Below are 109,919 nucleotides of genomic sequence, written 5' to 3' on the forward strand. Positions count from 1 at the left end.
GAACATGAAGATCCAGAAAATGGCCGTGGAAAAGACCGGTAAGGACACCCGCTATTCCACCACCGTGGACGGCCAGAAGTTTGTGGTGCTGGTGCTGCAACAGGGCTGGGGCGAGCTGTACTTGCCCGGCGAAGCTCAAGCGTTGAACGTCGGCTATGACGAATTCCTGTCCAGCCAAGGCAATGCGCAGGCGTTCCTGACTGACTACCTGCAGGCCAATTGAGCAATGAGCCGATTCGGACGGTGGTCATGGGCGCTGACGATGCTGCTGCTGCCGCTGGCCCTGATGGGGTGGGCCAGTGTGCAGAGCTGGCGCGCCGATGAAGTGCTGCGCGAGGCGCAGGGTATCGGCGGCGACTACGCCTGGCTCCGCGTGCGTCAGGCTCTGGCCGGGTTGGCGTATTGGCTGGCCCTCGCCGCGTTGGTGGCAGGGCCTGCGACGTGGGTGAAGCTGCGGCTGGACGCCTGGCGCGCGCGACAATCCAGGGACTTTCTCTACGACCGCCTGTTCCTCTGCTGGCGTGCTCTGGGGCAGTGGTTGGTGGCCTACACCGGGCTGTTGGTCGGCGCGCTGGCGGTAAGCCTGCTATATGAATTGAGCTGGGGCTGGAGCCACTTCAAGGCCGGCGGCTGGTTCATGCTGTTGGTGGCGGTGCCGGTGATTGCGGTGCTGTGGGTCGGGTGCCTGCTGATCGAGCGGTTGCGCCGGCAATGGCACGCCCTGGACCGGCCGTCCTCGGCGTTTCTGGGGCAAGCCATGGGGCGCGACAAGGCCCCGGCCTTGTGGGGCTGGATCGAACAACTGGCCCATACCGCCGGCGCGCCGGTGCCCGACCATATCGTGGTGGGCATCGACCAATCGTTTTTTGTCACCAGTGTCGATGTGGCGCTGCAACCGGCCGGTGATCTGCTCACCGGGCGTACTCTTTACCTGCCGCTGACCTACCTCTCAACCCTGAGCCAGGCCGAGACGGCGTCGATCATCGGCCATGAGCTGGGGCATTTCAGCAGTCGCGACACCGAGCGCGGCAGCGAAATCGGCGCGCATTTCAGCCTGATGTGCGTGCACTTTTCGTTTATCAGTGCGGGGGATGCCGACCCGGCGTGGATCGAGCGCCCGGCGATCTGGATGACGCAGCGTTTCCTGCACCACTTTCAACTGGCAGTGCACCACTGGGGCCGCGCCCAGGAACTGGTGGCGGATCGGGTGGGCGGCAACATCGGTGGCGAGCGGTTGTTCTGCCAGGCGCTGCTACGGGTTATCGCGCTGGACGCCGAAATCAACACGCTGCTCAGCGAGCGTCACCCCAACCTGATCCAGGCCCTGGCCGACCACCTGCGTCGCACACCGCTGCGCTTGAACGAAGCGGCGCTGGACCATGCCATTGCGCACCCTTTCGATACGCACCCGCCGACAGTGCTGCGCCTGCAGCAACTGGGCGTGGTGCTGGATGACGCCCTGCTGGCCGAGGCCACGCGCGTGCCCACCGAACACGACCGCCACTGGTTCAGCCAGCTCACCCAGGCGTCGTCCGCGCCTGCCGCGCAGCCCTTATCACCGCCACTATCCATCGCCCAAGGAGAATGACCCATGACCCAACCCTCCGATCCGCTGTCGGATCTGGCCAGCACACTCAGCCAGGAATACGCCGACTCCCGCGATGCTCAGCGCGAGCGTGCGGTCGCCGAACTCGAGCAGGTTATCCAGCGCGTGCCCGAGCAGACCGAATTCACCAACTCGCGCCGGTACAAGATACGCGGCCCGTTGTTTTTGCTGGTTTCCCTGAGCTTGCTGGGGTTCGCGCTCCACCGGGGTTCCACCGGCCTGGGCGTGTGTGCCGCAGTGATGGCGGTGTTGTTTGTGTTGTTGACGTGGCAGCACCGCAACGCCGGGCAACACGCCTTTATGCGCCTGACCCGCCGCCAGTTGTTTGTGGACACCCTGAGCGCGCCGGTGGACCTGGTGGACATTGTCGATGTTTCCATCAGTGAGGAGGGCTGGCTGACGGTACAGAAACTGATTTTGCGTGCGGATGCGCCCCTGCCTGTTCATCGCTCCGCGCGACAGCTGTTCGGCAACCAGGCCCTGGCCCTGAAAAAGCCCCAGCCGCAGATCCGCATCCAGTCCGCCGGCCTGATGCAGGGCGGCCGCACCCTGGATTGCGACCAAATCGCAGAGATCCTCAACGCCTATTGCCAGGCCGCCCATGCGCAACGTCACCTCGATGCGTTGCGCCAGGAGGCCCAGCGGGCTTGATCGGTCCGCTAGCGCAGCGGCACATACACATCGGTCTGCCATTGATCCTGCGGCGTCTCGGGGTAGACGCTCAGGTAATGGAAGAACAGCGGGTGGTCGCGAAGCTCCTCGCCGCTGGCAGGCAGCCAATCGCGGTAAATCGGATAGATGGTTTCGCCGATATGATCCGGCGAGCCCACATGCCGCACCACCACGCAGCGCCCGGCAGGAATGACGCGCGCATGCACGCCAAACTCGTTTGGTGCCACCGCTGCGTCAATCTCGCCACAAACGGCGAAGCGAAACGCCTCCGGCGCGGTGGTATCGGGGTTGTTATACGGAATGCCAAACGTGCGGCTCGACGCCACCGGCGACTGGCCGCTCTGCTTGCGCCATTCGATAAATCGGCTGGTCGTCTGATTGACCAGCCCGGCGGGCCCGCAATGCTCAAGCGCGGCCACCTGGGTTTCGGGGAATTCTACAATGCGTAATTGCATGATGATCGTCCTGGAAAAGTGAGGGATAGCGAACACCGCATTCCAGGTCTGCCAGTTCGGCGCTTTCCTGAACGCACTCGGCGCCATACCGAACGCCCGCCGGAACGCCCGGCTGAATGCCTCCGGGCTATCGAAACCGGCACTGAGCGCGGCCTCCAGCACCGAATAATCGGCAGCGGTCGCCAGGCTATGGGCCGCACGACGCAGGCGCATCAGTTGCACATAACGCGACACCGGCACGCCGACAAACGCGGTGAACTGTCGATGGAAGTGAAACGCCGAAAAATTCGCCACCCGGCTCAACGTATTCACCGACAGGTCCCCTTCGAGATTGGCCTGGATGTAGGCGAGGACGGCGTTGAAGCGCTTGGTGTAGGCGAGTTGGGTCGGCGTTTCGGACACTGGGAGAAACTCCTGGAAGGGCGGTCGGCGATAGAGTCGACTATAGCGGGGCGCGCGTGCCTAGCCGGGTTTGCTCAAGGTGTGATTGGGGTAAGAGGCTCTACACAACCCGTTCAGTGAAAACATAACCTGAGAACACCAGGTTTTGTGGTGAGCAGGCTTGCCCTGCGCTGGGCTATTAGTGGTCTGCCCCCATAGTCTTAAGCACGCTTGTTCGCTTCCTGAATAATGCCCGTGTATCTGGTAGCTGGCAGATATCGGCACATCACCGCCAAGCGGCCTCCTTTGCGGGATATTCGCAGTATCAGCGACTTCCCTGGCTACGCCACAGCACAGGCCAATAAGCCTGATCGAGCCCCATGCAAGGGATCATTTCAGCCGCATGCGTGAGCGTGAAACCGCTACCGTCGTAACGCCAGCGCAGCGTAGTACCACAACCGCCCATCCTCATCGCTCTTTCCTGACTGCTAAGTACACCCGTGGCCGGATCAAACTCTACGAAGCCCTGGGGCTCTCGTTCCGGCAGGTTTGGCACTTCGGCGATCAGCGCTGCGCGCGCCTGCTCTGGGTGGTCCAAGGGTGCTTGGTAAATACTGTAGAAGCAGTTGTAGCCCCCACAGCCGGTTTCGATGATCACTAGTGCTTGATCTGAACTCAAGGCGTAGGCGCTGGCTTTTGGCGTGATGTCTTCATTCAGATCTTCTTGCCAGTCCTTGCGGGTAGCAACGACCACGGCATCCGCGATCTGTTTTGCTTTGTCCGCAGTTAGCGCGGCAGGTGCCTGCCAAATTGGCGCTATCGGAGCGGCAGGGGCTGACGGCACGCTGCTAGCGGGCGCCGGGCCCTTGGAAATCAATGCGTCCTGCGTGCCGACCCGCCCCTGAACCGAGTCCATCAGCAACAGCGCCGCACTCATCCCGCTTAGCGATGCGTACGATTTGCCCTCCTTGACCGGCAGCACTAGGTAGTTCCCATTGCGCAACTCTGTGATCAGGGCTTGGGCTGACGAACCGTTGAGTGCATAAACCTCGGGGGTATCGCCTTCTTTCAGTACGCCACGTTCAAATTGAGACTTCAGCGGTTTGTCATCAAGTGTTGGCTGGCCACGGGTTTCTGTATAGCTGAACACCCCGACATGCAAGGCGCCTTGCGGGCCGGCTTCACGTGTGACTCGTATGCTGAACGTTGAAAAGCCCGTGTCATCGCGCTCCTGCACGGCACTGATCGCCGTGCATGTTCGTGTGTTATCGCAGCCGATAATCCAGTCCTTGATGTCACGCGCCAACGGGACTTTCTCGGCAGCATGAACGCAGCCAATGCCTGCCGCCAAAAGGAATGTGAAAATGCTACGTATCATCAGACAGACGCCTCTGTACAAGTAAGCGCCTATTAAGACAGAGTTTTTTGCTGATACCTATTGAATGGCCGTCAGTCACAACAGAATCGCCGCATTGAACAACCGGCGCTGCAAGTGGAAGCATGCAAACGGGGTGCGACCACATTTAAACAATGGGATCTGCCACCGACCTCTGCCTTCAACCCACTAACACGCTGGGCCGCTCACCGTAAGATTGTGGCGGACATAATAATTGTCGAACTCACTGCTTTGGACGAACTGGAAACCATATCGGGTATAAAAACGATTCGAGGCGCTTTCTTTGAGGGCACTTACTTTAATCGACCTTGTGCCGAGGAAGTAGGCTTGGCGATGATCGTGCGAGCCGAGTTTTTCGGTGCCGATGGCACTGGCTATCTGGGATACGTGCACTGGAGTCTGGTTGAACATATTAACCATCGACAACCCACGCTGTTCCTCAATGACGGCACAGTTGTTTCGTTCTGGGCAGGAATTGTTAAACCCATCCTGGGATGAAGCCTCAGATGAAGCGAAACGGATTTCTTTCCCTATCACATTTGAGTCTGAACCATTACTCGGGCTCACGCCGATGGTCGGCTTCTTGGAAGGGATGTATTACTTGGATAGCAATGACCAGATTTCTTGCGTTTCGATGGGTGAAAGGCGAGGGCGGTAACTACCCTCATCTGGTTTACAGCAGTGACTGATGCGGCAAAAAAGCCAGCGCGAGTCGCCTGGTTCTGACCGCTTTCTGACCGTGGTGACCGGCAAAAATCGACCCCATAGCTGCCCTTAGCGAAGAGCAGCTACCGCCATAAAGCTGCTGTTGGGGGCTGGGGTGCATTGTCGAGAAGCAAGCAAAGGGGACGCTCGATGCCTAGGGCCTATTCGCCCTTGGCCATTTCAACTCTCCCCATCTCCAACGCTCCGCTGAGCAGCACTGCATTTCGTACACGGGCGGGAAGGATAGTGACAAGGGCTGCCATTAGACCGTGTCGCCAATGGCCATGAGATGAGAGTGTGTGGCCTAAATGAGACAGCGCTGCGCTGGCAGCCAATTCTGCTGGAATGGTAATGGCAGCTGGTTCTGTGCCTGCTGCCATAGCTGTCGCCATGACGGTGGGCTGAAAGGACAAAACGTCGAGTTGATCTGAATACTCAAATGCCAGCGGAACAGTGAGATGATCAACGAAAGCCTTGCAGGCTCCATAGATCTGCGTACCCGGCCAATAAAAGCGTCCCACAATGGAGCCTACGTTCAGAAGCGCCGCACGTCTTCCTGTCGAGGAGCTGTGCCTGAGAAGTCCAGGCAGCAACGTATGGGTCACGATAGCGGTGGTACTGACATTCACAGCCAGCAAACGGCGTAGAGTTGCAGTCGGCACATCCGCATAACGCCGATGTACTGTGGTGCCTACACAGTTGATCAGCACCGAGAGATCAACATCCTCTGCGGCGGCGGCCAGGGCTTGATAGGTGTGTGGCGCCGAATCCGACAGGTCAAGCGCGATAGTTCTAACTTGAACCCCCAACTCCTGCAACTCGCTCTGGAGGCGATCAAGTTTGGACTGGGTACGTGCTGCCAAGATCAGGTTAAAGCCGCAGTGGGCTAATTCGCGGGCGAAAGCTTTACCCAAACCGTCGCTGGCACCAGTGATGAATGCCCAGCTTCCTTTACCGTAGCGTTTGGCTAAAGATTCGCCGTTGAATCGCGCTGGTAGCCAGAGGTAGATCCAAAGCCAGCGTGCTAACTTGACTAATGCCCAAGTCAGAAATGCTGCGCCGGAAATCTGCAGTACAGCCAGTAAATTCAATGCCATCGAGATACCTCCAGAAGTGGATGGATGCTTGAAAAGTCTCATCGCTACTGTGGTAACCAAGGGCAGCGGGCTATGTCGAAACATCAGCCCGTTAGCTGCCGCAGATTGGTCAGAGCAGTGGTGAAGGCCAATCGTGCTTCTCTGGCGTTATGTTGTCATTTACATATGTTCAGATGCCGGTTTTGTCTGCGCTCGCTTTCAGCTTTCGCCGAATTCGGCTCAAGTGAACTGGGGTCACCCCCAAATAACCTGCAAGCACGTGCATGGGAATTCTTGCCAATCGATCTGGCTGAGTGGAGAGCATGCCCAGATATCGTTCTGTAGGGGTTTGCGAGATGGCACTGGTGTAGAGCTTGATGTAGTCGACCAGTCGCAACTGCGTGAGTGCCAGCAACTGAGTCTGCAAGATTGGTTTCGAAAGGGTGTGCGCCAGAACGGTGTCCCGGTCTAGCACGCACAGGTGGCACGCTTCCATCGTGATAATTTCCAACTCGCTTGGACAGCCGCTAACCAGACTCTCCAGAGAGCTTACGACCTCGCCCTCAAAAAAGAATTGGACGCTGGTATCCGTTCCTTCTGCGTCGCGCACGCAGATCCGCACTGCACCAGCTTTGATGAGGTAGAGGTTTTTAGCGAAGTCTCCCGACCGTAATAGGGCATGGTTGGCCTCTATGTGGAGGTGTTTGCCGTACGTTAGGAAGAAGTCGCCTAGGACAGTGTCTAGTTGCATGAACGCAGTACCGCACAAGGAATGGGGGCGCCGGTGTCGACAGGCCGCTTCTGGCGATTTCTGCCTGTCACGACCGATAGCTGTAGGTCGACTGACGCCGGTCAGGCCAGCGTCGTTCGTCGCTATTTAGGAGCCATTTGGTGTGGAGTGTAAGAATTTACCGCCTTTAGCTTCCACTGCCGAGCGAACGGCCTCGGAGTCTGATTTAGAACCGATGAATGCAAGTTGTAATTTAGGAAGCATAGTTGTTGTATTATTTAAAGCCGAAATAGCTGAGTTAGCTGCAAAAGAACTATTAACTCCTGAGATGGCGACACGAACGTCAGCTTCGCTTGCAGGGGCAATTATTTGGTGGATGCTTGAAACAATCGGAGAGTCTAGACCTGCACTTCCGATAAGGGCGGATGCCATCGCTCCAGAGATAGCGTTATCAGCTGCGGGAATCCAGATTAAATTGAATTTTTGTTGCTCAAACAAAATTGCCGCAGATTGTGCAGCTTGCTGTGGCGATTGGCTCACAGCTGTAGCGCATCCTGCTAATGTAAATAATAAAAGTGTGAGTGCTATAACAATTTTCATGATTGCTCCTGATTATTTATTAGTCGACACTACTGCCGCGGTTTTGCTGAATGCATGTAGTGTAGCTTTCCATAGCAACACGTGACCTCTTGATTATCCTGAAAATTGATTTTCTAATCGCGAGATTAAACGTAAAGGCGCGGCAGTGATAGACGCATCATTACTGATGCAGTAATAGCCTCTCCACGGTCTGCATCTGGACGATTACTGCCCGTCACAATGAGCTATATCTGCATACGGCCCTTTGTGAGTCAACCTATCAAGTCAGTGTTGGTTCACCCTGGACTCTTCTTCCTTGCCCCTGCAATTGCTGCCCGTTCAACCCTGAACCAGACCGCAGTTCAACACCATAGGTCCGGTCGACCTGCCGATGCGTGGAACGACCCGCTGTGCCTTTCAGTCTACCTGTACCTATTCATCGGTAAGGTATGGCGCAATGGATAAGACAATCACCGTGGACCAACTGGCGACCACTGACCTCAGATCGGTCAACGAGATCTGGCTCGGCGACACGCATACGCAGCTGTGTCTATGGCGTGGTGAGCAAGTGTTCACCCACGAGATGCTCAGTGAGGGAACCCACGATCAGAATGTTCGGCGCCTGTGCTTGCAACTGGTCGATCCTGACGATCAGGCTGCGGTGGCCCGTGTTGAGGTGATCGTGCGCGAACGGCTGGTAAAAATGGGCAAGGAGGGCGAGTTTTATCCGGCGCAAGAGGCGGACACTTATCAGTAATCGCGCTGCCGCTGAGCAAGTGGGCGGGCCGGTCATGGCCGAAACCGGCCCATCACGCCTGCAATCGGTCTACCATGCACGCCCCGGCAGTGGTTCCACGCGCTACCGTTCTTTTCCTCAATAGGTACCGCAATGTCCATCGAGCACATTTCTCTCCCCAAAGGCGTCGGCCCGCAGGCCGTCAAGCTTCTTGACGCCATTACCGGCGCCGCTACCCATGAAGAACTCAACCGCGCCGGGGGTAAAGCCGAAGGGTTTGTGCTTGGGCTGGAAGCCAGCAAAGCGATCAAGAGCCAGGTCGCCGAGTCGTTGTATGTGGCTTACGACGACGCGGCGAGCCATCGGGCGGATGAGCTGAAAGGTTAAGCCGAGCAGGGCGCTTCGCGGTCGAGGAGGCGGGCGGTGAGCAGTACGCCGAGTTCGCTCAGTTGGTGGATGGCCAGGGCGATGTCGCGGTGTTTGCCGCTGAGGTCTTCGGACAGGTCGAGCAGCAGTGTGCTGACGCTGGTGAAGGTTTCGTAGCTGTTGGTGATGAGGCTTTCGGTGCTGGCGTCGGGGGTGACGCTGAAGAGAGTGGTTGAATCGATAACCATGGTTAAGTTCCTTGCTCGAGGCCGCTTCCCGTTCGCTACTAAACAAAAGGGAGGCAGCTGTACGCAGGTTAGTAGACCGGTGGAACCTAACAAAACCGGCGCACCCGGAGGTGCCCTGCGCACAGCCGCCATCAAGCACAGACACCGGAACGTCTGACAGATGATGCTTATGCAATCGTTAGGTTGAATCGTGGGCTACTAAACCCGATCCCTGAGAAATTCAGCGACCGGGCAACCTTAGAGACGGCCACCCCAGCGCACAAGCCGGCGGATTCTGACGCAGGCGTAGGCAAGGGAGCAAGGCGTCGCAGGGTATTCGGATTTTGCCTTCAGACGATTTTCGCCAACACCGTCCACATGCTCCGATCAGAACCCCTGGCTGACGCTGACACCGCGCATGATGGAAAACCTGGGGTCGATCAGCTTGAGGCCCTGTTCACCTTTCACGCGGCCGACCGTCACATGGTAGGTCTTGGGCGCTTCGGAAAGGTTTTCCGAGTGGCGCGTGAGTTTTGCCAGGGCCGGGGTTTTGGCCCAGGCGGCCATGGGCATCTGGCGGATATCTAGGGTGACCACCCAGGATTTGTCCACGGCGGCGCCCATTGGGTCGGGGTTGGGGCTGATGTCCTTGATCTTGGCGATTTCGTAGCCTTTGGAATAGCAGAAGCCCGGTGCTTGTTCGGTGTAGGCCGTGCGACCGGCTTCGGTGAGGCTGTAGGTTTTGTCGCTTTTGGCCAATAGGCCGGCGTCGACCAGGGCGTCGAACGCCGGTGCGTTGCCGCTGGAAACGGCGGCGCTGAAGCCTTCGCTCAAGGTGACCGGGAAGCTTTTGAACATTGGCGCGCTGACGCAGGCAGGGCCTTGCAGCTGGGGTTGGAGCGCCGTTTGAATGTCCGTGTCGGACGGGCTGTCGCTGCAGGCGGTGAGCAGCAGGGCGCTGGCGGCGAGGGCCATGGCGTTGAGTCGCATCGTTTTATCCTTGACGATTGAGGGCGGGTCGGCACTGAGACTGTCACGTTGAGTAAATGTTTCCGCCATTTACAGCGGTGCATTATTGTGGCCGCCTTCGCCTGAATAAGCACCGCCGTCCGCAGGAGCGCCCATGACATTGACTGTCGACACTTTCCTTTCCCCGGCCATGGCCAACCCGCTTAACGTAGAAATCACCGCGCGCCTGCCCGACCTGGGTGTGGCGCAGTGCATGCTCACGGCGGGCTGCCTGTTCCAGGCGGTGTGGAACCATCAGGCGAATCGACCGGCCGATCAGGGGGTGAAGGACTACGACGTTTTTTACTTCGACCCAGACCTGTCCTACGAAGCTGAGGACGCGGTGATTCGCGCGGCGCAGGCGTTGTTCAAGGACTTGGGGGTGAATGTCGAGGTCAGGAATCAGGCGCGGGTTCACCTGTGGTACGGCCAACGTTTTGGTCGACCTTACCCCCAGTTGCATTCGGCCCGCGACGGCGTGGATCGTTACCTGGTCGCCGGCACCTGCATCGCTTTGGAGGTGGCGACGGGTGAGTTGTATGCGCCTTACGGGTTGCAGGATGTGGCCGAGGGCGTGCTGCGCATCAACCCGCTGCACTCGGAACCCGCGTTGTTTGCGCAAAAGGCCCTCAGTTATCAGGCGCGCTGGCCCTGGCTCAGGATCGTCGCGCCCGGTTCAGCCGAGTAGGCCACCCAAGGCGGCGCAGCCAGCCACCACCAGCCACGGCGGCAGCTTCCAGGCCATCAGGGCGACGAGTGCGAGTAACGCCAGGGCAAGGTCGTACAGGTTGAAGATCGCGCTGGTCCACACCGGGTGGTACAGCGCCGCCAGCAACAGGCCGACCACCGCCGCGTTGACCCCCGCCAACGCGGCCTGGGTGCGTGGGCTGTGGCGCAGGCTTTGCCAGAAGGGCAGGGCGCCGAAGATCAGCAAGAAGGATGGCGCGAAGATCGCCAGCAGGCACACCACGCCGCCCAGCCAGCCGCTGGGGGCTTGGTTCATTGAGGCACCCAGGAAGGCCGCGAAGGTGAAGAGCGGCCCCGGCACGGCTTGTGCGGCACCGTAGCCGGCTAGGAAGACGTCATTGCTCAGCCACTGCGGCGCTACTACTTCGGCTTGCAGCACCGGCAGCACCACATGGCCGCCGCCGAATACCAGCGCGCCGCTGCGGTAGAAGGCGTCCACCAGCGCCAGGCTGTGATGGGGCAGCCCATGCGCCAGCGCCGGCAGGCCCACCAGCAGCACGGCAAACAGCAGTAACCACAAGGCCCCGGCGCGTCGGCTGAGGGGGACGGGCAGTGCGTCGGGTTCAGTGGCCAGTGCAGGTTTGAATAGCACCAGACCGGCCAATCCAGCGGCGGCAATCACCCCCACCTGCGCCCACGCCGAGGGTTGCCACAGTACTGCTGCGGCCGCGAGCAGCATCAGCAGCACCCGCGTTACGCCCCGGCACAGGTTGCGCGCCATGCCCCACACGGCTTGGGCGACCACCGCCACCGCGACCACCTTGAGGCCATGCAGCACACCGGCGGGCACGGCCGTACCGTAGTGGGCCAGGCCCAAGGCAAACAGGATCAGCAGCAACGCTGACGGTAATGTAAACCCGGCCCACGCCGCCGCCGCGCCGCCGTAACCGGCGCGGGTCAGGCCCAGGGCGATGCCGACCTGGCTGCTGGCCGGGCCGGGCAGGAACTGGCACAGGGCGACCAGTTCGGCATAGCTGCGCTCGCTCAGCCAGCGTCGCCGGGTCACGAACTCCTCGCGAAAATACCCCAGGTGCGCAATCGGGCCGCCGAACGAGGTGAGCCCCAGGCGCAGGAAAATCAGGAACACCGCCCAGGGGCTGCTGTGTCGATCGCTGATGGGAATGGTCAAGCGTGGGCTCTCGGGATGGCGGGTTGAAGGCACGGTACTCAATTTTAATGACGGCTGAAAGCGCGCGATCCGACGCGAATTTCCGACCCGCATTGAATTTATGCGCGCCTGCTTGAGTCATTTGAAGCATGCAGACCGCTTGGTTTTCTTTCCACTCGCCCCGCTGACCTCAGCCAAGGACCGACGATGACCTTCTTTATCTTCCTGCTCGCCTGCGCCGCCGCCGCCAGTACCGGCATTATTTTCAAGCCCGGCGCATGGTACGACTCTCTGGTTAAACCGAGCTTCACACCGCCCAATTGGTTGTTTCCGGTGGCGTGGACGATCATCTATCTGCTGCTGGCCTGGGCCGGTTATCGCTTGAGCCTGATCCCCGGCAGCCAGATGGTATTGGCGCTGTGGGCGGCGCAGATTGCCTTGAATACCTTGTGGACCCCGGTGTTTTTCGGCGCCCACCGGCTGTTGGCGGGCATGGTGATTATCGTGCTGCTCTGGCTTACTGTCGCCGCGATGGTGGTGCTGGCCGTGCGCCTGGACCTGCTCACCGGCTTGATGCTGTTCCCGTACCTGGCGTGGCTGTGTGTAGCGGCGGCGTTGAATTTTTCGATCCTGCGTAATAACCGCTGATGGCCCTGCAGCCATGGCCCGCCAGTGCGACCGAACTGGCCCAGATGCGCCGCTTCAATCAGAAACTGGGGTGGATGCCGCGCTTCAAGATCCGCAATCGCGTCACGCCGCGCGTGTTGCAGACGTTGTTGCGCATCAGCCAGAAAATCAAGAAAGGCCCAGCCGCTGAAACCCGCTTGATCCGCCAGGACGGCATGCAGGTGCCGGTGCGCATCCTGCGTCCCAGCGGCCCGCCCAAAGGCGTGGTACTGGATATTCACGGTGGCGGCTGGGTGATCGGCAATGCGCAAATGGACGACGACCTCAACCTGGGCATGGTGCGCGCCTGCGACGTGACCGTGGTGTCGGTGGACTATCGGTTGGCGGTCGACACACCGGTCCAGGGCTTGATGCAGGACTGCCTGGCCGCCGTGCGTTGGCTGCTCGGTGAGCCGGAGTTTGCCGGGTTGCCGGTGATTGTCGTCGGGGAATCGGCCGGCGGGCACCTGGCGGCCGCGACGCTTCTTGCATTGAAACAATGGCCGGCGCTGCTCGAACGGATCAGCGGCGCGGTGCTGTATTACGGCGTGTACGACCTCACCGGCAGCCCCAGCGTGCGGGCGGCAGGCCCCGATACGTTGCTGCTGGACGGGCCAGGGATGGTGGACGCCTTGCGCCTGCTGACGCCGGGGCTGAGCGATGACCAGCGTCGGCAGCCACCTTTATCGCCTTTGTACGGTGATGTGGAGGGAATGCCGCCGGCCTTGATGTTCGTCGGCGACCTGGACCCGCTGCTGGACGACACGCGGTTGCTCGCCGAACGCTGGCCGCAGGCGCAGGCGCACTTGCTGCCGGAATCGGCCCACGGGTTTATTCACTTTCCGGTGGGCATGGCGGATGCGGTATTGGCGTATAGCCGACAGTGGATCAGCGGTTGCCTCACTAGGGAACAGTCTTCGCTCTAACACCGCGCATCACATCGATAGTGGGCCTGACGACTCTTTTCGTGGTGAGTCGACGTGATGTGATGAGCGGTTTTTTGTGGTGAGCAGGCTTGCCCTGCGTTGGGCTGCGAAGCAGCCCCACTCCAGACAATGTGGTTTCATCTGACACTCCGAGGTGCCTGGGTTTGGGGCCGCTTCGCAGCCCAGCGCGGGCGGTGCGACGATTCGACAAGCCCGCTCACCACAACAAGCCTATCCACCAACCATATAGAGCAATCCCCAGAATCCGCCCCACGTCGACGTGATGTGATGAGCGGTTTTTTGTGGTGAGCAGGCTTGTCCTGCGCTGGGCTGCGAAGCGGCCCCACTCCAGACAATGTGGTTTCATCTGACACTCCGAGGTGCCTGGGTTTGGGGCCGCTTCGCAGCCCAGCGCGGGCGGTGCGACGATTCGACAAGCCCGCTCACCACAACAAGCCTATCCACCAACCATATAGAGCATCCCCAGAATCCGCCCCACGTCGACGTGATGTGATGAGCGGTTTTTTGTGGTGAGCAGGCTTGTCCTGCGCTGGGCTGCGAAGCGGCCCCACTCCAGACAATGTGGTTTCATCTGACACTCCGAGGTGCCTGGGTTTGGGGCCGCTTCGCAGCCCAGCGCGGGGCAAGCCCGCTCACCACAACAAGCCTATCTACCAACCATATAGAGCAATCCCCAGAATCCGCTCCACAGCCCTGGCTGTCTTATCAGTTGGACCGCAACCGCAGTATCTGTGCCCCATCGACCGGGTCGGTCAGGTAGTGCGCCTGCACGCCAAAGGTGTCTTGCAGGCGTTGCGGGGTGAGCACCTCCAGCGGTTTGCCCAGCGCCACCAGGCGCCCACGATCCAGCACGGCGAGGCGGTCGCAGGTCAAGGCCTGGTTGAGGTCATGCAGGGCGATCAGGGTGGTCACCGGCAGCGCTTGCACGCCTTTGAGGATCGCCAGTTGGTGCTGGATGTCCAGGTGATTGGTCGGTTCGTCCAGCAGCAGGATCCGGGGCCGTTGCGCCAGGGCGCGGGCGATGTGTACGCGTTGGCGTTCGCCGCCGGACAGGCTGCGCCAGGCGCGCTGGCTCAGGTGGGTGGCGTCCACGTCGACGAGGGCCTGGCGCACGATGGCGTCGTCCTCGGCGGCCCACGGGCTCAGCGCCGACAGCCAGGGCGTGCGGCCCAGGGCCACGGCGTCGAACACGCGAATGGCGTCGTCGGTGTCGGCCTGCTGTTCCACCACCGCCAGTTGCTGGGCGATGGCGCGGCGCGACAGGTCGCCCAGACGCTGTTCGCCCAAGCGTACTTCGCCGCTGGACGGCGTGCGCAGGCCGGCGAGCAATTTGAGCAGGGTGGACTTGCCGGAGCCGTTCGGGCCGACGATGCCCAGGGTTTCACCCAGGGCCACCTGCAGATCGATCCCGCGCAGCAGCTCGGCGTCACGCACCTTGAAGCCCAGCGCGGTGCAGCTCAACACCGTCATCGCGCGTTCCTCCGGCCGATCAGGATCAGCGCAAACACCGGCGCACCCACCAGCGCCGTGACCACGCCGACCGGAATCACCTGGCCCTTGATCAAGGTGCGCGACAGCACATCGGCGGCGATCAGGAACAGCGCGCCGCCCAACGCACTGGCCGGCAGCAGGCGCGAGTGTCCGGTGCCGAGCAGCAGGCGCACGGCGTGGGGGATCACCAGGCCGACAAAGCCGATGGAACCCACAATCGACACCATCACCGCCGTGACCAGCGCCGCGCAGCCCACCAGCACGATCTGCACGCGCCGCACCGGGATGCCCAGGGACGCCGCCGAGTCACTGCCGAAGGTGAACGCATCCAGCGCGCGACGATGCCACAGGCACACCGCCAACCCCAGCAGCGCCACCGGCACCGCCAGCCACACCGACGGCCAGCGCACGCCGCTGAGGTTGCCCAGCAGCCAGAACAGAATGCCGCGCGCCTGTTCGGAACTGGCCGATTTGGTGATCAGGTAAGCGGTAAGGGCATTGAACAGCTGCGAGCCGGCAATGCCCGCGAGGATGATCTGGCCGGTGCCGCTGGACGAACCGCTGGCGCGCGCAAGCAGAATCACCAGGGCAAATGCCGCCATCGCGCCGACGAATGCGCCGGCCGAGAGCGACACCAGTCCACCGCCCACGCCCATCAGCGCCACCAGCACCGCGCCGGTCGAGGCGCCGGCGCTGATGCCCAGCAAGTACGGGTCGGCCAACGGATTACGCAGCAGCGATTGCAGGATCCCCCCGCACGTGGCCAGCCCCGCACCACAGGCGGCGGCGACCAGGGCGCGGGTCAGGCGGTAGTTCCACACCACGCCTTCATCAATGGGGTCGAGCACATAACCTGCGTGCCACAGTTTGTTGGCGAGCACCTGCAACACCACCTGGGGTTCGATGGCGGTTTCGCCGATGGCTACCCCGGCGAGTACCGCAGCGAGCAGCAGCGCCAGGGCGAGGAGGGTGCGCAGCAGGCTGGCAGTCATTGCGGCAGGTCGTAGCCGTCGATGGCGCCGGCCAGCTGTTCCAGGCCATCGAAGGTGCGTACGCTGGCCTGCAAGGCCAGGGCGTCGAGGATGATGATGCGGTTGTGTTTCACCGCGTCCATGTTGCGCGTGACCGGGTCGCTGCGCAGGAAAGCGAGTTTCTTTTCATGGTCGTCGGCGGGGTAGCGACGGCGGTCCATGCGGGCGATCACCAGGAAGGTCGGGTTGGCCTTGGCGATGGTTTCCCAGCCGACGGCGGGCCACTCTTCGTCGGACTGCACCACGTTGCGCAGGCCCAGGGTTTGCAGCATGAACTCGGGCACGCCCTTGTGCCCGGCCACGTACGGGTCGCTGGCCATCTCGGAACTGGAGAACCACACCAGCGCGCTGGCCTGCTTGAGGCCCTTGCCCTGGGCCGTGGCGACGGCCTTGGCCAGGCGCGCCTTGAGGCTGTCGTTCAGTTGCTGGCCACGGTCCTGGACGTCGAAGATGGCCGCCAATTGGCTGATGCTTTTGTAAATGGTGTCGATGCGAAACGGCTCCAGCCGCGTGCCGTCGGCGCCCACCAGGTTGTCCTTGCCTTCGCAGTCGGAGGGCAGCAGGTAAGTCGGGATGTTCAGCTCATGAAACTGTTCGCGGGTGCCCACCACGCCCTGGGGGCCGACCACCCATTCCAGCTCGGCGGCCACCAGTTGCGGACGCTTGGCGATCACCGCCTCGAAGCTCGGTTCGTTATTGGCCAGGCGCTCGATGGTGTCGTTCTGCGCCTTGAACTGCGGCAGCACCGGGTTGAACCACAGCGACGTGCCGACCACCTTGTCGCCCACGCCGAGGGTGTAAAGCATCTCGGTGGCGGTCTGGCCGATGGTCACGCTGCGCGCGGGCGCCTGGGCAAAGGTCAGCGTGCTGCCGCAGTTCTGCACCGTCAGCGGGTAGTGAGTGGGCGCGGCGTGAGCCAGGGTGGCCAGGCCGAAGCCGGCGAGCAGGGCGGTAGCGCGTGGCAGCATGGGGCGTTCTCCGTGTGGACCGTACGTGCAACGGGGGAGGTACGCTCATGGAAACACGCCCTTGAGCACCGGCGCCAAGGGCCGGGCAAGGAGGTCCTTCCCGGACACCCCGCCGGTTAGTGATCTTGCTGGGCCGGCAGGTCTCCTGACTGATGCGTCATCGCCACGCTCCAGCCTTCCCGGACGCGTCCAGTGGCAGTGGGGAGCAGGCTCGGCACCTACAGTTGCGGGGGCAGTTCCGATTGGCGCGGGTGTACCGCGCTTCGGATTCCCTATTAGTCCCGTTCGGGAACCGGCGCGGTATGGTAGTCGATCAGGGCGAGGCGATATAGCCCGAAGAGCGCCCGGTCACAGACGAATGTCCTGCGGGCCGCGGATCAGCGTCTCGATTCGCGTGCCGGTGGCGCGCTCTTCGTTGCTGAAACCGTCATAGTCGGCCAGGTTGGCGAAGCGGATACCGGTCAGTTGTTCGATCTGGATCACACTGCGTCGGTAGGTGCGCAGTGGGCCGAACACCAGATCGAGCTGCCCCAGCTCACGGCTTTGGTCGATCATGTAGGCGCTGGCGGAAGGCTTGCCGTCGTCGCCCAGATAGGCCACCACTTTCCAGAAGGCCTTGGGGATTTTAACGCCACGGTAGACGCGGTCGTCGTCGGCGAACACCGGGCCGGTGAATACCGTCGCCCGGGTTTTCCAGCGCTGGGTGTTGTCCAGGATGTAGTCCTCCAGTTCCAGCCAGGTCTTCTGGTTAAAGCCGCTCATCTGCGGTGAGCAGTTGGTGAAATGGAAGGTGTCGAAATTGGCCGTGTTCGCCTCGTCGCCCCAATTGGGGTCCTGGCGCCGCACCAGGTGGCCACGGTCCAGGCCGTTGCCGGCATAAAGGTCTTCGCCGATCTGCGCGGCGATCGGCAGGCGGCCATCGTAGGCCCAGGTATCGTTGCTGCGCACGATATCCACATGGTGTTCGCCGTCGATATTGACGCCCACATAAAGTGCCAGTCGCCGCGAGCGCGACAGGGTGATCGAAAAATGCGTGTAGTCCAGGCGCCCGGGCTGCACGTCGTCGGCGATTGAATCGTCGACCGTGGGCCACGGCACCGCGAAGCTGCTGAGAAAGTCCTCGGCATAACCGCGACGGTCCTTGAAATCCTTGGCGGCGGTGACGCGCGCGGTCGCGGCCCTGGCCTCAAGGAGGCTCGGGCCGGGCGCGACCAGCGGGCGCAGGTCGGCGAGGCGTGGGCGGTGTGACAGGTCGATTGTGGCTTTACGTGCGGGCATAAGCGATTCCTTGCGGGCCTTGGGTAAATACTACTGCAACACAGATTCATGACAATTTGGGCCAGGCAGTGTCCGCAAGGCTATGCTGGAACGGTCAACCGGATATTCACCACACGCCTTATGGAGCAAGCCTATGTGTGTTCACCCTAGCCGCAATCCGATTTTCTGCCTGATCCCGCCGTACATGCTCGACCAGATCGCACGCCACGGCGATAAAGCGCAACGGGAAAACGCCCTGCGCACGCGTGCCAAGGACAGCACATTCCGTTCGCTGCGCATGCTTGCAGTGCCTGCCAAAGGCCCGGCGCACATGGCGCTGGCCATGGGCGCGGGTAAAAGGCGGTCGATCTACACCGCCGAAGGCTCCGATAGCCTGCCGGGCAAGCTGGTCCGAGGCGAAGGGCAGCCCGCCAGTGGCGATGCGGCCGTGGACGAAGCCTACGACGGCCTGGGCGCCACCTTCGATTTTTTCGATGAGGTATTCGACCGCAATTCCATCGATGACGCCGGCATGGCTCTGGACGCCACGGTTCACTTTGGCAAGGATTACAACAACGCATTCTGGAATTCGGCCCAGATGGTATTTGGCGATGGCGACCAGCAGTTGTTCAACCGCTTCACCGTGGCGCTCGATGTGATTGGTCATGAGCTGGCCCATGGTGTCACCGAAGATGAAGCCAAGTTGATGTACTTCAATCAATCCGGTGCGTTGAACGAGTCGCTGTCGGACGTGTTCGGTTCGTTGATCAAACAGTACGCGTTGAAGCAAAAGGCAGAAGACGCCGACTGGTTGATCGGCCAGGGGTTGTTTACCAGCAAAATCAAAGGCACGGCCCTGCGTTCGATGAAGGCCCCCGGCACTGCATTTGACGACAAACTGCTGGGCAAGGACCCGCAACCGGGGCATATGGACGACTTTGTGCAAACCTACGACGATAACGGGGGCGTGCATATCAACTCCGGTATCCCCAATCATGCGTTCTATCAAGTCGCCACCCGGATTGGCGGGTTTGCCTGGGAACGCGCGGGGCGCATCTGGTACGACGCGTTGCGCGATGCGCGACTGCGACCCAATTCCGGGTTCCTGCGCTTTGCGCGTATTACTTATGATGTTGCCGCCCGACTGTACGGCGAGAACAAGGAGGAGCACAAAGCAGTCAAGGAAGGCTGGAAAGCGGTCGGCATTAATGTCTGACAAACCGCCTGGGCGGTGAGGAACAGCGATGCACATTTCGATCAAGGAAAACGGTGGGCCGGCGTTTTTTCCCGGACTGGCCAAGCCCCGCACGGTGGAACTGGACTCACTGCCCGAGCCGGACCAGCAGGAGTTGCGCCAACTGGTGGAAGCATCGAAGTTTTTCCAGTTGCCGCAAAGCAGCACACCGCCTCCCGGCAACCCCGGGCAGGTGCACTACACCCTGACGGTGTCCGAAGGCGAGCGCGAGCACACGGTCTGCGTACTGGCGCCGGTGAAGTCGCGGGAGCTGGACGGGCTGGTGCAGTGCGTGCGTCGGCATACCCGTTGCTGACGCTCACGTTGGCCATGCGGGCGTTCGCGCACGCGCGGCCAGCGAGGCGCCGAAGAGGTATAGCGCACCGCCGGCGATCACGAACAGCGCCAGCATGTAGAACATAGAGTGGGCGGGCTGTGTGGCCAGCACGATCCCGCACAACACCGGCCCCAATGCCGCGCCGACATTGCTCAGGTTCTGCGCGCCGTAGTACATGCCGCGCAGCGGCTCGGGCGCGATGTTGTCGATGAACATGTATTCGACCGGAAACACGATGATTTCACCCAGGGTGAAAATTGCCATCGCGGCCACCCACCCCACCAGGCTGGTGGACAGGCCAAACCCCGCCAGCCCTGCCAGGAACAGGCCGAGCCCCGCCATGAGCCAGAGGTTCAGGTGCCGGTGGGAAATACGCTTGCCGATCACATACTGCAGGCTGATCACCATCAACGCATTGGTAGCCACCACGCTACTGATAATCCGGTACGTTGCTTCGGCGGTGGTGGTGACCACCAGGTATTGCGACAGATACGCGGTGAATTGCCCGAACACCACGGCGCTGAGCAGGCCGCCCAGGGTAAAGCACACCAGCCGGTAGTCACTCAACAGCAGCTTGCCCACTGCAAGGAACGGCGCGGTCGGCTGGCTGGCCGCAACCGGTGCCAGGGTTCGGTCGCCCGCTGCGTAGTACATCACCAGGAACCCCGCCCCCAGCCCGGCCGACGCAAGGAAGGGCAGGCTGATAGCCAGGGTTGCCAGGCCGGCACCCAGAAAAGGCCCGACGGCATAGCCGATATTGGTCAGGGTGTACTTGATCGAAAACGCTTCGCTGCGCTCGGCGACGGGCAGCAGCCTGCCGAATCCGGATTTCACCGCGATGTCGATGACGGCATACGCCAGGTTGATCGAGACCAGGCACAGGTAGAACACCCAAAGGTCGCGCGCCCCATATGCGCCTAGAAAACCTGCGGTAAACACTGCGCAACACCCCAGGATCAATCGGTAGCCGCGCGCTCTGTCCACCAGGAAACCGCCATAAAGGCTCAGCAGCGAGCCGACGATCAACGTACTGCCGATCACCAGGCCGATATGGGCGACGCTCAGCGCAAATTGGCGCGACAGATAGATAACCAGATAGGGCAGGGTAATCGCACGGGCCAATGTCAGCACCAGGGCGGCGCAGAGCAGCAGGTTAACGGTACGGGGGTAGTTTTTCAGTGTGGTCAGCATCCTGGCCTCAAGCGTTGGGTTAACCCACCAGAGATTACTGTGGAGCGTGGTTCTGATTTAGGATGGTTTCTATCAAGTGCTGTGAACTCAATTCATGAATACGGAACGTGCATGTTCTCCTCCGAACGTTTGAAAGGTATCGATGTGTTTGTGTGCGTGGCGGATTTCGGCAGCTTCACCGCCGCCGCCGAAAAGATGAACCTGACTGCGTCCGCCGTCAGTAAAAGCATCGCGCGCCTGGAAAAGCGCCTGGGCGCACGACTGTTCCAGCGCACCACGCGGCGCCTGTCGTTGACCGAGGCAGGGGGCGCGTTCTATCGCACGTGCACGGGCGTGCTCGCCGACCTCGAAGAGGCCGAGCGTTGCCTGCAGGCCGAGCATATCGAGCCACGTGGGCGGGTACGTATCGACCTGCCCGGCGCGTTCGGACGTTCACAGGTGCTGCCGGTCCTGCTGCCGGTCCTGCAGGCTCATCCCTTGTTGATCCCGCATATTTCGTTCAGCGAGGGGCTGGTGGACCCGATCAAGGAAGGTGCTGACATTGTTGTGCGTATCGGTGGCGCCGAGGCCTGGCCGCCGTCGATGGGGCACCGTGTGCTCGCCCGTGAATGGCACACCCTGTGTGCTTCACCGGCCTACCTGGCGAACCATGGCACCCCGTTGCTGGAAGCGGACCTCGACCAGCATCGCTGCATCGCCTATGGCTGGGTGGATGGGCGCATCAGCCCATGGAACGTGGCGGATGAGCGAGGGCCGGTCCGGCACAGGCAGGTTATGCCGCAGTTGGTGGTCGGTAATGGGGAGGGGCTGATGATGGCTGCGCTGGCAGGTTGCGGTATTGCGCAATTCCCATCGTGGTTGATTCAGCAACCGCTGCAGCAAGGGGCATTGGTCGAGGTGCTGCCGCAGTTGGCCACCGAAGGCGCAGCCATCAGCGTGGCCTGGGTCAAGCGCCGCGAGGCACTGCCCAAGGTGCGCGTGGTGTTGGACGCCTTGATGGCGGGGTTGAGTTAAAGCCCTCTGTATCCGGCTGCGGGAGGCATCAAGTCGAGGCCAGCAGCCTTTTCACTTCGGCGACAATCAGGTCGATATTGAAGGGCTTGGTCAGTACCGCGTCGAACAGGTCCGAGCGCTGCATGCCGATGTGCGCCTGCGCGCCGCTCATCAAAATGATCGGTAGATGATTGACGTTCGGCAGGGCGCGCACCGCTTCGGCGAGCTGTTGGCCGTCCATCACCGGCATCATGAAGTCGGTGATGATCAGCGACGGGCGTTCGCGCTCGAGCACGTCCAGTGCCTTGCGTCCGTTGCTCGCTGTAACGACCATGAACCCCTCATCCTCCAGCGCAAAGCCAAGGATGTCGGCGATCAGATATTCGTCATCGACGACCAGGATGGTGGTCATGTCAGTCCAACCCACACAAAGACTTAAAAAGCTGAACCAGGCAGCGCTGAATTGGACACCACTGAGGGGGCATTTCTTGAAACCTTTCTTAGATCAACGGCTTGGTCGCGGATGACCACCTCCAGCAGCGAGGGGTCATAGAAGCTGTCTCTGACCTTAAGAATGGAAAGCGTCCTTCTAAGTTCAGACTGAATCTCGAAGAAACGCATCAGCATCAGATTGTCGGCAATGCTCGACAGCTCGGATGCCGGTGAGCTGACCTCGGAACCGAACAGGTCATGCATTTCCCAGGTCGCGAATACCGTGACACCACGGGCGCGCAGTTCGTTCATCAATGCGCTGTAGAAATCGGTGATGCGCGCCGGGTTGGTGGACACCCGGGTCATGCCGCTGAGGCTGTCGATAAACAGCCGCTTGATGCCTTTTTCTTCCACCAGTCGCAGCAGGCGTGCGCCCAGGCCGTCGAGCAAGCCTTCGGTGGTGGGCTGCCAGGCCACGCTCAGGGCGCCGCTGTCCTGCATCTGCTGCAGGTCGATGCCCAGGGACAGGCCCTTGAGCTGCAGACGTTGCGGGCTTTCGTAAAAACCGAAGTGCAGGCCCGGCGCTTCGACCGTCGATTCGGACAGGAACTTGAGGCCCAGGGTGGTCTTGCCGATGCCCGACGGGCCCATTACCAGGGTCACGCTGGAGCTGTGCAGGCCGCCACCAAGGATCGCGTCCAGTGAAGTGATGCCGCTGGGGATGCGCGTCAGGTCGGCGCTGTCCGGTGCGGAAGGGCGGCCATAGAGGCTTTCCAGGCGCGGGTACACCACCAGGCCGTCGTTGGTGATTTCGCATTCGTGCAGGCCGGTGAGCGCGCCGCTGCCGCGGGTCTTGCGCAGCTGGATACGGCGCACCGAACGGGTACCGAACAGCTCCTCGCCCATTTCGATCACGCCGTCGACCATGGTGTGTTCGGGGCTGCCGTCGTCCAGGCGTGAGCTGGTCAGGAACAACACCGTGCAACCGGCGAAGGCGGCGTGCCCTTGCAGTTCGGATATGAATTTCTTCGTGTCGATCGGCGAGTCGGCCTTGGAGCGCGCATTCAACAAGCCGTCTACGACCATAACGGTAGCCTTCTGCCTGCTGATCTCACGCCGGAGCAACTTCACCACCTCGTCGAGGCCTTCATTTTCCAGGGTGTCGAAGGCGCTGACGAATTGGATTTCGGCGCCGACGCGGGCGGCGTCGAAAAAGCTCAGGGTGGAGAGGAACTGGAAAAGGCGGTCGTGGGATTCCGCCAACAGCGTGGCGACCAGGACTCGGCCGCCGTTGCGCGCATGATGAAACCCCAGCTGGTTGGCGAGGATGGTTTTACCGGAGCCGGGGCGCCCCTGAATGATATAGGACGCCCCAGACACCAGCCCTCCCTTGAGCAGAGCATCCAGCCCTTCGATTCCGCTTTGAAGGCGATTTAGCTTTTCCACAGTGCGATCCTGACCCTAAAAACATGCTGTTAAGCCGAGTGGACAGGATGCTAACGCCATTTGTTCAATGGGGCTACTTGCGATCCAGCCACACCGTCTGTGCATTGCAGAATTCCCGCACGCCAAAGTGCGACAACTCACGGCCGAACCCGCTCTTTTTCACACCGCCAAAAGCGACGCGCGGATCGGAAACGCTGAACGCATTGACGAAGATACCGCCAGTCTCCAGTTGGTCGGCGATCTGGCGTGCCTTGGCCGGATCCTCGGTGAAAATGCTGGCGGTGAGGCCGAACTCGCTGTCATTGGCCAGGGCCACGGCGTGGTTGGCATCGCGGGCAGTGATGATCGAGGCTACCGGGCCGAACAGTTCTTGTTTGAAAGAGGTCATCTGATCGGTCACGTCCGCCAGGACCGTCGGCTGATAATAGTTGCCGGTTCCCTCAACTTTGTCGCCGCCCAGCAGCAGGGTAGCGCCCTCGTTCAAGGTCGCCTGGACTTGCCCATGCAATTCGTCGCGCAGGTCGAAGCGCGCCATCGGGCCGATGTAAGTGCTGGTGGCGGTCGGGTCGCCCATGGCCAGGGCACGACTGGCTTCGACGAACTTGGCGGTAAATGCCTGCGCCACGCCTTCTTCTATGATCAGGCGCTTGGCGGCGGCGCAAACCTGGCCGCTGTTCTGGAAGCGGCCGATGACGGCGGCCTGCACGGCGGCGTCGAGGTCGGCGTCGTTGAGCACGATAAACGGGTCGGAGCCGCCCAGTTCCAGCACACATTTTTTCAGCGCGGCGCCGGCCTGCGAGCCAATGGCCATGCCGGCCCGCACGCTGCCGGTGAGGGTAACGGCGGCGACACGGGGATCGGCAATCGCGGTGGACACACCGTCCTGGGTCACGTTGATCACTTCGAACGCGCCATCAAGGAAACCAGCTTGTTGGAACGCGGCTTTGATCAGGTAGGCGCTGCCCATCACATTCGGTGCGTGCTTGAGCACGTAGGTGTTGCCGGCGAGCAGGGTCGGCACGGCGCCGCGCAGCACCTGCCAGACTGGGAAGTTCCAGGGCATCACGGCAAGGATCGGGCCCAGCGGGCGGTACTCGATGTGGGCCGTGCCGTTGTCCACCAGGGTCGGTTCCGGGGCGAGCATGGCCGGGCCATGGGCGGCGTACCACTCGCTGAGCTGGGCGCATTTTTCGATTTCGGCACGGGCCTGTGCAATGGGTTTGCCCATTTCGAGGGTGATCATCTGCGCCATGGCTTCGGCCTGATCGCGCAGAGCGGTGGCCAGGGCCAGCAGCAGCTCGGCACGCTGGCCGACCGGCTGGCGGCGCCAAGTGCGGAACGCGGCGGTGGCGCGGTCCAGAGCGGCGTCCAACTGCGCCGCCGTTTCATAGGGGTAGCTGCCGACGGTTTCGCCGGTGGCCGGGTTAATCGAGAGGGCGTGGGTCTGAGAGGTAACTGCGTGCATGGTGCCGTCCTGCTGAAGGGGGAATGGGTTCAGCGTACGGGCCTGGATCTTTTCTGAGAACTGAATAATAGTGAGCAATACGTTCACGATCGGAGAATGACTTGGATCTGGTGCAGTTGGAAATTTTCAAGGCCGTTGCCGAGCAGGGCAGTATCAGCGCTGCCGCGCAGTTGATCCATCGGGTGCCGTCGAACCTGACCACGCGCATCAAGCAGTTGGAGCAGGACCTGGGCGTCGAGTTGTTTATCCGCGAGAAGAGCCGTTTGCGCCTGTCGCCGGCCGGGTGGAATTTCCTCGGTTATGCGCGGCGCATCCTCGATCTGGTGCAGGAAGCCCGTGCCACGGTGGCGGGCGAGGAGCCCCAGGGCGCGTTTGCCCTGGGCGCGCTGGAAAGCACGGCGGCGGTGCGCATCCCGGCGTTGTTGGCGGCCTATAACCAGAAGCACACCAAGGTTGAGTTGGACTTGAGCACCGGGCCTTCGGGCACCATGATCGAAGGCGTGCTGTCGGGGCGCCTGACGGCCGCGTTTGTCGACGGGCCGGTGCTGCACTCGACCCTGGAAGGTGTGGCGGTGTTCGAGGAAGAGATGGTGGTGATCGCGCCGTTGCACCATGCGCCGATCAGGCGAGGGCAGGATGTGAATGGCGAGAACATTTACACGTTTCGCTCCAATTGCTCTTACCGGCATCACTTTGAGCGCTGGTTTTCCCAGGATGGCTCGGTGCCGGGCAAAATCTTCGAAATCGAGTCGTACCACGGCATGTTGGCGTGCGTCAGTGCGGGCGCCGGGCTGGCATTGATGCCGCGCAGCATGCTGGAAAGCATGCCGGGGTCGGCGGCGGTGAGTGTTTGGCCGCTGGCTGATACCTTTCGCGTATTGAATACCTGGTTGATCTGGCGGCGCGGCACGGTGTCGCAGACTTTGAACAGTTTTGTGAAGCTGCTGGAGGAGCGCAGCCTGGCTGTCGCCTGAGTGATCAAGATGGGAGTGGGTGTGTCCCCTCCCACCTGATGGTCATCAGCCGCCGAACTGGAAGGTGCCCATGGCCAGTTTCGCCATGATTGCCGTTGCACCCAGTTGCACCAGCCACAACGCCAGACCACCGAGGAAGACGCCGAGCGCCACCTGCAGCACCAGGCTTTTTTCACGCTTTGGGTGGTGGGTGGCGCGCGGGGGGAAGGGGTCCATATCGTCGGGGTCGGCGCGCAGATCCAGGTCATCGTTTCGCATAGGGCTCTCACAAAATGGGGCGGTCGGGTTCAGTCTAGGGGCTGGATACGAAAAAGGGGAAACCATCGGCTTCCCCTCCTTGTGCAACCAGCAGGTTTACAGGACCTGAACGATTGCCTTTGTGACCGCATCGATGTTGGCCTGGTTCAACGCTGCCACGCAGATGCGCCCGGTATCCAACGCGTAGATGCCGAACTCGGTGCGCAGGCGGGTGACTTGCTCCACGGTCAGGCCGGAGTAGGAGAACATCCCGCGCTGGCGGCCGACGAAGCTGAAGTCGTGGCCCGGGGCGGCTTTGGCCAGTTCGGCGACCATCTGCTCGCGCATGCCCCGGATGCGCAGGCGCATTTCAGCCAGTTCGGCTTCCCACTGAGCACGCAGCTCCGGGTTGTTGAGTACCGCCGCGACGATGGCCGCGCCGTGGGTCGGTGGGTTGGAATAGTTGGTGCGGATTACGCGCTTGACCTGGGACAGGATGCGCGCGCTTTCTTCCTTGGATTCGCTGACGATCGACAGCGCGCCCACGCGCTCGCCATACAGCGAGAACGACTTGGAGAACGAGCTGGACACAAAGAAGGTCAGGCCCGACTCGGCGAACAGGCGCACGGCGGCGGCGTCTTCGTCGATGCCATCGCCAAAGCCTTGATAGGCCATGTCGAGGAACGGCACCAGGTTTTTGGCCTTGACCACGTCCAGGACTTTTTGCCAGTCGGTCGGGCTCAGGTCGACGCCGGTCGGGTTGTGACAGCAGGCGTGCAGCACCACGATGGACTGCGGCGGCAGGGCGTTGAGGTCTTCGAACAGGCCGGCACGGTTTACGTCGTGGGTGGCGGCATCGTAGTAGCGATAGTTCTGCACCGGGAAACCGGCGGTTTCGAACAGCGCGCGGTGGTTTTCCCAGCTCGGGTCGCTGATGGCCACCACGGCGTCAGGCAGCAGCTGCTTGAGGAAGTCCGCGCCGATCTTCAGCGCGCCGGTGCCGCCAACGGCTTGCACGGTGACTACCCGCTCAGCGCTGAGCAGTGGCGACGCTTGACCGAACAGCAGGGTTTGCACGGCCTTGTCGTAGGCGGCGATGCCATCGATCGGCAGGTAACCACGAGCGGCATGCTGCGCCACACGACTGGCTTCCGCTTCGGCAACGGCACGCAAGAGTGGAATCTTCCCCTCCTCGTTGCAGTAAACGCCCACGCCAAGGTTGACCTTGGTGGTTCGGGTGTCGGCGTTGAATGCTTCGTTGAGGCCCAGGATAGGATCGCGTGGTGCCATTTCGACAGCGGAGAACAGGCTCATTTTTGCGGCAGCTCTATGGGGGGTAGGAGGGACGTGTCGCGCTCCAGCCGAATGCACTAGAGCGGTGCACAAACGGGGAGCTAGTATAGAGGCCATCAGTGCCGAGGGCGACCACCGAAACGGCTTTTCGGCCAAGTTTTTCGGTTTATTTGCCGACCGTTAGTCATATTGCAACCTTGATCGAAAACCCAGGGTCAGACGTTTGCCTTGAAAGCCGTCACATTCGCCTCCACTTGTATGGCTATCATGGTTATTTCCTACGGCCCGCTCTGAATCTTCGCGGGTGGTGGTCTATTTCGTCCCCGACCGCTTTACAGTCTGGGGTGACTTCAAGAGGTACGTTATGTCGGATTTCCAACTGGTCACCCGTTTCGAACCCGCCGGCGATCAACCCGAGGCCATTCGCCAGATGGTCGAAGGCATCGAGGCCGGCCTGTCCCACCAGACGCTGCTCGGGGTGACCGGTTCGGGCAAGACCTTCAGCATTGCCAATGTGATCGCCCAGGTTAACCGCCCGACCCTGGTGCTGGCGCCGAACAAGACCTTGGCCGCGCAGTTGTACGGCGAGTTCAAGGCGTTCTTTCCGAACAACGCGGTCGAGTACTTCGTTTCCTACTACGACTACTACCAGCCCGAAGCCTACGTGCCGTCCTCCGATACCTTTATCGAGAAGGACGCGTCGATCAACGACCATATCGAGCAGATGCGCCTGTCGGCGACCAAGGCGCTGCTGGAGCGCAAGGACGCGATCATCGTCACCACGGTGTCGTGCATCTACGGCCTGGGCAGCCCGGAAACCTATCTGAAGATGGTGCTGCATGTCGATCGCGGCGACAAACTCGACCAGCGCGAGCTGCTGCGTCGCCTGGCGAGCCTGCAGTACACCCGCAACGATATGGACTTCGCCCGCGCCACCTTCCGTGTGCGCGGCGATGTGATCGATATCTACCCGGCCGAATCGGACCTGGAGGCAATCCGCATTGAGCTGTTCGACGATGAGGTGGAGAGTCTCTCGGCGTTCGACCCATTGACCGGCGAAGTGATCCGCAAACTGCCGCGCTTCACCTTCTATCCGAAAAGCCACTACGTGACGCCGCGTGAAACCCTGATGGGCGCCATCGAAGGCATCAAGGTCGAGCTGGCCGAGCGTTTGGAATACCTGCGCGCCAACAATAAGCTGGTGGAAGCCCAGCGCCTGGAGCAGCGCACCCGCTTCGATCTGGAGATGATCCTGGAGCTGGGTTACTGCAACGGCATCGAAAACTACTCGCGCTACCTCTCGGGCCGCGAGTCCGGCGCGCCGCCGCCCACCCTCTACGATTACTTGCCGCCGGATGCGCTGCTGGTGATCGACGAATCCCACGTCAGCGTGCCGCAGGTGGGCGCGATGTATAAAGGCGACCGCTCGCGCAAGGAAACCTTGGTGGAGTACGGCTTCCGCCTGCCGTCGGCGCTGGATAACCGACCGATGCGTTTCGACGAATGGGAAGCCATCAGCCCGCAGACGATTTTTGTGTCGGCGACGCCGGGTAATTACGAAGCCGAACATGCCGGCCGAGTGATTGAGCAACTGGTACGGCCGACCGGCCTGGTCGACCCGGAAATTGAAATTCGCCCGGCGCTGACCCAGGTCGACGACCTGCTTTCGGAAATCAACAAGCGCGTGGCCCTGGAAGAGCGGGTGCTGGTCACTACGCTGACCAAACGCATGTCCGAAGACTTGACCGACTACCTGGCCGACCACGGCGTGCGTGTGCGCTACCTGCACTCGGATATCGATACCGTGGAACGCGTGGAGATCATCCGCGACCTGCGCCTGGGTACCTTCGATGTGCTGGTGGGCATCAACCTGCTGCGCGAAGGCCTGGACATGCCGGAAGTGTCGCTGGTGGCGATTCTCGATGCGGACAAGGAGGGCTTCCTGCGCTCCGAACGTTCGCTGATCCAGACCATCGGTCGCGCGGCGCGTAACCTCAATGGCCGCGCGATTCTGTACGCCGACCGCATCACCGGTTCCATGGAGCGGGCGATCGGCGAGACCCAGCGGCGTCGCGACAAGCAGATCGCGTTCAACCTGGAGAACGGCATCACGCCCAAAGGGGTGTTCAAGGACGTCGCCGACATCATGGAAGGCGCCACCGTGCCCGGCTCGCGCAGCAAGAAGCGCAAGGGCATGGCCAAGGCCGCCGAGGAGAGCGCCAAGTACGAAAACGAACTGCGTTCGCCGAGTGAGATCACCAAGCGGATTCGGCAGTTGGAAGAGAAAATGTACCAGTTGGCGCGCGACCTGGAGTTTGAAGCGGCGGCGCAGACGCGTGACGAGATTGGCAAGTTGCGTGAGCGCTTGTTGGCGGTTTGATCTGCGCTGAATTGACTGGCCTTATCTGGGGCAAGCTCCTTCACACTTTGATCTGTGAACACATTTCAACCGTGGGAGGGGGCTTGCCCCCGATAGCCACGCCGCGGTTTTCCAGAAATCCCCCAGGGCTGTTACCATTCGCCCCTTGTTTCAATTTTCAGTTATATCGCCCATTCGAGACCTGCCATGACCACCGTCCGCACGCGCATTGCGCCATCGCCTACTGGGGATCCCCACGTCGGTACTGCCTACATCGCCTTGTTCAACTACTGCTTCGCCAAGCAGCACGGCGGTGAATTCATCCTGCGGATCGAAGACACCGATCAACTGCGTTCCACCCGCGAGTCGGAACAACAGATTTTCGATGCGCTGCGCTGGTTGGGCATCACCTGGGCCGAAGGTCCGGACGTGGGCGGCCCGCACGGTCCGTATCGCCAGAGCGAGCGCAGCGAGATCTACAAGCAATACACCCAGCAACTGGTCGACATGGGCCACGCGTTCCCGTGCTTCTGCACGGCCGAGGAACTCGACCAGATGCGCGCCGAGCAACAGGCCCGTGGCGAAACCCCGCGCTACGACGGCCGCGCGCTGCTGTTGTCCAAGGAAGAAGTGGCACGCCGCCTGGCCGCCGGCGAACCCCATGTGATCCGCATGAAGGTGCCGAGCGAAGGCGTGTGCGTGGTGCCGGACATGCTGCGCGGTGATGTCGAGATCCCGTGGGACCGCATGGATATGCAGGTGCTGATGAAGACCGACGGCCTGCCAACGTACTTCCTGGCCAACGTGGTCGATGACCACCTGATGGGCATCACCCATGTGCTGCGTGGTGAAGAGTGGCTGCCGTCGGCGCCGAAGTTGATCCTGCTCTACGAGTATTTCGGTTGGGAACAGCCGCAACTGTGCTACATGCCGCTGCTGCGTAACCCGGACAAGAGCAAGCTGTCCAAGCGCAAGAACCCGACCTCGGTGACGTTCTACGAGCGCATGGGGTTTATGCCCGAAGCGATGCTCAACTACCTGGGCCGCATGGGTTGGTCGATGCCGGACGAGCGCGAGAAGTTCTCGCTGCAGGAAATGGTCGACAACTTCGACCTGTCCCGTGTGTCGCTGGGTGGGCCGATCTTCGATATCGAGAAACTCTCGTGGCTCAACGGCCAATGGCTGCGCGACTTGCCGGTGGAAGAGTTCGCCAGCCGTGTGCAGCAGTGGGCGTTGAATCCTCAATACATGATGAAGATCGCGCCGCTGGTGCAGGGCAGGGTGGAGACGTTCAGCCAGGTCGCGCCGTTGGCCAGTTTCTTCTTTGCCGGGGGTGTGAACCCGGATCCGAAGCTGTTCGAATCCAAGAAGCTGTCAGGTGACCAGGTTCGCCAGTTGATGCAGTTGATCCTGTGGAAGCTGGAGAGCCTGCGGCAGTGGGAGAAGGACGCGATCACCGCGACGATTCAGGCGGTGGTCGAGTCCCTGGAATTGAAATTGCGCGATGCCATGCCGCTGATGTTTGCGGCGATCACCGGGCAGGCCAGTTCGGTGTCCGTGCTCGATGCGATGGAAATTCTTGGCCCGGACCTGACGCGTTTCCGTCTGCGCCAAGCGCTTGATTTGCTGGGTGGTGTGTCGAAGAAAGAAAACAAAGAGTGGGAAAAGCTGCTGGGCGCTATCGCCTAAGCACGCGGCGGTAACGACGAAACCCCGGTTTTCCGGGGTTTCGTCGGTAAGTGATTGTTATCCCGGCAAAAAATTTTGGAAATTGTTGAAAATAAATTTGACACGTTTCCAAACCGCCATTAAGATTCGCCCCGTCCTCACCGATGAGGGGCTATAGCTCAGCTGGGAGAGCGCTTGCATGGCATGCAAGAGGTCAACGGTTCGATCCCGTTTAGCTCCACCAATTTACAGGTTCAAGGTCTGGCCACACCGTCCTTGAATCGATCAGAACTCAGCTCTGATCCGTTGTACAGAAGGTTTTGTCCCCTTCGTCTAGTGGCCTAGGACACCGCCCTTTCACGGCGGTAACAGGGGTTCGAGTCCCCTAGGGGACGCCAGTTTCAACAAGCAGCTCGAAAGGTCTGCTGCGCCGCCAGGCGAAAAATCGGGGCTATAGCTCAGCTGGGAGAGCGCTTGCATGGCATGCAAGAGGTCAACGGTTCGATCCCGTTTAGCTCCACCAATTTACAGGTTCAAGGTTCCGGCCACACCGTCCTTGAATCGATCAGAGTCGATCTGATCAATGTATAGAAGGTTTGTGTCCCCTTCGTCTAGTGGCCTAGGACACCGCCCTTTCACGGCGGTAACAGGGGTTCGAGTCCCCTAGGGGACGCCACGATTACCCGCTCTGCGGGATTTTTAAGGGTCATTCAATTATTGAATGGCCCTTTTGTTTGTCTGGCGTTTGTCAATTTTCTCTTCCCATACCTTCCTGTCGTTCTGACCAATGGTCATGCCGGTCGCTTGCGGAATATTATTATGGTAATAATATTCAACCCATGAAGACGGAGGCATACGATGAACGATAAAAAAGCGCAAACCCGCGAACGCATTCTGCAGGCCGCCAGCGCTGCGTTGATTCAACGTGGCCCGGCTGAACCCAGCGTGGGTGAGGTCATGGGGGCGGCGGGGCTGACCGTGGGTGGCTTCTACGCACACTTTGAAAGCAAGGACGCGATGATGCTGGAGGCCTTCAGTCAATTGCTGGCCCAGCGCCGCGCGTCCATCGACGACCTCGACGAGCAGATCACCGGCGAAGAGCGCCGCGCCTTGGTGGCGGCTTTTTATCTGTCGCGCAAACACCGTGATTCAACCTCTCAGGCCTGCCCGCTACCCGCCACGGTCGGAGAAATGGGCCGCTTGCCGGAGGCGTTTCGCCAAGTGTTGAACGAGCACGTTGAGTTGATGGCGGCCCAGTTGGCGGCCTGCCCGGAAGACATCGACAAAGCCCTGGCGGACATGGCGTTGATGGTGGGTGGCCTGACCCTGGCGCGTGCGCTCGGGCCGGGGGAATTGTCGGATCGGGTGATACGCGCGGCCAAGTCGGCGGTGCGCTGAAAAGGAGCTGGCGATGGGCGCGTTAACCTGGGTGCGAGGTGTCAACGGTACGTTGGGGCGCGTGGCGCCGCAAACGGTAGCCAATAGAATGCGCCGTGTGTTTATGACCCCGCGCGCGCTGCCGCCCCGTGAGTGGGAGTTGCCGATGCTGGCGCAGGCCCAGCGCATCACTTTGCGGTTCGGCTTGTCGGCCCTGCGTTGGGGCGAAGGGCCTGCGGTGCTGTTAATGCATGGCTGGGAAGGTCGCCCGACCCAATTTGCCAGCTTGATCGGTGCACTGATCGACAACGGCTACTCGGTGATTGCCCTGGACGGGCCGGCCCATGGGCATTCTCCAGGGCGCGAAGCCCACGTGGTGCTATTCGCCCGCGCCATGCTGGAGGCGGCTGCCGAGTTGCCGCCGCTGCATGCGGTTATCGGCCATTCCATGGGCGGCGCCAGCGCGATGCTCGCCGTGCAGCTGGGGTTGCGCACCCAGGCATTGGTCAGCATCGCCGCGCCGTCGCGGTTTCTGGATGCGCTGGGCGGCTTTTCCCGCATGATGGGCTTGCCGGCGCGAGCGCGTGCAGCATTTATCCAGGAGGTCGAGCTGACCTTTGGCATGCCGCTCAAGCATCTGGACGTGGCGCATTACCACATGAATATCCCAGGCCTGATTGTGCACGCTGAAGACGATACCTTTGTCCCGGTCAGAGCCGCCAAGGCCATCCATGATGCCTGGTTCGACAGCCGCCTGCTGCAACTGGAGCAGGGCGGCCATCAGAAGGTACTGGCCGATCCGCGGGTGATCGACGGTGTGCTGATGCTGCTGGGCGGCGCTCGTCTACAGGCACGGCAAAGTGCCTGATACACTGCTGCCCGCCGACATTAATCGACCGGGAGCAAGGCATGGGCTGGGATTTGGCAACGCCGTTTATCATCGATCTGCAGGTCGCCGCTGAAGACATCGACGGGCTGGGGCATGCCAACAACGCGGTGTATGTCGCTTGGCTCGAGCGCTGCGCGTGGCGCCATTCCCAGCGCCTGGGGCTGGACCTTGCCGAATACCGTCGCCTGGACCGTGCCATGGCGGTGGTGCGCCATGAGATCGATTACCTGGCCGCCGCTTATGAAGGCGATGAGCTGCAACTGGCCACCTGGATCGTCGATTGGGACCAGCGGCTGAAGATGACCCGCCGCTTCCAACTGGTCCGACCCCGAGATGGCGCTACCTTGCTACGGGCGCAGACCACCTTTGTATGCATCGAGCTGTCCAGCGGCAAGCCCAAGCGCATGCCGGTCGAGTTTCTCGACGGCTATGGGCCTGCCCTGACAGGGGGTTAACGGTTGCGGTGGGAAACCCAGTAAACTGCGCCACGATTTTTCTTGAGTGTTTTCCATGCAAATTGCCTTGGCGCCCATGGAGGGGTTGGTCGACAACATCCTGCGCGATGTACTGACGCGCGTGGGTGGGATTGACTGGTGCGTGACCGAATTCATCCGCGTCAATGACCGCCTGCTCACACCGGCCTATTTCCACAAGCTCGCGCCTGAACTGCTGCACGGTGCCCACACCGCCGCAGGTGTGCCCTTGCGTGTGCAGTTGCTCGGTTCCGATCCGGTATGCCTGGCGGAAAACGCCGCCCTGGCCTGCGAGTTGGGCTCCGAGGTGATCGATCTGAATTTCGGTTGCCCAGCCAAGACCGTCAACAAATCGCGCGGTGGGGCCGTGCTGCTCAAGGAGCCGGAGTTGCTTAACCGGATCGTTGAGCATGTGCGCCGCGCCGTACCGGTGCATATCCCGGTCACCGCCAAAATGCGTCTGGGCTTCGACAGCCCGGACGGTGCGCTGGTGTGCGCCACGGCGTTGGCCGAGGGCGGCGCTGCGCATATCGTGGTGCATGCGCGTACCAAGACTGATGGCTACAAGCCGCCTGCGCACTGGGAATGGATCCCCCGTGTGCAGGACGTGGTCAAGGTGCCGGTGTTCGCCAATGGCGATATCTGGAGCGTTGACGACTGGCGACGCTGCCGCGAAGTCAGTGGTGCCGAAGACATCATGCTCGGTCGTGGCCTGGTAGCGCGTCCGGACCTGGCGCGGCAAATCGCGGCGGCCCGCGCAGGTGCCCAGGTGGTGGAAATGACCTGGGCCGAGCTGCAGCCCATGCTGCAAGAATTCTGGCGGCAATCGGTGGCGCAACTGACAGAAAAGCAGGCACCCGGCCGCTTGAAGCAGTGGCTGGCGATGCTCACGCGCAACTACCCCGAAGCGGTAGAGCTGTTTACCGCCATGCGCCGCGAGACAGAACTGGAGCGCGTCAGCCGCTTGCTGGGCATGACGCACCCAATTGCGGATTGACGAGAATGGCTTGAAGTCCGAGGCGCCCCTGAGGCGCCTTTTTTGTGCCGCTTGATTGTGGCAAGAAGCTGCGAGCTCGACCTGCGTTCCGATGTTGTTGTCGCGATGTCGAGTTCACGCCTTCCGCGCGTAAACCGCTCAAGCACAGGGCGCTGGCCGATTCCATGCGTGAGCAATATTCAGAAAACTCCCAGCAAGCGTAAGCCGTAATTGCTGTTTTTTCAGCAATAGCAGCTTGTTGTTACCGGTAAGACTGGAACTTGCCAGTCCCTCGCGCCACTGATTGAGCGTATTAAGCGCGCTTTGATTTGTTCGGATGATCACTGAAAGCTTAATCCTCTAATGAAAATAATCGGTATGACGGTCGTTGAGTCTGGGAGGAGAGGATGCGTGTTTCTTTTTTTAAGCGTGAAATTTTTTATCCTCGTTTGAATAACGAACAGCGGAGTATAAAAACGTCTCGGTGCGAGGCTGGGTTTATACCGATGTCGAATAATGCTTCTATCCAGCCTTTTGGTGGGGCGGCGCGGTCCATTCAAACTATGAAGTCGCCGGGTACTTACAATACCGGCTTTATGTGGAGTCAAACATTGTTCAATGCGGTGCGCAGTGTAATGGCCGTATTGGGGCGATGGTGGCAGCCTGTGCCGCCACCGCCACCAACGATTCCGTTGCCGCCCTCGGTCGTCGTACCTGACTTGCCTTCGCCCGTCAGCCCTGATGTGACACCCGGTAAAAAGCCCAGGGATATATGGGGCGGATTCCGGCAGGGCCCGGACGGCAACTGTGTGACGGTGTCTGCGATCAAGGCTGCGATGATGCGGTTTGGCCAGAAACCGTCGGATATATTTGCCGAGGTCAGACGCGTCAGTGACGGTTATCACGTAAAGATGCGAGATGGTTTTAAACTGCAGCTCAGTGAGTCCGAGTTGCAGGCCGCGGCTCGGCGGGCGCAATTTATAGGCAATGATCAGGAGATGCTGCGCGACGCACAGTTCTTATTTGCCGTGAGTGCCAAGCGAGCCCAGATGGAAAATAATGACGGCACGGCGGCGCGCAGTTTTAATCACGCCATAAGAACTTTGAATGATGGCGAATACTCCAGGGAAGGTTTGCTGCGGTTAGGCTTGAAACATCATCTTAAGGCGGTGCCATTATCTGCATTGTTGAACGGCATGATCGGTACGATCGAAAGGCGCGGTCATTCAGTTGCGGTAATAGAGGGGGTCGAAGAGTTGTGGGGGCGGCGCGGTGGTAGACCTTATTGGCCGGAATCGATAACAGGCCTTATTTAATTGGTTGCTGTTGTTTAATGTTCGGCGGGCGTCTGCGTCATTATAAGAGTGCCGTAAACCCTTCGATCGGCAACGGTCGGCTGTGCAGGTACCCCTGGTATAAATGGCAGCCCAGTTTTTGCAGGAACGCCAGTTGCTCAGGGGTTTCCACGCCTTCGGCAATCACCTCCAGATTCAAGCTGCGGGCCATGGCCACAATGGCGCGGATGATTTCGGCATCGTTGGGGTCGTGGGTCGCGTCGCGCACGAACGATTGGTCGATTTTCAGCGCGTCCACCGGCAAGCGCTTGAGGTAGGTCAGCGACGAGTAGCCGGTGCCGAAGTCATCCATGGCAAAGCTCACGCCGAGTTTCTTCAGGCGGCGCATCTTGCTGATGGTGTCATCCAGGTTCTGAATCACGATGCCTTCGGTGATTTCCAGCTTCAGCAGGCTGCAGGGCAGGGCATGCTGCTGCAGGCTGCGCTCCACTCGCTCGACGAAGTCGTTCTGGCGGAACTGCCTGGGGCTTATGTTCACGCACAGGCTGAAATTCAACGGGTCGATCTTGCCTTCCTGAAGCAATTGCCCAAACGCCGCGCAGGCCTCATCGAGAATCCAGGTGCCGACTTCCAGGATCAGGCCGCTGTCTTCCAGCACTTTGATAAATTCCGCCGGCGACTGCGCGCCCAGTTGCGGGTGTTGCCAGCGCACCAGCGCTTCGGCGCCGACGATTGTGTTGCCGCGCGCGTCAACCTGGGGCTGGTAGTGCACGCTGAACTCGCCACGTGACAGGGCCAGGCGCAGGTCGGTTTCCATGCGCAGGCGTTCGCTGGCGGTCCTTTGCATGCTGTTGTGAAACATCTGAGTGGTGTTGCGGCCCGAGTCCTTGGCGCGGTACAGGGCGATGTCGGCACGCTTGAGTAAATCGGCCGGCGTGGAACCGTGATCGGGAATCAACGCCACGCCCATGCTTGGCGTGACCTGCAGGCGGTGACCATCCAGAAACATCGGCTCCGAGAGCAGCTCGCGCAGCGTGTTGGCCAGGCCCTGCACCTGGCGGCTGACCTCCAGGCGCGACCCCTCCAGGCCGCTGAGCAGCACCACGAACTCATCGCCGCCCAGGCGCGCCACCGTGTCTTCCATGCGCACGCTGGCCTCAAGGCGCGCCGTGACGATTTTCAGCACGGTGTCGCCCACCGGATGGCCGAGCGAGTCGTTGATGTGTTTGAAGTGATCCAGGTCCAGGAACAGCAGCGCGCCGCGCAGGTTGTGGCGCTTGAGCAAGGCAATCTGCTGGCTGAGACGGTCCATCAGCAGCGCGCGGTTGGGCAGGTTGGTCAGCGGGTCGTGATAAGCCAAGTGACGAATCTGCGCCTGGGCGTTTTTCAACAGGCTGACGTCCCGCGCCGTCAGCAGCAGGCACGGGATTTCATTCAAAGTGATGGGCTCCACCGAGACTTCCACGGCCAGCAACTCGCCGCGCTTGTTGCGCCAGAGCATCTCCAGGTGGTTGATGCGGCCCTTTATCTGCAGTTCGGCCAGCAGCGCCGAGCGCTGGTTGTCATCGGCCCAGATGCCGATCTGGTAGAGGGTCAGGCCGATGGCTTCTTCGGATCGGTAGCCGGTCAGGCGGCAGAAGCCATCGTTGACTTCCACGTAGCGGCCGGTGTCGCGCTCGGTGATCGAGATCGCGTCCGGGCTGGAATGAAATGCCTTGGCGAATTTCTCTTCGCTGGCTTTCAGGGCGGCCTCCGAACGTTGCTGCTGAGTGATGTCGCGCAAGGTCGTAACAATGCACGGTTGATCGCCCACTTTGATCAGGCGGCTGGAAATCACACAGGTCAGGTTGCGGCCGTCCTTATGCCGGGCCACTACGGCCACATTATTCAGGGCTTTCTCCCGAATCACCCGCTCGATTCTGCCGACGCGCTGGCTGGCGTCGTCCCACAGGCCGATCTGGTCGGCGTTCTTGTCGAGCACCTCGGCGGCGGTCCAGCCGAAGGTTTGGGTAAAGGCCGGGTTGATCTCGATAAACACGCCGCTGTCCTGGCTGGTTACGCAGATCGGGTCGGGGCTGGCCTGGAACAGGCTGGCGAATTTTTCTTCGGAGGCGCTCAGGCGTTGTTCGCGTTCGACCTGGTCGGTGATGTCCAGCAGGGTCCCGGCCATGCGCAGTGGCGCACCCTGATCGTCGCGGTACAGGCGGGCGCGGCTTTCCAAGTAACGCGAGCTGCCGTCCTCCATGGGCACGCGGTAGGTCAGTTGATAGCTGCCGGCCGGGCCTTCGCGCAGGGTACGGTAAGCGTGGCGCATGTTGTCGCGCTCTTCCTCGGGCATGCCCTCGAAGAACGCGTCGAAGGATTCATGGAAGGGCTCCGGCGGCAGGCCGTGCAGTTGGGCGGCGCGGGCCGAACCGTAGAGCATGCCGCTGGGGATGTGCCAGTCCCAGGTGCCCAGTTGCGCGGAGTCCAGGGCCAGGTCGAGGCGTTCCTGGCTGTCTTTGAGGGCTTGCTCGGCGTTCTTGCGTTCGGTGGTGTCGAGAAAGGTGCTGATCAGGTACGCCTCGCCTTCGAGCTCGACTTTTTGCGCGCTGAGCGTGCCGTCATGGACTTGGCCGTTGCTGGCGCAGAATTGCACCTCCATGGTGATGGGCTGGCCTTTGCGCTGGGTGGCTTTGACCAGTTGCGCGCGTTGTGCGGGATGGCGCCACAGGCCCAATTCCAGGGTGGTGCGGCCGAGCGCCTCGGCGAGAGGCCAGCCGAAGAGCATCTCGAAATATTGGTTGGCTTCGCTGATCAGGCCGTCGGCCTGGCGGGTCAGCAGCACCATATTCGGACACAGGTGGAACAGCGTGGCGAAGCGCTTTTCGGAGTGCCTGAGGGCACGTTCGCGCTCGCGCTGCTCAGTGATCTCGCGGATCACGCCGATCATGCGGCGACGTCCGGCTTTGTCCGGCAGCAGGCTACCGTTGACTTCCAGCCAATGGTACGTGCCATCGGGCCATTGGATGCGGTGGTGCATGGCCTGTTCGAACGGCTCGCCCGCCAGCACCGCATGAAAAGCGCGCACCACGCGGGCGCGGTCGGCCGGGTCCAGCAGTTCGAGGTAGTCCAGGTCCTTGGGCAAGGGCTGGCGTGGATCGAAACCGAACAGCGCCTGGGTGCCCCGTGACCAACTGATACGCCCGCTGTCGATGTCCCAGCACCAGGCGCCCAATCGCGCGGCGTTCAGCGCGGCCAGCAGTTGCGGGGCGCTGTCCCAGCTTTGTTCGGCCTCGCGAGGGTCGAGGGCGTAGATGCGAGGCAGCGGTGGCACGGAATCGACGGGGGTGCGCATTATCAAAGGGCCTTGGCTCACTCATGGGCAAACAGCGCGGCTTGACTTCAGGAAACCGGGACGCACAGGCTCATGCCGGTTGCCCCGGCAATTCGACCTGTGCATCCAACAGGCTCATAAAAGCCCGCGCAGCGTTCGACAGCGTCCTTTCGGTGTGCACGATATAGCCTAGCTGGCGACTGAGCTGTATGCCCGGCAAAGCGACACTGGCCACCTGGTCGTCGAGCATGGTGCGCGGCAGCACGCTCCAGGCCAGGCCGATGGACACCATCATCTTGATGGTTTCCAGGTAGTTGGTGCTCATCGCAATATTCGGGGTAAGCCCCTGGGCCTCGAACAGCCGGCTGACGATATGGTGGGTAAACGTGTTGCCGCCGGGGAACACCGCAGGGTGGCCGGCAATATCGGCCAGGCTCACACGGCCATGGCCGGCCAGGCTGTGTTCCGGCGCGACCACGAAATCCAGTGGGTCGTCCCACACCGGGGTGGCACTTACCAGGTGATGAGGATCGGGCGCCAGGGTGATCACCGCCACTTCAGCGCGGCCATGCAGGATTTCTTCGTAGGCCACTTCCGAATCCAGAAACTGAATATCCAGCGCCACATTAGGAAATTGCCGGGTAAACGTGCGCAGCACCGGGGGCAAGCGATGCAGTCCGATGTGGTGGCTGGTGGCGAGGGTGAGCCGTCCGCTGACTTCGCCGTTGAGGTTGGTGAGGGCGCGGCGGGTGTCGTCCAGCACATTGAGGATTTGATACGCGCGCGGCAGCAGGGCGCGCCCGGCTTCGGTCAGGCCGACCTCGCGCCCCAGGCGATCGAACAATCGTACGTTGAGCTGCTGCTCCAGGCCGGCAATGCGCTTGCTGATGGCCGGCTGCGTCAGGTGCAGGCGCTCACCGGCCCCGGAAAAGCTGCCGGTTTCAGCGATGGCAATGAAAGCGTTGAGGTTGGCCAGGTCCATTGTCGTATTCCAGTTGGTAATCCAAAGCATAAAAAATATGAATTTGAGTTATTTAATGTAGCGCCATACCATCAGCCTCACAAGCCAAAGGGTTATTGAAAAGCCCGGCGTATGAAATACAGCTGATGAGGACCGACTGATGGCCGGCAAAACGCTTTACGACAAGCTTTGGGATTCCCATGAAGTGAAACGGCGCGATGACGGGTCGTCGCTGATCTACATCGACCGTCACATCATCCATGAAGTGACCTCGCCCCAAGCGTTCGAAGGCCTGCGACTGGCCGGGCGCAAGCCTTGGCGCGTCGACTCCATCATTGCTACCCCGGACCACAACGTACCGACCACTCCAGAGCGCAAGGGCGGCATCGAAGCGATCGCCGACCAGGTGTCGCGCCTGCAGGTGCAGACGCTCGACGATTACTGCGATGAATATGGCATCACCGAATTCAAGATGAATGACGTGCGTCAAGGCATCGTGCACGTGATCGGCCCGGAGCAGGGCGCCACCTTGCCGGGCATGACCGTGGTCTGCGGCGACTCGCACACCTCCACCCACGGTGCATTCGGCGCCCTGGCCCATGGCATCGGCACCTCCGAGGTGGAACATGTGTTCGCGACCCAGTGCCTGGTCGCCAAAAAGATGAAGAACATGCTGGTACGCGTCGAAGGCACCTTGCCGTTCGGCGTGACCGCCAAGGACATCGTCCTCGCGGTGATCGGCAAGATCGGCACCGCCGGCGGTAACGGCCACGCCATCGAGTTCGCCGGCAGCGCGATCCGCGATTTGTCCATCGAAGGCCGCATGACCATCTGCAACATGTCCATCGAAGCCGGTGCGCGTGTGGGCATGGTGGCGGCGGATGAGAAGACCGTTGAATACGTCAAAGGTCGTCCATTCGCACCGCAGGGCGACGATTGGGACGCTGCGGTCGAAGCCTGGAAGGACCTGGTGTCCGATGCCGATGCGGTGTTCGACACCGTGGTTGAACTCGACGCTGCCCAGATCAAGCCGCAAGTCAGCTGGGGCACTTCGCCGGAAATGGTGCTGGCCGTCGACCAGAACGTGCCGGACCCGGCGCAGGAAGCCGATCTGGTCAAGCGTGGTTCCATCGAGCGCGCCTTGAAGTACATGGGTTTGAAGGCCAACCAGGCGATCACCGACATCCAGCTGGATCGCGTGTTTATCGGTTCCTGCACCAACTCGCGGATCGAAGACCTGCGCGCCGCGGCGGTGATCGCCAAAGGCCGCAAAGTGGCTTCGACCATCAAGCAAGCCATCGTGGTGCCGGGCTCGGGCCTGGTCAAAGCGCAAGCCGAGGCCGAGGGCCTGGACAAGATCTTCCTCGAAGCCGGTTTCGAGTGGCGTGAACCGGGCTGCTCGATGTGCCTGGCGATGAACCCGGACCGTTTGGAATCCGGCGAGCATTGCGCGTCCACCTCCAACCGTAACTTCGAAGGGCGCCAGGGCGCCGGTGGGCGAACCCACCTGGTCAGCCCGGCCATGGCCGCTGCGGCTGCCGTCAACGGTCGTTTCATCGACGTTCGCGAATTGATCTGAGGAATACCCGATGCGAGCTTTTACCCAACACACCGGTCTTGTCGCACCGTTGGACCGTGCCAACGTCGACACTGACCAGATCATCCCCAAGCAATTCCTGAAGTCGATCAAGCGCACCGGCTTCGGCCCTAACCTGTTTGACGAGTGGCGTTACCTGGACGTGGGCTACGCCTATCAGGACAACTCCAAGCGCCCGCTCAACAAGGATTTCGTGCTCAACGCCGAGCGTTACCAAGGCGCCAGTGTATTGCTGGCCCGGGAAAACTTCGGTTGCGGCTCCAGCCGTGAACACGCGCCGTGGGCGCTGGAAGAATACGGCTTTCGTAGCATCATCGCGCCTAGCTTTGCCGACATCTTCTTCAACAACAGCTTCAAGAACGGCCTGTTGCCGATCATCCTGAGCGACGCCGAGGTGGACGAGCTGTTCCAGCAAGTGGAAGCCACTGTGGGCTACCAGTTGACCGTAGACCTGGCCGCGCAGACCGTGACCCGTCCGGACGGCAAGGTGTACCACTTTGAAGTGGATGCCTTCCGCAAACACTGCCTGCTCAATGGCCTGGACGATATCGGCCTGACCTTGCAGGACGGCGATGCGATTGCGGCGTTCGAAGCCAAACACCGGGCCAGCCAGCCTTGGTTGTTTCGTGACGCGTAAATTGATGTAGGCAGGACCGCCGCCATCGGGGGCAAGCCCCTCCCACAGGGGCCCGCATTCCAAATGTGGGAGGGGGCTTGCCCCCGATGAGGCCAGTGTTAACAACACAAATCCAGGGGAAACACCATGAACGCCACCGCCCACACCCAAGTCGTGCAAAAACAATTCGGCGAACAGGCCTCGGCCTACCTGAGCAGTGCTGTGCACGCCCAGGGCACAGAATTCGCGCTGCTCCAGGCCGAGCTGGCGGGGCAGGGCAGTGCACGACTGCTGGACTTGGGCTGCGGTGCCGGTCATGTGAGTTTCCATGTAGCGCCATTGGTCAAGGAAGTCGTGGCCTACGACCTGTCCCAGCAGATGCTCGACGTAGTGGCTGGCGCCGCGCAGGATCGCGGTCTCACCAATATCAGCACGGTAAACGGCGCCGCCGAGCGCCTGCCGTTTGCCGACGGCGAGTTCGATTTTGTATTCAGCCGCTATTCGGCTCACCACTGGAGCGACCTGGGCCTGGCCCTGCGCGAAGTGCGCCGGGTGCTCAAGCCGGGCGGTGTGGCGGCCTTTATCGATGTGTTGTCACCCGGCAGCCCGTTGCTGGACACTTACCTGCAAACCGTCGAAGTGCTGCGCGACACCAGTCATGTGCGCGATTACTCTGGCGCTGAGTGGATGCGCCAGCTCAGCGAAGCCGGCTTGCACGTGCGCAACAGCAGCCGCCAGCGTCTGCGCCTGGAATACACCTCCTGGGTCGAGCGCATGCGTACACCGCAGGCCTTGCGCGCGGCGATCCTTGAGTTACAGCAGGCGATGGGCCAGGAAGTGCGCGATTACTACGAGATTCAGGCCGACGGCACTTTCAGCACCGACGTGCTGGTGGTCTGGGCCGAACGCTGATTAATTTTCCCGACCCGCCCGCGGGCAGGTCGCTCGATGAAATGAGGAACCCATGAGCAAGCAGATTCTGATTCTCCCTGGCGACGGTATTGGTCCGGAAATCATGGCCGAAGCGGTCAAGGTCCTGGAGCTTGCCAACAGCAAGTACAGCCTGGGCTTCGAATTGAGTCACGACGTGATCGGCGGCGCTGCCATCGACAAGCACGGCGTGCCCCTGGCCGACGAAACCCTGGACCGCGCCCGCGCCGCCGATGCCGTGCTGCTTGGCGCCGTGGGTGGCCCGAAGTGGGACAAGATCGAGCGTGATATCCGCCCTGAGCGCGGCCTGCTGAAAATCCGCGCGCAACTGGGCCTGTTCGGCAATCTGCGCCCGGCGATCCTCTACCCGCAGTTGGCCGATGCGTCGAGCCTCAAGCCGGAGGTGGTGTCGGGCCTGGACATCCTGATCGTGCGCGAGCTGACCGGTGGTATCTATTTCGGCGCGCCACGCGGTGTGCGCGAGCTGGAAAATGGCGAGCGCCAGGCCTATGACACCCTGCCGTACAGCGAGAGCGAAATCCGCCGTATCGCCCGTGTCGGTTTCGACATGGCCCGCGTACGCGGCAAGAAGGTCTGCTCGGTGGACAAGGCCAACGTCCTGGCTTCCAGCCAACTGTGGCGCGAGATCGTCGAGGAAGTGGCCAAGGACTACCCGGACGTCGAACTGAGCCATATGTACGTCGACAACGCGGCGATGCAGCTGGTACGCGCGCCCAAGCAGTTCGACGTCATCGTCACCGACAACCTGTTCGGCGACATCCTGTCCGACCAGGCCTCGATGCTCACCGGTTCCATCGGCATGCTGCCGTCGGCGTCCCTGGATACCCACAATAAGGGTATGTACGAGCCGTGCCACGGTTCGGCGCCGGACATCGCCGGGCAGGGCATTGCCAACCCGTTGGCGACTATTCTGTCGGTGTCGATGATGCTGCGTTACAGCTTCAACCTGAGCGACGCGGCGGATGCCATCGAGAAGGCCGTGAGCCTGGTGCTGGACCAGGGCCTGCGCACCGGCGACATCTGGTCGCAGGGTTGCACCCGGGTCGGTACGCAAGAAATGGGCGACGCAGTAGTCGCCGCGCTGCGGAATCTGTAATCTCTCGGGCCCGCTTGCAGTTGTTGCTGCAAGGCGGCCCACTTTTTAACAAGGTGTAGTTGCGATGAAACGTGTAGGTCTGATCGGTTGGCGCGGTATGGTCGGTTCCGTGCTCATGCAGCGGATGCTGGAAGAGCAGGATTTCGATCTTATTGAGCCGGTGTTTTTCACCACGTCGAACGTCGGTGGCCAAGGGCCGTCCGTGGGCAAGGACATTGCTCCGCTCAAGGATGCCTACAGCATTGACGAGCTCAAGACCCTCGACGTGATCCTGACCTGCCAGGGTGGCGACTACACCAGCGAAGTGTTCCCCAAGCTGCGCGAAGCCGGCTGGCAGGGTTACTGGATCGATGCCGCCTCGAGCCTGCGCATGCAGGATGACGCGGTGATTATCCTCGACCCGGTCAACCGCAAGGTCATCGACCAGCAACTGGACGCCGGCACCAAGAACTACGTCGGCGGCAACTGCACCGTCAGCCTGATGCTGATGGGCCTGGGCGGCCTGTTCGAAGCCGGGCTGGTCGAGTGGATGAGCGCCATGACCTATCAGGCCGCTTCCGGCGCCGGCGCGCAGAACATGCGCGAGCTGATCAAGCAGATGGGCGCGACCCACGCGGCTGTCGCCGATCAATTGGCCGACCCGGCCAGCGCGATCCTCGACATCGACCGCCGCGTGGCCGAAGCCATGCGCAGCGATGCTTACCCGACCGAGAACTTCGGTGTGCCTTTGGCCGGCAGCCTGATCCCGTGGATCGACAAGGAACTGCCGAACGGCCAGAGCCGTGAAGAATGGAAGGCCCAGGCCGAGACCAACAAGATCCTTGGCCGCTTCAAGAGCCCGATCCCGGTCGACGGTATCTGCGTGCGCATCGGCGCCATGCGTTGCCACAGCCAGGCGCTGACCATCAAACTGAACAAAGACGTGCCGATCGCCGATATCGAATCGTTGATCAGCCAGCACAACCCATGGGTCAAGCTGGTGCCGAACAACCGCGAGATCAGCATGCAGGAGCTGAGCCCGACCAAGGTCACCGGCACCCTGAACGTGCCGGTGGGCCGTCTGCGCAAGCTGAACATGGGCACCCAGTACCTGGGCGCGTTCACCGTCGGCGACCAGCTGCTGTGGGGCGCGGCCGAACCGCTGCGTCGCATGTTGCGGATTCTGCTGGAGCGTTGATCGCCTGAGGCGTTAAGAGAAACCCGCGTTCTGGTGACAGGCGCGGGTTTTTTGTTGTGCGTTCGGGCGCTATCGGGGCAAGCCCCCTCCCACAGTGGAATGTATTCACAATTCAAAGGTGGGAGGGGGCTGCCCCCCGATAGCGCCATCCGCCCCACCACACCCCCACACCAATTGCCTCACTCCCGGCCACCCGGTAAAGTGCCGCTCCCCCCGCACTGCCCGAGGCTACCGCCATGACCCAGACCTTTGAAATCGCCGTGATCGGCGCCACCGGCACCGTGGGTGAAACCCTGGTGCAGATTCTCGAAGAGTTGGATTTTCCGGTAGGCACCCTGTACCTGTTGGCGGGCAGTAACTCCGCCGGGGCCTCGGTGCCGTTTCGTGGCAAGAACGTGCGGGTCAGGGAGGTCGATGAGTTCGACTTCAGCAAAGCGCAGCTGGCGTTTTTCGCCGCCGGTCCGGCCGTGACCGTAAGCTTCGCCCCGCGCGCCACCGCGGCGGGTTGCTCGGTGATCGATCTGTCGGGCGCGCTGCCCGCCGAGCAGGCACCGCACGTGGTGCCGGAGGCCAATGCCCATGTACTGGACGGCATGCGCAAACCTTTCCAGCTTGGCAGCCCGAGCCCATCGGCGACCCACCTGGCGGTGGTGCTTGCCCCGCTGCGGGGTCTGCTGGATATCCAGCGCGTGAGCGTCACCGCCTGCCTGGCTGTGTCGGCCCAGGGGCGCGAAGCTGTCAGTGAGCTGGCGCGGCAGACGGCGGAGCTGCTTAATGTACGCCCGTTGGAACCGACGTTCTTTGATCGTCAGATGGCCTTTAACTTGCTGGCGCAGGTCGGAAAGCCCGATGCCCAGGGGCATACCGACCTGGAGAAAAGGCTGATACACGAATTGCGTGCCGTGCTGGACACTCCGTTGCTGAAAATTAGCGCAACGTGCGTTCAAGCCCCGGTGTTTTTTGGCGATAGCCTGACAGTGTCCCTGCAGCTGGCGGCGCCGGTCGACCTGGCCGCCGTGAATCGTGCACTGGATGCGGCGCCAGGCATTGAACGGGTCGAGGAGGGCGATTACCCGACTGCCGTAGGTGACGCAGTGGGCCAGGATGTGGTCTATGTTGGGCGTATACGTGCCGGCGTGGATGACCCGGCGGAACTAAATCTTTGGGTGACGTCAGATAACGTACGCAAAGGCGCCGCGCTGAACGCCGTGCAACTGGCGCAGTTGTTGATAAAAGGCCTTGCGTAAAAGATACTTGGCGGCAATTTATAGATTGATTCTAACCAGGCGCTATGCTTGGCCCCAAGCAGGAACAATTGCGCGTCGGTGACCTATCGGCTCGCCATGCCTTATATGGCAGCGGTTACCAACCTTCTCGCAAGCCGGGGAGTGTTCAAACAAAGGATGAGGCTATGGTTCAAGTTCGCAAACTGGTGTTAGCAATAGCGGCCGCCTCGGCGCTGTCCTCCGGTATGGCGCAGGCGCTCCAGTTGGGGGAGATGACCCTCAAGTCGAAGCTGAACCAGCCCTTGTCGGTGGAAATCGAATTGCTCGATGTCGGTGGCCTGACGGCTTCCGAGATCACGCCGAGCCTGGCGTCGTCCCAGGCGTTTGTGGATGCCGGGGTTGACCGTCAGGCGTTTCTCAACGACCTGACGTTCACCCCGGTGGTCAACCCCAACGGCCGCAGCGTGGTGCGCGTCACCTCCAGCAAGCCATTGCCCGATTCCTACATCCGGTTCCTGCTGCAGGTGCAGTGGCCCAACGGCCGTTTGATGCGTGACTACAGCGTGCTGCTTGATCCGGCCAAGTTCGATCAGCCGACGACCACCCCCGCAGCGGCACCACGTTTGAATGCGCCCGCCACTGTCGCACCGGCGGTGACCAAGCCCGCCCAGCACGTCACCACCTCCCGCGACACACTCTGGGAAATCGCCGAAAAAAACCGCAATGGCGGCTCGGTGCAGCAGACCATGCTGGCCATCCAGGCGCTTAACCCGAATGCGTTTGTCGACGGCAACATCAATCGTCTCAAAACCGGCCAGGTCCTGCGCCTGCCGGACACCGTGCAAAGCACGGCGCTGCCGCAACCCCAGGCGATTGCCGAGGTAAGGGCGCAGAACGATGCCTGGCGTCAGGGGCGGCGCAGTGCGGCCAACCAGCCGGCCGGCAAGCAGCAACTGGATGCTACCAGGCGCACCCAGGCAGGCAACGCGCCCGCAACCACTGGAACCCAGGACAACCTGAGCCTGGTTTCTGTAGAGGCGGCCAAGAAGGGCGCCAGGGGCAAGGCCGGCGACAGCCAGGTACTCAGCGACAAGCTGGCAATGACTCAGGAACAGCTGGACACCACGCGCCGCGACAACGAAGAGCTGAAAAGCCGTGCCGCCGACCTGCAGAGCCAGCTCGACAAGCTGCAAAAGCTGATTCAACTGAAAAACGATCAACTGGCGCGTCTGCAGGCTGAAAAAGTCGACCCCGCCGCCCCGGCGACAGCGGCCATCCCGGCACAGCTGGCCGCCGACCCCGCCGCAACCCCGGCCGTGCCTCCCGCCGCGGCTGAAACAACCCCGGCCACGCCCGCACCGGTAGCGCCTGCGCCTGAGCCGATCAAGGCGGACGCGGCGCCTGCTACGCCGACCGAGGGCAAGTTCAACGAGCTGCTGACCAACCCGATTGTGCTCGGTGTGGTCGGCGGTGCGGCAGCCTTGATTGCGTTGTTGCTCCTGTTGCTGTTCGTGCGCCATCGCAACGCTCGTCGCGAGGAAGAAAAGCACCTGCGTATGGCGCGTGCGCTGGCCGAAGAGCCGGAGTTCAGCTCCAATATCGACCAGGACCTGCCGCCGGACAGCTTCGAAGGCCTTGAAGTACCGCCGCCGAACGTCAAGCTGGCGGCTACGCCGTCACCTGCGCCGGTGATCGAGCCGGTGGTCGCCGCACCGACCGTTGCCTCCGTGCTGGCGCCGCTGGCCGCCGCCGTGGCGCCGCAGAACGCCAATGACGCCTTGGCGCTGGCTCAGTCACATATTGATCGTGGCCTGCTCAACCAGGCCGCCGATGTGCTGGAACAAGCGATCAAGCATGAGCCCAAGCGCAGCGATCTGCGCCTGAAGCTGATGGAAGTCTACGGCCTGCAAAACGACAAGGACGGCTTCGTGACCCAGGAGCGTCAACTGGTGGCCAACGGTGAAAACCACGCCCAGGTCGAGCAGCTCAAGGCACGGTTCCCGGCAATGGCGGTACTCGCCGCAGGTGTCAGCGCAGCGGTCGCCGCGGCGGCCCTCGACGCGCAGTACGTCAAGGAGTTGCTGGAAGACAAGCCGGCGGCGCCCGAGAACTTCGATACGGATTTCGACCTGAGCCTGGACGAGCTGGAATCGACGTCGCCGGCCGAGCTCAAGGGTGATCAGCAGACGTTCGAATCGCTGCTCAAGGAGCAGACCCAAGCCAATGCGGCCAAGGATGACCTCTCGGATTTCGACTTGCAGTTGGATGCACCGACGTCGACCCAATCGGATGAGGATTTCCTCTCGGGCCTGGAAGGCGAGATGAAAGACGTGCCGGCCGTCGAGCCGCCAACCCTGACGCCGGCCGCGCTGGAAGACTTCGACCTGCCGGAAGACTTTGACTTGTCCCTGGCGGACGAGCCCGAGTCAGAGGCCAAGCCGGACGCGTTCGCTTCGGAGCTGAATGACGTCAACGCGGAGTTGGACCGTTTGTCCCAGAGCCTTGAACATCCAACCTTCACGGCGCAGGACGCCGCGTTGGGCGACGATGAGCCTGAGTTCGACTTCCTCTCCGGTACGGATGAAGTGGCGACCAAGCTGGACCTGGCCCAGGCCTACATCGACATGGGCGACGCCGACGGCGCGCGGGATATCCTTTCCGAAGTGCTGACCGAGGGTGACGAAGGGCAGCGCGGCGAGGCCAAGGAGATGCTCGGCCGGCTGGCATGATCGTCGTTCAGTGATACTGCGGCGGCCTTCGGGCCGCCGTTTTGCTTTGCGGCTCTGCAAACACATGGCGTCCCAAGCATGTCGCCTTATAATGGCGGCTTTTGCGCAACTCATCAGGCTCTCAGTTCTTGGCAAATATAGATAACGCGGCCGCCGAAATGGCGGCCGCAGGCTTTTACCGCATCGCCCTGGGCGTGGAATACAAAGGCTCGCGCTATCGCGGCTGGCAGCGTCAAGCGTCAGGCGTGCCGACGGTGCAGGAAACCCTGGAGAGCGCGCTGTCCAAAGTCGCCGCCTCGCCGGTGTCGCTGATGTGCGCCGGGCGTACCGATGCCGGCGTGCATGCCTGCGGCCAAGTGGTGCATTTCGACACCCAGGCCGAGCGCACGATGAAGGCTTGGGTGATGGGGGCCAATATCAATTTGCCCCATGATGTCAGCGTCAGTTGGGCCAAGGTGATGCCTGCGCATTTTCATGCGCGCTTCAAGGCTATCGCGCGGCGCTACCGCTACGTGATCTACAACGACCAGATCCGTCCGGCGCACCTCAATCAAGAAATTACCTGGAACCACCGCCCGCTGGACGCCGAACGCATGGCCGAGGCGGCGCAGCATCTGGTCGGCGTGCATGATTTCAGCGCGTTCCGTGCCGGCCAGTGCCAGGCCAAGTCTCCGATCAAGGAAGTCCATCACCTGCGTGTGAGCCGACACGGCAAGATGATTGTGCTGGATATTCGCGCCGGGGCGTTCCTTCACCATATGGTGCGCAACATCGCCGGCGTGCTGATGACTATCGGCGCTGGCGAGCGTCCGGTGGAATGGGCCAGGGAAGTGCTGGAAAGCCGTATCCGCCGCACCGGTGGGGTGACCGCGCACCCGTTCGGCCTGTACCTGGTGCAGGTTGAATATCGGGATGAGTTCGAGTTGCCGGAGCGCTTCATCGGTCCACACTTCCTCACAGGTTTCAGTGAACTTGGCGGCTGACGCCCGGAATAGCTTTTGTTACCATCCGGGACTTTCTCGGCTCAACCCCTGAGGTTTCTACGATATGTCCGCCGTTCGCAGCAAGATTTGCGGGATTACCCGCATGGAAGACGCGTTGGCGGCCGTCGAGGCGGGGGCGGATGCCATCGGTCTGGTGTTTTACGCCAAGAGCCCGCGGTCGGTGAATGTATTGCAGGCGCGGGCGATCATTGCCGCATTGCCGCCGTTTGTGACCACCGTGGGGCTGTTCGTCAACGCCAGTCGCTGCGAACTCAACGAAACCCTGGATGCCGTGCCGCTGGACATGCTGCAGTTCCATGGTGATGAAACCCCCGACGAATGCGAAAGCTACCAGCGCCCCTATATCAAGGCGCTGAGGGTCAAGGCCGGTGATGATATCGCCAGTGCCTGCGCCGCCTATGCCGGTGCGCGCGGAATACTGCTGGATACTTATGTCGACGGAGTGCCGGGCGGCACCGGTGAAGCGTTTGATTGGACGCTGATCCCCGAAGGGCTGAGCAAGCCGATTATCCTGGCCGGCGGGCTCACCCCGGCGAATGTCGGCGACGCCATCCGGCAGGTGCGGCCCTACGCGGTGGACGTCAGCGGCGGGGTGGAGCAGGCCAAGGGCATCAAGGATCACAGCAGGATTCGCGCGTTCATGCAGGCCGTGCGCAACAGCAGTGGCGGGATGTGACGGCTGGCAGTCTGCCGCCGTCCATAACTACCACTGTGTAAAACAGCCCGACGCCGCCTGCGGGTGGCTCGGAAACGAAGTGGCAACCTTGCATCGGCAGGTTGTCTGGAAGGCTGAGGGCACAGGCTGGAAATGGCAGGTCGAACGTCTGACCCCGTCCAGTCTGTGTTATCGCCACATATGAATTTAGCTCAAGGGCATACGCGGGGCTGAGTTCAAGCCACCGGTACTGGAGAAAGAAAGCATGAGCAACTGGTTAGTAGACAAACTGATCCCTTCGATCATGCGTTCCGAGGTGAAGAAAAGCTCGGTTCCTGAAGGTCTGTGGCACAAGTGCCCATCCTGCGACGCGGTGCTTTACCGCCCTGAGCTGGAAAAGACCCTGGACGTTTGCCCCAAGTGCAACCACCACATGCGCATTGGCGCTCGCGCCCGTATTGACATCTTCCTGGACGCCGACGGCCGCAATGAACTGGGCGCCGACCTGGAGCCGGTTGATCGGCTCAAGTTCCGCGACGGCAAGAAATACAAGGATCGTTTGACCGCAGCGCAAAAACAGACCGGCGAGAAAGACGCGCTGATCTCCGTCAGCGGTAAGCTGCTGGGTATGCCTGTCGTGGTGTCGGCATTCGAATTCTCCTTCATGGGCGGCTCCATGGGCGCCATCGTCGGTGAGCGCTTCGTGCGCGCGGCCAACTATGCGCTGGAAAATCGCTGCCCGATGATCTGCTTCGCCGCCTCCGGTGGCGCGCGCATGCAGGAAGCCTTGATCTCCCTGATGCAAATGGCCAAGACCTCTGCGGTACTGGCGCGTCTGCGCGAAGAAGGCATTCCGTTTATCTCCGTGCTGACCGACCCGGTCTATGGTGGGGTTTCCGCCAGCCTGGCGATGCTCGGCGATGTGATCGTCGGCGAGCCGAAAGCCTTGATCGGTTTTGCCGGCCCGCGTGTGATCGAGCAGACGGTACGCGAAAAACTGCCGGAAGGTTTCCAGCGCAGCGAGTTCCTGCTGGAGCACGGCGCCATCGACATGATCATCCCGCGCGGCGAACTGCGTCCGCGCCTGGGCAACCTGCTGGCGCAAATGATGGGCTTGCCGACGCCTGTTTACGTCGCGCCTAAAGTCGAGCCCATCGTTGTGCCGCCGGTGCCTGCAAACCTATGACCCAGCGGACCCTGGGCGAGTGGCTCGCCTACCTTGAGCAGTTGCATCCTTCCGCCATCGATATGGGCCTGGAGCGCTCGCAACAGGTAGCGGCCCGCCTGGGGTTGGGCCGGCCGGCGCCGCGTGTGATCACGGTGACCGGCACCAACGGCAAAGGCTCGACCTGTGCCTTTGTCGCCGCGTTGTTGCAGGCCCAGGGCCTGAGCGTGGGCGTGTACAGCTCGCCGCACCTGCTGCGCTACAACGAACGGGTGCAGATCAACGGCGTCCAGGCCACTGATGCACAACTGTGCGAGGCCTTCGCCGCGCTCGATGCCGGGCGTGGCGATATTTCCCTGACTTACTTCGAAATGGGCACCCTGGCGGCGTTCTGGCTGTTCGAGCGCGCGCAGCTGGATGTGGTGGTGCTGGAAGTGGGCCTGGGCGGGCGCCTGGACACGGTCAACGTGGTGGATGCCGACCTGGCGCTGGTCACCAGCATTGGCGTGGATCACGCCGATTACCTTGGTAATACCCGCGAGTCCGTGGCGTTCGAGAAGGCCGGCATATTCCGTCAGGGCAAGCCTGCACTGTGCGGTGATCTTGACCCGCCGCAGCCGTTGCTGGACAAAGTACGCGCGCTGGATTGCCCGTTTTACCTGCGTGGGCGCGATTTCAATCTTGAGATAGGTGATCAGTACTGGCACTGGCAAGGGCATGATGCGCGCGGCCAGGTCGTGACATTACCGGAGCTGCCACTGTTGAACCTGCCGATGGAGAACGCCGCCCTGGCGCTGCAGGCCTATCTGCTGCTGGATCTGCCCTGGCACGCCGAACAGATCGCGGCGACGTTGCTGGCGACCCGCATCACCGGGCGACTGGATCGTCGGGTGGTAGAATGGCAGGGCAAACGCCTGAATGTGTTGCTGGATGTCGGTCATAACCCCCACGCCGCCGAATACCTGGCACGGCGCCTGGCGCGCACGCCGCCGATCGGGCGTCGTCTGGCGGTCTTCGGCCTGCTGGCCGACAAAGACCTGGAAGGGGTGATTGCGCCTTTGCTGGGCAGCGTCCAGGCGTGGGCGGTAGCGCCGCTGGATACGCCGCGCAGTCGTCCCGCCTCGGAATTGGCGGCGGCGCTGCAGAACCTTGGTGCCCCGGTGACGTCGTATGCAAGCGTCATCGCTGCCCTTGAGGCGCAGTGTGCGGTGGCAACGGCCGAGGACGAGATTCTGTTGTTCGGATCATTTTATTGTGTTGCCGAGGCGCTCGAGTGGTTGGCCCGGCGCTCCACGGAGGAAGCTGCACATGGCATTACTGGATAGCGCTTATAAGCAGCGGATGGTCGGCGCGCTGGTGCTGGTGGCATTGGCGGTTATTTTCCTGCCGATGTTGTTTTCCCGTCAGGACGAACAACGCCAGGTCGTGGTCGAGGCGCCAGCTGCGCCGCAGGCACCGGTAATGCCGCAGGTACAGGTCGAGCCGGTAGTGGTGCCTGAGCCACAGGCCTTGCCGGAAGAAGAGCCCGTGCCGAGCGAGGCGGACGTGGCGGCGCAGCAGGCGCCGTCGATGCCGGTGCAGCCAAGCGTGCCGGTCGTCAAGCCAGCGCCCGCCGTGGCCGCCAAACCTGCCGCGCCGGCCCCCGCGCCCAAGCCGGTGGCGCCACAGCCTGCCGCGCCGGGCAAGCCGGAGGTAGGGCAGAGCCGTATCGACCCGAATGGCCTGTCGATCAGTTGGTCGATCCAGGTCGCCAGCCTGGGTAATCGCGAGGGCGCCGAGGCGTTGCAGAAGAAACTGCGCAGCCAGGGCTATAACTCCTATATCCGCAGCGCCGATGGCAAGAACCGCGTGTTTATCGGCCCGCTGATCGAGCGCGCCGAAGCGGACCGCTTGCGGGACTTGCTGGATCGGCAGCAGGGCCTGAAAGGGTTCGTAACTCGTTTCCAGCCTGAGCGTGGCTGAGTCAGCATCGTTTAAACCGGCAAGCCAATCACATGGGGCAGGGGGCTTGCCCATGGGTTTAGCGGTGAGGTTGAAATGTGATGGCTTCGCCACAAACTATTGATTTGCAAAGCAGCCGCAATCACCGCTTACCGATAGCCCGACGCTCTGCTAAAATGCGCCGCCTTATCTGTCCGTAGGCTCAAACGTGCCATTTACCTGGGTTGATTGGGCGATTGTCGCAATCGTCGCCATCTCCGCTTTGATCAGTCTAAGCCGCGGCTTCGTCAAAGAAGCACTGTCGTTGCTGACCTGGATCATCGCAGGAGTCGTAGCCTGGATGTTCGGTGGTTCACTGTCGGTTTACCTGGCCGGTTACATCGAGACACCTTCGGCTCGCGTCATCGCGGGCTGCGCCATCATGTTCATCGCCACGCTGCTGGTGGGGGCAATGGTCAATTATCTTATTGGCGAGTTGATACGTGTCACCGGTCTCTCCGGGACCGATCGATTTCTCGGCATGGCCTTCGGCGCCGCGCGTGGCGCGTTGCTGGTGGTCGTGGCGGTCGGGCTGTTGAGCCTGGGGCCGGTACAGCAGGATGCATGGTGGCAGGAGTCGGTACTCGTGCCAAAATTTCTATTGGTTGCAGATTGGTCCAAGAACCTCATATTGGGGTGGAGCAGTCAGTGGCTGGCCAGCGGCATCAGCGTACCCGCTGATATGCCGTTCAAGGAGCACCTCTTACCGGCCAAAACGCCTCAGTAAGCGGTACTCAGTCAAGATCCATTAAGTAGGGGTTGCGTCGCATGTGTGGCATCGTCGGTATCGTCGGTAAGTCGAACGTCAATCAGGCGCTGTATGACGCGCTAACCGTCCTCCAGCACCGCGGCCAGGACGCTGCCGGTATTGTGACCAGCCATGACGGCCGGTTGTTCCTGCGCAAGGATAATGGCCTGGTACGTGACGTGTTCCATCAGCGTCACATGCAGCGCCTGGTCGGACACATGGGCATCGGCCATGTGCGCTACCCGACTGCCGGCAGCTCGACGTCGGCCGAAGCTCAGCCGTTCTACGTCAACTCGCCTTACGGCATCACCCTGGCGCACAACGGTAACCTCACCAACGTTGAACAACTGGCCAAGGAGATTTACGAATCTGACCTGCGCCATGTCAACACCAGCTCCGACTCGGAAGTGTTGCTCAACGTGTTCGCCCATGAGCTGGCCCAGCGCGGCAAGCTGCAACCCACCGAAGAAGACGTATTCGCCGCCGTCACCGACGTGCACAACCGTTGCGTAGGTGGCTACGCGGTAGTGGCCATGGTGACCGGCTACGGCATCGTCGGTTTCCGCGACCCCCATGGCATCCGCCCGATCGTGTTCGGCCAGCGTCACACCGACGAAGGCGTCGAGTACATGATCGCTTCGGAAAGCGTGTCCCTGGACGTGCTGGGCTTCACTCTGATTCGCGACCTCGCGCCGGGCGAAGCGGTGTACATCACCGAAGACGGCAAGCTGCACACGCGTCAGTGCGCCGTGGCGCCGAAACTCACGCCGTGCATCTTCGAGCACGTCTACCTGGCGCGTCCGGATTCGATCATCGACGGCGTTTCGGTATACAAGGCGCGCCTGCGCATGGGCGAGAAGCTGGCCGACAAGATCCTGCGCGAGCGTCCCGAGCATGACATCGACGTGGTGATCCCGATCCCGGACACCAGCCGTACCGCTGCGCTGGAGCTGGCCAACCACCTGGGCGTCAAGTTCCGCGAAGGGTTCGTCAAGAACCGCTATATCGGCCGTACCTTCATCATGCCGGGCCAGGCCGCGCGCAAAAAATCGGTGCGCCAGAAGCTCAACGCCATCGAGCTGGAGTTCCGTGGCAAGAACGTGATGCTGGTGGACGACTCCATCGTGCGCGGCACCACTTGCAAGCAGATCATTCAGATGGCCCGTGAAGCCGGTGCGAAGAACGTGTATTTCTGTTCCGCCGCACCCGCCGTGCGCTACCCGAACGTGTACGGTATCGACATGCCGAGCGCCCATGAGCTGATCGCCCACAATCGCACGACCCAGGACGTGGCCGATCTGATCGGCGCCGACTGGCTGATCTATCAGGACCTGCCGGACCTGATCGAAGCGGTCGGTGGCGGCAAGATCAAGATCGATCAGTTCGACTGCGCCGTGTTCGACGGCAAGTACGTGACCGGGGATGTCGACGAGGCCTACCTGAACAAGATCGAGCAGGCGCGTAACGACTCGTCCAAGATCAAGACCCAGGCGGTCAGCGCGATCATCGATCTGTACAACAACTGAGTAGACACCGGCCCTGAGGGGCCGGTTTTGTATCTTAAATACCGTATTGAGTAAGGAGTGGCAGCATGAGTCAGGAATGGGATGCCGGTCGGTTGGACAGCGACCTCGATGGCGTAGCTTTCGATACCCTGGCTGTGCGTGCCGGCCAGCATCGCACGCCGGAAGGCGAGCATGGCGACCCGATGTTCTTCACCTCCAGCTACGTGTTCCGCACTGCCGCTGATGCCGCTGCGCGTTTTGCCGGTGAAGTGCCGGGCAACGTGTACTCGCGTTACACCAACCCGACCGTGCGCGCATTCGAAGAGCGCATCGCGGCCCTGGAAGGCGCCGAGCAAGCGGTGGCTACCGCGACCGGCATGGCAGCCATCATGGCGGTGGTGATGAGCCTGTGCAGTGCCGGCGATCATGTGCTGGTGTCGCGCAGTGTGTTCGGCTCGACAATCAGCCTGTTCGAAAAATATTTCAAGCGCTTCGGCGTCGAAGTGGACTACGTGCCCTTGGCGGACCTGTCCGGCTGGGACGCGGCGATCAAGGCCAACACCAAGCTGCTGTTTGTCGAGTCGCCGTCCAACCCATTGGCCGAGCTGGTGGACATCGCCGCCCTGGCCGAAGTGGCGCATGCCAAAGGTGCGATGCTGGTGGTCGATAACTGCTTCTGCACGCCCGCCTTGCAGCAGCCGCTGAAGCTGGGCGCGGACGTTGTGGTGCATTCGGCGACCAAGTTCATCGACGGCCAGGGTCGTTGCATGGGCGGTGTGGTGGCCGGTCGTGGCGAACAGATGAAGGAAGTGGTGGGCTTTCTGCGCACCGCCGGCCCGACCTTGAGCCCATTCAACGCCTGGATCTTCCTCAAGGGCCTGGAGACTCTCAACCTGCGCATGAAAGCCCATTGTGCCAATGCCCAGGCCCTGGCCGAGTGGCTGGAGCAGCAGGACGGCATCGAAAAGGTTCACTACGCAGGCCTCAAGAGCCACCCGCAGCACGAGTTGGCCCAGCGTCAGCAGCGGGGGTTTGGCGCTGTGGTGAGTTTTGAGGTCAAAGGCGGCAAGGACGGCGCCTGGCGATTTATCGACGCCACGCGTTTGATCTCCATTACCGCCAACCTGGGTGACAGCAAAACCACCATTACCCATCCGAGCACCACGTCCCACGGGCGCCTGGCACCGCAGGAGCGGGAAGCGGCCGGCATCCGTGACAGCCTGATCCGCGTCGCGGTGGGCCTGGAAGATGTGGCTGACCTGCAGGCCGACCTGGCTCGCGGGCTGGCGGCCTTGTGATCGAGTGGTCCATGGAAGCTGCGGTCGCCAGTAACGGTCGTGTTGCCCTGGTGACCGGCGCGGCGCGTGGCATTGGTTTGGGCATTGCGGCGTGGTTGATCAGCGAGGGTTGGCAGGTCGTATTGACCGACCTGGATCGCGAGCGTGGAGCCAAAGTGTCCACGGTGCTGGGCGACAATGCCTGGTTTATCAGCATGGACGTGGCGGACGAAAAACAGGTCGCCCAAGGGGTTGCCGAAGTGCTCGGACAATTCGGGCGCCTGGATGCGCTGGTGTGCAATGCGGCGGTTGCCGACCCGCATAACATCACGCTGGAAAGCCTGGATCTGGCGTACTGGAATCGTGTGCTGGCGGTTAACCTCAGCGGGCCGATGCTGCTGGCCAAGCACTGTGCGCCCTACCTGCGTGCCCACGGTGGTGCGATCGTCAACCTGGCATCGACCCGTGCGCGGCAGTCGGAACCGGACTGTGAAGCCTATGCGGCGAGCAAGGGCGGGCTGCTGGCGCTGACTCACGCGCTGGCCATCAGCCTGGGGCCGGAAGTGCGGGTCAATGCCGTCAGCCCGGGATGGATTGATGCGCGTGATCCCGCAGCGCGGCGCGCCGAACCGTTAAATGACGCCGATCATGCCCAGCATCCGGCCGGTCGAGTGGGTACGGTGGAGGATGTGGCGGCGATGGTGGCGTGGCTGCTGTCGCGCCAGGCCGGATTCGTGACGGGGCAAGAGTTCGTCGTGGACGGTGGCATGAGCAAGAAGATGATTTACAGCGAGTAGGGCGCATGCCTGTCTTGAAGCCATTTTGTCTTTTTCGGAAAAACTTCAAGCGGGCTATTGACTTAGGTTGGCTACCTGCGTAAATTTCGCGGCCTCAACGAAGCAAAGGGTGATTAGCTCAGCTGGGAGAGCATCTGCCTTACAAGCAGAGGGTCGGCGGTTCGATCCCGTCATCACCCACCACTTCTTGAGAGTTTTGTCTTCGGGCAGGACGCAACGTTAAAGGTTGCACCGACGCGCAGCGGTAGTTCAGTCGGTTAGAATACCGGCCTGTCACGCCGGGGGTCGCGGGTTCGAGTCCCGTCCGCTGCGCCATATTTTCCAGGTTCGATACGTCGGGCCTGAGATCGAACAGCCCAGGTTGATTGATCAGAAGTTAACGACGTGGTTGAGGTGTGTGTTCAACCGGTCAAGCGATACGCAGCGGTAGTTCAGTCGGTTAGAATACCGGCCTGTCACGCCGGGGGTCGCGGGTTCGAGTCCCGTCCGCTGCGCCATATCTGCCCCAAGGCCCACTGAACGCCTTGGAGCACGAAGCAAACTCAACGTTGCTTTGATTCGATAGCAAAGACCCTGGTCGAAAGACCGGGGTTTTTTGTTTGTGCGATTTGAAACGCGTACTGAAGCTGAAGCCGGCGAACCGGCTCCAGTGGTCTATCAGAAGCCCAGCTTGTCCCGCAGCCCGTAATACCACGCCCCCAGTGCGGCAAAAGGCGTGCGCAACAGCTGCCCGCCCGGAAACGGATAGTGCGGCAGGTCGGCAAACGCATCAAAACGCTCGGCCTGACCTCTCAATGCCTCCGCCAGTACCTTGCCTGCCAAGTGCGTGTACGTTACCCCGTGACCGCTGCAGCCCTGGGAATAGTAGATGTTGTCGCCCAGTCGCCCGACCTGAGGCAGGCGCGACAGCGTCAGCAGGAAGTTGCCGGTCCAGGCGTAATCGATCTTCACGTCTTTGAGTTGCGGGAAGGCTTTGAGCATCTTCGGTCGGATGATGGCCTCGATATTGGCCGGATCACGCGCGCCGTACACTACGCCACCGCCGAAGATCAGGCGCTTGTCGCTGGTCAGGCGATAGTAGTCGAGCAGGTAGTTGCAATCTTCGACGCAGTAATCCTGCGGCAGCAGCGACTTGGCCAGCTCATCGCCCAGCGGTGCAGTGGTGATGACCTGGGTGCCGCACGGCATCGACTTGGCCGCCAGCTCCGGCACCAGGTTACCCAGGTAGGCGTTCCCCGCGACGATGATGAACTTGGCCCTGACTCTGCCTTCGGCCGTGTGCACCACCGGGTTCGCGCCGCGCTCAATTCGTACGGCGGCTGATTGCTCGTAGATCGTACCGCCCAGGGATTCCACCGCAGCGGCTTCGCCGAGTGCCAGGTTCAGCGGATGGATGTGGCCGCCGCTCATGTCCAGCAAACCGCCCACATAGTTCTCGCAGGCCACCACGTCGCGGATACGACGCTGGTCGAGCAGCTCCAATTGCGTATGGCCGTAGCGCTCCCACAGGCGTTTTTGCGATTCCAGGTGAGCCATGTGCTTGCCGTTGAGTGCCGCGAAAACGCCACCGTCCTTTAAGTCGCACTGGATTTGATACTTGGCTACCCGCTCGCGAATGATCCGGCCTCCCTCAAACGCCATCTGCCCCAGCAACTGCGCCTGCTTGGGGCCGACGCTGCGCTCGATCACGTCGATATCGCGGCTGTAGCTGTTAACAATCTGCCCACCGTTGCGACCCGAGGCGCCGAACCCCACCTTGGCGGCCTCCAGCACCGTCACGCGAAAGCCGTTCTCGAGCAGGAACAATGCGCTGGAAAGGCCGGTATAGCCGGCGCCGATGACGCACACATCGGTTTCGATCTCGCCTTGCAGCACGGGGCGAGGTGGAACGGCGTTAGCGGAAGCGGCGTAATACGACTGGGGGTAGGGGGTGTTCGCCATCCTGGAACCTCTGTTTTATATTTTTTACGAGTGCGCCGATCCTACCCGAGTTGAAAATCGGCCGCCAGCCATGCAAAAAAAGCGGGCAGGGCACGCTTCAATAAAAAATTCGCATATTCATAGGGTTAGCTGCAAAAAAGATGTTGACACCCCTTTGGAATTCCGTAGAATGCCGCCTCACAGCAGGCACGTAGCTCAGTTGGTTAGAGCACCACCTTGACATGGTGGGGGTCGTTGGTTCGAGTCCAATCGCGCCTACCAAACAAAATCCGCTCTGCTGGGCGGTCTAGAAGGGCTCACCGAAAGGTGGGCCCTTTTTTGTTGGTGCGCCAGGCATGGCGCGTTGCGCGAAGCGCAACCAGCTTGGCTATGGTGGCCACGCTGGTGACTTGGAGGTGAAAGTCCTCTACACACCCGGCAAGGGGAAGTGTTAGCCAGAGGCAAGGGTGTCGCGGGTGACCGCGAATCTGAAGGAAGCCCGAGGCAAAATGCTGGCCTGACGAACAGGAAGCGGATAGAGGCGGCACAGCGGGGTAAGAAGGCCAATATCTTCAAAGCCCAATACTTGCACGGAGCGCTGTGACGTAGATCCGACAGGCATAAGCAGGAAGGTCGCGCGAATTACCCTGGGAGATCTGCACGTTTGCCATTGTGCTACCGAGCGTCGAGAGGCGACGGGATGAACCTGCAGAAGTCAGCCGAGGCTGTAGTAAGTGGCGAGTAACCGCGCCACCAAGGGCCGAACAGGTTATGCCGCCAGTAGGCGTCAGAGTCTCGTCGAATGTTGAAACGCAGAATATTCTTCAAGAGAAAACTGTTACTCCAAGTCCCGGACGGTATCCGAGGATGACGGCTGACAGGGCGCAAACATCGGCGGCGTCTGTGGCGTGGACGAACGCGGAGCCGGACACGCTGATGGCGCGGGTGCTTGCACCCGCTAACCTCAAGCGAGCGTATCAACGCGTAGTCAGCAACAAGGGCGCACCGGGTGCCGATGGCATGACGGTCGACCAGTTGGCGGGCTACGTGAAACAGTATTGGCCGATCCTCAAGGCTCGGTTGCTGGCTGGTGAGTATCACCCGCAAGGTGTACGCGCCGTCGAAATCCCCAAACCCAAAGGTGGAACACGGCAACTGGGTATTCCCAGCGTCGTGGATCGCCTGATCCAACAGGCTGTGCTGCAACAGCTCACGCCGATCTTCGACTCTCTGTTCTCGGATTACAGCTACGGCTTTCGTCCGGGCAGAAGCGTCCATCAAGCCATCAAAACAGCCCGCGCTCATGTGGCGGTGGGACACCGCTGGTGCGTGGAACTCGATCTTGAGAAGTTCTTTGATCGAGTGAATCACGACGTGTTGATGGCCAAAGTTGAGCGTCATGTCGAAGACAAACGCGTACTCAGACTGATCCGCCGTTACCTTGAAGCGGGAGTTATGTCAGGCGGGATCGCCAGCCGACGGCAAGAGGGGACGCCGCAAGGCGGCCCCCTCTCACCGTTGCTGTCGAATATCCTGCTCAACGAACTCGACAAAGAACTGGAACGGCGGGGTCATCGTTTTGTGCGCTATGCCGACGACGCAAACATCTATGTGCGTAGCCGTCGTGCTGGCGAACGAGTGCTGGCCAGGGTCGAGCGTTTCCTGAGTCAACGCTTGAAACTGACGTTGAACCAGGAAAAGAGCCGTGTAACACGGCCGTGGGCCTGCGATTACTTGGGTTACGGGATGAGCTTGCATAAACAGCCGAAGCTGAAAGTGGCCACGATGAGCCTGAATCGCTTGCGCGAGCGGCTCAGACAGCTGCTGCGCGGAGCGCGGGGCCACAAGATGGCGAATGTCATCGATCGGATCAACCCGGTGTTACGTGGTTGGGCGGGTTACTTCAAGTTAAGCCAGAGCAAACGGCCCCTTGAGGAGCTGGATGGCTGGATGCGCCGTAAACTTCGATGTGTCACATGGCGCCAATGGAAGCAGTCCTCAACGAGGGCGCGCAACCTAATGCGTCTGGGGCTCGACGAAGCACGTGCCTGCAAATCCGCGTTCAATGGACGAGGCCCATGGTGGAACTCAGGAGCGCCACATATGAATCAGGCGCTACCGAAGAAGCTGTGGGATCGACTCGGACTGGTCTCAATACTGGACACAATAAACCGGCTTAGCCGCATAGCTTGAACCGCCGTATACGGAACCGTACGTACGGTTGGTGTGAGAGGACGGCGGGAGTTAAATCCCGCCTCCTACTCGATCCCTGGATTTACTTCAACGCAAATCGACGCCCAGACTAAAGTGCTGGGTAGACCAGCCGATAACGTGAGCACTACCTCGTTATTGGATACTCGACATGCTTACCAACGTTGGTAATTCCACCTCCGTAGTCGTCCCGCAGACCACGTCCATCACCAGCGAGACGACCAAGAACGAAAGCACCGGCGCCTTGACTATCCGCATGGACCCCAGCGCCAAGGGCGCCGCTGCCGCAGGCGGCGCGGACCAGGCTTCATCCGGCCCGCAGGAGTCCGACCGGGTCAAGGAATTGAAGAAACAGATCGAGCAGTTGCAAGAGCAGCTTCTGGAGGCGCAGCAGGCGTTGCAGAGAGCTCAGGCCAGTAAACAGAGTGAAGAGGCCAAGGCCGTGGCTGTCGCAGCGGCTCAGTCGCAGATTACGACCATCAGCGCGGCGTTGCAGACGGTCACTGGGGCTCTATTGCAGGCGGTCATGGATGAAAGCGGCAGCGGGAAGGGCTCGATGGTCAGCACCACCGCTTGAGCCGAGCGCAAAGCAGTGAGGTAGCAACGGAGCCACGGGGGCGCCAAACTATTTTTTAATTCCGGTTGTCTATGAGGCAGGAAGTCCGTTTTCTCCTCTATCAAGCCGACAGGATCGACCCCCGTGACTCATCAACCCAAAGACCTCCACACCCGCGTGGATAACTCTGAAACCGGTGATATCACATCGGCGGGTAAGAACATTTTCTTCGCCGCCGTCGGCACCACCCGCATGCCTATGATCGTCACTGACCCCAATCGCGAAGATAACCCGATCATATTCGCCAACCAGGCGTTCCTGGACATGACGGGTTATAGCACCGACGAGATTTACGGGCGCAACTGCCGCTTTCTGCAAGGCCCGGACACCGATCGCGAGGTCGTCGCGCAGATCAAGCAATCCATCAACGAAGAAGAAGATATTTCGGTCGAGTTGCTCAACTATCGCAAAGACGGTTCGACGTTCTGGAATGCTTTGTTCGTTTCGCCGGTGTACAACGAATCCAATCAATTGATGTACTTCTTCGCTTCGCAGCTGGACGTCAGTCGTCGTCGCGACGCGGAAGATGCTTTGCGCCAGGCGCAGAAAATGGAGGCGCTGGGCCAGCTCACCGGCGGTATCGCCCACGACTTCAACAACCTGTTGCAGGTCATCGGCGGCTACGTGGAGATGGTTGACCGTGCCGTGCGCAAGCCGGTGCTGGACGAAGGCCGGGTGATTCGCAGCCTGAGCATGACCAAAGGCGCGGTGGAGAAAGCCTCCACGCTAACCCAGCAACTGCTGGCGTTTTCCCGCAAGCAAAAGCTGCAGGGACGAGTGATCAACCTTAATCATTTTGTCGATTTGGCCAGGCGCTCCGCGGAGCGGGTCATGGGCGACAACATTGATTTTCGTACCGACCTGCAAACCGACCTATGGAACTGCCGCATCGATCCGACCCAGGCCGAGCTGGCGATTCTCAACATTGTGATCAATGCGCGTGACGCGCTGGTGGACCGTGATCAGCCGGCACTGGCCATCGAAACGCGTAACATCCAAGTGCGTGAACTGAGCTCCATGTCCTACGACGGCTTGATGCCGGGCCGCTATGTCAGCATGGCCCTCACGGACAACGGCTGCGGCATGTCCGAGAGTATTCTTACGCGCGTCATGGACCCGTTTTTCACGACCAAGGATGAAGGCAAGGGCACCGGGCTGGGTTTGTCGATGGTGTACGGGTTTGCCAAGCAGTCCGGCGGCGCAGTGCGGATTTATTCCGAGGAGGGCCTGGGCACCACGGTGCGCCTGTATTTTCCGGCCGACGAAGCCGGCGTGTCGCCCCATGAAGAGCCCAAGGTGTCGGAAGCACGCAGCGGTTCGGAACGCATCCTGATCGTCGAGGACCGCCCGGATGTCGCTGAGCTGGCGCGCATGGTGCTGGAAGACTACGGCTACCACACCACCATCGCCTACGGCGCTGCGGAGGCGTTGGAGGTGCTGGCCAGGGAGGAGCGCTACGACTTGCTGTTCTCCGACGTGATCATGCCCGGCGGCATGAATGGCGTGATGCTGGCGCGGGAGGTCTGCCAGTTGTACCCCGATATGAAAATCCTGTTGACCACCGGCTATGCGGAAAACGCCATCGAACGTACCGACCTGGGCGGCGCGGAGTTCGAAGTGATCTCCAAGCCCTGCTTGCCCAACGTGCTGGCCAAGAAGGTCAGGTACGTGCTCGATGGCCCCAATGGCGTGAGCTGAGCCTGGTGTAGGGGGCGCTGCCGCCGGCGCGCCCCATCGCCTTCGATACCCACAAAATTTATTGGATCGCAGCAACAATTTTTCTTGTTGGACACCCCCCGCCCCCAGGCAGCAAAGTTGCCGCCACTGACGCTCGACCTTCCGGGTCAACAATAAAAAACCGAGCCGACTGCACGCCACCTCTTGCTGTGAACGCCTTGTTCATATCCTGCTGTAATGGCGCCGCAGCGCGCATTTAAAGGACCTCATCGTCATGCAGACTGTTGTGAACCTATGGCCGTTGATCGGCGTACTTGTCATCGTGGTTGGCTTTGTCTTGCGCTTCAATCCGCTGCTGGTAGTGACCGCCGCTGCCATCGCCACGGGGCTTGCGGCCCACTTTCCCCTGGAAAAAATCCTCGCCACCATGGGTGATGGTTTCCTTCAGACCCGTGCCCTGCAATTGATTCTATTGTTACCGCTGGCAGTTATCGGCCTGCTGGAGCGCCACGGGCTGCGTTTGCATGCGCAGAACTGGATAGCACGGTTCCAGCGCGCCACGGTCGGGCGCCTGTTGATCATCTATCTGTTCGTGCGCGAATCCACGGCGGCCATGGGCTTGACCAGCCTGGGCGGGCATCCGCAAATGGTGCGCCCGCTGCTGGCGCCGATGGCCGAAGGCGCGGCGGAAAAACGCTACGGCAAACTGCCGGACAAGGTGCGCCATAAAGTGCTCGCCATGTGTGCGGCGACGGACAATGTCGGGCTGTTTTTTGGTGAAGACATCTTCGTCGCCTTTGGCGCCATCGCGCTGATGCACACGTTCCTGCTGGGCTCGGGGATCGATGTGGAGCCGTTGCACATTGCGGTGTGGGGCATTCCTACGGCGATCTGTGCATTTATCGTGCATGCGATCCGGCTGCACCGCTTCGATCGACGGCTCACCCGTGAGCTGACGCCCACCGCGACGGCCGTGGAGGCGGTGCAATGATTATTTCGATTCAATACCTGTACTGGCTGGCCGGGGTCTTGCTGTTGATCACCGCAGGCATGATTGTGCTGGACCGCAGCCACCCCAAGCGCTGGTCCAGCGCGCTCTTCTGGCTGCTGTTCGCGATTCCGTTCCTGGTAGGCGAGCGGCTGCCATCGGTGGTGGTCGGTGCCGGCGTGGTGGTGATGGCGTTGATCGCCGGTTTCGGCGGCGTGGGGCGTGGCACGCATGCGCAGTTGCACGACAAGGCCAGCCGCGCGAGTGCCGGTCGCCTGGGGCACAAGTTGTTTATCCCCGCGTTGGCCATCCCCCTGACCACGGTGATCGGCTCGGTCCTGCTCAAGCACGCCGAGATCGGCGGCGTGCCGTTGCTGGACCCGAAGAACACGACCTTTGTTTCTCTCGGTATCGGCTGTTTGATCGCCCTCGGCCTGGCGTGCTGGCTGACACGCGATACGCCGGTGCAAGCCCTGCGCGAGTCGCGGCGCCTGACCGAAGCCCTGGGCTGGGCCATGGTGCTGCCGCAGATGCTGGCAATGCTCGGCCTGTTGTTCAACGAGGCCGGTGTGGGCACGGCGGTCGCCCATGTCACTACCACCTATATCAACCTGGATTTCAAGTTGGTGGCGGTGATGGTCTACGTGTTGGGCATGGCATTGTTCACGGTGATCATGGGTAACGGCTTCGCCGCGTTCCCGGTGATGACCGGCGGCGTCGGTGTGCCGGTGCTGGTGGGGGTGTACGGCGGCAATCCGGCGGTCATGGCGGCCATCGGCATGTTCTCCGGCTATTGCGGTACGCTGATGACCCCGATGGCCGCCAACTTCAATATCGTCCCTGCGGCCTTGCTGGAACTGCCGGACAAGAACGCGGTGATCAAAGCGCAACTGCCGACTGCCTTGATGATGCTGGTGGTCAATATCGTCCTGCTTTATCTGTTGATGTGAGGCCACTATGCACACTGTGCTGCTGACGGGGTTTGAACCCTTTGATCAAGACCCGGTGAACCCGTCCTGGGAAGCGGTGCGCCAGTTGGACGGTGTGTTGCTGAGCGACGATGTGCGCATTGTGGCGCGTCGGCTGCCTTGCGCATTTGCCACGGCGCCGGCGTGCCTCATGCAGATGCTCGACGAACTGCGTCCGGCAATGGTTATCGCCACGGGACTGGGGCCTGGGCGCAGCGATATCTCTATTGAGCGGGTGGCGATCAATCTCAACGATGCGCGTATCCCGGATAATCTCGGCGCCCAACCGATCGACACCGCCGTGGTAGTGGATGGCCCGGCGGCCTATTTCACCACGTTGCCGATCAAGGCGATGGTGCGGGCAGTGCGCGAGGCGGGCATGGCTGCTTCGGTGTCGCACACCGCGGGCACGTTCGTTTGCAATCAGGTGTTTTATCACTTGCAGCACAAGCTCGCCGGCTCGGCGGTGCGCAGTGGGTTTATTCATGTACCGCGCTTGCCAGGAGCAAGCGAGCCGTTCATGCCGCTGTCGAGCATGATTGAAGGGCTGCGTGTGGCAGTGACGGCGGCCTGGCAGACCTCGGTGGATGTGCTGGAGGCGGGCGGTCAGGTGAGCTGATCGCAGCGCGCCGGGTGCAGTGCGCCACGGGCTGATATCGACTACAGTTCAGGAACCTTCCTGTCTCGGAAAACCTGCCATGACCAACTCTTCTAAAGGCGTGTCCGTCGTGCTGGCGCTTGCTTTGTTTGCCGGCAGCGGCCTGGCGTTGGCCGATCCCGGCAATGGCCACGGAAACGGCAAGGGCGGCGGCAACGGAAAAGGCAACAATCCCGGTGGGCAGGGGTATGACCAGCCCAAGGGCAAAGGCGCGTCGGGCGCTCACGGCCCCAGCGTTGATCGCAGCGGGGTGTTGAACGTGCTGGGAGGCTATCGCGATTACTGGCGCCCAGGCCCTGCTTTGCCGCCGGGTATTCAGAAGAACCTGGCGCGCGGCAAACCGCTGCCGCCGGGTATCGCGAAAAAACTCGATGGCCGTTTACTCGGCCAATTGCCGCATTACGATGGCTACGAATGGCAGCAGGCGGGGACTGACTTGATCCTGGTGGCCATTGCCTCGGGCATCATCTACGAAGTCCTCAATGGCGCGTTCAACTGATCAGGCGTCTTCCCGTTTGGGGAAAAACAGCTCGAAACACGTCACGCCGTCCTGGCTGCTGACGCTGTAGCGACCATTGTGCAGTTGCATGATGGTCGCCACGATCGACAGACCCAACCCATTGGAATGAGCCGAACGTTCCCGCGACTCGTCCACGCGGTAAAACCGTTCGAACAGCCTCGGCAGGTGTTCGGCCGCAATCGTCTCGCCGTGATTGCTGACCCGCAGCTTGAGCCCTGCAGTCGTGGCAATTGCCTCGATACGCAAGTCTGAATGGGCCGCCCCATACTTGATTGCATTGGCACACAGGTTCGCCAGGGCGCGCCGCAGCAACATGGGTTCAGCCCATATCTCGCCTTCGCCTTCCACCAGAATGCGCATTCCTCGGTCGCTCGCCAGCCCCTCGAAATAGTCCGCGATGCGTTCTACTTCGTCCGCAGCGCTGAGTGCCTGGCGTTGGCGCAGGGCGCTGGCCGGGTCGGTACGGGCGAGGAACAGCATGTTGTCGAGCATCCGCGACAGGCGTTCAAGTTCTTCGACATTCGAGGCCAGCAGTTGCTGATAACTGTCCACGCTGCGTTGCTGGTGCAGGGCGACCTGGGTTTCCCCCAGCAAATTGTTAATCGGCGTACGCAGTTCGTGGGCCATGTCGGTTGACACCTGGCTCAATTGCGTAAAGCCCTTCGCCAGGCGTTCAAGCATGGTGTTGAAGGCGTCGATCATCGGCAGCAGTTCTTTGGGCGCGCCATGGCTGTCCAGGCGTTCGGCCAGGTTGCCGACACCGATGCCCTGGGCATGCCGTGCCAAGCGTCGCAACGGCAGCAGGCCGCGATGCACCAGCAGGTACCCGGCCAGCGCCAGGACCAGTGCGGCGATGCCCGCCAGGATATAAACACTCAGCCGATAGCTGGCGAGCACGGCGGTGCGCTCGGTCATCAGGCGCCCGCTGGTAACCTGCAGGCTGCCCAAGTCGCCGGAGTCGATAGAGGCGGCGAGGGTGGCGAACGGCACGCCGTTGACGCCGGGCAGATGGTGCACGTCGGCAAGGTCCAGGACGTGGCCTTTGGGGACGGGGCTGACCGTCGGTAAGTCGATATTGGCGGGGTTTACCAGCAGCAGCGGTTTCTGACCGGGCGCGGCGATGCTCAACACCGATTCGCGATTGCCCAGCATGTTCTGGAACAGTTCCGGTTTGGTCTTGATCAGTTCCAGGGTGTTGCTGTCGTTTAGCAGGTTGCGCAGTTGGTCTACCCGCGATATCAGCGCGGCGTCGTCGCGGCGGATCAACTCGCGCTCCAGTTCGCGGTACAGCGCCACGCCCAGCGTGGCCAGCAGGGCAAACGCGAGCAGGGCGAATACCAGGGCCAGGCGCAGCGTCAGCGAATAATGGCGGCGAGCAATCATGGCTGAGTATCGAAGCGGTAGCCGATGCCGCGCACGCTGTGGATCAGCTTGAGCGGGAACGGGTCATCGATTTTCAGGCGCAGGCGGCGCACCGCGACATCCACCACATTGGTGTCGCTGTCGAAGTTCATGTCCCATACCCGCGAGGCGATCAGCGAGCGCGAGAGCACCTGGCCCTGGTGCGTGGCAAACAGGTGCAACAGGGCGAACTCCTTGTTGGTCAGGGTGATGCGTGTGCCGTCGCGAGTGACACGGCGCTTGAGCACTTCGATGTGCAGGTCGGCGATCTGCAACTGATCTTCTTCTCGGATCGGGCCGCGCCGGGTCAGGGTACGCAGGCGGGCCACCAGCTCGGCAAAGGAAAACGGCTTGATCAGGTAATCGTCCGCACCCAGTTCCAGGCCCTTGATGCGGTCGGCAATATCGTCACGGGCCGTCAGGAAAAGTACCGGTGTATCGGTCTCCTTGCGCAGGCGGCGCAGCACTTCCCAGCCGTCCATTTTCGGCATCATCACATCCAGGACGATGACGTCGAACGGCGTTTCCAGCGCCTGATGCAAGCCGTCCACGCCATCACGCGCAAGGCTGACGCAATAGCCCAGTTCCTGGAGGCCATTGAGCAGGTAATTGCCGGCCTTGGGTTCGTCTTCTACAACAAGGATGTTCATGGGAAGGGCTCGGGTTCAATGCGTCGCGCCAGTGTAATCCGATCAATTGTCATTGGGGCAACCGATGGCCAGGACTCGATAGTCCAGCACATGTTCGCGACCCTGGTGATCCAGATAGCGCAGTTGCGCCGGGACCACCCCGCATTGCGCGTAGGTATCGGTGCTCGACAATACTTTGGCGACATCCAGGTTCACGTAGAAACCGGTCGTATCGTGAATCACGGAGGTGTTGTCGGCTGCGAAGACCGAGGTGGTTATAAACAGGGCGGCGGCGCCAAGCATAAACAGTTTCATAAAGACTCTCTCAGAAGGATGGGTGCCGGACCGTGGCAGTGCGCTCACGGTAACCAGGCGGCCCAAACAGCCGGCCAACAGGATGATGACAAGTTCGTCATAAAACCTCGCATCCCGCCGGCCTTGGTCCGGGCACCGATGACGTTTACAAGCCATCGGTTCATCCGTAGATTGCGACGCTCGATGATTGTTACAGCCCATGAGGAACTCACGCCGTGTCCACCCCAGGTTCAAGCGTATTTGCCCGTCCTTACCGTGCCTTTCTATTCGATATGGATGGCACGCTGCTCAACTCCATTGCCGCCGCCGAGCGTGTGTGGAGTTTGTGGGCCGAGCGCCACGGGTTGGACGTGGCGGCGTTTTTGACCACCATTCACGGCGCTCGCGCGATCGACACCATCACGCGCCAAGCCTTGCCCGGCGTCGATCCGGAGGCTGAAGCGCAATGGATTACCGACGCCGAGATCAATGATGTGCGCGGCGTGGTGCCGATTGCCGGTGCCGGGGCGTTTCTGGCCGGCGTGCCTGCCGATCAATGGGCGTTGGTGACGTCGGCACCCAGGGAGCTGGCGTTGCGCCGGCTGCAAGCGGCGGGCATTACACCGCCGACGGTGATGGTGACGGCAGAGGATGTTGCGCTGGGTAAGCCTGATCCAGCCTGTTATGTGCTGGGGGCGCAGCGTTTGGGCGTTCCGGTTCAAGATTGCTTGGTGTTCGAGGATGCGACAGTGGGTATTCGTGCCGGTGAGGCGGCGGGGGCGGATGTGATGGTGGTGACGTCGACGCACCTCCAACCGATGGAGACGTCGCATCCAACGATCGATGGGTATGGCAAGTTACAGGTCCGATGCAGCGCTGACGGGCTGCTGACATTGGTCCACAAGGCGGGTTGAAGCAAAAGGACCAACGGCCTAGCGGTCTTGGCCTTCCTGCCAGGCGGCCCGAGCAGCCGGTGCATGCCTGCGTTCGCTGCGCATGCCGCGTCGTGACAGCACCATCTCGCGCAGAATTTCGTTGGCAAGCCGGGCAATCGCTTCGGCGCCGCGATAGTGCGAGCGTACGATTCCGGTGATAGCGAAGTGGTCGGTCTCCGGGCCACTGAGTACCACGGATAATGTGCCGTCAGTATGCAGGGTGCAGGTGACCGAATAGCTGGGCAGGCGGGCTGCCAGGGCGGATTCGATTTCGGATTTACTGAGGCTATCCATCGGCTTCAAAGCCCTTACTGACGTATCAAACACACCAAGCATAAGGACTGCTGCGGCGCTGTAAATACCGGCAATCTGCTAGCCAGTTGGTGACCGTCAGCGCGCAGGTTTTCCAGCGCTTCGTCGACACAGTCGATGGTGCACGGTTTTCTGGATGGGCTTGAGGCAAAACATGAAAAGATAGCCGCACAGCAGCAGCGTCAGGTCCAGCGCCGGGTGTTGATCGGCGGGGTCGCTGCCGGCGATTTCAAACCGCAGCGCAAGTTCCAGGCCCACGAAGGCCAGACCGATCAGCAGAGCGATCAGCCAGGATCTGGAGAAAAATGGCGCCGCGGTGCGAGGCCTCATCAACGCGCTCCTGAGTGGACACGGATGGTGGATGTCAGTCAGCAGTTTCGGCTGTCAATAACGCAACAAGTTCCAGGCCGTGGGACAGTTTCATCTTGTTGTGCGATAGAAGGGGACGGCGATGTCGGCTACGCCCGAGCACGGGCCGTGCAGAGAGGTTTTCGCCAGCCTTCACCGTGAATGAATGGGCTGGCTACTGAGGGCGTTTCAAGGCGTCTGGTTTTTGTCCGGGGCAGTCAGGCCGGCCTGGATACGTTGGTAGATCTCCTCGCGATGCACGGCGACGTCTTTAGGTGCGTTGATGCCGATTCGTACTTGCTGGCCGCTCACGCCCAGAATGGTGATCGTGATGTCATCACCGATGTTTATGCTTTCACCGACTTTGCGGGTGAGTATAAGCATGGACTTCTCCTTGATTACTTTTAAGGACACATGTTTCAGACAGGGCAGGTGTCGGATGTTTGTAGCTTAATGCTAAGCGCTTCCCTGTGACTGCCTCTTTAGGACGCATAGAGGCACTATTAATTCCCATGACGGCATCATACAGGTCTGCGATACATCATTCGCATTGTTTAACCTGACGTTTATGACGGCCAGAATAGACAGTGAATGATAAAGTCGCCTCTTTAATCCTTAAAGGAGCAGGGCAGTGCGTAAAGTAGCGATGGCAATGGCGGTGTTGGCGCTGGCCGGTTGTGGCGAAGGCAAACCCGTCGATGCCCCCAAGGCCAAGCCCGCCGTGACCGAAAGCCAGCCACAGGCCGGTACGATTGCTGCTCAGGAGTGGGATGTGCGGGTAGGCCCGCCGGACCATAAGCTGCAGGCGATCACCGACCTTACCGCCTGGTTGCTGGAACATGGTTTCAATTTTTATATCGTGAAAGCGGACGGCAAGGACGAGGTATTCCTCGGGCCTTTCGCGACCAGGGCCGAGGCCGAAGCCAAGCAGGCGCTGCTCACCGAAAAGCTCGCACGGGCCAAGAAGAACGACACCGAGTCCCAAGTGGTGGAGCACAAGGCCGCCCAGTAACCGGTTGATCGGGCGGGATTCCCGCCCCTGTTCAGCCGCAGGCCTTGAGGTTCACCGGGCCGACAAATTCATTGCCGCGCCCCATCACGCACGCCACGGTCTGGTTCCGCTGGCGTTCCCAGGCTTGTACCGGGTAGGTTTTGTTCCAGGCTTCATAGAGCTGGCGATCCTGTTTTGACAGGCGCAAGCCATACTGTTTGCTCATGTAGAAATAGGTGCGTGCGATCATTCCGCGTATCGAAGGGCGCGGCATGACTTTCCTGGCCTTGAAGTCCACCTGGGTCAGGCATGAGCCGTACTGCCCGCGTTGCACCGGCAGCCAACCGAAACTGAAGTTGTTCCGGTCACCATTGACCTCGCCGATGCTGGGCACCAGATTGTGCAGATCCGCTTCGGCGCGCTTGAACACCTCGTCATGGCGCGTGCAGTTCTTGCGCCCGCCGTTCTGCCAACATTGGCGCTGATGCCCGATCTGCCAGGCCGGCACGATGTGTTCCCACTCAATACGCGCGGCCCGACCGGCATTCTTGCGCGGGGTGTAGCCGCAGGCTTTAAGGTCCACGCGGTTGCCGGTGTACTTGCAGCCGCAGTAAAACTCGGTGGATTGGGGGGCGTAGAGCTTCCAGGCGATCTTCTTGGCTTCGCTGAAGGTACGTGGCGCTTGAGCCTGGACAGTGGCGGTAAGCAACAGGCAGCACAGGGCAATGAAACGGACGCGCATTGAATCAATCTTCCTTCGGCACAACCCAGAAAATCTGCACGCCGCCGTCGTCGCGGTAGGCGAGGGTGACGTTATCGTTCTCCGCGATTTCTTCCAGCAAGCGCTGCCATTCGTCCTCGGGTTCGTCCGCCAGGCGGAAGATCAAGGCGGCTTTGGCTTTCTGGGCCTGGGTGGAGTTGATGATCTTTTGCACGCGAACGGCCAGGCGTTCGTAGGCGTCAGGTAGGGTTGGCACGGCGGATGATTTAGCCACGGAGTATTCCTTGATAAGCTGTACGTGCATACAGTATTTAACTGTAGGCAATTTCGCAACTGCTTAAACTTCAAGAAACTCGTCTGACGGCAATTCGGGATATTTAATAGGGAAGCGGAGAAGGCACTGTAGGAGCGAGTTCGCTCCTACAGCAGGTGGTCAGGAATCAATATTCCCAGAACATCCGTTGCAGCTCTTTGCTGTCCTGGGTCTTGGTCAGGGCGACCATCGCCAGAATCCGCGCTTTCTGCGGGTTCAGATCAAGCGCAGCCACCCAGTCGTATTTGTCATCAGGCTGTTCGGCATTACGCAGCACCATGCCGCCGGCGTTGACGTGGGATGAACGAATGATCTGCACGCCTTGCTTGCGCAGGTCCACCAGAGTCGGCACCACTTTGGAAGACACCGAGCCATTGCCGGTACCGGCATGGATGATGGCTTTGGCGCCCGCCTGGGCCAGGGCCTTGTAGGCGGTGTCGCTCACGTTGCCGTAGCCGTAGGCGATCTCGACGTCGGGCAGGCTCTTGATGGTTTTGATGTCGAACTCAGAGTCCATGGTGTGGCGCTTGGCCGGCAGGCGGAACCAGTAGGATTTACCTTCAACCACCATGCCCAATGGTCCCCATGGGCTTTTGAACGCTTCGGTCTTGATATTGATCATTTTGCTGACATCGCGACCCGATTGGATCTCGTCGTTCATGGTCACCAGTACGCCTTTGCCACGTGCCTCTTTGCTGCCGGCAACGGCCACGGCGTTGTACAGGTTGAGCATGCCGTCGGCCGACATGGCAGTGCCCGGGCGCATGGAGCCGACCACCACGATGGGCTTGTCGGTCTTTTCCACCAGGTTCAGGAAGTAGGCGGTTTCTTCCAGCGTGTCGGTGCCGTGGGTAATAACAATGCCATCCACGTCCTTACTGTCGGCCAGTTCGGCGACGCGGCGACCCAATTGCAGCAGGTTTTCGTTAGTGATGCTTTCGGACGCAATTTGCATCACTTGTTCGCCGCGCACATTGGCGATCTGGCTAAGCTCAGGAACACCGGCAATCAATTGCTCGATGCCGACCTTGGCCGCCTGGTACGTGGCGCTGTTGGCGGCGCTGGCGCCCGCGCCGGCGATGGTGCCGCCGGTGGCAAGGATCACTACGTTGGATAGCTTGGCCTTGGATTCAACATCCTTTGCCTGGGCGGCGATAGGGAACAGCAGCAGGAGGGCCAAAGCGCCCGGAACAAAGTTCTTCAGTGCAGATGTCATTATTTTTCTCTCTGATGTTGATGAGTGCTGTAGCAGGTTCATCCAGAACACTCGGGCGATGCTGAATGCCGCGAGGTACTGCGTAGGAGCAGGATCTGTACCAGGCCGGCTGCGTGCCTGGTTTTTAAAATAACTTCATGATTAATAAGGCGTTATTTCGTTCTGCAAATGAACCGGCTTCTTCAGCTGTCCGGCTTTCCGAACAACGTGCTGCCCAGGCGTTCGGTTGTCCGAAAATCATGACGGAAACCTCCTTGATCACCCGTACACACCTGTCGTTTCAGATAACGGAGAATCAAGAAGGTTATTTAATGCTGTTGGCGCGGCCTGCGCCGATCACGTCCAACAGGGGGGTATGAAAGACATCGTTCACCCGTTGACAAATTTCCACAAGGTTCTCATAGTTTGGATAACGCAAACGTTTGCGAGATGTTTCACGCTACCCAAGGTTCGCCGTGACAGCTCGTATCAGCCGCCCGGGTGGGTAGCTGCCGAAGTCCTCTTCGGAGCAAGCGTTGCTCACAATAATCATAAGATCGGAGTGACCCCATGAAGCTGCCATTTGCTGGACGTCTTCTTGCTATCGCTGTGCTTGCTGCCGCATCCGCTGCTTTACCTCTCTCCTCTGCATTTGCCGATGACGCCGCCGCCAAACCGAAGGTCGGCCTGGTGATGAAGTCACTGGCCAACGAATTCTTCGTGACCATGCAGGAAGGCGCCAAGGACTATCAGAAAACCCACGCCGCCGATTTCGACATGATCACCAACGGGATCAAGAACGAGACCGATACGTCGGCGCAGATCGACATCGTCAATCAGATGATTCTTTCCAAGGTCAACGCCATCGTCATTGCACCTGCTGACTCCAAGGCGCTGGTCACGGTCCTGAAGAAAGCCTCCGACGCCGGGATCAAGGTCGTCAACATCGACAACCGTCTTGATCCGGATGTGCTGAAAGGCAAAAATCTCGACATCCCGTTCGTAGGTCCGGACAACCGCAAGGGCGCCAAACTGGTGGGCGACTACCTGGCCAAGCAACTGGCCGCCGGGGATAAGGTCGGGATCATCGAAGGGGTCCCGACCACCACCAATGCGCAGCAGCGCACCGCCGGTTTCAAGGACGCGATGGATGCCGCGGGCATGAAGATCGTTTCCACCCAATCGGGTAACTGGGAGATCGACCAGGGCCAGAAAGTCGCATCTGCAATGCTGAGTGAATACCCTGACCTCAAGGCTCTGCTGGCCGGTAACGACAACATGGCCCTGGGCGCCGTTTCTGCCGTACGTGCGGCGGGCAAGGCGGGCAAGGTATTGGTAGTGGGTTACGACAATATCGAAGCCATCAAGCCGATGCTGCAGGACGGTCGCGTGCTGGCCACTGCCGACCAGGCGGCTGCCCAGCAAGCCGTGTTCGGTATCCAGAACGCCCTCAAGCTGGTCAAGGGTGAGAAAGTCGATGCCAAAGATGGCGTGATCGAAACCCCGGTCGAACTCGTCCTCAAGAAGTAATCCTGGCAGCACCCAAACAGCGTCCGCTCGCCCCGGGCGGACGCCTGGAGATTTTCCTATGTCATCTTCCGCCCCGAACGCTGTCCTCTCGGTCAGCGGTATCGGTAAGACCTATGCCCAGCCTGTGCTGGCCGACATCACCCTGACGCTCAATCGTGGCGAAGTGTTGGCACTGACCGGTGAAAACGGCGCAGGCAAAAGTACCTTGTCGAAGATTATCGGCGGGCTGGTCACACCGACCACCGGGCACATGCAGTTCAACGGCCAGGATTACAGCCCGGCCAGCCGCACCCAAGCCGAGGCGCTGGGTGTGCGCATGGTCATGCAGGAGCTCAACCTGCTGCCGACCCTGACCGTAGCCGAAAACCTGTTTTTGCATAAGCTGCCCAGCCGCGGTGGCTGGATCAGCCGCAAGCAATTGCGCAAGGCGGCGATCGAGGCCATGGCCCAGGTCGGCCTGGATGCCATTGATCCGGACACCCTGGTCGGCAGCCTCGGCATCGGCCACCAGCAAATGGTCGAGATCGCGCGCAACCTGATCGGTGACTGCCATGTGCTGATCCTCGATGAGCCCACGGCCATGCTCACCGCCCGCGAAGTCGAGATGCTGTTTGAACAGATCACGCGTCTGCAGGCCCGTGGCGTGGCGATCATCTACATTTCGCACCGGTTGGAAGAATTGGCCCGGGTCGCCCAGCGGATCGCGGTATTGCGTGACGGCAAACTGGTGTGCGTCGAGCCGATGGCCAACTACAACAGCGAGCAACTGGTCACGTTGATGGTCGGTCGCGAGTTGGGCGAGCACATCGACCTGGGGCCCCGTACCATCGGCGGTCCGGCGCTGACGGTCAAAGGTCTGACCCGCTCGGACAAAGTCCGCGATGTGTCTTTCGAGGTACGTGCCGGTGAGATCTATGGCATTTCCGGCCTGATCGGCGCCGGGCGTACTGAATTGCTGCGCTTGATCTTCGGCGCCGACCAGGCCGACAGCGGCACTGTAGCCCTGGGCACTTCGGCCCAGGTGGTGAGCATTCGTTCACCGGTTGATGCAGTAGGCCATGGCATTGCGTTGATCACCGAGGACCGCAAGGGCGAAGGTCTGCTGCTGACCCAGTCCATCAGCGCGAACATTGCCCTGGGCAATATGCCGGAGATTTCCAAAGGTGGCGTGGTCAATGGCCGCGATGAGACCGCCCTGGCCAAGCGTCAGATCGATGCCATGCGCATCCGCAGTTCCAGCCCGGCGCAACTGGTGTCGCAATTGTCCGGCGGCAACCAGCAGAAGGTGGTGATCGGCCGCTGGCTGGAGCGCGACTGCTCGGTGATGCTGTTCGACGAGCCCACGCGCGGTATAGACGTTGGCGCCAAGTTCGACATCTACGCTTTGCTCGGCGAGTTGACCCGCCAGGGTAAGGCGCTCGTGGTGGTGTCCAGCGACCTGCGTGAACTCATGCTGATCTGCGATCGCATCGGCGTGCTGTCCGCCGGGCGCCTGATCGACACGTTTGAGCGCGACAGTTGGACCCAGGACGAATTGCTCGCCGCCGCCTTTGCCGGCTATCAGAAACGTGATGCGCTGCTCAACGATGCAGTGCTTAGGGATACCCCATGAAAACAACTATTTCTCCCGGTAAAACCGGCGGCAACTTCTATGGCCTGGGGACTTACCTGGGCCTGGCAGGAGCCTTGCTCGCGATGATTGCGCTGTTCTCGGTGCTGAGCGATCACTTCCTGTCCTACGACACGTTCAGCACGTTAGCCAACCAGATTCCGGACCTGATGGTGCTGGCGGTGGGCATGACCTTTATCCTGATCATCGGCGGTATCGACCTGTCGGTTGGCTCGGTGCTCGCATTGGCGGCGTCGGCGGTCAGTGTGGCGATCCTCAGCTGGGGCTGGAGCGTTTTGCCGGCCGCCGTGCTGGGCATGGGTTGCGCCGCATTGGCCGGCACGCTCACCGGTTCGATCACCGTGGCCTGGCGCATTCCGTCGTTTATCGTGTCCCTCGGTGTGTTGGAAATGGCCCGCGGCGTCGCGTACCAGATGACCGGTTCACGCACCGCCTACATCGGTGACTCGTTCGCCTGGCTGTCCAACCCGATTGCCTTTGGTATTTCACCGTCGTTCATCATCGCCTTGCTGGTGATCATTGCGGCGCAACTGGTTTTAACGCGCACGGTATTCGGTCGCTACCTGATCGGTATCGGCACCAACGAAGAAGCGGTGCGTCTGGCGGGGATCAATCCCAAGCCCTACAAAATATTGGTATTCAGCCTTATGGGCCTGCTGGCTGGCGTGGCCGCGCTGTTCCAGATTTCGCGCCTGGAAGCGGCGGACCCGAACGCCGGTTCCGGCCTGGAGCTGCAAGTAATCGCGGCGGTGGTGATCGGTGGCACCAGCCTGATGGGCGGGCGCGGTTCGGTGATCAGCACGTTCTTTGGCGTCTTGATCATCTCGGTCCTGGCTGCCGGCCTGGCGCAGATCGGCGCCACCGAGCCGACTAAACGCATCATCACCGGTGCCGTGATCGTGATCGCCGTGATCCTCGATACCTACCGCAGCCAGCGCGCCAGTCGGCGAGGCTAAGCCATGGCAACGATCAAGGATGTGGCAGCACTTGCGGGTATTTCCTACACCACGGTGTCCCATGTGGTGAACAAGACGCGCCCGGTCAGCGAGCCGGTGCGTCTCAAGGTCGAAGCGGCGATCAAGCAGCTCGACTATGTGCCCAGTGCCGTCGCGCGTTCGCTCAAGGCCAAGACCACCGCTACCATCGGCCTGTTGGTGCCTAACAGCCTCAACCCGTACTTCGCGGAACTGGCCCGTGGCATCGAGGATTATTGCGAGCGTAACGGTTACTGCGTGATTCTCTGCAACTCCGACGACAACGCTGAAAAGCAACGCAACTATTTGCGGGTGTTGCTGGAAAAAAGAATCGACGGCTTGATCGTGACGTCCGTAGGCGGTGATGACAGTGGGCTTGCCGCAGGCTTGAGCGCGGTGCGCACGCCCATGGTGATTGTCGACAGGGCGTTGGATGGCATCGACGTCGATCTGGTGCGTATCGACCATGAGGAGGGCGCTTACCTGGCCACTCGCCATTTGCTTGAGCTGGGGCACCGCGACATTGCCTGTATCGGTGGCCCGGCGCATACCCGAGTGGCGCAGATGCGCCTGGCAGGGTATCAGCGGGCGCTGCACGAAGCGGGCGTGAAGGTGCCGGCCGCGCGCGTCCGCGACAGCGACTTCACCAGCACCGGCGGTTATGCTGCCGCGGTGCAACTGCTGGCGGATAAGCCGCCCAGCGCAATTTTCGCCAGCAATGACATGATCGGTTTCGGCGTGCTGCGCGCGGCGGCGGAACGCAATATCCGCGTGCCCGGCGAGCTGTCGGTGATCGGTTTCGATGACATTCAAATGGGCCGTTACGTTTACCCGGCGCTGACCACGGTGGGGCAGTCCATCGTGCAATTGGGCGAGACGGCCGCCGAGCTTTTACTGCGACGGATCGCAACCCCTCAACTGCCGATCGATCAACGTATCGTGACGCCGAGCATTGTGTTGCGCGAGTCGACGGCACCCGTCGCCGGTGTGTTTGCCCAATACCGCTGAACCGAATTGATGAGTATTGATGTATGCCCGCAAAAGTAGTGGTAATAGGCAGCTTGAACATGGACCTGGTCACCCGCGCCAGCCGTTTGCCGCGCGCCGGTGAAACGTTGATCGGCCAGACATTTTCCACCGTGCCCGGCGGTAAGGGCGCCAACCAGGCCGTGGCGGTGGCGCGCTTGGGAGGCGAGGTGGCGATGATCGGCTGCGTGGGCTCCGATGCCTACGGTAGCCAATTGCGCGATGCTTTGCTGGTCGAGGGTATCGATTGTCAGGCTGTGGCTGCCGTCACTGGCTCCAGCGGCGTGGCGTTGATCGTGGTGGATGACAGCAGCCAGAACGCGATCGTGATCGTGGCCGGCAGCAATGGCGCTCTGACGCCAGCCTCATTGCAAACGTTCGACGCGGTGCTGCAGGGGGCCGACGTGATCGTCTGCCAGCTTGAAGTGCCCATGGACACCGTAGGGTACGCCCTCAAGCGTGGCCGTGAACTGGGCAAGACCCTGATCCTCAATCCGGCCCCGGCCAGTGGCCCGTTGCCGGCCGAGTGGTACGCCTCGATCGACTATCTGATTCCCAACGAAAGCGAAGCCAGTGCGCTGAGTGGCGTGACGGTCGATTCCCTCGACAGCGCCAAAGAAGCCGCGACTCGCCTGATCGAAGCCGGTGCCGGCAAAGTCATCGTTACCCTGGGTGCGCAAGGTGCGTTGTTTGCCGATGGCCAAGGGTTTGAGCACTTGGTGGCGCCCAAGGTCAAGGCGGTTGATACCACCGCAGCCGGCGACACCTTCGTGGGCGGTTTTGCAGCCGCATTGTCCGCTGGCAAAAGCGAAGCCGAGGCCATCCGCTTTGGCCAGGTTGCAGCCGCGCTGTCGGTCACCCGCGCTGGCGCACAACCTTCCATTCCAACGCTGCACGACGTACAAGGTTTTGTGCCCTCATGAAAAAGACTCCGCTGCTCAATATCGCGCTGTCGCGTGTGATCGCCTCCCTGGGCCATGGCGACATCCTGGTCATCGGCGATGCCGGTCTGCCGGTGCCGCCGGGTGTCGAGCTGATCGACCTGGCGTTGACCCAGGGTATTCCTGACTTCATCAGCACTTTGCGCATTGTGCTCAGTGAAATGCAGGTGGAGAGTCATGTGCTGGCCAACGAGATTCTGCTCAAACAGCCAACGGCGCTGGCGCAGCTCAATACCCTGGCTGACCAGGCCGCGCTCGGCGAGCGTCACCTGCTCAGCCATGATGAGTTCAAACAGCTGAGTCGCAAGGCGCGCGCCGTGGTGCGCACTGGCGAGTGTCAGCCTTACTGCAATATTGCGCTGGTGTCCGGCGTGACGTTCTAGTCTTTTCCAACAAGGAGTGTTCTATGCAACGTGGTCTACCCATCCTGAGAAATCTGTTCCGGAGTGTTCTGCTTTTGTCCGCACTCACTGCAGCAAGCGCCCAGGCGGCGGAAAAAATCGACCTGATCATCGACACCGATCCTGGCGCCGATGATGTGGTGGCATTGTTGTTCGCCATGGCCTCTCCGGAAGAGCTGAGCATCCGCGCGCTCACCACCGTCGCCGGTAACGTGCGCCTGGACAAAACTTCCCGTAACGCAAGGCTGGCCCGCGAGTGGGCGGGGCGCGAGGATATCCCGGTATACGCCGGTGCGCCGGCGCCGCTGCTGCGCACGCCGATCTATGCCGAGAATATTCATGGCAAGGAAGGCATTTCCGGTGTGACCGTGCACGAGCCCAAGAAGGGGCTTGCTGAAGGTAATGCCGTCGATTACCTGATCAAGACTTTGCGTGCCGCCAAACCACACAGCATTACCATCGCCATGCTCGGCCCGCAGACCAACCTGGCGCTGGCCCTGACCCAGGATCCGGAAATCACCCAAGGTATCAAGGAAGTGGTGGTGATGGGCGGTGCGCACTTCAACGGTGGCAATATCACGCCGGTGGCTGAGTTCAACCTGTTCGCGGACCCCGTCGCAGCGGAAATCGTGCTCAAGAGCGGCGTCAAGCTGACCTACCTGCCGCTGGACGTGACCCACAAAGTGCTCACCAGTGAGGCGCGCTTGAAGAAAATCGCCGACCTCAAGAACAATGCGAGCAAGGTGGTCGGCGACATTCTCAATGAGTACGTCAAAGGCGACATGGAGCACTACGGCATTCCCGGTGGCCCTGTTCACGATGCCACCGTAGTTGCTTACCTGCTCAAGCCCTCGCTGTTCAGCGGTCGAGCGGTCAACGTGGTGGTAGACAGTCGTGAAGGCCCGACCTTCGGCCAGACTATCGTCGATTGGTACGACGGCCTGAAACAACCGAAAAACGCGTTCTGGGTTGAGAACGGCGATGCCCAGGGCTTTTTCGATCTGTTGACCGAACGTCTGGCGCGCCTTAAGTAAACCTGTGTCGGTCGGCGCTCGCCGGCCGGCTCTCAGTCTCGCTCGGGTTTTTCTGCGCCCCTGTGATCGGCCGGGTATTTTTCGAATACCTGGCCGATGAAAGCTTGTGCGGCCTCAGTGCCCATTTCCTTGACCAGCAGATCAATTCCGATAATCGCCAGCTCCTCAGGGCTGCCAGGGCTATAGGCGCTTTGGCCCTGAGGCCACTTGGCTTTGATGTCGGCTTGGAGCGTTACGGTGGTCATGAAAATCTCGCGAGGCTGAAAATACTGGGCAGGGCGCTGGAGCGCGGTTTCTGGCCACGCAGTTAATCATCTTGCAGGCTGTTTGGCACTGATACTTAGGCATGAGACGCTCAGGCGTTCGCTCGAACTGTGCGACACTCGCACCGTGTTTAACCATCGGGAACCACCGCGTGCAGATCGATTTGAATAACCCCGAGAGCCTCACACGGGATGCCGTGCGCCAATTGCTCGCCAGTGCCAGTGACGACGAACATGCCCAACTGCGGGTGACCAAGGCCGGCATAGCCTACATCTCATCCGGAAAGGCCGTGGGTGGGGTCGACATCGCAGGGTTGCTGTTTCGCTTGGAGACGTGGGCCAAAGGTTCCGGGTACGTCGGAAACGTGGCAGCCAGTGACGAAGTGTGGGTCACGCAGATTTTCAACGCGTTGAAGCAGAACTGGCCTACGCCGGCAGATGCCTACATCGATATCTACTGATTGCATTCATATCTGGTCACGATTGACCTGGCGAATGCCCCGCAAGAGTCAGGCAGACTTGCCCCTTGACGGTTTACGTCTTGAAACCAAATCGTAAGACCGCTGTCGCACGATCTCTGTCCATTTTTTATCATAGGAGGCTTCATGCCTTGGAAGCTCGCATCATTCGGTACTTTGTTGGCGGCACTCGCACTGGCGGGTTGCAGCACCTCGGGTACCTCTGAGCCGGCCAAAGATGCCGTGGCCGACGCCGGCCATAGCCGCTGTGAGGCGAAGGCCGCCGAATTTGCGATTGGCCAGAAAGCCTCTGCGCAACTGCTTGAGCAGGCACGCGCGCGATCCGGTGCGCAGAATGCGCGGATCCTCAAGCCCAACGATATGATCACCCTGGAATATCGCTCCGACCGCCTGAACCTGAATACCGATGACAACCTGGTGATCACTCGGGTTAATTGCGGCTGATCGATATCGACCTTCGCAGCGCCCATAAAAAACCCCGTCACATGGACGGGGTTTTTTTAGCTCAGCGGAGAATTACTCGCCGCGAACCTGTGCAGCTTGCATACCCTTTTGGCCTTTCTCAGCCACGAAGGAAACGGTTTGGCCTTCTTTCAGGCTTTTGAAACCGTCGCTTTCGATAGCTTTGAAGTGTACGAACAGGTCGTCACCGCCACCTTGAGGAGTGATGAAGCCGAAGCCTTTTTCATCGTTGAACCATTTAACGGTGCCGGTTTGGCGATTAGACATGGTGTATCTCCAAGAAACATATATTTTCAGTAGTGCTGTGCTGCTCAGGCCAACTGGGCACACCGGGCTATCATAGTCGAAATGTTCGGCTTGGGAGCCCCCCCAAGGCATTGTTTGCTAATCAATAGCGTTGCGTTTAGCCCTTTGACTGGCTGAAAGCCCCGGTCTACGGGGCTTTGATGCAAAACATAAGGGTGTAAAAAAAGCCGTAAAAGCTGCGTATTTTGTGAGAAACGAGGCATTTCAGGCCGTTTTTTCAGGCAAATAGCCGTCTGATCGGGCGGCGATATTACTTTTTCTTCACGACTTTGCAGGACGAAATAGCCGCCACCGCTTTGTTTTTAAGCTGCGGGCTGGCGTTCTGGTTAGTCATGAGTTCTTTGATTTCTGCAGTACTCAATTCCGCGTTGATTTTGTCCGCGCCACATTCGCAATGGGCCTTGGCGGTCTTGGCGTCCACGTTCTGGCTGGCTGCGGCGCTGCAGTCGCTGACAAAGCTTTCACGGGCACCGGCTGGCCAGTTAGACGGGGCTGCGGCCTGAGCGCCGAAGGAAAGAACAGTCAGGGAGGCGGCGAGAGCGAGGGTCGAGGTAAAACGCATCATGGGATGCTCCTATGGGTCGAGGACGAACGGCGATTCTCAGTGGCTTTGAGGCGCCGCGTACAGCTCAAGTTCACTTTTGCAGCTATAAAGCCTGGAAATCTGCATTACCGGCGGCGGCGGCTCTGCGATGACCGTTCATCTGTGCTAGCATCGACGCCCTGGCTATTTCCCGGTGTGCCAAAGGCCGCCTTGCCACGTTACTTTTGTTCACTCCAGTCACTCTGGTTCGATGATCGGTTGGCCGAGAGGCTCCTGCCGCTGTAAGGCAGGCGTTCAGAAATGAACGGCCTGATATTGGATCTTGTACTGGCTCATCCCAACCCACGTGACCTTTGGTAGGGGTCACCACTAGGAGAGGAGGCGCCATGCCAACTATTACTCTTCCCGACGGCAGTCAGCGTTCATTCGATCATCCGGTTTCGGTAGCCGAAGTCGCCGCGTCGATTGGCGCAGGCCTGGCCAAGGCCACCGTGGCCGGCAAGGTCGACGGCAAACTGGTCGATGCCAGCGACCTGATCACCAGCGATGCCAGCCTGCAAATCATCACGCCCAAGGACCAAGAGGGGCTGGAGATCATTCGCCACTCCTGTGCGCACTTGATTGGCCATGCGGTCAAACAACTGTACCCGACTGCAAAAATGGTGATCGGCCCGGTCATTGAAGAAGGCTTTTATTACGATATCGCCTACGAGCGTCCTTTTACTCCGGATGACCTCGCGGCCATCGAACAGCGCATGCACGCCCTGATCGAAAAAGATTACGACGTGATCAAGAAGGTCACGCCGCGCGCCGAAGTGATCGATGTGTTCACCGCCCGCGGCGAAGATTACAAGCTGCGTCTGGTCGAAGACATGCCGGACGAGCAGGCCATGGGCCTGTACTACCACGAAGAATACGTGGACATGTGCCGTGGTCCGCACGTGCCGAACACGCGCTTCCTCAAGTCGTTCAAATTGACCAAGTTGTCCGGCGCCTATTGGCGCGGCGACGCCAAGAATGAGCAGCTGCAGCGTATCTACGGTACTGCCTGGGCTGACAAGAAGCAGCTGGCCGCTTATATCCAGCGTATCGAAGAAGCCGAAAAACGCGATCACCGCAAGATCGGCAAGCGCCTGAACCTGTTTCACCTCCAGGAAGAAGCGCCGGGCATGGTGTTCTGGCACCCGAATGGCTGGACTCTGTACCAGGTGCTTGAGCAATACATGCGCAAGGTTCAGCGCGAAAACGGCTACCTGGAGATCAAGACTCCGCAGGTCGTTGATCGCAGCCTGTGGGAGAAATCCGGGCACTGGGCCAACTACGCCGACAACATGTTCACTACGCAATCGGAAAACCGCGACTACGCCATCAAGCCGATGAATTGCCCGTGCCACGTGCAGGTGTTCAACCAAGGCCTGAAGAGCTACCGCGAGTTGCCGATGCGCCTGGCCGAGTTCGGTGCCTGCCACCGCAACGAGCCCTCGGGTGCGCTGCACGGCATTATGCGCGTGCGTGGCTTCACACAGGACGACGCCCACATCTTCTGCACCGAAGAGCAGATGCAGGCTGAGTCGGCTGCGTTTATCAAGCTGACCATGGATGTCTATCGCGATTTCGGCTTTACCGAAGTCGAGATGAAGCTGTCCACTCGTCCGGAAAAGCGCGTCGGCTCCGACGAATTGTGGGATCGCGCCGAAGCTGCACTGGCCGCAGCGCTCGACAGCGCGGGTCTCGCGTACGATCTGCAGCCGGGCGAGGGCGCCTTCTACGGGCCCAAGATTGAATTTTCGCTGAAAGATTGCCTTGGCCGTGTCTGGCAATGTGGTACCTTGCAGCTCGATTTTAACCTGCCGATCCGTCTGGGAGCCGAATACGTCTCCGAAGACAACAGCCGTAAGCACCCGGTCATGCTGCACCGGGCGATCCTCGGTTCGTTCGAGCGGTTCGTCGGAATCCTGATCGAGCACTACGAGGGTGCATTCCCTGCGTGGCTGGCTCCAACCCAGGCAGTGATCATGAATATCACTGATAAACAGGCAGATTTTGCCGCTGAAGTTGAAAAAACTCTCAACGAAAGCGGATTTCGTGCCAAGTCCGACTTGAGAAATGAAAAGATCGGCTTTAAAATCCGCGAGCATACTTTGCTCAAGGTTCCCTATCTTTTGGTTATCGGAGATCGGGAAGTCGAGATGCAGACTGTCGCTGTGCGTACTCGTGAAGGTGCTGACCTGGGCTCGATGCCCGTCGCCCAGTTCGCTGAGTTCCTCGCGCAAGCGGTTTCCCGGCGTGGTCGCCCAGATTCGGAGTAATTATTATTAAGCGTGAAATGAGACAAGATAAACGAGCTGCACCGAAAGCCCCGATCAACGAGAATATCTCGGCACGCGAGGTTCGGTTAATTGGCGCTGACGGCGAGCAGATTGGCATCGTCTCGATTGATGAAGCGCTTCGTATCGCTGAAGAGTCCAAGTTGGACCTGGTGGAAATTTCCGCCGACGCAGTCCCGCCTGTTTGCCGGGTGATGGACTACGGCAAATCGATCTTCGAAAAGAAGAAGCAGATTGCTGCAGCGAAGAAGAACCAGAAGCAGATTCAAGTAAAAGAAATCAAGTTTCGTCCAGGGACGGAGGAAGGGGATTACCAGGTAAAACTGCGCAACCTGGTACGTTTCCTGAGTGATGGGGACAGGGCCAAGGTATCCTTGCGATTCCGCGGCCGTGAGATGGCCCACCAGGAGCTGGGGATGGAACTCCTCAAGCGGGTTGAAGCTGACCTGCTCGAGTACGGTTCGGTCGAACAGCATCCTAAGATGGAAGGACGCCAGCTGATCATGGTCATCGCCCCGAAAAAGAAGAAGTAATCAACAGGGCACGGCAGGCCTTCTGATTATGTTTATCAACTGAATGCGGAGTATCCGAACATGCCAAAGATGAAGACTAAAAGTGGTGCTGCTAAGCGGTTTCTGAAAACTGCTAACGGTATCAAGCACAAGCACGCTTTCAAGAGCCACATCCTGACCAAAATGTCGACCAAGCGTAAGCGTCAACTGCGCGGTAGCAGCTTGCTGCATCCGTCTGACGTGGCAAAAGTCGAGCGCATGCTGCGCCTTCGTTAATTTTTGGATCAAGAATAGAGGAAGTAACTCATGGCTCGTGTAAAGCGTGGCGTCATTGCCCGTAAACGTCACAAAAAAATTCTGAAACTTGCTAAAGGCTACTACGGCGCGCGTTCACGCGTATTCCGTGTTGCCAAGCAAGCGGTAATCAAGGCAGGCCAATACGCCTACCGTGACCGTCGTCAGAAAAAACGTCAGTTCCGCGCTCTGTGGATCGCTCGTATCAACGCTGGTGCTCGTGTTAACGGTCTGTCCTACAGCCGTTTCATCGCCGGTCTGAAAAAAGCGTCCATCGAGATCGACCGTAAGGTTCTGGCTGATCTGGCAGTGAACGAAAAAGCGGCGTTTGCTGCGATTGTCGAGAAAGCTAAAGCCACCTTGGCTTAAGTACCCCCGACAGTCACCTTGGGTTGCTCCTGCAGCCCAAGGTGTTAAACGTCATAAATAGGGGAAGAGCCTTCAAGCTCTTCCCCTATTTTGTATCTGGAGTCTGTACATGGAAAACCTGGACGCGCTCGTCGCTCAAGCTCTCGAGGCTGTGCAAAGCGCTGAAGATATCAATGCCCTGGAGCAAATCCGGGTTCACTACCTTGGCAAAAAGGGTGAATTGACTCAGGTGATGAAGACCCTGGGGAATTTGCCGGCGCAAGAACGTCCGCAAGTCGGTGCGCTGATTAACGTCGCCAAGGAGCGTGTCACAGAGGTTCTCAATGCGCGCAAGGCGTCGCTCGAGGAGGCCGATCTTGCGGCCAAGCTCGCCGCCGAGTCCATTGACGTTACCTTGCCTGGTCGTGGTCAGGCCTCGGGCGGTCTGCATCCGATTACCCGGACTCTGGAACGTATCGAACAGTTCTTCACCCATATCGGCTACGGCATTGCCGAAGGCCCCGAGGTCGAAGACGACTATCACAACTTCGAAGCGCTCAACATCCCAGGCCATCACCCGGCCCGGTCGATGCATGACACCTTCTATTTCAATGCCAACATGCTGCTGCGCACCCATACCTCCCCGGTTCAGGTCCGCACCATGGAAGCGAACAAGCCGCCGATCCGCATCGTCTGCCCAGGCCGTGTGTACCGCAGCGACTCCGATATCACCCACTCGCCGATGTTCCATCAGGTCGAAGGCCTGCTGGTAGATCGCGATATCAACTTCGCCGACCTTAAAGGCACCATCGAAGAATTCCTGCGGGTGTTCTTCGAGAAAGAACTGGCGGTGCGTTTCCGCCCATCGTTCTTCCCGTTCACCGAGCCTTCCGCTGAAGTCGACATGGAATGCGTGATGTGCAGCGGCAAAGGCTGTCGCGTATGCAAGCAGACCGGTTGGCTGGAAGTCATGGGCTGCGGCATGGTTCACCCGAATGTGTTGCGCATGTCCGGGATCGACCCGGAGGAGTTCTCGGGCTTTGCCTTCGGCATGGGCGTAGAGCGCCTGGCTATGCTGCGTTACGGCGTGAACGACTTGCGTCTGTTCTTCGACAACGACTTGCGGTTCCTCGCGCAATTTCGCTAGTCGTAACGAATCTTTAGGAGAGCAGGATGAAATTCAGTGAACAATGGCTGCGTGGCTGGGTAAGCCCGCAGGTAAGTCGCGACGAGCTGGTCGCTCGTCTGTCGATGGCCGGTCTTGAGGTCGATAGCGTTACGCCGGCCGCCGGTGTTTTCAGTGGCGTGGTAGTGGGTGAGGTGCTGAGCACCGAGCAACACCCCGATGCTGATAAGTTACGTGTATGCCAGGTCAGCAACGGCGCCGAAACGTTCCAGGTCGTGTGCGGAGCGCCCAACGTGCGCCCGGGCCTGAAGATTCCGTTTGCCATGATCGGCGCCCAGCTGCCGGGCGACTTCAAGATCAAGAAGGCCAAACTGCGTGGTGTTGAGTCCAACGGCATGCTGTGCTCCCAGGCTGAGCTGCAGGTAGGCGAGGGCAATGACGGCCTGATGGAGCTGCCGGCCGATGCGCCGGTGGGCCAGGACATCCGTGTCTATCTGGAGTTGGAAGACGCCAGCATCGAGGTCGACCTGACTCCCAACCGTGGTGACTGCCTGTCCCTGGCGGGGCTGGCGCGTGAAGTAGGCGCGTTGTACAACGCTCCAGTCACTCGCCCAGTGGTCGCCGCAGTGGCTGCGGTGCATGATGAAGTGCGGCCGATCGAAGTGCTGGCTCCAAACGCCTGCCCGCGTTACCTGGGCCGTGTGATCCGTAACGTCGACCTGTCCAGGCCTACCCCGCTGTGGATGGTTGAGCGCCTGCGTCGCGCGGACGTGCGCAGCATCGATGCTGCCGTCGACATCACCAACTATGTGATGTTGGAGCTGGGTCAACCGCTGCATGCGTTCGATCTCGCCGAAATCAACGGTGGCATTCGCGTACGCATGGCCGAAGAAGGCGAAAAGCTGGTGCTGCTCGACGGCCAGGAAGTGGCCTTGCGCGCCGATACCCTGGTGATCGCCGACCATTCCCGCGCCCTGGCGATTGCCGGCGTGATGGGTGGCGAGCACAGCGGTGTGTCCGCGACCACCCGTGACGTGTTCCTTGAAAGCGCATTCTTCGACCAGATTGCCATCGCCGGCAAGGCCCGTTCCTATGGCCTGCATACCGATGCATCACACCGCTACGAACGTGGCGTGGACTGGAAGCTGGCCCGCGAGGCCATGGAGCGCGCCACTGGCCTGTTGCTGGAAATCACCGGTGGCGAAGCTGGTCCGATCACCGAAACCGTCAACGAGCAGTACCTGCCGTCCGTTGCGCCGATCACCCTGCGCGCCAAAAGTGTCGAGCAGATGCTTGGCCTGGTGATCGCACCGGCTGAAATCGAACAGCTGTTGTCTGCTCTCGGCCTGGGTATTTCTTCGAGTGGGGAAGGACAGTGGCACGTTGAAGTGCCAAGCCATCGCTTCGATATCAGCCTGGAAGTCGACTTGATTGAAGAGCTGGCGCGCTTGTACGGCTACAACCGCCTGCCGGTTCGTTATCCGCAAGCGCGCCTGGCACCGCAACCCAAGGCCGAAGCGCGTGCGCATCTGCCTGAGCTGCGTCGCTTGTTGGTGGCTCGTGGTTATCAGGAGGCAGTGACCTACAGCTTCATCGATCCCAAGCAGTTCGAACTGTTCAACCCTGGCGTCGAGCCGCTGCTGCTGGCCAACCCTATTTCCAACGACATGGCGGCCATGCGCTCTTCGCTGTGGCCAGGCCTGGTGAAAGCGCTTTCCCATAACCTGAACCGTCAGCAAGACCGCGTGCGCATGTTCGAAAGCGGCCTGCGCTTCGTCGGCCAACTGGACGGCCTCAAGCAAGAGCCGATGTTGGCGGGTGTTGTATGCGGTAGTCGCTTGCCCGAAGGCTGGGCGCAAGGCCGCGACGCGGTAGATTTCTTCGACGTCAAGGCTGATGTGGAAGCGGTGTTGGGCTTCGCCGGTGCACTGGACGCTTTCACGTTTGTGCCGGGCAGTCATCCAGCGTTGCATCCTGGCCAGACCGCTCGCATCGAACGCGAAGGGCGCCTGGTGGGCTTCATTGGTGCTCTGCATCCTGAATTGTCGAAAACCCTCGGTCTCGACCGTCCGGTCTTTGTTTTCGAATTGGTATTGGCTGAAGTGGCTGCAGGCAAGATGCCCAAATTCAGCGAGTTGTCGCGCTTCCCTGAAGTGCGCCGTGACCTGGCGCTGATCGCCGATCGTGGAGTGCCCGCCACTGCCGTTATGGAGGTAATCCGTGAAAATGCAGGGGAATGGCTGACGGACCTCAGGCTATTTGACGTCTATCAGGGTAAAGGTATTGATCCGCATAGAAAAAGCCTTGCGGTCGGCTTGACCTGGCAGCATCCATCGCGCACTCTTAATGACGATGAGGTGAATGCCACGACACAAAATATCCTCACCTCGCTTGAACAAAGGTTAAACGCCACGTTAAGGAAGTGACGTATGGGGGCTTTGACGAAAGCTGAGATGGCGGAACGTCTGTACGAAGAGCTGGGTCTTAACAAGCGCGAGGCCAAGGAATTGGTCGAGCTGTTTTTTGAAGAGATCCGTCACGCTCTGGAAGACAACGAACAGGTCAAATTGTCCGGTTTCGGCAATTTTGACCTGCGGGACAAACGCCAGCGGCCTGGCCGCAATCCAAAAACGGGAGAAGAAATCCCGATCACGGCTCGCCGTGTGGTCACCTTTCGTCCAGGGCAGAAGTTGAAGGCCCGAGTTGAGGCTTATGCTGGAACCAAGTCATAACGACGAGCTACCCGTCATCCCAGGCAAGCGCTACTTCACCATCGGTGAAGTCAGCGAGTTATGTGCGGTTAAACCGCACGTGCTGCGCTATTGGGAGCAGGAGTTTCCTCAACTCAACCCCGTCAAACGCACCGGGAACCGTCGGTATTATCAGCGCCAGGATGTGCTGATGATCCGACAGATCCGCGCATTGCTGTACGACCAGGGATTCACCATCAGCGGTGCGCGCCAGCGCATGTCCGGTGATGAAGCCAAAGACGACACCACTCAGTACAAGCAATTGATCCGCCAGATGATCTCCGAGCTCGAAGATGTGCTGGTGGTTTTGAAGAAATAAATCCGGCTTTTAAAATACTTCCACATTTCAAAAGCTTGCGGTATATTCCTGATCGCTTCCTTGCGAAGCAAACCCAGTAACACGCCTAGTCGGGGCGTAGCGCAGTCCGGTAGCGCACTAGCATGGGGTGCTAGGGGTCGAGTGTTCGAATCACTCCGTCCCGACCATATTATTCAATGACTTAGCCGCTTTCGAGCGGTTTTGTTGTTTTTGCCATAGTGACTTTCCGAGTGACCTTGGCCTTTTTCTTCACGCTTCCCTCCTTTTCAGAATCGTCAGCGCTGGTGCGCGCGAGTCGGTTGCTGATACTTTGTTTGCTGCCGCAATTAGCTGATCCAGTTCCGCCGCTGAGTAGTGGCTCGTGATGCTTCCGTTCTTGTGGCCGAGCAGCGCTTTCCGATCCTCCTCTGTCACACCTGCAGCGCGCAGCCTTCTCCCAAAGGTGTGCTTCAAGTCGTGAATTCGGATTTTGGCAAAGCCATCATGTGCCGGCCGCAAGAATTTCTCCTGCCACTTCTTCGCCGCTCGAATCCGCGCCTTCTTCCATGCCGAGTCGTTCATGCGGTGAACCGTAGTTTCGTTCCCTTCACCATCTGGCTTGCCAAACGGGAAGACGTAGAGCGGATGCTTGCCGCGCTGCTTCTCGATAACTGATTTGGCGACGTCATTCATCACGACCAAGCGCTCGTCCCGGTTCTTGACTCCAGCCCTTGCGCTCCTTCCTCCAAAACCAGCCGGTATCAGGAACACACTCGTTCCCAGCTCAGGTACGGCAATCTCCCAATTCCACTGAAGTTTGCATACCTCCTGCTCCCGACACCCCGTATTGACCTTGAACATTGCCATGGTCTGAAGGTGCGCCGGAAGCTCGGCGAACAGGATCGACTGCTCTTCCCACGAAAGCGGGTAGGGCTTTCGGCTGTTCGTCTTCTCATCCAGCAGAGAAATCATCGGAACAACGTCCAGCAATGGCCGGCGCTCTTCATCACGCCACTTTCGCGCGCAGAGGTTCAAAACCCGAATAACCCGTTGAAGTGCGATGTTCACCGTCCTGTTCGTGACTGGCTTGCCCGTCGACGGGTTCAGCTTCGATTGCACATATGGTGCCAGCGCGTCGTCATCGATGTGAGTCAGTGGCATGTCGCCGATGAACGGGTCGAGCTGCTCCATATATGTCGCCGAGATGTGGATGGAAGCCTGATTCTTTACTTCAAGCAGGAAGCGAGTCGCCACCTCCCGCCAGGTCCTAACACGCCGAATGCCGTACACCTTCTGCTGGCGCAACTTCTCCAATTTATGGATCAGGTACTGCTCTGCTTCGGCGCGGTTACAAGTGCCAGTACTCTCTTGAATTCGCTCTCCTCTGTATTTTTTGTCGATCTTCCAGATGCCGTTCGGCATTTGCTGGAGGCCGGTGATTGCTTTTTGGGCCATGGCAATTCTCCTTTCTTCTTGCCCTGGCGCTCACTGCGGGGGCGATTGTTGTCCTGATCGGCCAGTTTTTTCAATTGCCATGGACTCAGCCCAAGAATCTGCCCATTCATCCAGTTCGATGCGGTCGAAGCCAACGCCCTGTTTCCCAATGGGGAATTCGCGAACGTTGGGCCGAACCGTTTTGTTAAATTCTTCTCTGCACATGCCCAGGTACGCAGGGGCAGTTGACGCTCTGAGGAAGCGAGGAGCGGTCTCTTTGGTTGGTAATGCAGTTGACTTGGCCATAGAGTCATCACTGTTCGATGGAAGACGTTGTTTGCACTGACTTCCTGACGGGAAAGGCCTCGCCCTCCCACTTGCCGGGCTTGCCGCGTATCGCGCCATGTAGGTCATAACGGTGGGGCTTCTTGCTGGCGAATAGCTTTTCACACGCCTTCAGCAAGACGCTTTCATCTTCTATTGCCAACAACTCCTGGCCAGCCATAGAACCCACCTGAATCCAGCCGGATTTATCGCGTCCGTAGTGTTCTGTCTTGAACAAGCGATACCTGTTCCGGTGTCCGGTACCGGGTGAAGATGTCTCGGTGTTCATGTAGAACGCGACGCCATCGAGGCGCACCCGCAGTACTGTCTTAGCCATGGAGCTCACCACCTTGAAAGTGGTCTGCCAGCACCCTGCGCGCGTCGATGCCGCACGATGCGGACATGGCGTAGATCTGGCCGAAGGTGGTTTCTCGACGCTGCAGGGCGTTGAACAGTTCGATCAGGCGCTTGCCCACGGGCCCGTTGCCGCGACTCATTGCTTCGAACTCCCCGCCAGATTGGTTGCACTTACTAGTGCATCCAGCAGTAGTCCTTGTCGCTTCTGTCCGTCCAGATACTGGCGCACGGCTTGGACGAATACGCTGTTCATGCTGCGGTCCGCGGCGTTCGCAGCCGCTTCAATGTCAGCGCGCAGGCCGTCAGGCAGGCGCACCACAAACTTGTCGGCGGTGCGGGAATCGTATTGGTTGGTGCTCATAATGATCTCCTGGCGAGCTCATGAAATATTGGGGAGCTGGCTGACTGGGTTAATCGCCTGATTTCGGCGTGGTGACGAGGAGGAATAAGCAGGCGCTCGCAATGAGCCAAACTGCGGTGCCGAAGAAAGCCGCCGCCACGTCGAGATCCGAGGAACTGCTGATCAGGTCGCGTGCTGAAAAAAGCAGCCAGGTGCCAGAGGCGGTGGCGTAGATCAGGATGGAGATCATCACCTTGAATAGCTGAAGCGGTGTGATGGGCTTACGTGACATTCACTTTCTCCAGGGCGAGCAGGGGCCCGCCGCGTTGTTGGCTTTCGCAAAAAAATGAGGTGCTCTTGTTTCGCCATGAGGTGGCGAAGGAGTGGCTATAAATTAGCAATAGCTAAATAAATTAGCAAATGGGTTTGTAGATTTTGGTTTGCTAATTTTTAGGAGGGGCTGACTCGTAGTGGCTAAGTAATGGTGTTAAATTCTGCAAACCAAGCGCCCGGCTACCTGGCGCTGCTGGAGTTTTAGGATGCAGCCATGGCCCTCACCAAACCCAACCAGCAACTGCGCCGTGACCTGAAAGAGGCTGCGACCCTGCTCAAGTGGTCGGGCGTGGACTTATTCGAGGTTGCCAAGCGGCTTCTCGCGGCCGGTGATGAAATCACCGCGGACGAGCTGATGATGATCGCGCTGAGCTACCAGGCAATGGAGGACAAGCTGGTGGGTTATGCGGATGATGTGAAGGAGGGAAGGATTGTGCGGGCGCGGGACTAGAAATGTGGCGCTGAAGTATTTCAACGAAAAACCACGGAGCACTGATGGGCGACATCATTCTTACGGACGAGCAGATAGAGCACCTACTCGAGGCGCCAAAAGCGGCGACTTCATCAAGTGCGCGCTGGAAGACGCAAAGAGGATCGAGGCAGCGCAACTACGATCTTCAGTCTCAAGATGGCAAGCTCCTTTTCTCCCTCTACCTTCGTCAAAACGAGCGGCTGAAGGAGTCCTTCTCCTGTGGGCTTCTTTATCTGCACGCTGGCGGTGAAAAAGTAACCCTGGCGCGCTACAACGGTAGCGACCATCCTCATTACAATCCGCTCGACGGCACTCGCTCCGACAATCATTGTCACATTCATCGAGCGACCGAACGTTATATGGCTGCGGGCCGGAAGTCAGAGCACTTTGCCGAGAGTACCGATCGCTATACAGATCTTCATGGCGCGCTCAGAGCGATAATCGACGACTGCAAGATTACCGGAATACGCCTCGCCAACCAGGTAGATGACGACGATAATGAAGAAGCAAATGACGATCAGTTGGACCTAGACCTGTGATGAACATCGACCAACAAGCACTCGAAAAGCAACTCTGCAACACGTTTTGCCAAGACGTGAGAGTAAGTGTGGGCGATAGTTTTGCTCGGGTAAATCTACCCATGACAGGCCGCGACGGAGACGGATTCACCGCATATTTGAAGCCCATCTCTGCCGGATGGAGAATATCCGACATGGGCACAACAATGATGCGCCTTAGCTACGAAAACGACCTATCTAAGCTGTTCACTGGAGCGCGCGGAAAGCTGTTTGAGACTATCCTCAAGGAAGGCGGTCTTGCGGAGGACGATGGCGAGTTATATCTGGAGGTTTCAAGCGACGCCATCCCTCGTGGGCTATTCACGCTCGGACAGGGTATCACCCGAGTAGAGGATATTGGCCTATGGACGCGTAGCCGAATAGAGTCGACCTTCTACGAGGACCTCGCCTCTGTTATCGAATCCATATTGCCGCCAGAGCAGATTGAGCGAGGCTATGTCGTTCCGGGCGTGCCTAATGGCGATTCATACCCTGTTGACTACCATATCCACGCGCCACGTCGGCCGCTTTATCTATTTGGGGTGAACACTAAAGAGAAGGCGATGCTCACCACCATCATTCTTCAGCACCTGCAGGCGGCTAGAAAAGACTTCGATTCGATGGTCATATGCTCGAACATTGACGACATTCCAAAATTGGATAGGCGTCGACTGATAAACGCAGCTAACGATGTGGTTGCCAACATCCAAGATACAGACGCTATCCGGACGAAGGTTGAACACCGCATAAGAGCTTGAGTGCAAGCCCGGCCCAGCGCCGGGCTTCTTGTATATGCCTACCGCTTCCCAGCCTGCTCGTAAACCGAACCTCGCTCGCGTTTACCGACGGCCAGCACCAGGATAACAATCCGCTCGTCCTCAACGCGGTACACAAGTCGGTAGCCGGCGCCGCGCAATTTGATCTTGTAGCAGTCCTTCATGCCATGAAGCGCATCGCCTGGAACTCGCGGGCCGGACTGCCGTTCCTGGAGCTTTTTCAGAAACTGGAGGCGTATTGTTCCGTCGAGTTTACGCAACTCCTTCAGTGCCTTCGGATCCCACTCAACCTCGTACTCAGCGGCCATTGGCGATATCTGCCTCTGCCTCGCCAATCAGATCGTCCAGAGATACCCGAACAGGTGTTTCTTTAGCATCGAGCCGAGCCTTGACCAGTTGGACCAGCTCCAGTTCGTCCAGGCGCTCAACCATCGCCTCGTAGACGTTTGCTGGAACCATGTAGCCCATAACGCGGTTGTGGTTCAGCACAGCCACAGGCATGCCGTTGGCGCCGCTCAAGACGGAGGAGGGGTTCTTCTTGAGTTCAGATACGCTGACGGCCACATCAGCCAGAATATTTTGCATAGATAAGACTCCTAGATAGGTCTTTATTCTGGTCTTTTTGTCATGGTGTGGCAAGCGCCTGCTATGTGCTCAGTACATGCTCGGGCACTTGTAGAGGCTAATCGCTGAGCTGTCTAAGCCGGTGCTACCGACTATATATAGCGTTTGAATGTTGGCCTTCTGTGCAATAAAGCCTTCACAGGAGTAGCTGCACATCATGATCCTGGCAGTGAAGCAAATGTTCTGCAGCCTCAGCTTGTACAGGTCTTGAGGCCAAGTCATGCAGTCGTAATCACCGCCAATGGGGCAGGTGACTCTCTCAAGTCCGCCAGAGGTCAAGACTGTTGACCCTGCCAGGTTATCAATATCTTCATATCCCCACGCCGCCTGGCTCAGCCCAGCAATGATCAGCGGCAAATGAAAAAGAAGCGCGATCTGTTTGCTGAGCTGATGCAAGGCGTAAACGAGATGGGCGAGCACCGGCAAGGGAAGATCACACTTCGACAGTACGAAGTTGAGGCTCTTGCGCCTCCAGAGGTGACGGCTGCTGAGATCGTTTCCATCCGTGAGAACCTTCACATGTCGCAGCCGGTTTTCGCCCGGCAAATCAGGACCAGTCCTGACACGCTGAAGAACTGGGAGCAATCGAAGTCAAAGCCAAATGCCCAGGCGGCGCTGCTGATTAAGTTGGTTCAGCGCTTCCCTGACATGGTTGAGCGACTCAACGCCGTTTGAAACGATGATTACCTTGAAGCCCGGCCAAGTGCCGGGCTTTCTGCATCCGGCTCAAGGCTTTTCAGCGTTGGCCTTCTCAAGCAGGGCGGCTATGCCCTCAAGCAGAACCAAGTCCGACTCCTTGAGTCTTCCCTTCGCCGCAGCCCTGGCGAGTTTCTCGATAACCGCAACTGCCCGCGGCGTGGCCTTGTCCTGAAGGGCCTGGTAAGCAGACGCCGCCTCTCGCACCACATCCTGACGGATGTACTCACCCTCGATCAATGCCGGCCCGTGCCCATTCGGGTTGACCAGCACACCAGGCGTGAGCCCGATTTTCTTCTCGAGGTTGAGCGCCGCTTTCTCACCCAATGAGCGGTGCCCATTGAGGATCTGTGACAAATACGAAGCGTCCAGATCGTGCTGGTCGGCGAAGTCTTTCTGACTGAGTGGGCCGATGACGCGCCGCAGCGCGTCGACCCGAAGAGTTTTGATATCCATAGGCGATAGTGTCCCTGCGTTAGCAAACAGTAAATTATAAAATGCTATTTCTATCTAAATTAGCAAAATGTAATCTTAGCTTCTTTCGGAGACTAACATGACGCTACTCGAACTCATCCGGTCCCTCGACACACCTTTCGGTGGAGTCGGTGGCCAAGCGCAGCGGCACCAGCGCCGGGAACTTTAAACAGATCGCCCATGGCTTTCGCCGGGCAGGCCCAGACCTCGCCATCAATCTTGAGCGGGAGTGGAGCAGGGCGGTTACCTGTGAAGAGTTCCTGTCCGAACGACGAATCGCACCGCCCAAACCTGGAGCAATTTCTCCACATTCTGGTGCACAGCAAGAACGTTGAACCGCTGGATCACCTGGTCAACACATTGGGCTACCCGGCACTTTCCTGCACACAGATGGCGCCTCTGCTGAGCCATTTGGTAGCACATTCGATCTTCAATCAATCCGGCCATGGCGATCGCATTTCCATGCTGCCTGCCAAATCAAACACTTAAGCAGTGCCCATCGCACCTGGCACACATTCTGCTCTGTTTGTATTCGTGGATAATTGGATACAAAAAGTCAAAAGGTGCTGCCAATGCAATTTGCTCCCGTTTACGGTGATCGTCAGCCGCTGACTGCCGAGGAGGAGGCCTATAACTTCCTGCTCGATGCGATCTGCGGCGGACGCTATCGCAAAGGTGATCGGTTGATTGCCGAAGACATTGCCAGCGAGATCGGCATGAGCCGCATGCCGGTGCGCGAGGCGTTTCGCCGTCTGGATGCTCAAGGCCTGGTGACCTTGCGTCCCAACCGCGGTGCGATCGTCAGTGGCCTGGACATTGACGAGTTGCACGAGGTTTTCGAAATGCGCAGTGCCCTCGAAGGCCTCGCGGTGCGTGTGGCGGTCGGGCGCATCGGCGAGCGTCAATTGGCGGCGCTGGAGCGTCTGCTGGATGAAATGGATGACTACCGCGATGAAAGCGCCGAGTGGGTCAGCCGACATCGCGCCTTCCACGAGTACTTGTGCAGCCTCAGCGGCCGGCCGCGGTTGATGAAGCAGATTTCGGCGTTGTATTCCCTGGTCGAAGCGCCAATGCGGTTGTGGCTGCAGCACGGTGAAAAGCCCCTCAGCGCGCGCCAGGAGCACTCAGTGATCCTGGAAGCGATCCGTGCCGGCGATGCGGCTCGCGCTGAGGCGGTGGTGCGTGAGCACATCGAAGGCACTGTGCCGGCGCTGATCCAATTCCTGCAAACAGAACAATAAGATCCATTGTGTTTTGACGTTGAGTCCTGCCCCGTTTTTCAACGAACTGGAGTGTCTGGTCATGCATAAACACCGCGCCTTGCTGGTGGCTGTCTCCCTCGGTCTGTGCACGCAATGGGCCGTCGCCGCGCCCCAAGTGCCGGAGCGCTTGCGCAACGTCGATAAACTCACTTATTGCTCGGGGATGGATTCCCCGCCGCTGGTGTCTTTCGATGAATCCCAGAAACCGCGTGGCCTCACCGTCGACCTGGGCCTGGAAATCGCCAAGCGCCTGGGCGACAAGCAGGTGCAATGGAAGGTGATTCCGTTCTCCGGCCTGGTGCCGGCGTTACTCGCCCAGCAATGCGACATGATTGTCGACCAGCTGTTCGACAAACCCGAGCGGCGGCAAGTGATCGACATCGTCAACTACATGTACTCCAGCCAGTCGGTGGTGGTGCCCAAGGGCAACCCCAAGGGCATCAAGACCCTGGATGAGCTGTCCGGCCACAAGGTCGCGGTGCTTAACGGCTCCACCATCAAGACCCTGCTGGACACGCATAACGACAGCCTGGCCAAGGCCGGCAAGCCGCCGATGAAACTGGTGGTCTACAACACCGACACCGATGCCTTCCAGGCCCTGCGCATCAGCCAGGTCGACGCTTACGGCACCACCGTGGAAACCGCCGGTTATTACGCAGCGATGGCGCCGGACCTGTTCCAGGAGGGCGTGCCCGCGTTCAGTCGCATCCTCACGGGCCTGGGCATGCGCAAGGATGACCCGCAACTGACGGCGGCCGTGCAGCAGGTGATCAGCGACATGCGCAGCGATGGCAGCTATGCGCAGTTGCTGAATAAATGGCATGTCAGCAGCGACACACTCGACTGAGGTCCGGCGCGATGAACTTCAATTGGGATGTGTTCTGGCAGTACCTGTTACAACCCAGCGGGGTGTACCTCACCGGGCTCTGGCTGACCTGCCTGATCAGTGTGCTGGCGATGCTGCTGGGCTGTGTGCTTGGCCTGGCGGCGGCGCTGCTGCGCCTGTCGAAAAACCCGCTGCTGCACCTGCCGGTGCGCTTTTACGTGTGGCTGATGCGCGGCACACCGTTGCTGGTGCAGATCGTGTTTCTCTACACCGCGCTGGCGGCCGGCGGGATTTTCCGTTTTGAGGACATCGAGCTGTTCGGCCTGGTAGTGCCCGGCAATATCCAGGCGGCGATCATTGCCCTGGGCCTGAACGAAGGCGCGTATATGGCCGAGATCATTCGCGCCGGCATCGGCGCGGTCGACAAAGGTCAGTACGAAGCCGGACGTTCCCTGGGCATGGGTTTCGCCAAGTTGATGCGGCGCATCGTGCTGCCCCAGGCGTTTCGCGTGATCGTGCCGCCGCTGGGCAACGAGTTCAACGTGATGCTCAAGAACACCACCCTGGTCAGCGTGATCGGTGTGCAGGAACTGCTGCTCAGCACCCAGATGATCACCTCGGCGACCTTTCGCGTATTTGAGCTGTACCTGGTGGTCGCGTTGTACTTCCTGACGCTGACCACGCTGTGGGGCTTTTTTCAGCGCTGGCTTGAAGTCCGCTTCAGCCAGTCCGACCGGCCATCGGCGCCCCCGCCGGCCGCCAGCCGCATGTTCGGTCGCGGCACCCTGAAACTGCTGAGGGGACGTTAACCATGGCGCATCAAAGTGAAGAGTTGATCATCGAAGCGCTGGACATCCACAAGTCGTTCGGCGCGTTGCAGATTCTCAAGGGCATCTCCCTGCAAGTGCGGCGTGGCGAAGTGGTGGTGCTGATCGGCGCCTCCGGCTCCGGCAAGACCACCTTTATCCGCTGCATTAACCTGCTGGAGGACATCCAGGGCGGGCGCATCCGCGTCAACGGCCGCGCCATGGGTTACCGCGAGCGCAGCGACGGCAGCCTGGTGCGCGATTCGGAGCGCAACATCGCCCGCCAGCGTCGTGACATCGGCATGGTATTCCAGCGCTTCAACCTGTTCCCCCATATGACCGCGCTGGAAAACATCATCGAGGCGCCGATCCAGGTGCTGGGTACCCCGCGTGCCGAGGCGTTGGAACAGGCGCGCGGTTTGCTCGCGCGCGTCGGCCTGGCGGACAAGGCCAACCATTACCCGTCGATGCTCTCCGGCGGCCAGCAGCAACGGGTGGCGATCGCCCGTGCGCTGGCGATGAAACCCCAGGCGATGCTGTTCGACGAACCCACCAGCGCCCTCGACCCGGAAACCGTCGGCGAAGTGCTGCAGGTGATGAAAGAACTGGCCGAGGAGGGCATGACCATGGTGGTGGTCACCCACGAAATGGGCTTTGCCCGTGAAGTGGCCGACCGCGTGGTGGTGCTCGACCAGGGCGAGCTCATCGAGCAAGGGCCGCCGGAACAGATCTTCAGTCATCCCAGCCACCCGCGTACCCGAGCCTTTCTCAGTCGCGTGCTCTGAGCGCACGCCAACCCCTCTTATTCAAGAGCTTTTGCCATGTTGAACTTCTCTGCCCATGAATATCCCTATGCGTCGCAACGCCAAAGCGTGTTCGCCCGGCGCGGCATGGTCGCCGCGTCCCAGCCCCTGGCCGCCCAGGCCGGTATCGAAGTCATGCAACAGGGCGGCAATGCCATTGATGCGGCCATCGCCACGGCGGCGGCGCTTACCGTGGTGGAACCCACCGGCTGCGGCCTGGGCGGCGATGCGTTTGCGCTGGTCTGGTGCAAGGGCCAGCTGCACGGCCTGAATGGCAACGGCCACGCGCCGGCCGCGTTGAGCATCGAGGCGGTCAAGGGCGCAGGCCACGAGCGTATGCCGCTGTACGGTTGGACGCCGGTAACAGTGCCCGGCTGCCCCTCGGCCTGGGCGCAGCTGTCGCAACGCTTCGGCAAGCTGCCCTTCGACGCGCTGCTGCAACCGGCCATCCGCCTGGCACGGGACGGTTTCCCGCTGTCACCGGTGGTCGCCCATCAATGGCAACTGGCTGTGAACGAATTCAGCCCCCATCGCGACCCGGTGCTCGATGCCTGGTTCGACACCTTCCTCATCGATGGGCGCGCGCCCAAGGCCGGGGAGATGTTCCGCAATCCGGCCCAGGCCCGCACGCTGGAGGAACTGGCCGCCACGCGCTGTGAAAGTCTGTATCGCGGCGCACTCGCCGAGCGCCTGGACGCGCATTCCCGTGCCACTGGCGGTTACCTGCGCGCCAGTGATCTGGAAGATTACCGTGCACAGTGGGTGGCCCCCATCCACATCAACTATCGCGGCGTCGACGTCTGGGAAATTCCACCCAGCGGCCAGGGCCTGGTCGCCCTGATGGCGCTGAAAATCCTTGAAGGCTTCCACTTCGATCACCGCGACAGCGCACAGACCTGGCATCGCCAGCTCGAAGCCATGAAGCTGGCCTACAGCGACGGCCTGCACTACATCACCGATCCACTGCACATGCGTATGGCGGTGGACGACCTGCTCAGCGACAGCTACAGCACCCGGCGTCGCGGCCAGATCGGCGAACAGGCGCAACCGCCCAAACCCGGCGACCCGCACGCCAGCGGCACCGTGTACCTGGCCACCGCCGACGCCGAAGGCAATATGGTCTCGTTTATCCAGAGCAACTACCACGGCTTCGGCTCGGGCGTTGTGCTGCCCGACAGCGGTATCGCCCTGCAGAACCGTGGCCAGGAATTCAGCCTCGACCCGGCCCACGCGAACTGCCTGGCCCCAGGCAAGAAAACCTTTCACACCATCATCCCTGGGTTTCTCACTCAAAACGGTCACGCCCTCGGGCCGTTCGGCGTGATGGGTGGCTACATGCAGCCCCAGGGCCACGTGCAAATGGTGATGAACCTGGTGGACTTCGGCCTCAATCCCCAGGCGGCCCTGGACGCGCCGCGCTGGCAATGGCTGGGCGACCTGAAGGTCGGCATCGAACACGGGGCCTCCCGCGAGTTGGCCAACGCCCTGTCGCGGCGCGGCCACCAGGTGCAGGTTGCCAGTGACCTCACTGACTATGGGCGCGGCCAGATCATCCTGCGCGACCCTGTCAGTGGCGTACTCTGCGGCGGTACCGAACCGAGGGCGGATGCGCATATCGCGGTGTGGTGAGCCGAGCAGGGGCGGGACTGTCGCTGCCCCTGTTGTTTTGGAAAAGGTTGGTCGAAGCTGTCCCTTTTTTTCACCTCGCCTGTCATTCCAGGCAAGTGAACAAAATCGAGAGCTTCTCCAATGCCCGTTTTCCGACCCCTGCGCTTGCGCCCTTTGCTGAAACTGAGCCTGCTGGTGAGCCTGAGTACCAGCCCGTTGTTCGTCCCCGTCAGCTATGCCGAAGACAGCGCCGCGCGCCGCAGCTATCAGGTGCCGGCCGGCAGCCTGAGCGCGGCATTGACCCGGTTTGCAGGGCTGGCGGGCGTTAACCTGTCGGTGGACCCGGCGCTCGTCAGCGGGCGCAGCAGCGCCGGCCTGTCCGGCGAGTATGGCGTGGAGGAGGGCTTCGCGCGCCTGCTGCAAGGCTCCGGCCTGCAACTGCAACCCATGGGCGAGCAGGCCTACATGCTGGTGCCCCAGCCGGACGGCAGCAGCCTGGAACTGGCGCCCACCTCGATTCTCGGCACCACCGGCCTGTACGACGGCGACAGCTATTCCGGCGGCCAGGTGGCGCGACGTGGCTCCCAGGGGCTGCTGGGCACGCGGGACTTCATGGAGACCCCGTTCAGCATCACCACCTACACCCAGGAAGCGGTGAAAAACCAGCAGGCGCGCACCCTCGGCGACCTGATCGCCAGCGACCCCTCGGTGCGCGCCACCAACCCGGCCGGTGGACGCTACGAGCAATTCACCATCCGGGGGTTCAGCCTGTTCAACAGCGATGTGGCCTACAACGGCCTGTACGGCGTGCTGCCTACCTATAGCATCGACATGGAAATGGCCGACCGCGTCGATATCCTCAAAGGCCCGAGCCAGTTGATCAACGGCATCTCGCCGCGAGGCAGCGTCGGCGGTGGCATCAACGTGGTGCCCAAGCGTGCCACCGACAAGGACATCACCTCGCTCACCGGCACCTGGGCTTCCGACAGCCAGGCCGGCGGCGCGGTGGATGTGGGCCGGCGCTTCGGCGAGGACAATCAGTTCGGCCTGCGTTTCAACGGCGTGAAACAGTCCGGCGATACCGAATGGGACCACCAGAGCGTCGACCGCGAGATGGCGGTACTGGGCCTGGATTTTCGCGGCGAGCGCCTGCGCCTTTCCACCGATATCGGCCACACCGAGCGCGGCACCGATGCGCCCCAGGAGCGCGTGCAAGTCGCCGCCGCCGCCCCGGTGCCCCGCGCCAGCGATGTACGCCGCAACTATGCGCAATCCTGGAGCAAGGCACGCACCAACGACACGTTCGGCACGGTCAACGGCGAGTTCGACCTCAGCGATAACGTGATGCTCTACGGGGGTGTCGGCGCGCGCAAAAGCAATCACGATTTCCTGCGCCATGCGGTATCCGTCAGCAATGCGGCCGGCGCGTTCAGTGTGCAGCCGCGCGACTTCACCCGCGATGAAAACGTACGCACCGCCACAGCGGGCGTGCGCAACTGGTTCCACACCGGGCCGGTGACCCATGAGGTCAACCTGGCGGCCAGCTATTTCTATATGGACTTCACCAACGGCGGCGCGCGCTATGCGGCCGCGCCGAGCAACCTGTACGACCCGGTGCAAACGCCGACGCCGTCAACGCCTACGCGCCAGGACGCCAAGGTCTACACCGAGAACACGTTCAGCGGCCTGGCGTTGTCCGACACCCTGGGCTTTTTCGACGATCGCCTGCTGCTCACCCTGGGTGCGCGCTGGCAGCGGGTGAAGGTCGACGACTGGAGCGACGGCGTCAAAGGCGACACCGCTTACGACGAAGAAAAAATCTCGCCTTCGGGCGGCCTGCTGTTCAAGGCCACCGACAAACTGTCGCTGTACGCCAACTACATGGAAGGCCTGAGCCAGGGCAAGATCGCGCCGTCCACCTCGGTCAACGAAGACCAGATCTTCGCGCCGTTCATCAGCCGCCAGGTGGAAGTGGGCGCCAAGTACGACGCCGGTGCCTTCGCGGTGACCGCCGCCGTATTTCGCATCAAGCAGCCGGCCTACGAGACCAACGCCACCACCCGCGTATTCGGCCCCAACGGCAAGCGCCAGAACGACGGTGTGGAGCTGAGTGTGTTCGGCGAACCGCTCAAGGGCGTGCGCCTGCTGGGCGGCGTGATGTACATCGACAGCGAACTGAAAAACACCACCAACGGCACTTTCGACGGCAACCGTGCGCCGGCCACGCCCAAGTACAACGTCAACCTCGGTGCCGAGTGGGATGTGCCAACCCTCGAAGGCCTGACCCTGACCAGCCGCGGCATCCATTCCAGCTCGCAATACCTGGACCAGTCCAACGTCAAGGAAATCGACGCCTGGAACCGCATCGATGTCGGCGCGCGCTACGCATTCAAGGTGGATGACAAACACATCACCCTGCGCGCCAACGTGGAGAACGTCGCCGACAAACGCTACTGGAGCTCGGCGGGCGCCTCGGACGACAGCGAACCGGGGCTGACCCTCTCGACGCCGCGCACCTACCTGCTCTCCGCCACCGTCGATTTCTAAAGGCAGATCGGCATGGAGAAGCGGGCTTGCTCACCACAGCAAGCCCGCTCACCACAGCGTTATGTGTCAGCCTTTAAGCTTGTACAGCTACCCATGGCTGTCGAAGGCAAGTCGAATCGTCGCACCGGCTTCGTGCGCAATGCGCCAGCGCCTTTTCGAATTGCGGCCCAGGGGCAATTTGGATAGGGTGCATGCCTGCCCCTCAGGATACCCCCATGACCGAGCCCGCCCCCAAGACCCGTCGCGCACCCAAAGGTGAAAAACGCCGCGAAGCGCTGCTGGATGCGGCCTTGCAGGTGTTTTCCCTGGAAGGCTACAGCGGTGCGTCCGTGGCTCGGGTGGCAGCGATTGCGGGGCTGTCCGTGGCGGGTCTGCTGCACCACTTTCCCAGCAAGATTTCGCTGCTGATGGGCGTGTTGCAACGCCGCGATGAGGTCAACCAGCGCATTGCCGATCAAGTGCGCGCGGAAAAATCCCTGAGCGGTCTGCTCGGCAGCCTGCGGGCGATCAATCGTTCGAATGCTACGGCGCCGGGCGTGGTGCGCGCCTTTACGATCTTGAATGCCGAAAGCCTGCTCGATACGCAGCCTGCCTGGTCGTGGTTCCAGGAACGGTATGCGGGGATTCACGCACGGTTGCAAAACCAGTTCGCCGAGCTGGTGGCAGCGGGGGAGGTGCGCAGCGATGTAGACATCCCTGGGCTGGTGGAAGAAATCCTGGCCATGATGGATGGCCTGCAAATCCAATGGCTGCGGTTTCCCGCGCGCGTGGACCTGGTGGCGCGCTTCGATACCTACCTGGCGCGGGTCGAAGCGGCCATCAGAACCTGAACCGAGCGCGGGTCAAATGTGGGAGGGCGCAGGCTCACCCACACCCGGCCGCACTGGATCAGTTGCCCGCAGCGCTGCCCTGGCTGCTGTCATCACTCATGTCGTAGCCATCACCGTCGCTGGTACCGCTGTCGCCCTGGTTTTGATGCAGCACGCCGCCGGTCTTGACCGTCGATTCACGCAACGTCGAGTTCAGCGCCGAACGCGGCAGCGGGTTGCTGGTGCCGGTCGACAGTTCCTGGCGGAACGGGTTGACCAGCTTGGCGTTCAGGCGAATGTCCTGGGACGATGCGCCCACCGACAGGGTGAAGCTGTCGGCATCCACCACCCAGTGCTTGCTCGCCACGTCGTAGTAGGCCAGCGAGCGGTCATTGAGCTCGATGGTGACGCGCTTGCTCTCGCCCGGCTTGAGGAACACTTTTTTGTAGCCTTTGAGTTCCTTCAGCGCGCGTTCGACTTTCGGGTTGTTCTGGCCTACATACAACTGCGCGACTTCGGCACCGCCGACCTTGCCGGTGTTGGCCAGGTCGAACGAGACTTTGATCGGCGCACCGGCCACCGCCACCCCAGGCGTGACGCTGATATTGCTGTAGCCGAAGGTGGTGTACGACAAGCCATAGCCGAACGGATAGAGCGGCTTGATGCCTTTTTTCTCATAGCCGCGATAGCCCAGGAACAGGTCGTCCTTGTAGCTCATCCGGTCCAGTTTCTCCTGGTTGTCGAATGTGGGGAAGGTCGCGTAGATCGGGTTGTCTTCGATGTTACGCTCAATGCTGATCGGCAACTTGGCCGACGGGTTGACCTTGCCCAGCAGGATCTCCGCCAGCGCCTGGCCGCCGTTCTGCCCAGGGTAGAACGCATGCAGCGCAGCCGGCACCTGGTCGACCCAGTCACTCATCTTCAAGCCGGTGCCGCCGTGCAGGGTGACGACAGTGTTCGGGTTGACCTTGGCGATGTTTTGAATCAGCAGGTTCTGGTATTCGGGCAGATCGAAACTATGGTCGAACCCTTCGCCTTCGTACTCGTTGCTGTTACCGGCGGCCACCAATACCGCGTCGTAGTTGGCCAGCTCCTGTGGCGCGACCAGCGAGGCCCAGCTCATCTGCACGCCGACCAGGCCGCCCATGGTCGAGAGGTAGCCGTTGCGGCGCGAATATTCCAGCTTGATATCGACCGGCTTGCCGGCTTCCAGCTTGAGTTTGGCAAACACCGGAATGGTCGGCGGAATGCTGTTGTTAGGCAGCGGTTTACCGTCGCCATTGTCGAGGATTTTCTGACCGTTGACGTACAGGCGCACCGCGCCGTCGGCGCGCACCT

General features: G+C 60.5%; 115 protein-coding genes, 9 tRNA genes, 1 pseudogene and 1 riboswitch (2 of these 126 cut by a window edge). Of the genes and pseudogenes, 82 read left to right on the plus strand and 43 right to left on the minus strand.

The genetic code is table 11. From position 1 onward, the window contains the following. The 3 genes in view from OSC50_RS07720 to OSC50_RS07730 are tightly spaced (at most 3 nt apart) and all read left to right on the plus strand, a layout consistent with a single transcriptional unit that may run on beyond the window. Positions 1-223: the 3' portion of a hypothetical protein gene (locus tag OSC50_RS07720; protein WP_181081486.1), read on the plus strand. Its footprint begins 206 nt before the window's first position; the window shows 223 of its 429 coding nt (coding positions 207-429); the start codon falls outside the window, past its left edge; its stop codon occupies positions 221-223. Positions 224-226: 3 nt separating this feature from the next. Continuing rightward, positions 227-1,588 (plus strand): M48 family metallopeptidase, encoded by a 1,362-nt coding sequence (locus tag OSC50_RS07725; RefSeq protein ID WP_266246190.1) that lies wholly within the window; start codon positions 227-229, stop codon positions 1,586-1,588. 3 nt (positions 1,589-1,591) lie between these two features. Then, positions 1,592-2,257 carry a hypothetical protein gene (locus tag OSC50_RS07730; RefSeq protein ID WP_253508592.1) on the plus strand — a complete coding sequence of 222 codons (666 nt, stop codon included), beginning with the start codon at positions 1,592-1,594 and terminating at the stop codon, positions 2,255-2,257. Between the two features lie 8 nt (positions 2,258-2,265). On the opposite strand, the gene OSC50_RS07735 is transcribed toward OSC50_RS07730, so the two are convergent. The 6 genes and pseudogenes from OSC50_RS07735 to OSC50_RS07760 form a co-directional block, all read right to left on the minus strand. Then, positions 2,266-3,135 carry an AraC family transcriptional regulator gene (locus tag OSC50_RS07735; RefSeq protein WP_181081487.1) on the minus strand — a complete coding sequence of 290 codons (870 nt, stop codon included), beginning with the start codon at positions 3,133-3,135 and terminating at the stop codon, positions 2,266-2,268. Positions 3,136-3,439: 304 nt separating this feature from the next. Continuing rightward, positions 3,440-4,492, minus strand: coding sequence for a DUF1176 domain-containing protein (locus tag OSC50_RS07740; RefSeq protein WP_266246187.1), 1,053 nt, complete (start codon positions 4,490-4,492; stop codon positions 3,440-3,442). Positions 4,493-4,678: 186 nt separating this feature from the next. Next, positions 4,679-4,813: pseudogene (locus OSC50_RS07745) on the minus strand (GNAT family N-acetyltransferase); the annotation flags it as partial. Between the two features lie 563 nt (positions 4,814-5,376). Then, a complete protein-coding gene (locus tag OSC50_RS07750) occupies positions 5,377-6,312 on the minus strand; it encodes an SDR family NAD(P)-dependent oxidoreductase (protein ID WP_266246186.1) in 936 nt (311 codons plus the stop codon). Between the two features lie 169 nt (positions 6,313-6,481). Beyond that, entirely contained in the window at positions 6,482-7,042 is a 561-nt protein-coding gene (locus OSC50_RS07755) for a Crp/Fnr family transcriptional regulator (protein WP_181081491.1), read from the minus strand. 126 nt (positions 7,043-7,168) lie between these two features. After that, positions 7,169-7,621 (minus strand): hypothetical protein, encoded by a 453-nt coding sequence (locus OSC50_RS07760; protein WP_266246184.1) that lies wholly within the window; start codon positions 7,619-7,621, stop codon positions 7,169-7,171. 436 nt (positions 7,622-8,057) lie between these two features. Between OSC50_RS07760 and OSC50_RS07765 the strand changes: the two genes are divergently transcribed. Together OSC50_RS07765 and OSC50_RS07770 are read left to right on the plus strand one after the other, a co-directional pair. Further along, positions 8,058-8,357, plus strand: a complete 300-nt coding sequence (locus tag OSC50_RS07765; protein WP_094066784.1) for a hypothetical protein — start codon at positions 8,058-8,060, stop codon at positions 8,355-8,357. Positions 8,358-8,489: 132 nt separating this feature from the next. After that, the gene (locus OSC50_RS07770) at positions 8,490-8,723 is read left to right on the plus strand and encodes a hypothetical protein (protein WP_253508584.1); all 234 of its coding nucleotides are present in this window, start codon (positions 8,490-8,492) and stop codon (positions 8,721-8,723) included. On the opposite strand, the gene OSC50_RS07775 is transcribed toward OSC50_RS07770, so the two are convergent. Then, positions 8,720-8,950, minus strand: a complete 231-nt coding sequence (locus OSC50_RS07775; RefSeq protein ID WP_034136847.1) for a DUF6124 family protein — start codon at positions 8,948-8,950, stop codon at positions 8,720-8,722. The two genes, OSC50_RS07770 and OSC50_RS07775, sit on opposite strands and share 4 nt — an antisense overlap. 366 nt (positions 8,951-9,316) lie before the next feature. Next, positions 9,317-9,919 carry a hypothetical protein gene (locus tag OSC50_RS07780; protein ID WP_266246178.1) on the minus strand — a complete coding sequence of 201 codons (603 nt, stop codon included), beginning with the start codon at positions 9,917-9,919 and terminating at the stop codon, positions 9,317-9,319. 133 nt (positions 9,920-10,052) lie between these two features. On the opposite strand from OSC50_RS07780, the gene OSC50_RS07785 reads away from it, so the two are divergent. Then, a complete protein-coding gene (locus OSC50_RS07785) occupies positions 10,053-10,625 on the plus strand; it encodes a nucleotidyltransferase family protein (RefSeq protein ID WP_266246176.1) in 573 nt (190 codons plus the stop codon). On the opposite strand, the gene chrA is transcribed toward OSC50_RS07785, so the two are convergent. After that, on the minus strand, positions 10,614-11,807 hold the full coding sequence (gene chrA, locus OSC50_RS07790) for a chromate efflux transporter (RefSeq protein ID WP_266247487.1): 1,194 nt from the start codon (positions 11,805-11,807) through the stop codon (positions 10,614-10,616). The genes OSC50_RS07785 and chrA overlap by 12 nt on opposite strands. Before the next feature lie 192 nt (positions 11,808-11,999). On the opposite strand from chrA, the gene tspO reads away from it, so the two are divergent. Beyond that, positions 12,000-12,440 carry a tryptophan-rich sensory protein TspO gene (gene tspO, locus OSC50_RS07795; RefSeq protein ID WP_034099216.1) on the plus strand — a complete coding sequence of 147 codons (441 nt, stop codon included), beginning with the start codon at positions 12,000-12,002 and terminating at the stop codon, positions 12,438-12,440. Next, a complete protein-coding gene (locus OSC50_RS07800) occupies positions 12,440-13,384 on the plus strand; it encodes an alpha/beta hydrolase (protein ID WP_266246174.1) in 945 nt (314 codons plus the stop codon). Before tspO ends, OSC50_RS07800 begins: the two co-directional genes overlap by 1 nt. A 726-nt stretch (positions 13,385-14,110) precedes the next feature. Here the strand turns inward: OSC50_RS07800 and OSC50_RS07805 are convergent. The 4 genes from OSC50_RS07805 to OSC50_RS07820 all read right to left on the minus strand — a co-directional run bounded on the left by OSC50_RS07805 (position 14,111) and on the right by OSC50_RS07820 (position 18,173). Next, complete coding sequence (locus OSC50_RS07805) at positions 14,111-14,875, minus strand: ABC transporter ATP-binding protein (protein WP_266246172.1); 765 nt, start codon at positions 14,873-14,875, stop codon at positions 14,111-14,113. Further along, a complete protein-coding gene (locus tag OSC50_RS07810; RefSeq protein ID WP_491568567.1) occupies positions 14,872-15,888 on the minus strand; it encodes a FecCD family ABC transporter permease in 1,017 nt (338 codons plus the stop codon). Before OSC50_RS07810 ends, OSC50_RS07805 begins: the two co-directional genes overlap by 4 nt. Then, positions 15,885-16,895: an ABC transporter substrate-binding protein gene (locus OSC50_RS07815; protein ID WP_253508568.1), complete on the minus strand. Its 1,011-nt coding sequence runs from the start codon at positions 16,893-16,895 to the stop codon at positions 15,885-15,887. Before OSC50_RS07815 ends, OSC50_RS07810 begins: the two co-directional genes overlap by 4 nt. A 118-nt stretch (positions 16,896-17,013) precedes the next feature. Continuing rightward, positions 17,014-17,207, minus strand: a riboswitch (cobalamin riboswitch). A 36-nt stretch (positions 17,208-17,243) separates the two neighbouring features. Continuing rightward, entirely contained in the window at positions 17,244-18,173 is a 930-nt protein-coding gene (locus tag OSC50_RS07820; protein ID WP_266246170.1) for a DNA/RNA non-specific endonuclease, read from the minus strand. A 133-nt stretch (positions 18,174-18,306) separates the two neighbouring features. Between OSC50_RS07820 and OSC50_RS07825 the strand changes: the two genes are divergently transcribed. Next, the gene (locus tag OSC50_RS07825) at positions 18,307-19,368 is read left to right on the plus strand and encodes a M4 family metallopeptidase (RefSeq protein ID WP_181081502.1); all 1,062 of its coding nucleotides are present in this window, start codon (positions 18,307-18,309) and stop codon (positions 19,366-19,368) included. A gap of 28 nt (positions 19,369-19,396) precedes the next feature. Beyond that, positions 19,397-19,702: a protealysin inhibitor emfourin gene (locus tag OSC50_RS07830; RefSeq protein WP_181081503.1), complete on the plus strand. Its 306-nt coding sequence runs from the start codon at positions 19,397-19,399 to the stop codon at positions 19,700-19,702. A gap of 3 nt (positions 19,703-19,705) precedes the next feature. Here the strand turns inward: OSC50_RS07830 and OSC50_RS07835 are convergent, their stop codons facing one another. Then, a complete protein-coding gene (locus tag OSC50_RS07835; RefSeq protein ID WP_266246168.1) occupies positions 19,706-20,914 on the minus strand; it encodes an MFS transporter in 1,209 nt (402 codons plus the stop codon). Between the two features lie 111 nt (positions 20,915-21,025). On the opposite strand from OSC50_RS07835, the gene OSC50_RS07840 reads away from it, so the two are divergent. Then, a complete protein-coding gene (locus OSC50_RS07840; protein ID WP_266246166.1) occupies positions 21,026-21,928 on the plus strand; it encodes a LysR family transcriptional regulator in 903 nt (300 codons plus the stop codon). Between the two features lie 28 nt (positions 21,929-21,956). On the opposite strand, the gene OSC50_RS07845 is transcribed toward OSC50_RS07840, so the two are convergent. The 3 genes from OSC50_RS07845 to OSC50_RS07855 all read right to left on the minus strand — a co-directional run bounded on the left by OSC50_RS07845 (position 21,957) and on the right by OSC50_RS07855 (position 25,250). Further along, entirely contained in the window at positions 21,957-22,319 is a 363-nt protein-coding gene (locus OSC50_RS07845; RefSeq protein WP_253508560.1) for a response regulator, read from the minus strand. A 23-nt stretch (positions 22,320-22,342) separates the two neighbouring features. Continuing rightward, positions 22,343-23,785, minus strand: coding sequence for an ATPase domain-containing protein (locus tag OSC50_RS07850; protein ID WP_181081507.1), 1,443 nt, complete (start codon positions 23,783-23,785; stop codon positions 22,343-22,345). Between the two features lie 73 nt (positions 23,786-23,858). After that, complete coding sequence (locus OSC50_RS07855; protein WP_181081508.1) at positions 23,859-25,250, minus strand: aldehyde dehydrogenase family protein; 1,392 nt, start codon at positions 25,248-25,250, stop codon at positions 23,859-23,861. Between the two features lie 101 nt (positions 25,251-25,351). On the opposite strand from OSC50_RS07855, the gene ptrR reads away from it, so the two are divergent. Further along, positions 25,352-26,224: a putrescine utilization regulator PtrR gene (gene ptrR / locus OSC50_RS07860; RefSeq protein WP_266246164.1), complete on the plus strand. Its 873-nt coding sequence runs from the start codon at positions 25,352-25,354 to the stop codon at positions 26,222-26,224. 45 nt (positions 26,225-26,269) lie between these two features. Here the strand turns inward: ptrR and OSC50_RS07865 are convergent, their stop codons facing one another. Together OSC50_RS07865 and OSC50_RS07870 are read right to left on the minus strand one after the other, a co-directional pair. Then, complete coding sequence (locus OSC50_RS07865) at positions 26,270-26,482, minus strand: hypothetical protein (RefSeq protein WP_034099195.1); 213 nt, start codon at positions 26,480-26,482, stop codon at positions 26,270-26,272. A 96-nt stretch (positions 26,483-26,578) separates the two neighbouring features. After that, on the minus strand, positions 26,579-27,775 hold the full coding sequence (locus OSC50_RS07870; RefSeq protein WP_253508556.1) for an amino acid aminotransferase: 1,197 nt from the start codon (positions 27,773-27,775) through the stop codon (positions 26,579-26,581). Between the two features lie 343 nt (positions 27,776-28,118). Between OSC50_RS07870 and uvrB the strand changes: the two genes are divergently transcribed. The 11 genes from uvrB (at position 28,119) to OSC50_RS07925 (ending at position 36,812) form a co-directional block, all read left to right on the plus strand. Further along, positions 28,119-30,134 carry an excinuclease ABC subunit UvrB gene (uvrB, locus tag OSC50_RS07875; RefSeq protein WP_181081512.1) on the plus strand — a complete coding sequence of 672 codons (2,016 nt, stop codon included), beginning with the start codon at positions 28,119-28,121 and terminating at the stop codon, positions 30,132-30,134. 186 nt (positions 30,135-30,320) lie between these two features. Further along, the gene (gene gltX / locus OSC50_RS07880) at positions 30,321-31,802 is read left to right on the plus strand and encodes a glutamate--tRNA ligase (RefSeq protein WP_181081513.1); all 1,482 of its coding nucleotides are present in this window, start codon (positions 30,321-30,323) and stop codon (positions 31,800-31,802) included. 147 nt (positions 31,803-31,949) lie between these two features. Beyond that, positions 31,950-32,025 (plus strand) — tRNA-Ala (locus OSC50_RS07885). 78 nt (positions 32,026-32,103) lie between these two features. Beyond that, positions 32,104-32,179 (plus strand) — tRNA-Glu (locus OSC50_RS07890). Positions 32,180-32,228: 49 nt separating this feature from the next. Then, a tRNA-Ala gene (locus tag OSC50_RS07895) sits at positions 32,229-32,304 on the plus strand. Between the two features lie 77 nt (positions 32,305-32,381). Further along, positions 32,382-32,457, plus strand: a tRNA-Glu gene (locus OSC50_RS07900). Positions 32,458-32,639: 182 nt separating this feature from the next. Then, positions 32,640-33,179, plus strand: coding sequence for a TetR/AcrR family transcriptional regulator (locus OSC50_RS07905; RefSeq protein WP_181081514.1), 540 nt, complete (start codon positions 32,640-32,642; stop codon positions 33,177-33,179). A gap of 13 nt (positions 33,180-33,192) precedes the next feature. Continuing rightward, positions 33,193-34,026 (plus strand): alpha/beta hydrolase, encoded by an 834-nt coding sequence (locus tag OSC50_RS07910; RefSeq protein WP_253508552.1) that lies wholly within the window; start codon positions 33,193-33,195, stop codon positions 34,024-34,026. 41 nt (positions 34,027-34,067) lie between these two features. Continuing rightward, positions 34,068-34,502 (plus strand): acyl-CoA thioesterase, encoded by a 435-nt coding sequence (locus tag OSC50_RS07915; protein ID WP_181081516.1) that lies wholly within the window; start codon positions 34,068-34,070, stop codon positions 34,500-34,502. A gap of 55 nt (positions 34,503-34,557) precedes the next feature. Further along, a complete protein-coding gene (locus tag OSC50_RS07920) occupies positions 34,558-35,517 on the plus strand; it encodes a tRNA dihydrouridine synthase (RefSeq protein WP_181081517.1) in 960 nt (319 codons plus the stop codon). A 386-nt stretch (positions 35,518-35,903) separates the two neighbouring features. Then, positions 35,904-36,812, plus strand: coding sequence for a hypothetical protein (locus tag OSC50_RS07925; RefSeq protein WP_181081518.1), 909 nt, complete (start codon positions 35,904-35,906; stop codon positions 36,810-36,812). A gap of 40 nt (positions 36,813-36,852) precedes the next feature. On the opposite strand, the gene OSC50_RS07930 is transcribed toward OSC50_RS07925, so the two are convergent. Next, a complete protein-coding gene (locus tag OSC50_RS07930; protein WP_266246158.1) occupies positions 36,853-40,128 on the minus strand; it encodes a PAS domain S-box protein in 3,276 nt (1,091 codons plus the stop codon). 70 nt (positions 40,129-40,198) lie between these two features. Then, entirely contained in the window at positions 40,199-41,089 is an 891-nt protein-coding gene (locus tag OSC50_RS07935; RefSeq protein ID WP_181081912.1) for a LysR family transcriptional regulator, read from the minus strand. A gap of 139 nt (positions 41,090-41,228) precedes the next feature. Between OSC50_RS07935 and leuC the strand changes: the two genes are divergently transcribed. The 19 genes from leuC (at position 41,229) to OSC50_RS08030 (ending at position 60,088) form a co-directional block, all read left to right on the plus strand. Then, the gene (gene leuC / locus OSC50_RS07940; protein WP_266246156.1) at positions 41,229-42,647 is read left to right on the plus strand and encodes a 3-isopropylmalate dehydratase large subunit; all 1,419 of its coding nucleotides are present in this window, start codon (positions 41,229-41,231) and stop codon (positions 42,645-42,647) included. Between the two features lie 10 nt (positions 42,648-42,657). Continuing rightward, positions 42,658-43,302 carry a 3-isopropylmalate dehydratase small subunit gene (gene leuD, locus OSC50_RS07945; protein ID WP_034099174.1) on the plus strand — a complete coding sequence of 215 codons (645 nt, stop codon included), beginning with the start codon at positions 42,658-42,660 and terminating at the stop codon, positions 43,300-43,302. Positions 43,303-43,428: 126 nt separating this feature from the next. After that, the gene (locus OSC50_RS07950) at positions 43,429-44,193 is read left to right on the plus strand and encodes a class I SAM-dependent methyltransferase (protein WP_253508540.1); all 765 of its coding nucleotides are present in this window, start codon (positions 43,429-43,431) and stop codon (positions 44,191-44,193) included. 52 nt (positions 44,194-44,245) lie between these two features. After that, positions 44,246-45,328, plus strand: coding sequence for a 3-isopropylmalate dehydrogenase (leuB, locus tag OSC50_RS07955; RefSeq protein ID WP_181081915.1), 1,083 nt, complete (start codon positions 44,246-44,248; stop codon positions 45,326-45,328). A 64-nt stretch (positions 45,329-45,392) separates the two neighbouring features. After that, positions 45,393-46,505, plus strand: coding sequence for an aspartate-semialdehyde dehydrogenase (gene asd / locus OSC50_RS07960; protein WP_181081916.1), 1,113 nt, complete (start codon positions 45,393-45,395; stop codon positions 46,503-46,505). A gap of 236 nt (positions 46,506-46,741) precedes the next feature. Next, complete coding sequence (locus OSC50_RS07965) at positions 46,742-47,752, plus strand: aspartate-semialdehyde dehydrogenase (protein WP_181081666.1); 1,011 nt, start codon at positions 46,742-46,744, stop codon at positions 47,750-47,752. A 164-nt stretch (positions 47,753-47,916) separates the two neighbouring features. Then, positions 47,917-50,460, plus strand: coding sequence for a FimV/HubP family polar landmark protein (locus tag OSC50_RS07970; RefSeq protein ID WP_266246152.1), 2,544 nt, complete (start codon positions 47,917-47,919; stop codon positions 50,458-50,460). A 158-nt stretch (positions 50,461-50,618) separates the two neighbouring features. Beyond that, on the plus strand, positions 50,619-51,443 hold the full coding sequence (gene truA / locus OSC50_RS07975; protein ID WP_266247482.1) for a tRNA pseudouridine(38-40) synthase TruA: 825 nt from the start codon (positions 50,619-50,621) through the stop codon (positions 51,441-51,443). Between the two features lie 64 nt (positions 51,444-51,507). Beyond that, a complete protein-coding gene (locus tag OSC50_RS07980) occupies positions 51,508-52,140 on the plus strand; it encodes a phosphoribosylanthranilate isomerase (RefSeq protein ID WP_181081664.1) in 633 nt (210 codons plus the stop codon). A 244-nt stretch (positions 52,141-52,384) separates the two neighbouring features. Continuing rightward, on the plus strand, positions 52,385-53,305 hold the full coding sequence (accD, locus tag OSC50_RS07985; protein ID WP_034099158.1) for an acetyl-CoA carboxylase, carboxyltransferase subunit beta: 921 nt from the start codon (positions 52,385-52,387) through the stop codon (positions 53,303-53,305). Next, positions 53,302-54,609 (plus strand): bifunctional tetrahydrofolate synthase/dihydrofolate synthase, encoded by a 1,308-nt coding sequence (gene folC, locus OSC50_RS07990; protein ID WP_266246151.1) that lies wholly within the window; start codon positions 53,302-53,304, stop codon positions 54,607-54,609. Before accD ends, folC begins: the two co-directional genes overlap by 4 nt. Further along, positions 54,593-55,246, plus strand: a complete 654-nt coding sequence (locus OSC50_RS07995) for an SPOR domain-containing protein (RefSeq protein ID WP_266246150.1) — start codon at positions 54,593-54,595, stop codon at positions 55,244-55,246. The genes folC and OSC50_RS07995 overlap by 17 nt, the downstream gene beginning before the upstream one ends. A gap of 187 nt (positions 55,247-55,433) precedes the next feature. Then, positions 55,434-55,991 (plus strand): CvpA family protein, encoded by a 558-nt coding sequence (locus tag OSC50_RS08000; protein ID WP_034099153.1) that lies wholly within the window; start codon positions 55,434-55,436, stop codon positions 55,989-55,991. Between the two features lie 41 nt (positions 55,992-56,032). Continuing rightward, positions 56,033-57,538: an amidophosphoribosyltransferase gene (purF, locus tag OSC50_RS08005; protein WP_181081661.1), complete on the plus strand. Its 1,506-nt coding sequence runs from the start codon at positions 56,033-56,035 to the stop codon at positions 57,536-57,538. Positions 57,539-57,603: 65 nt separating this feature from the next. Then, the gene (locus OSC50_RS08010) at positions 57,604-58,815 is read left to right on the plus strand and encodes an O-succinylhomoserine sulfhydrylase (RefSeq protein ID WP_181081660.1); all 1,212 of its coding nucleotides are present in this window, start codon (positions 57,604-57,606) and stop codon (positions 58,813-58,815) included. Positions 58,816-58,826: 11 nt separating this feature from the next. Further along, complete coding sequence (locus tag OSC50_RS08015; protein WP_181081659.1) at positions 58,827-59,591, plus strand: SDR family oxidoreductase; 765 nt, start codon at positions 58,827-58,829, stop codon at positions 59,589-59,591. Between the two features lie 107 nt (positions 59,592-59,698). Further along, positions 59,699-59,774: transfer RNA gene (locus OSC50_RS08020), tRNA-Val, on the plus strand. Positions 59,775-59,829: 55 nt separating this feature from the next. After that, positions 59,830-59,906: transfer RNA gene (locus OSC50_RS08025), tRNA-Asp, on the plus strand. Between the two features lie 105 nt (positions 59,907-60,011). Next, positions 60,012-60,088: transfer RNA gene (locus tag OSC50_RS08030), tRNA-Asp, on the plus strand. Between the two features lie 160 nt (positions 60,089-60,248). Here the strand turns inward: OSC50_RS08030 and OSC50_RS08035 are convergent. Then, positions 60,249-61,532: an NAD(P)/FAD-dependent oxidoreductase gene (locus tag OSC50_RS08035; protein ID WP_181081658.1), complete on the minus strand. Its 1,284-nt coding sequence runs from the start codon at positions 61,530-61,532 to the stop codon at positions 60,249-60,251. Between the two features lie 184 nt (positions 61,533-61,716). Here OSC50_RS08035 and OSC50_RS08040 point away from each other — a divergent pair. The 8 genes from OSC50_RS08040 to OSC50_RS08075 all read left to right on the plus strand — a co-directional run bounded on the left by OSC50_RS08040 (position 61,717) and on the right by OSC50_RS08075 (position 69,128). After that, positions 61,717-61,793 (plus strand) — tRNA-Val (locus OSC50_RS08040). Positions 61,794-62,282: 489 nt separating this feature from the next. Continuing rightward, entirely contained in the window at positions 62,283-63,704 is a 1,422-nt protein-coding gene (gene ltrA, locus OSC50_RS08045) for a group II intron reverse transcriptase/maturase (RefSeq protein WP_266246145.1), read from the plus strand. A 169-nt stretch (positions 63,705-63,873) separates the two neighbouring features. After that, positions 63,874-64,299, plus strand: a complete 426-nt coding sequence (locus OSC50_RS08050) for a hypothetical protein (RefSeq protein ID WP_181081224.1) — start codon at positions 63,874-63,876, stop codon at positions 64,297-64,299. Positions 64,300-64,422: 123 nt separating this feature from the next. After that, positions 64,423-66,036, plus strand: a complete 1,614-nt coding sequence (locus OSC50_RS08055) for a histidine kinase famiy protein (RefSeq protein WP_266246144.1) — start codon at positions 64,423-64,425, stop codon at positions 66,034-66,036. Positions 66,037-66,289: 253 nt separating this feature from the next. Beyond that, on the plus strand, positions 66,290-67,006 hold the full coding sequence (locus OSC50_RS08060; RefSeq protein WP_253508528.1) for a DUF969 domain-containing protein: 717 nt from the start codon (positions 66,290-66,292) through the stop codon (positions 67,004-67,006). Further along, positions 67,003-67,953, plus strand: coding sequence for a DUF979 domain-containing protein (locus tag OSC50_RS08065; protein ID WP_253508526.1), 951 nt, complete (start codon positions 67,003-67,005; stop codon positions 67,951-67,953). The genes OSC50_RS08060 and OSC50_RS08065 overlap by 4 nt, the downstream gene beginning before the upstream one ends. A 7-nt stretch (positions 67,954-67,960) precedes the next feature. Next, positions 67,961-68,590, plus strand: a complete 630-nt coding sequence (gene pcp, locus OSC50_RS08070; RefSeq protein ID WP_266246142.1) for a pyroglutamyl-peptidase I — start codon at positions 67,961-67,963, stop codon at positions 68,588-68,590. A gap of 79 nt (positions 68,591-68,669) precedes the next feature. Beyond that, entirely contained in the window at positions 68,670-69,128 is a 459-nt protein-coding gene (locus tag OSC50_RS08075; RefSeq protein ID WP_253508524.1) for an anti-virulence regulator CigR family protein, read from the plus strand. On the opposite strand, the gene OSC50_RS08080 is transcribed toward OSC50_RS08075, so the two are convergent. The 3 genes from OSC50_RS08080 to OSC50_RS08090 are packed head-to-tail and all read right to left on the minus strand — an operon-like array spanning position 69,129 to position 71,494. Continuing rightward, the gene (locus OSC50_RS08080) at positions 69,129-70,532 is read right to left on the minus strand and encodes a heavy metal sensor histidine kinase (RefSeq protein WP_266246141.1); all 1,404 of its coding nucleotides are present in this window, start codon (positions 70,530-70,532) and stop codon (positions 69,129-69,131) included. Beyond that, positions 70,529-71,200 carry a heavy metal response regulator transcription factor gene (locus OSC50_RS08085; protein ID WP_181081231.1) on the minus strand — a complete coding sequence of 224 codons (672 nt, stop codon included), beginning with the start codon at positions 71,198-71,200 and terminating at the stop codon, positions 70,529-70,531. Before OSC50_RS08085 ends, OSC50_RS08080 begins: the two co-directional genes overlap by 4 nt. A gap of 42 nt (positions 71,201-71,242) precedes the next feature. After that, positions 71,243-71,494, minus strand: coding sequence for a DUF2790 domain-containing protein (locus OSC50_RS08090; protein WP_266246139.1), 252 nt, complete (start codon positions 71,492-71,494; stop codon positions 71,243-71,245). A gap of 215 nt (positions 71,495-71,709) precedes the next feature. On the opposite strand from OSC50_RS08090, the gene OSC50_RS08095 reads away from it, so the two are divergent. After that, positions 71,710-72,387 (plus strand): HAD-IA family hydrolase, encoded by a 678-nt coding sequence (locus OSC50_RS08095; RefSeq protein WP_181081233.1) that lies wholly within the window; start codon positions 71,710-71,712, stop codon positions 72,385-72,387. 18 nt (positions 72,388-72,405) lie between these two features. Here OSC50_RS08095 and OSC50_RS08100 read toward each other — a convergent pair whose 3' ends face one another. The 3 genes from OSC50_RS08100 to csrA form a co-directional block, all read right to left on the minus strand. Next, on the minus strand, positions 72,406-72,702 hold the full coding sequence (locus OSC50_RS08100) for a DUF1652 domain-containing protein (RefSeq protein ID WP_253508518.1): 297 nt from the start codon (positions 72,700-72,702) through the stop codon (positions 72,406-72,408). Positions 72,703-72,798: 96 nt separating this feature from the next. Further along, complete coding sequence (locus OSC50_RS08105; protein ID WP_181081235.1) at positions 72,799-73,050, minus strand: hypothetical protein; 252 nt, start codon at positions 73,048-73,050, stop codon at positions 72,799-72,801. 207 nt (positions 73,051-73,257) lie between these two features. Further along, a complete protein-coding gene (gene csrA, locus OSC50_RS08110; protein WP_003192511.1) occupies positions 73,258-73,452 on the minus strand; it encodes a carbon storage regulator CsrA in 195 nt (64 codons plus the stop codon). Positions 73,453-73,699: 247 nt separating this feature from the next. Between csrA and OSC50_RS08115 the strand changes: the two genes are divergently transcribed. Then, complete coding sequence (locus OSC50_RS08115; RefSeq protein ID WP_181081236.1) at positions 73,700-74,080, plus strand: SPOR domain-containing protein; 381 nt, start codon at positions 73,700-73,702, stop codon at positions 74,078-74,080. A 31-nt stretch (positions 74,081-74,111) separates the two neighbouring features. Here OSC50_RS08115 and OSC50_RS08120 read toward each other — a convergent pair whose 3' ends face one another. The 3 genes from OSC50_RS08120 to OSC50_RS08130 all read right to left on the minus strand — a co-directional run bounded on the left by OSC50_RS08120 (position 74,112) and on the right by OSC50_RS08130 (position 76,309). Further along, positions 74,112-74,801: an endonuclease gene (locus OSC50_RS08120; RefSeq protein WP_181081237.1), complete on the minus strand. Its 690-nt coding sequence runs from the start codon at positions 74,799-74,801 to the stop codon at positions 74,112-74,114. 4 nt (positions 74,802-74,805) lie between these two features. Further along, entirely contained in the window at positions 74,806-75,054 is a 249-nt protein-coding gene (locus OSC50_RS08125; RefSeq protein ID WP_181081238.1) for a DUF1654 domain-containing protein, read from the minus strand. A gap of 166 nt (positions 75,055-75,220) precedes the next feature. Beyond that, positions 75,221-76,309 carry an asparaginase gene (locus OSC50_RS08130; protein ID WP_266246135.1) on the minus strand — a complete coding sequence of 363 codons (1,089 nt, stop codon included), beginning with the start codon at positions 76,307-76,309 and terminating at the stop codon, positions 75,221-75,223. A gap of 549 nt (positions 76,310-76,858) precedes the next feature. Between OSC50_RS08130 and OSC50_RS08135 the strand changes: the two genes are divergently transcribed. Genes OSC50_RS08135 through OSC50_RS08165 form a run of 7 tightly spaced genes read left to right on the plus strand, consistent with a single transcriptional unit; the run spans position 76,859 to position 83,824 of the window. After that, entirely contained in the window at positions 76,859-77,818 is a 960-nt protein-coding gene (locus OSC50_RS08135; protein WP_253508516.1) for a sugar ABC transporter substrate-binding protein, read from the plus strand. Positions 77,819-77,876: 58 nt separating this feature from the next. Next, a complete protein-coding gene (locus OSC50_RS08140) occupies positions 77,877-79,430 on the plus strand; it encodes a sugar ABC transporter ATP-binding protein (protein WP_266246133.1) in 1,554 nt (517 codons plus the stop codon). Beyond that, complete coding sequence (locus tag OSC50_RS08145) at positions 79,427-80,404, plus strand: ABC transporter permease (RefSeq protein ID WP_253508512.1); 978 nt, start codon at positions 79,427-79,429, stop codon at positions 80,402-80,404. The genes OSC50_RS08140 and OSC50_RS08145 overlap by 4 nt, the downstream gene beginning before the upstream one ends. Positions 80,405-80,407: 3 nt before the next feature. Beyond that, positions 80,408-81,430: a LacI family DNA-binding transcriptional regulator gene (locus OSC50_RS08150; protein WP_181081243.1), complete on the plus strand. Its 1,023-nt coding sequence runs from the start codon at positions 80,408-80,410 to the stop codon at positions 81,428-81,430. A 23-nt stretch (positions 81,431-81,453) separates the two neighbouring features. Further along, complete coding sequence (gene rbsK / locus OSC50_RS08155) at positions 81,454-82,371, plus strand: ribokinase (RefSeq protein WP_266246131.1); 918 nt, start codon at positions 81,454-81,456, stop codon at positions 82,369-82,371. After that, entirely contained in the window at positions 82,368-82,772 is a 405-nt protein-coding gene (gene rbsD, locus OSC50_RS08160; protein WP_266246129.1) for a D-ribose pyranase, read from the plus strand. Before rbsK ends, rbsD begins: the two co-directional genes overlap by 4 nt. A gap of 23 nt (positions 82,773-82,795) precedes the next feature. After that, the gene (locus tag OSC50_RS08165) at positions 82,796-83,824 is read left to right on the plus strand and encodes a nucleoside hydrolase (RefSeq protein WP_181081246.1); all 1,029 of its coding nucleotides are present in this window, start codon (positions 82,796-82,798) and stop codon (positions 83,822-83,824) included. A gap of 32 nt (positions 83,825-83,856) precedes the next feature. Here OSC50_RS08165 and OSC50_RS08170 read toward each other — a convergent pair whose 3' ends face one another. Next, a complete protein-coding gene (locus tag OSC50_RS08170; RefSeq protein ID WP_181081247.1) occupies positions 83,857-84,069 on the minus strand; it encodes a hypothetical protein in 213 nt (70 codons plus the stop codon). 170 nt (positions 84,070-84,239) lie between these two features. On the opposite strand from OSC50_RS08170, the gene OSC50_RS08175 reads away from it, so the two are divergent. Further along, complete coding sequence (locus tag OSC50_RS08175) at positions 84,240-84,548, plus strand: hypothetical protein (RefSeq protein WP_253508510.1); 309 nt, start codon at positions 84,240-84,242, stop codon at positions 84,546-84,548. Positions 84,549-84,692: 144 nt separating this feature from the next. After that, the gene (locus OSC50_RS08180) at positions 84,693-85,010 is read left to right on the plus strand and encodes an I78 family peptidase inhibitor (protein WP_181081249.1); all 318 of its coding nucleotides are present in this window, start codon (positions 84,693-84,695) and stop codon (positions 85,008-85,010) included. Positions 85,011-85,082: 72 nt separating this feature from the next. Here the strand turns inward: OSC50_RS08180 and OSC50_RS08185 are convergent, their stop codons facing one another. After that, positions 85,083-85,295 carry a cold-shock protein gene (locus tag OSC50_RS08185; RefSeq protein WP_003234260.1) on the minus strand — a complete coding sequence of 71 codons (213 nt, stop codon included), beginning with the start codon at positions 85,293-85,295 and terminating at the stop codon, positions 85,083-85,085. A 289-nt stretch (positions 85,296-85,584) separates the two neighbouring features. Continuing rightward, positions 85,585-85,899, minus strand: a complete 315-nt coding sequence (locus OSC50_RS08190; protein WP_253508508.1) for a hypothetical protein — start codon at positions 85,897-85,899, stop codon at positions 85,585-85,587. 365 nt (positions 85,900-86,264) lie between these two features. On the opposite strand from OSC50_RS08190, the gene thrS reads away from it, so the two are divergent. The 9 genes from thrS (at position 86,265) to OSC50_RS08235 (ending at position 93,721) form a co-directional block, all read left to right on the plus strand. Continuing rightward, entirely contained in the window at positions 86,265-88,187 is a 1,923-nt protein-coding gene (thrS, locus tag OSC50_RS08195) for a threonine--tRNA ligase (protein WP_003192490.1), read from the plus strand. Beyond that, positions 88,187-88,738: a translation initiation factor IF-3 gene (gene infC, locus OSC50_RS08200; RefSeq protein WP_169850653.1), complete on the plus strand. Its 552-nt coding sequence runs from the start codon at positions 88,187-88,189 to the stop codon at positions 88,736-88,738. The genes thrS and infC overlap by 1 nt, the downstream gene beginning before the upstream one ends. A gap of 60 nt (positions 88,739-88,798) precedes the next feature. Further along, complete coding sequence (gene rpmI / locus OSC50_RS08205; protein WP_002553160.1) at positions 88,799-88,993, plus strand: 50S ribosomal protein L35; 195 nt, start codon at positions 88,799-88,801, stop codon at positions 88,991-88,993. A gap of 30 nt (positions 88,994-89,023) precedes the next feature. Continuing rightward, positions 89,024-89,380, plus strand: a complete 357-nt coding sequence (gene rplT, locus OSC50_RS08210) for a 50S ribosomal protein L20 (protein WP_002553161.1) — start codon at positions 89,024-89,026, stop codon at positions 89,378-89,380. A gap of 109 nt (positions 89,381-89,489) precedes the next feature. After that, complete coding sequence (pheS, locus tag OSC50_RS08215; protein ID WP_266246125.1) at positions 89,490-90,506, plus strand: phenylalanine--tRNA ligase subunit alpha; 1,017 nt, start codon at positions 89,490-89,492, stop codon at positions 90,504-90,506. Positions 90,507-90,532: 26 nt separating this feature from the next. Continuing rightward, on the plus strand, positions 90,533-92,911 hold the full coding sequence (gene pheT, locus OSC50_RS08220; protein WP_266246123.1) for a phenylalanine--tRNA ligase subunit beta: 2,379 nt from the start codon (positions 90,533-90,535) through the stop codon (positions 92,909-92,911). A 3-nt stretch (positions 92,912-92,914) separates the two neighbouring features. Further along, the gene (ihfA, locus tag OSC50_RS08225) at positions 92,915-93,217 is read left to right on the plus strand and encodes an integration host factor subunit alpha (RefSeq protein WP_002553164.1); all 303 of its coding nucleotides are present in this window, start codon (positions 92,915-92,917) and stop codon (positions 93,215-93,217) included. Further along, a complete protein-coding gene (locus OSC50_RS08230; RefSeq protein ID WP_003174972.1) occupies positions 93,198-93,554 on the plus strand; it encodes a MerR family transcriptional regulator in 357 nt (118 codons plus the stop codon). Before ihfA ends, OSC50_RS08230 begins: the two co-directional genes overlap by 20 nt. Positions 93,555-93,644: 90 nt before the next feature. After that, positions 93,645-93,721, plus strand: a tRNA-Pro gene (locus OSC50_RS08235). A gap of 82 nt (positions 93,722-93,803) precedes the next feature. On the opposite strand, the gene OSC50_RS08240 is transcribed toward OSC50_RS08235, so the two are convergent. The 5 genes from OSC50_RS08240 to OSC50_RS08260 all read right to left on the minus strand — a co-directional run bounded on the left by OSC50_RS08240 (position 93,804) and on the right by OSC50_RS08260 (position 96,280). Continuing rightward, complete coding sequence (locus OSC50_RS08240; RefSeq protein ID WP_266246122.1) at positions 93,804-94,988, minus strand: tyrosine-type recombinase/integrase; 1,185 nt, start codon at positions 94,986-94,988, stop codon at positions 93,804-93,806. A gap of 292 nt (positions 94,989-95,280) precedes the next feature. Continuing rightward, positions 95,281-95,628: a hypothetical protein gene (locus OSC50_RS08245; RefSeq protein WP_266246121.1), complete on the minus strand. Its 348-nt coding sequence runs from the start codon at positions 95,626-95,628 to the stop codon at positions 95,281-95,283. Beyond that, positions 95,621-95,788 carry a hypothetical protein gene (locus tag OSC50_RS08250; protein ID WP_266246119.1) on the minus strand — a complete coding sequence of 56 codons (168 nt, stop codon included), beginning with the start codon at positions 95,786-95,788 and terminating at the stop codon, positions 95,621-95,623. Before OSC50_RS08250 ends, OSC50_RS08245 begins: the two co-directional genes overlap by 8 nt. Beyond that, on the minus strand, positions 95,785-96,009 hold the full coding sequence (locus OSC50_RS08255; RefSeq protein ID WP_266246118.1) for an Arc family DNA-binding protein: 225 nt from the start codon (positions 96,007-96,009) through the stop codon (positions 95,785-95,787). Before OSC50_RS08255 ends, OSC50_RS08250 begins: the two co-directional genes overlap by 4 nt. A 49-nt stretch (positions 96,010-96,058) precedes the next feature. Further along, positions 96,059-96,280, minus strand: a complete 222-nt coding sequence (locus OSC50_RS08260) for a hypothetical protein (protein WP_266246116.1) — start codon at positions 96,278-96,280, stop codon at positions 96,059-96,061. 255 nt (positions 96,281-96,535) lie between these two features. Here OSC50_RS08260 and OSC50_RS08265 point away from each other — a divergent pair, with 255 nt between their 5' ends. From OSC50_RS08265 to OSC50_RS08275, 3 genes are read left to right on the plus strand one after another with little or no spacing between them, the layout of a single operon-like run. Continuing rightward, positions 96,536-96,772: a hypothetical protein gene (locus OSC50_RS08265; RefSeq protein ID WP_266246115.1), complete on the plus strand. Its 237-nt coding sequence runs from the start codon at positions 96,536-96,538 to the stop codon at positions 96,770-96,772. Positions 96,773-96,816: 44 nt separating this feature from the next. After that, on the plus strand, positions 96,817-97,332 hold the full coding sequence (locus OSC50_RS08270; protein WP_266246114.1) for a DUF6978 family protein: 516 nt from the start codon (positions 96,817-96,819) through the stop codon (positions 97,330-97,332). Continuing rightward, a complete protein-coding gene (locus tag OSC50_RS08275) occupies positions 97,332-98,108 on the plus strand; it encodes a DUF1828 domain-containing protein (protein ID WP_266246113.1) in 777 nt (258 codons plus the stop codon). Before OSC50_RS08270 ends, OSC50_RS08275 begins: the two co-directional genes overlap by 1 nt. A gap of 38 nt (positions 98,109-98,146) precedes the next feature. Here the strand turns inward: OSC50_RS08275 and OSC50_RS08280 are convergent, their stop codons facing one another. Beyond that, positions 98,147-98,434: a type II toxin-antitoxin system RelE family toxin gene (locus OSC50_RS08280; protein WP_266246111.1), complete on the minus strand. Its 288-nt coding sequence runs from the start codon at positions 98,432-98,434 to the stop codon at positions 98,147-98,149. Beyond that, a complete protein-coding gene (locus OSC50_RS08285; protein ID WP_181081261.1) occupies positions 98,424-98,711 on the minus strand; it encodes a type II toxin-antitoxin system Phd/YefM family antitoxin in 288 nt (95 codons plus the stop codon). The genes OSC50_RS08280 and OSC50_RS08285 overlap by 11 nt, the downstream gene beginning before the upstream one ends. A gap of 396 nt (positions 98,712-99,107) precedes the next feature. On the opposite strand from OSC50_RS08285, the gene OSC50_RS08290 reads away from it, so the two are divergent. Continuing rightward, entirely contained in the window at positions 99,108-99,425 is a 318-nt protein-coding gene (locus OSC50_RS08290) for a helix-turn-helix domain-containing protein (protein WP_034099046.1), read from the plus strand. Between the two features lie 51 nt (positions 99,426-99,476). Here OSC50_RS08290 and OSC50_RS08295 read toward each other — a convergent pair whose 3' ends face one another. After that, positions 99,477-99,902: a hypothetical protein gene (locus OSC50_RS08295; protein ID WP_253508488.1), complete on the minus strand. Its 426-nt coding sequence runs from the start codon at positions 99,900-99,902 to the stop codon at positions 99,477-99,479. Between the two features lie 198 nt (positions 99,903-100,100). Between OSC50_RS08295 and OSC50_RS08300 the strand changes: the two genes are divergently transcribed. The 8 genes from OSC50_RS08300 (at position 100,101) to OSC50_RS08335 (ending at position 108,602) form a co-directional block, all read left to right on the plus strand. Continuing rightward, positions 100,101-100,409: a hypothetical protein gene (locus OSC50_RS08300; RefSeq protein WP_266246108.1), complete on the plus strand. Its 309-nt coding sequence runs from the start codon at positions 100,101-100,103 to the stop codon at positions 100,407-100,409. An 83-nt stretch (positions 100,410-100,492) separates the two neighbouring features. Next, positions 100,493-101,161 carry a GntR family transcriptional regulator gene (locus OSC50_RS08305; RefSeq protein WP_253508486.1) on the plus strand — a complete coding sequence of 223 codons (669 nt, stop codon included), beginning with the start codon at positions 100,493-100,495 and terminating at the stop codon, positions 101,159-101,161. A gap of 61 nt (positions 101,162-101,222) precedes the next feature. After that, positions 101,223-102,029 (plus strand): ABC transporter substrate-binding protein, encoded by an 807-nt coding sequence (locus OSC50_RS08310; protein ID WP_266246106.1) that lies wholly within the window; start codon positions 101,223-101,225, stop codon positions 102,027-102,029. A gap of 11 nt (positions 102,030-102,040) precedes the next feature. Continuing rightward, on the plus strand, positions 102,041-102,817 hold the full coding sequence (locus tag OSC50_RS08315; RefSeq protein ID WP_266246104.1) for an amino acid ABC transporter permease: 777 nt from the start codon (positions 102,041-102,043) through the stop codon (positions 102,815-102,817). A gap of 2 nt (positions 102,818-102,819) precedes the next feature. After that, positions 102,820-103,599 carry an amino acid ABC transporter ATP-binding protein gene (locus tag OSC50_RS08320; protein WP_181081266.1) on the plus strand — a complete coding sequence of 260 codons (780 nt, stop codon included), beginning with the start codon at positions 102,820-102,822 and terminating at the stop codon, positions 103,597-103,599. A gap of 36 nt (positions 103,600-103,635) precedes the next feature. Next, a complete protein-coding gene (locus tag OSC50_RS08325; protein ID WP_266246103.1) occupies positions 103,636-105,246 on the plus strand; it encodes a gamma-glutamyltransferase family protein in 1,611 nt (536 codons plus the stop codon). Between the two features lie 120 nt (positions 105,247-105,366). Then, positions 105,367-107,772, plus strand: coding sequence for a TonB-dependent receptor (locus OSC50_RS08330; protein ID WP_266246101.1), 2,406 nt, complete (start codon positions 105,367-105,369; stop codon positions 107,770-107,772). 215 nt (positions 107,773-107,987) lie between these two features. Next, complete coding sequence (locus tag OSC50_RS08335) at positions 107,988-108,602, plus strand: TetR/AcrR family transcriptional regulator (protein ID WP_181081269.1); 615 nt, start codon at positions 107,988-107,990, stop codon at positions 108,600-108,602. 58 nt (positions 108,603-108,660) lie between these two features. Here the strand turns inward: OSC50_RS08335 and OSC50_RS08340 are convergent, their stop codons facing one another. Next, positions 108,661-109,919, minus strand: the 3' portion of a protein-coding gene (locus tag OSC50_RS08340; protein ID WP_266246099.1) for a beta-glucosidase. The gene runs 1,492 nt beyond the window's last position; 1,259 of the gene's 2,751 nt are visible here — the last part of the coding sequence; the start codon falls outside the window, past its right edge; its stop codon occupies positions 108,661-108,663.

The sequence above is a fragment of the Pseudomonas quebecensis genome (assembly GCF_026410085.1).
GTDB lineage: Bacteria > Pseudomonadota > Gammaproteobacteria > Pseudomonadales > Pseudomonadaceae > Aquipseudomonas > Aquipseudomonas quebecensis.

What these genes read in the sequence shown, in the direction of transcription:
- OSC50_RS07845 (WP_253508560.1), bottom strand. Translation starts at nt 22,319, where the DNA reads ATGACCACCATCCTGGTCGTCGATGACGAATATCTGATCGCCGACATC.
- rplT (WP_002553161.1), top strand. Translation starts at nt 89,024, where the DNA reads ATGGCTCGTGTAAAGCGTGGCGTCATTGCCCGTAAACGTCACAAAAAA.
- tspO (WP_034099216.1), top strand. Translation starts at nt 12,000, where the DNA reads ATGACCTTCTTTATCTTCCTGCTCGCCTGCGCCGCCGCCGCCAGTACC.
- OSC50_RS07865 (WP_034099195.1), bottom strand. Translation starts at nt 26,482, where the DNA reads ATGCGAAACGATGACCTGGATCTGCGCGCCGACCCCGACGATATGGAC.
- OSC50_RS08245 (WP_266246121.1), bottom strand. Translation starts at nt 95,628, where the DNA reads ATGGCTAAGACAGTACTGCGGGTGCGCCTCGATGGCGTCGCGTTCTAC.
- folC (WP_266246151.1), top strand. Translation starts at nt 53,302, where the DNA reads ATGACCCAGCGGACCCTGGGCGAGTGGCTCGCCTACCTTGAGCAGTTG.
- OSC50_RS07755 (WP_181081491.1), bottom strand. Translation starts at nt 7,042, where the DNA reads ATGCAACTAGACACTGTCCTAGGCGACTTCTTCCTAACGTACGGCAAA.
- OSC50_RS08325 (WP_266246103.1), top strand. Translation starts at nt 103,636, where the DNA reads ATGTTGAACTTCTCTGCCCATGAATATCCCTATGCGTCGCAACGCCAA.
- OSC50_RS07855 (WP_181081508.1), bottom strand. Translation starts at nt 25,250, where the DNA reads ATGCACGCAGTTACCTCTCAGACCCACGCCCTCTCGATTAACCCGGCC.
- pcp (WP_266246142.1), top strand. Translation starts at nt 67,961, where the DNA reads ATGCACACTGTGCTGCTGACGGGGTTTGAACCCTTTGATCAAGACCCG.
- OSC50_RS08285 (WP_181081261.1), bottom strand. Translation starts at nt 98,711, where the DNA reads ATGCAAAATATTCTGGCTGATGTGGCCGTCAGCGTATCTGAACTCAAG.
- OSC50_RS07785 (WP_266246176.1), top strand. Translation starts at nt 10,053, where the DNA reads ATGACATTGACTGTCGACACTTTCCTTTCCCCGGCCATGGCCAACCCG.
- OSC50_RS07770 (WP_253508584.1), top strand. Translation starts at nt 8,490, where the DNA reads ATGTCCATCGAGCACATTTCTCTCCCCAAAGGCGTCGGCCCGCAGGCC.
- OSC50_RS08060 (WP_253508528.1), top strand. Translation starts at nt 66,290, where the DNA reads ATGCAGACTGTTGTGAACCTATGGCCGTTGATCGGCGTACTTGTCATC.
- OSC50_RS07740 (WP_266246187.1), bottom strand. Translation starts at nt 4,492, where the DNA reads ATGATACGTAGCATTTTCACATTCCTTTTGGCGGCAGGCATTGGCTGC.
- leuB (WP_181081915.1), top strand. Translation starts at nt 44,246, where the DNA reads ATGAGCAAGCAGATTCTGATTCTCCCTGGCGACGGTATTGGTCCGGAA.
- OSC50_RS08065 (WP_253508526.1), top strand. Translation starts at nt 67,003, where the DNA reads ATGATTATTTCGATTCAATACCTGTACTGGCTGGCCGGGGTCTTGCTG.
- OSC50_RS07730 (WP_253508592.1), top strand. Translation starts at nt 1,592, where the DNA reads ATGACCCAACCCTCCGATCCGCTGTCGGATCTGGCCAGCACACTCAGC.
- OSC50_RS07995 (WP_266246150.1), top strand. Translation starts at nt 54,593, where the DNA reads ATGGCATTACTGGATAGCGCTTATAAGCAGCGGATGGTCGGCGCGCTG.
- OSC50_RS08295 (WP_253508488.1), bottom strand. Translation starts at nt 99,902, where the DNA reads ATGGATATCAAAACTCTTCGGGTCGACGCGCTGCGGCGCGTCATCGGC.
- rpmI (WP_002553160.1), top strand. Translation starts at nt 88,799, where the DNA reads ATGCCAAAGATGAAGACTAAAAGTGGTGCTGCTAAGCGGTTTCTGAAA.
- OSC50_RS08085 (WP_181081231.1), bottom strand. Translation starts at nt 71,200, where the DNA reads ATGAACATCCTTGTTGTAGAAGACGAACCCAAGGCCGGCAATTACCTG.
- OSC50_RS07930 (WP_266246158.1), bottom strand. Translation starts at nt 40,128, where the DNA reads ATGCGCACCCCCGTCGATTCCGTGCCACCGCTGCCTCGCATCTACGCC.
- OSC50_RS07965 (WP_181081666.1), top strand. Translation starts at nt 46,742, where the DNA reads ATGACCCAGACCTTTGAAATCGCCGTGATCGGCGCCACCGGCACCGTG.
- OSC50_RS07810 (WP_491568567.1), bottom strand. Translation starts at nt 15,888, where the DNA reads ATGACTGCCAGCCTGCTGCGCACCCTCCTCGCCCTGGCGCTGCTGCTC.
- OSC50_RS07780 (WP_266246178.1), bottom strand. Translation starts at nt 9,919, where the DNA reads ATGCGACTCAACGCCATGGCCCTCGCCGCCAGCGCCCTGCTGCTCACC.
- OSC50_RS07905 (WP_181081514.1), top strand. Translation starts at nt 32,640, where the DNA reads ATGAACGATAAAAAAGCGCAAACCCGCGAACGCATTCTGCAGGCCGCC.
- OSC50_RS07970 (WP_266246152.1), top strand. Translation starts at nt 47,917, where the DNA reads ATGGTTCAAGTTCGCAAACTGGTGTTAGCAATAGCGGCCGCCTCGGCG.
- OSC50_RS08190 (WP_253508508.1), bottom strand. Translation starts at nt 85,899, where the DNA reads ATGATGCGTTTTACCTCGACCCTCGCTCTCGCCGCCTCCCTGACTGTT.
- OSC50_RS08015 (WP_181081659.1), top strand. Translation starts at nt 58,827, where the DNA reads ATGGAAGCTGCGGTCGCCAGTAACGGTCGTGTTGCCCTGGTGACCGGC.
- OSC50_RS07935 (WP_181081912.1), bottom strand. Translation starts at nt 41,089, where the DNA reads ATGGACCTGGCCAACCTCAACGCTTTCATTGCCATCGCTGAAACCGGC.
- OSC50_RS08165 (WP_181081246.1), top strand. Translation starts at nt 82,796, where the DNA reads ATGCAACGTGGTCTACCCATCCTGAGAAATCTGTTCCGGAGTGTTCTG.
- OSC50_RS07925 (WP_181081518.1), top strand. Translation starts at nt 35,904, where the DNA reads ATGCGTGTTTCTTTTTTTAAGCGTGAAATTTTTTATCCTCGTTTGAAT.
- OSC50_RS08150 (WP_181081243.1), top strand. Translation starts at nt 80,408, where the DNA reads ATGGCAACGATCAAGGATGTGGCAGCACTTGCGGGTATTTCCTACACC.
- OSC50_RS08275 (WP_266246113.1), top strand. Translation starts at nt 97,332, where the DNA reads ATGAACATCGACCAACAAGCACTCGAAAAGCAACTCTGCAACACGTTT.
- OSC50_RS08050 (WP_181081224.1), top strand. Translation starts at nt 63,874, where the DNA reads ATGCTTACCAACGTTGGTAATTCCACCTCCGTAGTCGTCCCGCAGACC.
- OSC50_RS08130 (WP_266246135.1), bottom strand. Translation starts at nt 76,309, where the DNA reads ATGACATCTGCACTGAAGAACTTTGTTCCGGGCGCTTTGGCCCTCCTG.
- OSC50_RS08260 (WP_266246116.1), bottom strand. Translation starts at nt 96,280, where the DNA reads ATGTCACGTAAGCCCATCACACCGCTTCAGCTATTCAAGGTGATGATC.
- OSC50_RS08290 (WP_034099046.1), top strand. Translation starts at nt 99,108, where the DNA reads ATGAAAAAGAAGCGCGATCTGTTTGCTGAGCTGATGCAAGGCGTAAAC.
- OSC50_RS08035 (WP_181081658.1), bottom strand. Translation starts at nt 61,532, where the DNA reads ATGGCGAACACCCCCTACCCCCAGTCGTATTACGCCGCTTCCGCTAAC.
- leuD (WP_034099174.1), top strand. Translation starts at nt 42,658, where the DNA reads ATGCGAGCTTTTACCCAACACACCGGTCTTGTCGCACCGTTGGACCGT.
- OSC50_RS08120 (WP_181081237.1), bottom strand. Translation starts at nt 74,801, where the DNA reads ATGCGCGTCCGTTTCATTGCCCTGTGCTGCCTGTTGCTTACCGCCACT.
- purF (WP_181081661.1), top strand. Translation starts at nt 56,033, where the DNA reads ATGTGTGGCATCGTCGGTATCGTCGGTAAGTCGAACGTCAATCAGGCG.
- uvrB (WP_181081512.1), top strand. Translation starts at nt 28,119, where the DNA reads ATGTCGGATTTCCAACTGGTCACCCGTTTCGAACCCGCCGGCGATCAA.
- OSC50_RS07760 (WP_266246184.1), bottom strand. Translation starts at nt 7,621, where the DNA reads ATGAAAATTGTTATAGCACTCACACTTTTATTATTTACATTAGCAGGA.
- OSC50_RS08090 (WP_266246139.1), bottom strand. Translation starts at nt 71,494, where the DNA reads ATGAAACTGTTTATGCTTGGCGCCGCCGCCCTGTTTATAACCACCTCG.
- OSC50_RS08250 (WP_266246119.1), bottom strand. Translation starts at nt 95,788, where the DNA reads ATGAGTCGCGGCAACGGGCCCGTGGGCAAGCGCCTGATCGAACTGTTC.
- OSC50_RS08145 (WP_253508512.1), top strand. Translation starts at nt 79,427, where the DNA reads ATGAAAACAACTATTTCTCCCGGTAAAACCGGCGGCAACTTCTATGGC.
- OSC50_RS08265 (WP_266246115.1), top strand. Translation starts at nt 96,536, where the DNA reads ATGGCCCTCACCAAACCCAACCAGCAACTGCGCCGTGACCTGAAAGAG.
- OSC50_RS07835 (WP_266246168.1), bottom strand. Translation starts at nt 20,914, where the DNA reads ATGCTGACCACACTGAAAAACTACCCCCGTACCGTTAACCTGCTGCTC.
- OSC50_RS07870 (WP_253508556.1), bottom strand. Translation starts at nt 27,775, where the DNA reads ATGAGCCTGTTCTCCGCTGTCGAAATGGCACCACGCGATCCTATCCTG.
- rbsK (WP_266246131.1), top strand. Translation starts at nt 81,454, where the DNA reads ATGCCCGCAAAAGTAGTGGTAATAGGCAGCTTGAACATGGACCTGGTC.
- OSC50_RS07825 (WP_181081502.1), top strand. Translation starts at nt 18,307, where the DNA reads ATGTGTGTTCACCCTAGCCGCAATCCGATTTTCTGCCTGATCCCGCCG.
- OSC50_RS08075 (WP_253508524.1), top strand. Translation starts at nt 68,670, where the DNA reads ATGACCAACTCTTCTAAAGGCGTGTCCGTCGTGCTGGCGCTTGCTTTG.
- OSC50_RS08185 (WP_003234260.1), bottom strand. Translation starts at nt 85,295, where the DNA reads ATGTCTAATCGCCAAACCGGCACCGTTAAATGGTTCAACGATGAAAAA.
- ltrA (WP_266246145.1), top strand. Translation starts at nt 62,283, where the DNA reads ATGCCGCCAGTAGGCGTCAGAGTCTCGTCGAATGTTGAAACGCAGAAT.
- OSC50_RS08105 (WP_181081235.1), bottom strand. Translation starts at nt 73,050, where the DNA reads ATGAGGCCTCGCACCGCGGCGCCATTTTTCTCCAGATCCTGGCTGATC.
- OSC50_RS08315 (WP_266246104.1), top strand. Translation starts at nt 102,041, where the DNA reads ATGAACTTCAATTGGGATGTGTTCTGGCAGTACCTGTTACAACCCAGC.
- OSC50_RS08305 (WP_253508486.1), top strand. Translation starts at nt 100,493, where the DNA reads ATGCAATTTGCTCCCGTTTACGGTGATCGTCAGCCGCTGACTGCCGAG.
- OSC50_RS08320 (WP_181081266.1), top strand. Translation starts at nt 102,820, where the DNA reads ATGGCGCATCAAAGTGAAGAGTTGATCATCGAAGCGCTGGACATCCAC.
- OSC50_RS08240 (WP_266246122.1), bottom strand. Translation starts at nt 94,988, where the DNA reads ATGGCCCAAAAAGCAATCACCGGCCTCCAGCAAATGCCGAACGGCATC.
- OSC50_RS07750 (WP_266246186.1), bottom strand. Translation starts at nt 6,312, where the DNA reads ATGGCATTGAATTTACTGGCTGTACTGCAGATTTCCGGCGCAGCATTT.
- OSC50_RS08135 (WP_253508516.1), top strand. Translation starts at nt 76,859, where the DNA reads ATGAAGCTGCCATTTGCTGGACGTCTTCTTGCTATCGCTGTGCTTGCT.
- OSC50_RS08170 (WP_181081247.1), bottom strand. Translation starts at nt 84,069, where the DNA reads ATGACCACCGTAACGCTCCAAGCCGACATCAAAGCCAAGTGGCCTCAG.
- leuC (WP_266246156.1), top strand. Translation starts at nt 41,229, where the DNA reads ATGGCCGGCAAAACGCTTTACGACAAGCTTTGGGATTCCCATGAAGTG.
- OSC50_RS08080 (WP_266246141.1), bottom strand. Translation starts at nt 70,532, where the DNA reads ATGATTGCTCGCCGCCATTATTCGCTGACGCTGCGCCTGGCCCTGGTA.
- OSC50_RS08280 (WP_266246111.1), bottom strand. Translation starts at nt 98,434, where the DNA reads ATGGCCGCTGAGTACGAGGTTGAGTGGGATCCGAAGGCACTGAAGGAG.
- csrA (WP_003192511.1), bottom strand. Translation starts at nt 73,452, where the DNA reads ATGCTTATACTCACCCGCAAAGTCGGTGAAAGCATAAACATCGGTGAT.
- accD (WP_034099158.1), top strand. Translation starts at nt 52,385, where the DNA reads ATGAGCAACTGGTTAGTAGACAAACTGATCCCTTCGATCATGCGTTCC.
- OSC50_RS08330 (WP_266246101.1), top strand. Translation starts at nt 105,367, where the DNA reads ATGCCCGTTTTCCGACCCCTGCGCTTGCGCCCTTTGCTGAAACTGAGC.
- pheS (WP_266246125.1), top strand. Translation starts at nt 89,490, where the DNA reads ATGGAAAACCTGGACGCGCTCGTCGCTCAAGCTCTCGAGGCTGTGCAA.
- thrS (WP_003192490.1), top strand. Translation starts at nt 86,265, where the DNA reads ATGCCAACTATTACTCTTCCCGACGGCAGTCAGCGTTCATTCGATCAT.
- OSC50_RS08100 (WP_253508518.1), bottom strand. Translation starts at nt 72,702, where the DNA reads ATGGATAGCCTCAGTAAATCCGAAATCGAATCCGCCCTGGCAGCCCGC.
- OSC50_RS07775 (WP_034136847.1), bottom strand. Translation starts at nt 8,950, where the DNA reads ATGGTTATCGATTCAACCACTCTCTTCAGCGTCACCCCCGACGCCAGC.
- OSC50_RS07980 (WP_181081664.1), top strand. Translation starts at nt 51,508, where the DNA reads ATGTCCGCCGTTCGCAGCAAGATTTGCGGGATTACCCGCATGGAAGAC.
- OSC50_RS07830 (WP_181081503.1), top strand. Translation starts at nt 19,397, where the DNA reads ATGCACATTTCGATCAAGGAAAACGGTGGGCCGGCGTTTTTTCCCGGA.
- truA (WP_266247482.1), top strand. Translation starts at nt 50,619, where the DNA reads ATGGCGGCCGCAGGCTTTTACCGCATCGCCCTGGGCGTGGAATACAAA.
- OSC50_RS08230 (WP_003174972.1), top strand. Translation starts at nt 93,198, where the DNA reads ATGCTGGAACCAAGTCATAACGACGAGCTACCCGTCATCCCAGGCAAG.
- OSC50_RS07920 (WP_181081517.1), top strand. Translation starts at nt 34,558, where the DNA reads ATGCAAATTGCCTTGGCGCCCATGGAGGGGTTGGTCGACAACATCCTG.
- OSC50_RS08255 (WP_266246118.1), bottom strand. Translation starts at nt 96,009, where the DNA reads ATGAGCACCAACCAATACGATTCCCGCACCGCCGACAAGTTTGTGGTG.
- OSC50_RS07725 (WP_266246190.1), top strand. Translation starts at nt 227, where the DNA reads ATGAGCCGATTCGGACGGTGGTCATGGGCGCTGACGATGCTGCTGCTG.
- OSC50_RS08180 (WP_181081249.1), top strand. Translation starts at nt 84,693, where the DNA reads ATGCCTTGGAAGCTCGCATCATTCGGTACTTTGTTGGCGGCACTCGCA.
- OSC50_RS07800 (WP_266246174.1), top strand. Translation starts at nt 12,440, where the DNA reads ATGGCCCTGCAGCCATGGCCCGCCAGTGCGACCGAACTGGCCCAGATG.
- OSC50_RS07765 (WP_094066784.1), top strand. Translation starts at nt 8,058, where the DNA reads ATGGATAAGACAATCACCGTGGACCAACTGGCGACCACTGACCTCAGA.
- OSC50_RS08335 (WP_181081269.1), top strand. Translation starts at nt 107,988, where the DNA reads ATGACCGAGCCCGCCCCCAAGACCCGTCGCGCACCCAAAGGTGAAAAA.
- OSC50_RS08010 (WP_181081660.1), top strand. Translation starts at nt 57,604, where the DNA reads ATGAGTCAGGAATGGGATGCCGGTCGGTTGGACAGCGACCTCGATGGC.
- rbsD (WP_266246129.1), top strand. Translation starts at nt 82,368, where the DNA reads ATGAAAAAGACTCCGCTGCTCAATATCGCGCTGTCGCGTGTGATCGCC.
- OSC50_RS07915 (WP_181081516.1), top strand. Translation starts at nt 34,068, where the DNA reads ATGGGCTGGGATTTGGCAACGCCGTTTATCATCGATCTGCAGGTCGCC.
- OSC50_RS08270 (WP_266246114.1), top strand. Translation starts at nt 96,817, where the DNA reads ATGGGCGACATCATTCTTACGGACGAGCAGATAGAGCACCTACTCGAG.
- OSC50_RS07840 (WP_266246166.1), top strand. Translation starts at nt 21,026, where the DNA reads ATGTTCTCCTCCGAACGTTTGAAAGGTATCGATGTGTTTGTGTGCGTG.
- OSC50_RS07820 (WP_266246170.1), bottom strand. Translation starts at nt 18,173, where the DNA reads ATGCCCGCACGTAAAGCCACAATCGACCTGTCACACCGCCCACGCCTC.
- OSC50_RS08310 (WP_266246106.1), top strand. Translation starts at nt 101,223, where the DNA reads ATGCATAAACACCGCGCCTTGCTGGTGGCTGTCTCCCTCGGTCTGTGC.
- OSC50_RS07950 (WP_253508540.1), top strand. Translation starts at nt 43,429, where the DNA reads ATGAACGCCACCGCCCACACCCAAGTCGTGCAAAAACAATTCGGCGAA.
- asd (WP_181081916.1), top strand. Translation starts at nt 45,393, where the DNA reads ATGAAACGTGTAGGTCTGATCGGTTGGCGCGGTATGGTCGGTTCCGTG.
- gltX (WP_181081513.1), top strand. Translation starts at nt 30,321, where the DNA reads ATGACCACCGTCCGCACGCGCATTGCGCCATCGCCTACTGGGGATCCC.
- pheT (WP_266246123.1), top strand. Translation starts at nt 90,533, where the DNA reads ATGAAATTCAGTGAACAATGGCTGCGTGGCTGGGTAAGCCCGCAGGTA.
- OSC50_RS08300 (WP_266246108.1), top strand. Translation starts at nt 100,101, where the DNA reads ATGGCTTTCGCCGGGCAGGCCCAGACCTCGCCATCAATCTTGAGCGGG.
- OSC50_RS07815 (WP_253508568.1), bottom strand. Translation starts at nt 16,895, where the DNA reads ATGCTGCCACGCGCTACCGCCCTGCTCGCCGGCTTCGGCCTGGCCACC.
- OSC50_RS08140 (WP_266246133.1), top strand. Translation starts at nt 77,877, where the DNA reads ATGTCATCTTCCGCCCCGAACGCTGTCCTCTCGGTCAGCGGTATCGGT.
- OSC50_RS07910 (WP_253508552.1), top strand. Translation starts at nt 33,193, where the DNA reads ATGGGCGCGTTAACCTGGGTGCGAGGTGTCAACGGTACGTTGGGGCGC.
- ihfA (WP_002553164.1), top strand. Translation starts at nt 92,915, where the DNA reads ATGGGGGCTTTGACGAAAGCTGAGATGGCGGAACGTCTGTACGAAGAG.
- OSC50_RS07805 (WP_266246172.1), bottom strand. Translation starts at nt 14,875, where the DNA reads ATGACGGTGTTGAGCTGCACCGCGCTGGGCTTCAAGGTGCGTGACGCC.